Consider the following 111,368-nt stretch of genomic DNA (forward strand, 5'->3'; position numbering starts at 1 on the left):
CTCGTGGATCAGTTCCTCGATCTTGGCGGTCGCGATCGGGTCGAGCGCGCTGCACGGTTCGTCCATCAGGATTACCTCCGGATCGACGGCGATGGCCCGGGCGATGCAGAGCCGCTGCTGCTGGCCGCCGGACAGCGCTGTGCCGCTGTCGGTGAGGCGGTCCTTCACCTCGTCCCACAAACCGGCGCGGCGGAGCGACTGTTCGACCATCGCGTCGAGGTCGGCGCGGGCGGTGGCGAGGCCGTGGATGCGGGGACCGTAGGCGACGTTTTCGTAGATCGATTTGGGGAAGGGATTGGGCTTCTGGAACACCATGCCGACGCGGGCGCGTAGCTGCACTACGTCCATGCTGCTGGCGTAGATATCCTCGCCGTCGAGCAGGATCTCGCCGGTCACGCGGGCGGAGGCGACGGTGTCGTTCATCCGGTTGAGCGTGCGCAGGAAGGTGGATTTACCGCAGCCCGACGGGCCGATGAAGGCGACGACATTGTCCTGATCGACGTCGATCGAGACATGGTCGATCGCCTGTTTCGCGCCGTAGAAGACGCTGACGTCATGCGCAGAGATCTTGTGGGTCACCAGCGGGTCTCGAAACGGTTGCGGAGGTAGATGGCGAGGCCGTTCATCGCGAGCAGGAACACCAGCAGCACGATGATCGCCGCCGATGTCTTCTCGATGAAGCCGCGGTCGACGTCGTCGGACCACAGGAATATCTGCACCGGCAGAACCGTTGCGGGGTCTGTCAGCCGCGATGGCGGGGCGGCGATGAAGGCGCGCATGCCGATCATCAGCAGCGGCGCGGTCTCGCCAAGCGCTCTGGCCATACCGATGATCGTGCCGGTGAGGATGCCGGGCAGCGCGAGCGGCAGGACGTGGTCGAACACCACCTGCACCGGCGATGCGCCCACCGCCAAAGCAGCGTCGCGGATCGACGGCGGCACAGCCTTGATCGCGTTGCGACCGGCGATGACGATGACGGGCATCGTCATCAGTGCGAGCGTGAGCCCGCCGACCAGCGGCGCGGAACGGGGCAGGTGGAAGGTGCCGAGGAACACCGCCAGCCCCAGCAGGCCGAAGATGATCGAGGGGACGGCGGCGAGGTTGTTGATCGACACCTCGATCAGGTCGGTCCAGCGGTTCCGCGGGGCGTATTCCTCGAGATAGAGCGCGGCGAGCACCCCGATCGGGAAGGCGAGGCCGATCGTCACCAGCATGGTGAGCAGCGACCCCTTGAATGCGCCCCAAATGCCGACGCGGGTCGGGTCGGTCGAGTCCGCCGCGGTGAGGAAGCCGAGGTTCCAACCCGTGGTGAGCGCACCCTGCGCCTTCAGTCTGGCGATGATCGCTTCGGCCTGCGGGGTTCCGTCGCGCTTGGCGGCGACGTCGAGGGCGCTGTCGACGGGCACATCGATAGTGACCCGGCGGGTGAGCACGGCAGGATCGCGCTTGATCGCATCCCGCACCACCAGCCATGCGCCATCCGACAGCAGGTCGGTGCCGGCGCCGCCATAGGCCTGCACGGCCGCGCGATCGACGATGCCTTCCAGCCCTGCGCCGGCAAGCGCGAGGTCGGCACCGCGGCCTTTCAGCTGTGCGGGCGTCACCATCAGCTTCGCGGCGGCGAGGTCGATCGGCAGGGCGACGCGGGTCTGGCGGAAGCCGCTCGCGCCCTGCCACAGCATGCTCGCGAGCAGGAAGGCGAGGAAGCTTGCCGACAGCCATACCGCGGCCAGCCCCAGCAGCCGGAAACGGCGCTCGGCGGCATAGCGGCGGCGGGTGCGGCGCTGGACGGCTGCGGCCTTCCAGTCCGTGGGCTGGCGGGCGTTACTCATAGGCTTCCCGATACCGCTTCACGACGGTCAGGGCGACGACGTTCAGCGCCAGCGTGATGACGAACAAGGTCAGGCCGAGTGCGAAGGCGGCGAGCGTCTTGGCGCTGTCGAACTCCGCCTCGCCGGTGAGCAGGTCGACGATCTGCTTGGTGACCGTGGTGGTGCTGGCGAAGGGGTTGGCGGTGAGCGTCGCGACGCCGCTGGCCGCCATGACTACGATCATCGTCTCGCCGATCGCGCGCGACACCGCCAGCAAGATGCCGCCGACGACGCCGGGCAGCGCCGCGGGCAGGATGACCTTGCGGATCGTTTCCGAACTGGTCGCGCCCATCGCGAGGCTGCCGTCACGCATCGATGCGGGGACGGCGGCGATCGAATCGTCGGCCATCGAACTGACGAAGGGGATGATCATTATCCCCATCACCGCGCCCGCTGCCAGCGCGCTTTCCGACGAGGCGTTGGCGATGCCGAGCGTCAGGCCCAGTTCGCGCACGGCGGGGGCGACGGTGAGCGCGGCGAAATAGCCGTAGACGACGGTGGGCACGCCGGCGAGCATCTCCAGCACCGGCTTCATCCAGCGGCGCGTGCGGGCGTGCGCATATTGCGTCAGGTAGATCGCGCTCATCAGCCCGAACGGGATCGACACCGCCATCGCGATGACCGCGCCGATGAAGAACGTCCCCCAGAACAGCGGGACCGCGCCGAGCGATGCGCCGGGATCGCGCGCGTCGATGACCTGTGGTGACCAATGCGTGCCGAACAGGAATTCGCCGACGCCCACGATGCTGAAGAAGCGTGCGGATTCGTACAGCAGCGATGCGACGATGCCGACGGTGGTCAGGATCGCGATCAGCGAGGCGGCGAGCAGCAGCAGCATGACGCCGCGCTCGACCTGTGTACGGGCGGCGAAATCCGGGCGCACGCGGGTGAAGGCGAAGCCGCCGCCGACGAAGGCGAGCAGCAGCGCGACCGCGGTGGCGATCCAGTCGTAGCGGCTTTGTGCGGCGGCATAGGCGGGGGCGAGCTTTGCCGACAGGTCGTGGAACGCGCCGTAGCTGCGCCCGGCGGCGAGTTCGCGCGCTTCGGCGAGGATCGAGGCGCGCTCGAATCCGATCGGCGGCAGCGCGGCGGCGGCGGGCGTGGCGATCACCGCATCGGTGACCAGCGCGGGTGAGGTGAGACTCCAGATGCCGAGGAACAGCAGTGGCGGCACGAGGGCGCAGATCGCGACGAAATAGCCGTAGTGGACGGGGAGGGCGGTGAAGCGCGCGACGCCGGGCTTGCGGAAGGTCGCAGCACGCATGCGCGCGGCGAGCCAGCCGATCAGCACCAAGCCGAAGACGACGAGGATGATGGCGAGGCCGGTCATCGGGTCACGCCCGTAGCCAGGCCGTTCGCCCGCGCACACCGAAGGCCGGGGTTCCGTGCGACAACGCCGGCAATCCTGCTTGATCCTGGGTTCCCGCGTCCGCGGGAACACGGGTTGGTTGCCACACATCCTCTGTCACCCCGGACTTGTTCCGGGGTCCACTTCTCGGCGAGGGAAACGCTTCGAGCCTCTGGCCTTGCCGTAGCGGCACGGTGGACCCCGGAACGGGGCCAGGGTGACGGCGGGCGCGGGGCGGGGGTCACGACCCCAGCTCCGCCGGGTTCAGCGGCGTCTCGTTCGCCACCACCGCTGCCGCCTTCGCCCGCACCGCTTCCGGTGCGGCGATCAGGCCGCGGCGGACCAGCGGGCCGTCCGGCCCCCAGGCGGCGGCATACAGCTTCAGGAAGGTCGTGAGGCCCGGGATGGCGCGGAGGTGCGCCTTCTTGACGTACACGTAGAGCGGGCGCGATCCGGGGTAGGCGCCCGCGGCGATCGTCGCATAGGTCGGCTTCACGCCGTCGATCGCGACGCCGTCCACGGTGCCGAGATTCTGTTCGAGGTAGCTGTAACCGAACACGCCGATCGCGTTCGGATTGGCGGCGAGTTTCTGGACGATCAGATTGTCGTTCTCGCCGGCATCGACATAGACGCCATCCTCGCGCACCCGCGTGCACAGCGCCTTGTGCGCCTCCGGGTCGAGCGTCTTCGCGCGCGGGTTGATCGTCTCGCATCCGCGCGTCAGGATCAGTTCGGCAAGGGCATCCCGGGTGCCGCTGGTCGCCGGTGGGCCATAGACCTGGATCGGTGTCGCCGGCAGCGCCGGGTTGACGTCGCGCCAGACCTTCGCGGTATTGGGGCGACCGAGTGGCGCTGCGGCCAGCGCGCGATAGAGGTCGGCGGGCGTCAGGGTCATCCCCGGCCCGTTCTTCGCCTCGGCAAAGGCGATGCCGTCGATGCCGACCTGCACCTCCATGACCGGGCCGACGCCGTTATTCCGACAGGCGGCATATTCGCTGCGCTTCATCCGGCGCGACGCGTCCTCGATATCCGGGTGGCCCGCGCCCACGCCGGCGCAGAACAGCTTCATGCCCGCACCGGTGCCGGTCGATTCGATCACCGGCGCCTTCGCATCGGGATTGTTGGCGACGAAGGATTCGGCGACGAGGGTGGTGAAGGGATAGACGGTGGACGATCCGACCGCGGTGATCTGATCGCGCGATCCGCCACCGCCGCCGTTCGCCTGATCCTGACAGCCCGCGAGGCACAGCGTCAGACCAAAAAAGAGAATTCGCTTGCCCACGCCCCGCCTGTGTGACGGTTCGGTTACCCTTTGATGACAGCGGTTCCGGTCGGTGTGCCGGCAAGTGCGTCTGCTGACGGGATCGCGACGGTGACGACAGTACCGACCCCGACCTTGCTGGCGATGTCCAGCCGACCGCGGTGGCGCTCGACGATGTGCTTGACGATCGCCAGGCCCAATCCGGTGCCGCCGACGCTTCGGCTGCGACCGGCATCGACACGGTAGAAGCGTTCGGTCAGGCGCGGGATGTGCTGCGGGGCGATGCCTTCGCCTTCGTCGGTGACCGTGAGGCGCAGCAGCCCGGAGCGGTCGAGGCCGAGCGTCGCGATCACGGGGGAGCCGGGGCGTCCGTATTTCATCGCATTACCGATCAGGTTGTGAAGCAACTGCGATAGCTGCGCCTCATCGCCGATCACGTGCGGCAGGTCGGGTTCGATGGTGATCGCGACATTCTCCGCCCGTGGGCTGCGCGCCGCCTCGATCTCCGCAGCGACATCCTCGAGCAATTCGCCGAGATCAAGACGGTCGCCGGGCAGCCGGTATTTCTCCGCCTCGATGCGCGATAACGAGATCAGATCCTCGACCAGTCTCTGCATCCGCTGTGCCTCGGCGAACATCACGTCGAGGAAGCGTTTGCGCAGACCGGGGTCCTCGCCGGCTTCTTCGTTCAGCGTTTCAATGAAGCCGAGGATCGAGGCGAGCGGCGTACGGAGTTCATGGCTGGCGTTTGCCACGAAATCGACGCGCATCTTTTCCGCAGCATAATTGCCCGACTGATCGACGAGATGGACAATCCGCGCGCCATCGCCTGTTTCGCCCGTGCGCATTTCCCACCGCTGATCGGGGGTGCCGAGCCCGACGAGTTCCACGGGACGGCCGGGCAGTGGCGCGCCGGAGGTCAGCCGGTCGGCGGCAGCGGGGTGGCGGATCGCAACGCGGACGTCCTCGCCGACGATATGGCGGCCGAGCAATGCTTTGGCGGCGGCATTGGCGCAGGTGACGATGCCGCTGCGAACCAGCAGCACGGGCTCTGCGATCACGTCGAGCACCTCGCCAAGCAGCGCTTCGGCATCCGGCGCATTGTGGCCGGTAACCGCTTGTCCTTCGTCGCCGCGGCCCATCGCGGCAAGCGCGACGGCGACCGTGCCGACGAGGGCGACGGCGGCACCGTCGATCCGCCCCTCAACGAGATAGACGCCGACGGCGGTGCCGAGCGCGATCGTGAACGCACCGCTGAGCCGTCGGACGAATCGGGACATCATGCGCGATGCGCTAGCCCAAGTTAGCGGCCGGGGGCAGGGGGGACGGCATGACGAACGTCGGAAGGTGATCCGGGACGATCACGCCCTGACTCCGCATCGAAAGAGCGTCAGCGCTTGCGAGTCCCGCAACGATACGCGGCATGTGCTTGCCTCGGCTTAGCGAATATGAAACTCAGCATGCGCTAGCAGGGGTGCCATGAGCGACGAGACGCCGACCGACGGCCACGATCAGATCGAACGAGACCGGGCTGAACCGGGTGAGGGCATTGCAAGCCGCCGCCGCGTGTTGATGCTCGGCGCGGTGACCGCGGGGGCGGTGGTGTCGATCCGTCCGGCGCTGGCGCAGACCGCCGGATCGGTGCTGAACTGCGAAATTCCGGTGCCCGACATGGGGCGCGCGGGCAGCTTCATCGATCCCGCCGGGAACGTCGTCGCGTCTGGTACGAAGGGCGCGTTTCCGCCAGCTTCGCGACCGTTCAAGGGTGAAGAGGTCAAGCGGGCGCTGTCCGGCACACAGTTGCCCGGTACGACCTACGAGAGCAATCGTGCCTATGTGAGCTATATCCGCCGCCTGCAGCGCGGGCAGGGCGGCTTCACCTGCTTCGCATCGTTGCAGATGCCGCGCGGCTGAGCGTTTGCGGTACCGCGCCCCGCGGCCAGAGGCGCTGCTGACCGCCGACCTCGATGCCTTCACAGCCGTGTTCCACCGTCCGTCCGGAATCACGCATCTGCTCGCGAGTCCCGCGCGCGAGATCGTCGACGCGCTTGCAGCCGACGCATTGGACCTCGATGCGCTGCTGATACGCCTGACCGAGCGGTTTGACCTTACCGACGCCGGCCCGGATGCGTTGGCGGCACGGCTGGACGAGCTGATCGATGCGGGACTCGTCGAGCCGGTATGAGGCACGTTTTCTCGGTTCGCATCGGCCCGATCGGTTTTCGGGTCGGTAGCGACTGGCGCGCACCGATCGATCAGTTGCGCGAGCTGTATCGTTACTACCCGGCGCCGAACCTGCCCGATTTCACGGTACGGCTGGAAGCGACCCGACCATGGCGGCGCTGGATCCGGCCTTCGGTGCGGATCGCCGGCGACTATACGCTGCCCGAGGCGGCGCCGCTGCCGCTTGCGCAGGGGCTGCTCGCCGCCGAAATGGCGATGAACCTGCAGCTGGCGCTGGGCGGGCGGCGCTATCTGTTGCTGCACGCATCGTGCGTCGAACGCGACGGACGCGCCGTGCTGATGACCGGCGAATCGGGTGCTGGCAAATCGACGCTGGCAACGCTGCTGGCGGCGAAGGGATGGCGGTTCATGGGCGACGAATTCGCGCTGATCGATCCGGATACCGGCCTCGTCCACGCCTTTCCTCGACTGATCAGCCTGAAGAATGCGGCAATCGATGCGGCGATCCGGTCGCAACCGCAGGCCCGGCTGGGGCCGCTGCTGGTGGCGACGCCCAAGGGCGATATTCGCCACATGGTGCCCGATGCGATCGCGGTGGGAGCGATGGACGAGCCTGCCCGGCCGGCGTTGCTGCTGTACCCCCGCTACGGATTCGCGAACGAGATACGGCCGGTGGCACCGAGTGAATCGTTCGTCCGCCTGACGCAGGCGTCCACCAACTACGTCGCGATGGGCGAAGCCGGCTTCGGCGCGCTGACGCGGCTGGTACGCGAAACGCCGGCGCATGCGATCGACTACCCCGATGGCGCAGCGGCCTTAGCGCAGGTGGAGGCGTTGTGGCGGACGCTCTGATCCTCGCCCGTGCACTTGCCGATCCGCAGTCCCTGGCACTCGATACCGATTGGGTCGGATTGATCACCACCGCGCGCGCCGAGCAATTGCTGGGAACGCTGGCATATCGGCTGGACGGATTGCCGCTGCCTGAGGAAGTGGCGCTGCTGTTGGCAGATGCGCGGACGTCGGCGGAGAATGGTCGACGGACGGCCCTGTGGGAGGCGGAGATGGCGCGGCGGGCGCTGGCGCGCCTCGGCTGCCCGGTGGTGTTGCTGAAGGGTACTGCCTTCGTCGCTGCGGGGCTGTCGGCGGGGAGAGGGCGGTCGGTCGGCGACCTCGATATTCTGGTGCCGCGGGCGTCGCTGGACGCAGTCGAGGCCGCGCTGATCGAGGCGGGATGGGAATGGGTGAAGCCCGATCCGTACGACGAGGATTACTACCGGCGCTGGATGCACGAGCTGCCGCCGCTGATCCATCGGGACCGTGACCGGATGATCGACGTGCATCATACCGTTCTGCCGCTGACCGCGCGGATCACGCCCGATGCGGCGAGTCTGATCGCGGAAGCGCTGCCGCTGGGCAACGGGCTGTCGGTACTGTCGCCGCAGGACATGCTGGTGCACGCCTCGGCGCATCTGTTCGCGGACGGCGATCTGGCGGGGGGCTTGCGCAACCTGTGGGACGTGCACTGCCTGATCGACGAGCATGGCACCGACGGACTGGCTGTGCGGGCACGGCATCACGGCCTGAAGCGCGAGGTAGGGCGAGCATTGCGGTTGAGCGGGCTTCTGTTCGGCACGCCGGTGCCTGACGATCGGCAACGGTGGTCGGATGCGCTATACCTGCGACGTCTGCTTGCCCGCGACGATTGGGGGCGGCCGATCCGCCCGCTGACGCGGCTCGCCTTCTATATCCGGTCGCACTGGCTGCGCATGCCGCCGGCGATGCTCGCCCGGCATCTATGGGCAAAGTGGCGGCGTGGCGGGGTCAGCCGTTGACGACCGCGAGGCGGTCGAGTGCAGGGATTAGTTCCGTGTAGCCATGGATGATCGCATCGGCGCCCAGTTCCTCCACCGGCTGCATCATGAAGCCGAACGAGCAGGCGACGGTCGGCAGGCCGGCGGCCTGTCCGGCGCGGATGTCGAACATCGAATCGCCGACGAACGCGGCTGTCCCGCCGCCGCAGCGGGCGATCATCTCGTAAATGGGTTTCGGCGACGGCTTGGCGTTGCCGGGCCCCATCGTATCGCCGCCGATGATGCAGTCGAACCGGCGGGTAAGGTCGAGCGCTTCTAGCACCTTGCGCGCAAGCCCCTCCAGCTTGTTTGTCACGATCGCCAGCCGCGTGCCGTGGGCGGCGAGTTGGTCGAGCACGTCGAGCGCATCCGGATATGGAATGGTCAGGACGGCGATATGCGTTTCGTAATACTCGAGCAGTAGCCGGTGCAGCCGATCGAGTGTCGCATCGTCGCAGCCGCCGGTCGCCGCCATGCCCTGCGCCAGCATGTGGCGCGCGCCGCCGCCGATCATCGGCTTGACCTGCTCTACGGTCAGCAGCGGTCTTCCGACGGATGCCAGCGCATGGTTGACCGCCGCCGCCAGATCGCCGCTGGTATCGAGCAGCGTACCGTCGAGATCGAATCCGACGATATCGAACGGCACGCGAAGCGATGAATTCTGCGTCATATCAGTGCGGGGTGACCGCTCCCTATGGAAATGGCAAGACTTCCATGGCAGGCGACACCACCATGAACGATCCTCTTGCCGTCATCATCCTTGCCGCGGGCAAGGGTACGCGGATGAAGTCCGACCTGCACAAGGTGCTGCATCCCATCGCCGGGCGACCGATGCTGCTGCACCTGATCGACAGCCTCGACCGGGCGGGCGCGACCCGGCGCGTCGTCGTCGTCGGCGCATCAGGGGAACAGGTCGAGCGCGCCGTCGCCGCGACCGGGGTCGAGATCGCGTGGCAGCGCGAACAACTCGGCACCGCGCACGCCGCGTTGCAGGCAAAGGATGCGCTGTCGGGGTTTGAGGGGATCGCGATCGTCTGCTTCGGTGACACGCCTTTGCTCGCCACCGATACCGTCGCGCGCCTAGCTGCCCGGCTTCAGGCGCCGGATACGCCCGCCGTCGCAGTGCTCGGGTTTCGCCCTGCCGATGCGCGTGCCTATGGTCGGGTCGTCGCCGATGCTGACGGCACGATCCGCAAGATGGTCGAATATAAGGACGCCAGCGCCGACGAGCGCGCGGTCGACCTGTGCAATTCTGGCGTCACCGCGGTTCGCACCCGCGATCTGTGGCGATTGCTGGAATCGGTCGGCAACGCCAATGCTGCGGGCGAATATTATCTGCCGGACGTCGTGACGCTGGCGATCGCCGAGGGTGGCAAGGCGGTGTGCATCGAGACGGGCGAGGACGAGGTCGCCGGGATCAACAGCCGCGGCGAACTGGCGGCGGTGGAGGCCGGCTGGCAGGCGGCACGACGCGCGCAGGCGATGGCGGACGGCGCGACCCTGATTGCGCCCGACACCGTGTGGTTCGCGCACGATACCCGCATCGGCCGCGACGTGATGATCGCGCCCAACGTCGTTTTCGGACCCGGCGTGAGCGTCGCCGACGGTGCGACCATCCATGCCTTCAGCCATATCGAAGGGGCGTCGATCGGGCCGCAGGCGGAAGTTGGTCCGTATGCCCGCCTGCGACCCGGTGCGGTGCTGGGTACGGCGTCGAAGGTCGGCAACTTCGTCGAGGTAAAGAAGGCTACGCTGGGCGAAGGTGCCAAGGTAAATCATCTGTCGTACATCGGTGACGCCGAAGTGGGTGCGAAGGCGAACATCGGCGCGGGCACGATAACCTGTAACTACGATGGCTTTTTCAAATACAAGACCAGCATCGGGGCGGGAGCATTCATCGGCTCGAACTCGGCGCTGGTCGCTCCGGTATCGGTCGGCGACGGGGCGATCGTCGCTGCCGGCTCGGTGCTGACCAAGGATGTCGAGGCGGGCGCGCTCGCCCTCGTCCGCCCCCCCCAGGTCGCCAAGTCCGGCTGGGCCACGCAATTCCGCGCCGTAATGCGCGCGAAGAAGGACAAGTAAGATGTGCGGAATTGTTGGAATCATCGGCACCCAGGATGTCGCCGACCGGCTGCTCGACGGCCTCAAGCGGCTGGAATATCGCGGCTACGATTCAGCGGGTATCGCCACCGACCATGATGGCCGGATCGAACGTCGCCGCGCATCGGGCAAGCTGGTCAATCTGGCAAAGGAACTGGCGGCTGACCCGCTACCTGGCACCACCGGCATCGCCCACACCCGCTGGGCTACGCATGGCGGCCCGACCACGAATAACGCCCATCCGCATGCGACCGATGAGGTCGCGGTGGTGCACAATGGCATCATCGAGAATTTCAAGCCGTTGCGCGACGAGCTGATCGCCCGCGGCCGGGTGTTCACCAGTGAGACCGATACCGAGGTGGTTGCACACCTCATCAGCGAAAAGGTCGAAGCAGGTATCGAACCGATCGCGGCGGTGCGTGAAATCCTGCCGCGGCTGCACGGTGCGTTTGCGCTGGCGATCCTGTTCCGCAAGCATCCCGAACTGTTGATCGGTGCGCGCCTCGGCTCGCCATTGGTCGTCGGCCATGGTGAGGGCGAGACGTATCTCGGTTCCGACGCGCTCGCGCTGGCGCCGCTGACGCAGCGGATTGCCTATCTGGACGAGGGCGACTGGGTAGTATGCACCACCGAGGGTGCGCAGGTTTACGATCGCGACAATCATCCCGTAGAACGGCCGATCACCATCTCCGGCATCACCGGCGAACTCGTCAGCAAGGGCAATCACCGCCATTACATGCTGAAGGAGATCTACGAACAGCCGATCGTCGTCGCCCAGACGCTCCGATCCTATCTGCAGCGAATGGAAGAGCGGGTAACCCTGCCGATTCCAGACTTCGACCTTGCTGGCGTCAAGCGCGTCACCATCGTCGCTTGTGGCACGAGCTACTATGCCGGCATGGTCGCCAAATACTGGTTCGAGCAATTCGCGCGCGTGCCGGTCGATATCGATGTCGCCTCCGAATTTCGCTATCGCGCGCCGGTGATGGAGCCGGGTGGCCTGATGATCGTCATCAGCCAGTCCGGCGAGACTGCCGATACGCTCGCGGCGTTGCGCCACGCCAAGTCGGAAGGGCAGACCATCGCCGCGGTGGTCAACGTGCCGACCAGCAGCATGGCGCGCGAGGCGGACCTGCTGCTGCCGACACATGCCGGCCCGGAAATCGGCGTCGCCAGCACCAAGGCGTTCACCTGCCAGCTGGCGGTGCTTGCCGCACTCGCCGCGAACCTTGCCCGCGCCAAGGGCAAGTTCAAGGATGGCGAGGAGCGCGAGATCGTCCGCCATCTCGCCGAAGCTCCGGCGGCACTCAACGGCGCACTGGCTTATGACGAGGCGATCGAGGCGATGGCTGGCGTAATCGCGAGCGCCCGTGACGTGCTGTATCTGGGGCGCGGCACCGATTATCCGCTGGCGCTGGAAGGCGCGCTAAAGCTGAAGGAAATCAGCTACATCCACGCCGAAGGTTACGCGGCAGGCGAGATGAAGCACGGCCCGATCGCACTGATCGACGAGAATGTGCCGGTGATCGTCATCGCGCCGTCCGGTCCCCTGTTCGACAAGACCGTCAGCAATATGCAGGAAGTGCAGGCGCGGGGCGGCAAGGTCGTGCTGATCAGCGATTACGACGGCATCCAGGCGGCGGGCGAGAATTGCATCGCGACCATTACGATGCCGAAGGTTCACCCGCTGATCGCGCCGCTGGTCTATGCTGTGCCGGTGCAGTTGCTGGCATATCACGTCGCGGTGGCGAAGGGAACGGATGTGGATCAGCCGCGCAACCTCGCCAAGTCGGTGACGGTGGAATAAATAGCCGACCCGCTCGCCATCGCGGTCGCCGGTTGTGGCCCGGCGGGGCTGGCGGCGGCGTTGCTGCTGGCGCGGGACGGCCATCACGTCACCATATACGAACGGTTCGACGCGCCGGCGCCGCTGGGGTCGGGGCTGATGATCCAGCCGACCGGACTTGCGGTGCTTCGCGCGCTGGGGCTGGACGGCGCGCTGATCGCCCGGAGCGCGCGGATCGATTGCCTGTTCGGGGCGGCGGACGGGCGCGTGGTGCTCGATGTCGGCTATGCGACCCTGCGACAGGCGGGCCTGTGCGGCTTCGGCGTGCATCGCGCGACGCTTTTCGCGGTGCTGCACGATGCCGTGACAGCGGCGGGCATTTCGATTGAGACCGGCCGCGCGATCGCGGGAAGTGAGCTGTCGGGTTACGGCCGCCGCCGTCTGGCGTTCGTTGACGGCACCCGATCGGCGGCCTTCGACCTGATCGTCGATGCACTCGGTACGCGAACGCCGCTGGCACCACCGTGCGGCCGGGCGCTGCCTTATGGCGCCTTGTGGGCGAGCCTGCGCCGGACGGAAGGCTTTGCGACGAATGCGCTGGAGCAGCGCTATCGCCGTGCCAGCGCGATGGCAGGGGTGCTGCCGATCGGTCGGCCGCGGGGCGCGAGTGCGGATCATGCGGCGTTCTTCTGGTCGATCCGCGCCGACCGGCTCGAACGCTGGCGGGATGCCGGGCTGGAGGCATGGAAGGACGAGGTGCGTGCGCTCTGGCCGGCAACCGCGCCGTTGCTGGATCAAATCGGGGACGCGGGGCAGTTGACCTTCGCCAGGTACGCCCACCGCACGCTCCGCCGGCCGGTGGACGCCGCATTGATCCATATCGGCGACGCATGGCATTCGGCCAGTCCGCAGCTGGGGCAGGGCGCGAATATGGCGTTGCTCGACGCCTTCGCGTTGGCACGCGGCCTGCGCGATGCCCCGGACGTGCTATCAGGGATCGCCGCCGCGGTCAGGATGCGCAGACGGCATGCCCGGTTGTACCAGGCGCTGACGGCGGTATTCACGCCGGTGTATCAGTCGGACAGCCGGACACTGCCGTTCGTCCGCGATCGGCTGGTCGGTCCGCTCTCAGGATCGTGGCCTGCAAATCGCATTCAGGCGGCGATGGTCAGTGGCCTGATCGGCAAGCCCCTGGAGCCGCTCGGCCTGACCGTCTGAGGCCGTTCCTTACATCAGCCGAGCCGAGCGACAGATCCGGCTCCATCGTATCACGCGGCGATGGTTATTGCCGAGGCGGCTGCGGTCGCGCGGCAAGCCGGCGCATTGTTCGCGGACATAATCTTCAGAGAAGCCGGTGCCGCGAAAGTCGTCGCCGCCCTGCTTCGCCTGCGAAACGATGGCGGAGCCGAGTGCGATCGCGCCGGTGTAGTCGACCGGATTGACCGGCCCGAGTACGTCCTGCGCCAAGGCGGGCGATCCCGGCGCAAGCATAGCCGGGACGATCCAGGACAAAAGAAGGCGCATCGTGCCACTCCCTATGATCGACCAGGGTAACGGTCGGCAGCCGGGACGGTGCCCTGACGATGGCGCGCCGTGCTCTCTCGCATAACCGTCCGTTCTCGTCTAACCACGCGCGCAAAGGAGAATGCAGCCGTGGTAAGCGTCCCCCCGTTGATAGCCGGCATCGAATTGGGCGGGACCAAGATCGTCTGTCTGCTGGCGCGGGGGCCCGATGCGATCGAGGATCGCATTCAATTCCCCACGACGCGGCCCGACGAGACGCTCGGCGCGATCGAGCGCGTGCTCGATGGCTGGGGTGCGTTCGACGCGCTCGGTATCGCCAGCTTTGGGCCGATCTCGATCGATCGCGATGCGGCGGATTACGGCCATATCACCTCGACTCCGAAACCGCATTGGGCGGGCACCGACGTCGCGAAGCGGCTGGGTGCCCGCTATGCGGTGCCGACCGGGTTTCATACCGATGTGGTGGGCGCCGCGCTGGCGGAGGCACGCTGGGGTGCGGCGAAGGGGCTGCGCGACATCGCTTATGCCACGGTCGGCACCGGGATCGGCGTCGGTCTGATCGCCGGGGGCAAACCCGTCGACGGCCTGACCCACAGTGAATTCGGCCATATCCGCCCCGATCGTCTGCCGGGCGACGACTGGATGGGCATCTGTCCCTTCCACGGCGGCTGTCTGGAGGGCCTTGCAGCCGGTCCGGCGATCGGCGCGCGGGCGGGCCGGAAGGGCGAGGATATTGCGGCGGACGATCCGGTATGGGATCCGGTCGCGTATGTGCTGGGCCAGTTGTGCCACACGCTCGTCCTCACCGGCGTGCCGCGGCGCATCGTGATGGGCGGCGGCGTGATGGTGGGCAACGATCACCTGTTCCCCCGCGTCCGTGCCGCGATGGTCAAGAGCCTGGCCGGCTACATCGCCTTGCCCGAGATCGCGGAGGCGAATTTCGTCGTGCCGCCTGCGCTCGGCGGGAATGCCGGGCCGCTCGGCGCGATCGTTCTCGGCGGGCAGGCGCTGGAGGGACAGCTGCACTCGTTTACAGCGTTTTAACCGCGTCCGCTTACTCCCTCGTCAACCATTCGAGGGAAGTTCCTACCCATGACCGTCGCCCTGACTGCTGTTGCACCAAAGCGTCTGCTGATCGTCGATGACGAACCGGCGATGCATGACAGCTACACCCGCAGCTTCGCGGTGCAGCGCGGTGCCGAGGAGGATGCGCTCGGCGCGATGGCGGCGGAACTGTTCGGGGACGACGCGTCCGATACGGTCGACGTTGCCGAAGAGTTCGATCTTACCCATTGCCATCAGGGACTCGATGCGGTCGCTGCCGTGGAGGCCGCACTTGCCGCCGGCACCCCCTACGCCGTCGCCTTCATCGACGTGCGCATGCCGCCGGGTATCGACGGGCGCGAGACCGCTCGCCGGATCCGCGCGCTCGATCCCGAGATAAACCTGTGCATCGTCACCGGGTTCAGTGATTTCTCGCCGATCGAGATCAGCAAGGTCGCCGGTCCCGCGGACAAGATCTTCTACATCGCCAAGCCGTTCGAGGTCGCCGAGATCGTCCAGACCGCGACCGCGCTGTCGCACCGATGGCGGGTGGACCGCGAACTCGCCACCGCACGCGCGCAGCTGGCCGCGCAGATCGTCCAGCTCGAGGAGCAGGGTGCCGAGCTCGCCGCCAACGAGAGCCGCGCGATCCACATGGCGACGCACGATTCGCTGACGGACGCACCGAACCGGCTCGCCTTCCTGCGTGCGCTCGGAGAGCGGGCCAAGCGGCCGGGGCTGTTCGCCACCGCGATGTTCGATCTCGACCGGTTCAAGATCGTCAACGACACACTGGGGCATCTGGCAGGCGACGCATTGATCCGTGAGGTGTGCGGCATCCTCCATGCGCACGCGCCGAAGGGGGCGGTCGTCGCGCGGCTGGGCGGCGACGAATTCGGCGTGCTGTTCGACGCACCGGGCGAGGACGCGGCGGTGATGGCGTGCGACCGGATCGTTGCGGCCTGCGCCGGCACGCATCAGGTTTTCGGCAATTCGGTGCAGAGTGGCACCTCCGCCGGCGTCGTCGTGGTCGAGGGCTCCGGCTGCGATCCGATCGATGCGCTGCGCCGCGCCGATCTCGCCCTCAACGATGCGAAGCGTGCCGGCCGCGGCGTCACCCGCCTGTTCGACGAGAGCATGGACGAGGGCATCCGCTTCCGCCGCCGGATCGAGGACGGGCTGGCCCAGGCGATTGCCAAGGGCGAACTGAGCCTCGTCTATCAGCCGATCATCAGCCGGACCGAACTGGAGGTCATCGGGTTCGAGGCTTTGGTGCGCTGGAACACCGAGGAATATGGGCCGATCAGCCCGGCGACGTTCATCCCGATCGCCGAGGAATCGAATGTCATCCACGAACTGGGCGACTGGATTCTCGACGAGGCGCTGGCGATGGTGCAGCAATTCCCCGGCCAGTACGTGTCGGTGAACTTCTCGCCGCGCCAGTTTCGTCGCAGCAACTTCGTCGGTCACATCATGGAAAGCGTCCAGCGCGCCGGGGTGCTGCCGGGCCGTGTGCAGATCGAGATCACCGAAACTGCGATCTTCGACGACGCGGAGCGTGCCGCAGAGACGTTGTACAAGCTCCGTCAGATGGGATTCCGCATCGCGCTGGACGATTTCGGCACCGGCTATTCCTCGCTCTACAACATCCGCAAGTTCGCGCTCGACAGCCTGAAGATTGATCGCAGCTTTATCGACGGCATGGGTCGCGAGCGCGAAAGCGCGGCGATCGTCCATTCGATCATCCATCTCGGCCGGGCGCTGGGGTTGGAGGTGATCGCCGAGGGTGTCGAGACGGCGGCGCAGGTGCAGGCGCTGCGCCTGGCGGGCGCGAGCCATTTGCAGGGGTATTTCTTTTCGCGTCCGGTCGCACCACAGCTCGCCCTGGAGCTCGCCGCGCAACGCTTCTTCGGTGAGGCGGACGAGGCAGAGCCGGGCACCGGAACGATCGGCTGATGGCCCGCCCCGCCTCGAGGGGCGCGCGGTTCCACGGCCCGGCCTCGCTCGGCGCCAAGCTCGTCCTGATCCTGACCGCGGTCGGGGTCGCCGGCGCGCTCGCCATCACGTTGCTGCTCGCCAGCGTGATAACGCCCAACTTCAACGCGCTGGAAGCCAAGGCGATCGGCGGCCATGTCGAACGGACACGCGCCGTTCTGGGCGAATATGCCGCCAAGGTTGAAAATGCGGTGCGCGACTACGGCGACTGGACGCAAAGCTACGACTATATGGGCGCACCATCGTCGACGATGTCGGCGGCGTTCGAACGCGACAGTTTCTCGCCACTCGCGATGACCAATCTCGGCGTGCAGGGCATGGCATACGTCCGCCCCGACGGCCGCATCCAGATCGCGCGCTGGCTCGATCCCGGTACCGGCCGGGAGCGTGCCGACCTTCGCGCGGCTATGATCCGGGTCGCGACCCACACGGAGCTGAACCGCATCGTCGGTCGCAGCAATTCCGGGCATTTTTATGCGCGATTGGGGCCCGTGGTCGCCGCGGTTGGGGTCGCGCAGGTGCGCCGCTCCGATGGAACGGGGGAACCGCGCGGTTATGTTCTGATGGCGCGCCAGGTGACGTCGCACCAAATCTCCGAGTTGCTTCAGCTGGATGCACGGATCGACCGGTCCGCGACCGGGGATCGCGAAGGGATCGTCCCCGGCCGCAACACCATGGCGATCGCGGTGCCGATCCGCGGGGCCGATGGCCATGCCATCGCGGCCGCACGCTTCCATGTCGTCCGCGACATCTCCCTGCTCGGGCGTCGCATGCTGTTGCTGGCGGTCGCCGGATCGACGTTGCTGCTGCTGATCGTGCTCGTCGTGCTACGCCGGGTTATCGCACGGCTGGTCCTCGCGCCGTTACAGCGGGTGGAGCGCCATATGCAGCGGGTTCGCGCCTCCGGGTCGATGGCGTTGTTCGACGACGACGGCCGCCGGGACGAATTCGGTTCGTTGGGGCGCAGCCTCAATGCGATGCTGTCGCAACTCAAGGATCTGCGCGAGCAGATCGAGGTGCAGAGCTTCGCGCTCGGCCGCAGCGAGAGCGCGGTTGCGGTGATGCACAACGTCCGTAACGCGCTCAATCCTATCAGCACGATCCTGAGCCAGGGCATCGCGCAGGCGCCGCCGATCGACCGTGCCACGGTGGATCGCGCGCTCGCCGAACTTGGCAAGGACGACCTCGCCCCCGGACGTCGCGCCAAGCTCGCCGTCTTTGTCACCGCAGCGCTTGCTGCCGAGGTGCAGGGCCGTGAGACGATGCGGGGCGAATTGCAGGTCGGCCGCGAAGCGATGGCGCATGTGCTTGAAATCATCGGTCAGCAGCAGAAGCAGGCGCATGAGCGGCCGACACTGGAGGTTTGCGACCTCAGCGAGATTGTCGCGCGCAATGCTGCGATCGCGCGCTATTCCGATGCTGCCTCGATCGCCTTCAGCTTCCCGGCCGGGTCGCATTACGCTCTGGCCAATCGCGTCATCCTAAGTCAGGTGATCGGCAATCTATTAGGCAACGCTGCGGAAGCGGTCGCGGCGGACGGACGTGGCAGCGGAACGATCAACGTCACCATTCACGAAGCCGCCGACACCGTCGTCGTGCATATTCGCGATGACGGCGAAGGATTCGACAATGCCATCGGTGCGACGCTGTTCCAGCGTGGGTTCTCCACGCGCGAACACAAATCGGGCGGACTGGGCCTTCACTGGTGCGCGAACTCGATGAATGCGATGGAAGGCAGCCTGCGCCTCGAAAGCGAAGGCAAGGGCAGGGGCGCGGTGGCGATCCTGACGCTCAAGGCGGCCGAGGATACGCAGATTGCCAAGGCGGCCTGAAGCCAGACGCCTTTCGTCAATAAAATGATCAATGTTCATTTGACGTTAAAGTGAGCGGTGCTTAATTGTGTTTGCGGCTCCGGAGTCGCAGCGCAGCAACCTTCCGGTGCGCCGCTACACCGGGTCTGGCCGTACCGCCCCGATCCTTCGATCGGAGCATTCCAGATCGCGACGCGTTGTCGCGGCTTGATACGGGAGAGAAACGATGTTCAAGTCGATCAAGACGAAGACCGTCCTGGCACTCGCTACTGCAGGCCTCGCCGTCACCGCCGCGGGCGCGCAGGGTATCGGCCAATGGTATGGTACATTCCAGTACGAGCATGAGATCGGACCGACGGGCGCCAACGGTGATGGCCCGGTCGCCTTCCGGACCTATACGCTGCGCCTCGCACCGCCGACACGGGGAACGGGTTGTACGGTTACGGTGACGGGCTATCAGATCGATCAGCAATTACAATGCACCGCCACCCCGCAAATGGGCTCGCTGATCGTCAAGTATTTCAACCTGCGTCCGCGTGCGCCTTATTACAACGGCCAGCCGCTGCTGACGCTGACGCGTGGTGAGAACGGCATCGTCACCCACTGGCAGGCGATCGGCGTTCCCGAAGGTGCCCCGTCGCGCGGCATGGCGATGCGCCGCATCCGCTGAGCGCGATAGATCGACAAAACGAAACGGCCGGAGCGTCGCCGCTCCGGCCGTTTATGTTTTGCCATATTTGCAATTACTTCGAACGTTCGACCTGTTCGAAATCCAGCTCCACCGGAGTCGCGCGACCGAAGATCGACACCGACACCTTGACCTTGGACTTGTCGAAATCGAGTTCCTCGACGATGCCGTTGAAGCTTGCGAACGGCCCTTCGAGCACCTTGACCGCATCGCCGATCTCGTAATCGACCTTGACCTTGGTCTTCGGTGCCGCCGCGGCTTCCTCCTTGCTGTTGAGCATGCGGGTCGCCTCCGACTCGCTGATCGCCTGCGGCTTGCCCATGCTGCCAAGGAAGCCCGTCACTTTGGGCGTGTTCTTGACGAGGTGATAGACGTCGTCGTTCATGTTGAGCTTGGCGAGGACGTAGCCGGGCATGAACTTGCGCTCGACTGCGATCTTCTTGCCGCGGCGAGCCTCCGTGATTGTCTCGGTCGGAACCTCGATCTGCTCGACCAGCTGTTCGAGGCCGAGGCGCGTCGCCTCGGACATGATCGCGTCGCGGACCTTGCCCTCGAAGCCCGAATAGGCGTGAATGATGTACCAGCGCGCCATGCTAAAAACCCTTACTTCGCGAGCTTGAGCAGCGCCTGGACGACCGCGTTGAAGAACGTGTCGACGCCCAGGAAGAACAGCGCGAGTATGGTCGTCATGATGACCACCATGACGCCCGTCATGATCGTTTCGCGCCGGGTCGGCCAGACGACCTTCTTGGTCTCGGCCTGCACCTGACGGATGAATTCGATAGGGGTCGTCTTCGCCACTGTTTTTTTCTCAAAACCCGCTGGAATCACGAAATCCGATTCGTCGAGGCATAAAGCCGCCGCCGCTTCCCCTCATGTGGGGAACCGGCATGGCCCGTCCTCGCTATCGGATGGCCTGCGCAGATAGCCGTGCGGCGGTCCGAACGCAAGTGTAACGCACGGGTGCGCCCGCGGCCTTCAGTGGCCGTATCGCTTGATCCCGCGGCGCCGCAATTTCTCTCGCTTGCGGCGGCGCAGGTACAGGATCAGCGCGGGGACGCCGGTCACCAGTAAAAATCCAACGATTACATACACAACAGTGTGTCGGGTCGTCTCGTCCATATCCAAGCCTATAGCACCCCCGACGCGTGCGTCACGGTCGAAATGACAAGCATGTCATTTGTCAGGCTTAATCTGTAGGGAGCCGCGACGATAGCGTTCTGCGGCTGGCAGGAGTGCACGGACTCGAACCGTGGGCCCTCGGTTTTGGAGACCGATGCTCTACCAACTGAGCTACACTCCTGCAGCGCCGCGGCCTCTACCCCCACCGAAATGAAAGGGCAAGATGGTCGTGCGGGATCATGACGAATCGTGTCCGGGTGGATGACGGCCCGCCGCGATACCGGTATGCGGCCTTCGATATCGGGCAATGGAGAACAGGCGTAGTGAAGCATTTGATCGTCGGCGCGGCACTGGCGCTCGCATGCCTGCCGATGACCGGGGCGGCCGATCCCGTTGAAGTGCCTGATTTCGGGCCGAACCTTGAACGCTTCACCTATCCGTGGCCGGTGCAGACGATGACGTTCGACATCATCGGCCAACCGGCATCCATGAGCTTCATGGATATCGCGCCGGCGCGACCGAACGGGCGCTCCGTCGTTTTATTGCACGGCAAGAACTTCTGCGGCGCAACGTGGGAGAGCAGCGCGCGCGCCTTGTCCGGCGCCGGGTATCGCGTGCTGGTGCCCGACCAGATCGGATTCTGCAAATCCGCCAAGCTGCGTAGCACGCAGTACAGTTTCGAGATGCTGGCGTCCTATACCCGCCGGCTCATGGAATCGCGCGGGATCGCGCGGGCGGTGGTCGTCGGACATTCGATGGGCGGTATGCTCGCGATGCGGTTCGCCATCATGTATCCCGATACTGTCGAGCGACTGGTACTGGTCAATCCGCTGGGGCTGAAGGATCGGTCGGAGGAGGGGCTGCCTTACGTCGATGTCGACACATTATGGGCTGGCGAGAAGAAGACCAGCTACGCCAGTATCAAGGCTTATCAGTTGCAGAACTATTTTCACGGGACGTGGAGGCCGGCGTACGATCGTTGGGTTTGGATGCTTGCCGGCATGTATCAGGGAGCGGGGCGCGATGCGGTGGCGCTGGCGCAGGCCAAGACCAGCGAGATGATCAAGACGCAGCCGGTCGCACATGAATTGTACCGGATCAAAGCCCCGACGACGCTGCTGGTCGGCATGCTCGACAAGACCGCATTCGGGCGGGCGCAGATGCCGGCCAATCTGCGGCAGTTCCTGCGGCCGATCCCGGCGCTGGCCGTGGACGCGGTCAAGGCGATGCCGAATGCGACGCTGGTTCAGCTGGACGGGCTGGGTCATTCGCCACAGGTCGAGGACCCCGCCCGGTTCGAGAAGGTGCTGCTGGCGACGCTGGCTGCGCGACGTTAGGCGGCGAGCCGTACCGTTCGGCGGAGGATGAGATTGTCGTTCGCCGCTCGCAACCGGGATGGCGATGGCAGCGGCATGGCGGCGAGTATCAGGACGAAGCCGAGCACGCCGGATGGCAGCGGCAGCACGGCCGCGAGGACGATCGCGCCCAGCCGTGCCTCCGCGAACAGGGCGCCCGGGGGTGACACGGACGCGCGTGCACCGAGCCATGCGGCAAGGCCGACGCCAAGCGCCACGACCAGTGCGAACGTGGCGGGCAGGAGCGATCCCAGCAGCGCCAGATTGGGCAGGGCGGCGCCGGGTGTCGGCCAGGGCAGCATCAGGCTGACCGTCGCGCCGGCGAACGCCGCCACGGGCAGGTGACGCCGGGCGCGGGCGCGACAGATCGCCGATCCCAGCCAGAGCGGCGCGAGCAACCATCCGGCCGGTGCGAGCCCCGCCGCCAGCGCGGCCGCGACGATCATGTCGCGATCCCGGCGCTCGTGCCCGGCGAACAGCGCGGCGGCACTTGCCAGCAGCGCCAGCGTGTCGTTCCATGTGCCGCCCGGCAACACGCCGGCGAGCAATGCCGCACCGACGAGCGCCACGACGAGCAGGGCAGGTGTAACGGCAGGCTGGCGTACGGGCGAAACGGTCGGCATGGTGCCACCCTGCACGTGCCCGCGTTGCGAGCAGGTTAAAGGCCGGCCCGTTGACCATCGGTGCGACTCTGCGTATAGGCCCGCCCCGTCCATCGGAGTCATCCGGTGGGCAAGCTTGAACATTGCTGGATGCAAAGTTGTGGGGCCGGGGTGGCGTATAGCGCCGCCTACGTCCCTTTTTGTATTCCGAAGTGCTGTGATGGCTCCAGCAAAGTAACCCACTTACGAGGTGAAGGCTTCATGCCAACGATCAACCAGCTGGTCCGCAAGGGCCGCGAACCGCAGAAGGCCAAGTCCAAGGTCCCTGCGATGGAGCAGAACCCGCAGAAGCGCGGCGTCTGCACCCGCGTCTACACGACGACCCCGAAGAAGCCGAACTCGGCGCTGCGCAAGGTGGCCAAGGTTCGCCTGACCAACCAGCGCGAAGTCATCAGCTACATTCCGGGCGAAGGCCACAACCTTCAGGAGCACTCGGTGGTCCTGATCCGCGGCGGCCGCGTTCGCGATCTTCCCGGCGTTCGCTATCACGTCCTGCGTGGCGTGCTCGATACGCAGGGCGTCAAGGATCGTCGCCAGTCCCGCTCCAAGTACGGCGCCAAGCGTCCGAAGTAAGCCGGTTGGCCTCCTTCATGGAGGCTCGACCAACAGGCTGAAGTTAGAAAGGTTTTTGAAATGGCACGTCGTCGTCGCCCAGAAAAGCGCATTATCCTCCCCGATCCGAAGTTCGGTGATGAGGTCCTCTCGAAGTTCATGAATTCGGTCATGCTCGACGGCAAGAAGTCCGTCGCGGAACTGATCGTCTACGGTGCTCTGGAAACCGTCGAGCAGCGCGCCAAGCGCGAGCCGATCGGTGTGTTCCACGACGCCCTGAACAACATCAAGCCCGGCATCGAAGTGCGCTCGCGCCGCGTCGGTGGTGCGACCTACCAGGTCCCCGTCGAGGTTCGTCCCGAGCGTGCCCAGGCGCTGGCGATCCGCTGGCTGATCACCGCAGCCCGCGCCCGCAGCGAAAACACCATGGCCGCCCGCCTGTCGGGCGAGCTGATGGATGCCGCCAACAACCGCGGCAACGCGGTGAAGAAGCGCGAAGACACGCACCGGATGGCGGAAGCCAACCGCGCGTTCTCGCACTACCGCTGGTAACCGGTCGCCGGTGACTTTTCACCGGCATCCTAGACACCTATATATTGGGGAGTGGGCCAGAAGGGCCTGCTCCCCATATCGCTAAGGAAGCACGATCATGGCCCGCAGCCATCCGCTCGACCGTTACCGCAACATCGGCATCATGGCGCACATCGATGCCGGCAAGACGACGACGACCGAGCGCATTCTCTATTACACCGGCAAGTCCTACAAGATCGGCGAAGTGCACGAAGGCACCGCGACGATGGACTGGATGGAGCAGGAGCAGGAGCGCGGGATCACGATCACGTCGGCTGCCACGACCTGTTTCTGGTCTGCCGAAGAGGGCAAGGGCCCCGAGCACCGCATCAATATCATCGACACGCCCGGCCACGTCGACTTCACGATCGAAGTCGAGCGTTCGCTGCGCGTCCTCGACGGTGCGGTCGCCTGCTTCGACGGCGTCGCCGGCGTCGAGCCGCAGTCGGAAACCGTGTGGCGTCAGGCCGACAAGTACGGCGTGCCGCGCATGTGCTTCGTCAACAAGCTCGACCGCACCGGCGCCGACTTCTATTTCTGCGTCGATTCGATCATCGAGCGCCTCGGCGCGCGTCCGGCGGTCCTGTACCTGCCGATCGGTATCGAGGGTGGCTTCAAGGGCCTCGTCGACCTGGTCAACAACCGTGCGATCATCTGGCTCGAAGAGTCGCTGGGCGCGAAGTTCGAATATCAGGACATTCCTGCGGACATGGCCGAAAAGGCCGCCAAGTATCGCAGCGAGCTGATCGAGATGGCGGTCGAGCAGGACGATGCGCTGATGGAAGCGTATCTCGAGGGCAACGAGCCGTCGGTCGCCGACCTCAAGAAGCTGATCCGCAAGGGTACGCTCGAAATGGCGTTCGTGCCGATCGTCTGCGGCTCGGCATTCAAGAACAAGGGCGTCCAGCCGCTGCTCGACGCGGTGGTCGATTACCTGCCTTCGCCGCTCGACGTTCCCGCGATCCAGGGTCTGAAGCTCGACGGCGTGACGCCGGACGAGCGTCCGTCGTCGGACGACGTTCCCTTCTCGGCGCTGGCGTTCAAGATCATGAACGATCCGTTCGTCGGTACGCTGACCTTCGCCCGCATCTATTCGGGCAAGCTGGAGACCGCGTCGCAGGTCACCAACTCGGTCAAGGACAAGAAGGAAAAGGTCGGTCGCATGCTGTTGATGCATGCGAACAGCCGTGAGGATATCCAGGAGGCTTTCGCAGGCGACATCGTCGCTCTCGCCGGCCTGAAGGACACCACGACCGGTGATACGCTCTGCGCGCAGAACGCGCCGATCATCCTCGAGCGGATGGAATTCCCCGAGCCCGTGATCGAGCTCTCGGTGGAGCCGAAGACCAAGGCCGACCAGGAGAAGATGGGCGTCGCGCTCAATCGTCTCGCGCGCGAGGACCCGTCGTTCCGCGTGTCGTCGGACGCCGAATCCGGCCAGACCATCATCAAGGGGATGGGCGAGCTCCACCTCGAGATTCTGGTCGACCGCATGAAGCGCGAGTTCAAGGTCGAGGCGAACGTCGGTGCGCCGCAGGTGGCGTATCGCGAATACCTCAAGAAGCCCGTCGACATCGACTACACCCACAAGAAGCAGTCGGGCGGCACCGGCCAGTTCGGCCGCGTCAAGGTGAAGCTGACGCCGGGCGAGCGCGGTTCGGGCTTCGTCTTCAAGGACGAGATCAAGGGCGGTAACATTCCGAAGGAATATATCCCCGCGATCGAGAAGGGCTTCCGCGAGACCGCGGAAACCGGTTCGCTGGTCGGCTTCCCGATCATCGACTTCGAAGTCCTGGTCTATGACGGCGCGTACCACGACGTCGATTCGTCGGCGCTGGCGTTCGAAATCTGTGCCCGTGGCGCGATGCGCGAAGCGGCCCAGAAGTCGGGCATCACGCTGCTCGAGCCGGTCATGAAGGTCGAGGTCGTCACCCCGGAGGATTATCTGGGCGACGTCATCGGCGACATGAACAGCCGTCGTGGCCAGATCCAGGGCACCGACAGCCGCGGCAACGCGCAGACGGTCGAGGCGATGGTGCCGCTGGCCAACATGTTCGGCTACGTCAACGCGCTGCGTTCGTTCACGCAGGGCCGCGCGCAGTACAGCATGCAGTTCTCGCACTATGACGAAGTGCCGCAGAACGTCGCCGACGAAGTGAAGGCGAAGCTCGCCTGAGGCGCACGGGGCTAGGGCAACCTGGCCCCGAGACGCCGAAGGCCGGACGGCGGGGCGACGAAGTCGAACCCGTCCGACGGCGGATTTACTCCGTCGTCGGCCCCGCCGCACAGGGGCTGGCGTTACATACGAACTACCGTTAAAGGGCCGCGTTCGCGTGGCCCCGGCGGCACCGAATTCGAATCAGAAGGTAGGAAAATGGCTAAGGCAAAATTCGAGCGGAACAAGCCGCACCTCAACATCGGCACCATCGGCCACGTCGATCACGGCAAGACGTCGCTGACCGCCGCGATCACCAAGGTGCTGGCAGAGACGACCGGCGGCACCGCGGTCGACTTCGCGAACATCGACAAGGCTCCCGAAGAGCGCGAGCGCGGCATCACCATCTCGACCGCACACGTCGAGTATGAGACGACGAACCGCCACTATGCGCACGTCGATTGCCCCGGCCACGCCGATTATGTGAAGAACATGATCACCGGCGCGGCGCAGATGGACGGCGCGATCCTGGTCGTGTCGGCTACCGACGGCCCGATGCCGCAGACCCGCGAGCACATCCTGCTCGCCCGTCAGGTCGGCGTGCCGGCGATGGTCGTGTTCATGAACAAGGTCGATCTGGTCGATGACGAGGAAATCCTCGAGCTGGTCGAGCTGGAAATCCGCGAGCTGCTGAGCTCGTACGAATTCCCGGGCGACGATATTCCGATCATCAAGGGTTCGGCGACCTGCGCACTGTCGGGTTCGAACGACACGTTCGGCAAGGACGCGGTTATCGAGCTGATGAAGCAGGTCGACGAATACATCCCGCAGCCCGAGCGTCCGCTCGACAAGCCGTTCATGATGCCGATCGAGGACGTGTTCTCGATCTCGGGTCGTGGTACGGTCGTCACCGGCCGCGTCGAGACCGGCATCGTCAAGGTCGGTGAGGAAGTCGAGATCGTCGGCATCCATCCGACCGTCCGCAAGACCACGGTCACGGGCGTCGAGATGTTCCGCAAGCTGCTCGACCAGGGCCAGGCTGGCGACAACGTCGGCGCGCTGATCCGCGGCGTCGCTCGCGACGAAGTCGAGCGTGGCCAGGTGCTCTGCAAGCCGGGCTCGATCAAGCCGCACACCGACTTCCAGTCGGAAGTGTACGTGCTGTCGAAGGAAGAGGGTGGCCGTCACACGCCGTTCTTCGCCAACTATCGTCCGCAGTTCTACTTCCGCACGACGGACGTGACCGGCACCGTCGAGCTGCCCGAGGGCACCGAGATGGTCATGCCAGGCGACAACATCTCGCTCGGCATCAAGCTGATCGCGCCGATCGCCATGGACGTCGGCCAGCGCTTCACCATCCGTGAGGGCGGTCGTACCGTCGGCGCGGGCGTCGTGAGCGAAATCGCCAAGTAAGGAAACGGATCGGCGCTTCGGCGCCGGCCCGAACCACAGCGGCCCGGCTCTCCTAAAAAAGGAGAGTCGGGCCGTTGCCATTTAATGAGGGCTCCTTTAAGGGCGCGCTTCCAGTTTTACTGAGTTACGGCTCTTTCTCGTCGCCCCCGCGCCTGTGGGGGTCTCATCCCGCCGGTCCAGCACCAGCGGCACGAGTCTTTCGCTTCGGCGGAGGAGACGGCCGGGGTCGTGCTCCATCGCATCGGTAGGGATCATGGACAGCAACATCCGCATTCGCCTCAAGGCGTTCGATCATCGCGTGCTCGACCAGGCGACCGGCGACATCGCCGACACCGCGCGTCGTACTGGCGCGCTCATCCGCGGTCCGATTCCGCTGCCCACGCGCATCGAGAAGTTCACCGTCAACCGCGGTCCGCACATCGACAAGAAGTCGCGCGAGCAGTTCGAGGTTCGTACTTACAAGCGCATGCTCGACATCGTGCAGCCGACCCCGCAGACCGTCGATGCGCTGATGAAGCTCGACCTCGCCGCAGGCGTTGACGTCGAGATCAAGCTGGCGTAATGGCCCGCAACCCCGCGGTCGACGTGAGTCCCGCGGGTTTGCCGTTTCCGCTCCGGCGGGATGGCCGGTTCGGGTTCTCCGCCTTGCGAAGTGCCTGACAGACACGAGATACCGCCGGCCTTTCGGGGCCGGGCCAGCGTCTCCCGTCATGTTCCCGGTAACGGGAGCGACCAGCCCGGGACGGGGCCGACGTAGTACAATTCGGGATGGATGGTTGCTTTCGAGTGGCCGCAAGCACGTGCGGGAATGGTCCCGGACGTGCCTCTGTAAAAGGAGTGCAGGATCATGCGTACTGGCGTGATCGCGAAGAAAATGGGTATGACCCGCCTGTTCCAGGACGACGGCCGCCACGTGCCGGTCACCGTTCTGCAACTCGAAGGCCTCCAGGTCATTGCCCGTCGCGAACAAGATCGTGATGGCTACACCGCCGTCCAGCTCGGTGCTGGCGTCGCCAAGGCCAAGAATGTCGCCAAGCCGCAGCGTGGCCACTTCGGCAAGGCCGAAGTCGAGCCCAAGGCGATGGTGGCGGAATTCCGCGTGACCGAGGGCAACCTCCTCGATGTCGGCGCGGAGATTTCGGCAGAGCATTTCGTCGCAGGCCAGCTGGTCGATATCCAGGGGCGTACCCAGGGTAAGGGCTTCGCCGGCGGCATGAAGCGCTGGAACTTCGGCGGTCTGCGCGCGACGCACGGCGTCTCGGTCTCGCACCGTTCGCTCGGTTCGACCGGTCAGCGCCAGGATCCGGGTCGCGTCTTCAAGAACAAGAAGATGGCCGGCCACATGGGCGACAAGTATCGCACGCAGCAGAACCTCGAGGTCGTCGGCACCGACGCCGAGCGTGGTCTGATCTTCGTGAAGGGTTCGGTCCCCGGTTCGAAGGGTGGCTGGCTGTTCGTGAAGGACGCGGTCAAGGTCAAGGCGCATGCCGAGGCTCCCTATCCCGCCAGCCTGAAGCAGGCTGCCAACAGCAACACCGCAGCCGACACGCCCGTTGAGACGAGCGCGCCGGAAGCGACCGACGGCCAGGAGGGCTGAACGTGAAGGTCAAGGTTCAATCCTTCGCCGGTACCGACGCGGCGGACGTCGAGCTCAACGACGAGGTCTTCGGCCTCGATCCGCGCGCCGACATCCTGCATCGCGTGGTCACCTGGCAGCTCGAGAAGCGTCGCGAAACGGCTCGTGGCACGCGCGAGCGTGCAGACGTCGCCCGTACCGGCAAGAAGTTCGGTCGCCAGAAGGGCGGCGGTACGGCACGTCACGGCGATCGCCGCGCTCCCGTCTTCATCGGCGGTGGTAAGGCTCACGGCGCCCGCGTCCGCGACTTCAACCCCGGCCTGAACAAGAAGGTTCGTGCGCTCGGTCTCAAGATGGCTCTGTCGAGCCATGCCAAGGCCGGCTCGCTGATCATCATGGACAGCATCGTGGTCGAGGGTAACAAGACCAAGACGCTGGTCGGCGATCTCGCCAAGGTCGGCTTCGGCAAGACCGCGCTGGTCATCGACGGCGACGCCGTCGAGACGAGCTTCGCGCTGGCCGCCGGCAACCTGCACGGCATCAACGTGATGCCGTCCGCCGGTGCCAACGTCTATGACATCCTGAAGGCTGACACGCTGGTGCTGACCCGCGCGGCGGTCGAGAAGCTGGAGGCTCGCTTCAATGGCTAAGCAGCAGAAGGCCGTCGACAACCGTCATTATGACGTGATCGTCGCGCCGCACATCACCGAGAAGGCGACCTTGCTCTCCGAGCATAACGCCGTCGTGTTCAAGGTCGCGAACGACGCGACCAAGCCGCAGATCAAGGCTGCCATCGAAGCGATCTTCGATGTCAACGTGACCGGCGTGAACACGATCGTCCAGAAGGGCAAGACCAAGAAGTGGAAGGGCGCTCCCTATCAGCGCTCCGACATGAAGAAGGCCATTGTCACCCTGAAGGACGGCCAGTCGATCGACGTAACCGAGGGGGCCAAGTAAGATGGCACTCAAGCATTATAATCCGACGACCCCCGCGCAGCGCGGTCTCGTCCTCGTCGACAAGTCGTCGCTCTGGAAGGGCAAGCCCGTCAAGGCGCTGACCGAGGGCAAGCGCAAGTCGGGCGGCCGCAACAACAAGGGCCATGTGACCAGCCGCGGCATCGCGGGCGGCCACAAGCAGAAGTACCGCTACGTCGACTTCAAGCGTCGCAAGTGGGACGTCGAAGGCACCGTCGAGCGGCTCGAGTACGATCCGAACCGTACCGCGTTCATCGCGCTGGTGAAGTATGCCGACGAAGAGCTGGCCTACATCATCGCGCCGCAGCGGCTGGCGCCGGGCGACAAGGTCCTCGCGGCCAAGAAGACCGACACGAAGCCGGGCAATGCCATGGAAATCGGTCAGGTCCCCGTCGGCACCATCGTCCACAACGTGGAGATGAAGCCGGGCAAGGGTGGTCAGATCGCGCGTTCGGCCGGCACCTACGTGCAGGTCGTCGGTCGTGACCGCGGCATGGTCATCGTGCGCCTCAATTCGGGCGAGCAGCGCTACATCCGTGGCGAGTGCATGGCGACGGTCGGTGCGGTGTCGAACCCGGACAACCAGAACCAGAACCTCGGCAAAGCCGGGCGTTCGCGCTGGATGGGCAAGCGTCCGCTGACCCGCGGCGTCGCCAAGAACCCGGTCGACCATCCGCACGGCGGTGGTGAAGGCCGGACCTCGGGCGGCCGTCATCCGGTCACCCCGTGGGGCAAGCCGACGAAGGGTGCGCGCACCCGTCACAATAAGTCGACCGACAAGATGATTATCCGGTCGCGTCATTCGACTAAGAGGAAGGGCTAACCATGGCTCGTTCAGTCTGGAAGGGCCCGTTCGTCGAACTGAGCCTTCTGAAGAAGGCCGAGACGGCTCAGGACACCAACGCGCGTTCGCCGATCAAGACCTGGTCGCGCCGCTCGACGATCCTGCCGTCGTTCGTCGGCCTCACGTTCAACGTCTACAACGGCCGCAAGTTCGTGCCGGTGTCGGTCAATGAAGACATGGTCGGCATGAAGCTGGGTGAGTTCGCGCCGACGCGCTACTTCCCCGGCCACGCCGCCGACAAGAAGGGCAAGCGCTGATGAGCAAGCCAAAATCCACCCGCAAGGTCGGTGACAAGGAAGCGCTGTCGGTCGGCACGCAAATCCGTGGCTCCGCGCAGAAGCTGGGCCTCGTCGCCGCGCTCATCCGGGGCAAGCCGGTCGGCGATGCGATGAACATCCTCGCCTTTTCGACCAAGGGTATGGCAGTCGACGCGCGCAAGGTGCTGGCTTCGGCCATCGCCAACGCCGAGAACAACCATAACCTCGATGTCGATGCGTTGATCGTATCGGAGGCGTCGGTCGGCAAGTCGATCGTCATGAAGCGCTTCGCGACCCGCGGCCGTGGCAAGTCCACCCGCATCCTGAAGCCGTTCAGCCGTCTGCGCATCGTCGTGCGCGAGCAGGAAGAAGCATAATGGGTCACAAGAGCAACCCCATCGGCATGCGTCTCCAGATCAACCGGACCTGGGACAGCCGCTGGTTCGCCGAGGGCCATGATTATGGCCAGCTGCTGCTGGAGGATCTGAAGATCCGCGCCTTCATCATGAAGACGCTGCCGCAGGCCGCCATCTCCAAGGTCGTCATCGAGCGTCCGGCCAAGCTGTGCCGCATCTCGATCTTCGCTGCCCGTCCCGGTGTGATCATCGGCAAGAAGGGCTCGGACATCGAGAAGCTGCGCAAGACGATCGGCGCGATGACCAAGTCCGACGTGTCGCTGAACATCGTCGAGATCCGCAAGCCGGAGATCGATGCGAAGCTCGTCGCACAGGGTATCGCCGACCAGCTCGAGCGTCGTATCGCCTTCCGCCGCGCCATGAAGCGTGCGGTCCAGTCGGCGATGCGTCTGGGTGCCGACGGCATCCGCGTCGCTTGCGGCGGCCGCCTCGGCGGTGCCGAGATCGCGCGTTCGGAAAGCTATCGCGAAGGTCGGGTTCCGCTGCACACGCTGCGCGCGAACATCGATTATGCCGAGGCCCAGGCCCACACGTCCTACGGCGTGTGCGGCGTGAAGGTCTGGGTCTTCAAGGGCGAGATTCTCGGCCATGACCCGATGGCGCAGGACCGGTTGATGATGGAAGCACAGACTTCCGGCGTCCGCCCGGCCCGCGACGACCGTCGTTAAGGGGCAACAGACATGCTGCAACCGAAAAAGACCAAGTTCCGCAAGGCCTTCAAGGGCAAGATCTCCGGCGACGCCAAGAGTGGCTTTTCGCTCAATTTTGGGTCGTACGGCCTGAAGGCGATGGAGCCGGAGCGGATCACCGCACGTCAGATCGAGGCGGCTCGCCGCGCGATCACGCGCCACATCCGCCGTCAGGGCCGGTTGTGGATCCGCATCTTCCCGGACGTCCCCGTCTCGGGCAAGCCCGCCGAAGTCCGCATGGGCTCGGGCAAGGGTTCGCCGGAGTTCTGGGCCGCCCGTGTCAAGCCGGGCCGGATCCTGTTCGAGCTAGACGGCGTCGAAGGCAAGATCGCTGCGGAAGCGTTCGAGCGCGCCGCGATGAAGCTCCCGATCAAAGTCAAGGTCGTCGCCCGCCTGGGTGACACCAGCCACCTCGGAGGCGAGTAAACATGGCTAAGACCGATTTCGTCAGCCAGAGCGACGATCAGCTGTCCGAGAACCTCGGCCAACTGAAGCGTGAGCAGTTCAACCTCCGCTTCCAGGCGGCAACGAACCAGCTCGAGAAGCCGAGCCGCGTCAAGGAAGTCCGTCGCGACATCGCGCGGATCAAGACCCTCCAGGCGCAGCGCACCAGCGCCGCGGCTGCCAAGTAAGGATACAATCATGCCGAAGCGCGTGCTGACCGGACTGATCGTGTCCGACAAGGGCGAGAAGACGGTGGTCGTGAACGTGGAGCGCAAGGTCAAGCACCCGCTCTACGGCAAGATCATCCGTCGTTCGAAGAAGTACCACGCCCATGACGAGGCGAACGAGTACAAGCAGGGCGAGACCGTGCGCATCGAAGAGACTGCGCCGATCTCGAAGCTGAAGACCTGGAAGGTCGTCGATCGGGTCAACACCCACGCGACGCCCGAGCGGGTCGACGTCGACGCATAATTCGCCGCCGGCCCCGGCCGGCGGATGAAGAGGGCAGGGCTTGCGTCCTGCCAGCGGAGTGGTTACAGGGCCGCTCCCCCGGTGCAGTTCGCTGCGCCGGGGTCATTATTTTAGGCGGGGTTGGGTCGGTATCCACCCCATAGACGAGAAGGAAATGGATCGATGATCCAGATGCAATCCAATCTCGACGTCGCAGACAACAGCGGCGCGAAGCGGGTGCAGTGCATCAAGGTGCTGGGCGGCTCGAAGCGTCGCACGGCATCGGTCGGCGACATCATCGTCGTCAGCATCAAGGAAGCACAGCCCCGCGGCAAGGTGAAGAAGGGTGACGTGCATCGTGCCGTCATCGTCCGCACCGCCAAGGACATCCACCGTGCCGATGGCTCGACCATCCGCTTCGACGGCAACGCTGCCGTTCTGGTCAACAAGAACGAGGAGCCGATCGGCACCCGTATCTTTGGCCCGGTCGTGCGCGAGCTGCGTGGCAAGAAGCACATGAAGATCATCTCTCTCGCTCCCGAGGTGCTGTAATGGCTGCCGCGAAGATCAAGAAGGGTGACCGCGTCGTCGTTCTGTCCGGCAAGGACAAGGGCAAGACCGGCACCGTGACGCTGGCGATGCCGAAGGACGGCAAGGTCGTGGTCGAGGGCGTGAACATCGCCACCCGCCACAAGAAGCCGACCCAGGCGAATCCGCAGGGCGGCCTCGAGAAGATCGAAGCGCCGATGCACATCTCGAAGGTTGCGCACGTGACCGCCGACGGCAAGCCCACCCGCGTTCGTTTCGAGACGCAGGACGGCAAGAAGGTCCGCGTGGCCGTGAAGACGGGGGACAAGATCGATGGCTGATGCAGCTTACAAGCCCCGCATGAAGGGCATGTACGAAGACTCGATCATCAAGGCGATGGTCGAGAAGTTCGGCTACAAGAACGTCAACGAGATTCCGCGGATCGACAAGATCGTCCTGAACATGGGCGTCGGCGAGGCGACCCAGGACAAGAAGCGCGTCGATCAGGCTGCTTCCGAAATGGAGCTGATCGCGGGCCAGAAGCCGGTGATCACCAAGGCGAAGAAGTCGATCGCGCAGTTCAAGCTGCGTGAAGGCATGCCGATCGGCGTGAAGGTCACCCTTCGCCGCGAGCGCATGTACGAATTCCTCGACCGTTTCATCACGATCGCTCTTCCCCGCGTCCGCGATTTTCGTGGGCTCAATCCGAAGAGCTTCGATGGCCGCGGCAATTACGCCTGCGGTATCAAGGAGCAGATCGTGTTCCCCGAGATCAACTATGACCGCATCGACAAGGTGCGCGGCATGGACGTGATCGTCACCACCACCGCGAAGACCGACGACGAAGCGCGCGAGCTGCTCCGCCTGTTCGGCTTCCCGTTCCCGCAGCCCGAGGCTGACGAGCAGAAGCAGGCTGCGTGAGCAGCCTCGCTTTGTCGAAGTAAGGAAGAGAGCTTAAGTCCATGGCGAAACTGAGTTCGATCAACAAGAATGAGCGTCGCAAGAAGCTTGTGAAGCAATACGCTCCCAAGCTGGCGAAGCTGAAGGCAATGGCCAACGACCAGAGCCTCGACGAGAGCGAGCGTCTGATCGCCCGCCTCAAGATGGCGGAACTGCCGCGCAATTCGAACCCGACCCGGATCCGCAACCGTTGCGAGATCACCGGTCGTCCGCGCGCGTACTACCGCAAGTTCCGTCTCGCTCGCGTGATGCTTCGTGATCTGGCCAACAAGGGCATGATCCCGGGCCTCACCAAGTCGAGCTGGTAAGGATTCCATCATGGCATTGACCGATCCCCTGGGTGATTTGCTCACCCGCATCCGCAACGGCCAGCGCGCGAAGAAGGACTCCGTCCTGTCGCCGTCGTCGAAGCTCCGCATCCGCGTTCTCGACGTGCTCCAGCGCGAAGGCTACATCCGTGGCTACAGCGACGAGCAGATGGGTCCGGCAGCGGGCGTCCGCATCGAGCTGAAGTATTTCGAGGGCCAGCCCGCGATCAAGCACGTCGCGCGCGTCTCGAAGCCCGGCCGCCGCGTCTATTCCGGTTCGCAGGAACTGCCGCGCGTCCGCAACGGCCTCGGCATCACCATCGTTTCGACGCCTCGCGGCGTTCTGTCCGACGCGGAAGCGCGCGAGCAGAATGTCGGCGGCGAAGTCCTTGCGGAGGTCTTCTGATGAGCCGCATCGGTAAGAAGCCGGTTCCCGTACCGGCCGGCGTGACGCCGTCGATCGACAAGGGCATCATCAGCGTGAAGGGTCCCAAGGGCACCCTCACGATGCCGATGCGCGACGAGATCAGCTACACGATCGAGGACGGCGGCATTTCGGTGCAGCCGGCGAACGACACCAAGCGCGCCCGTGCCTTCTGGGGCATGCAGCGTACGATGGTGCAGAACCTGGTGACCGGCGTGACCGACGGCTTCACCAAGAAGCTGCTCATCACCGGCGTCGGCTACCGCGCCGCGGCGCAGGGTCGCAACCTCAAGCTGCAGCTCGGCTACAGCCACGACGTCAACATCGACGTGCCGGAAGGCATCGAGGTGAAGACGCCGGACGCCACCACCGTCGAGATCAGCGGTTCCGACAAGCAGAAGGTCGGCCAGCTGGCCGCCGAGATTCGTCAGTGGCGCAAGCCCGAGCCGTACAAGGGCAAGGGCATCAAGTACGACGGCGAGTTCATCTTCCGCAAGGAAGGGAAGAAGAAGTAATGACCAAGGGTCTCTCTCTTTTCGCGAAGCGCCGTCGGCGCAACCGTACCGCGCTGAAGGCGCGTTCGGGCACCCGTCCGCGGTTGTCCATCCATCGTTCGGGCAAGCATATGTACGCCCAGGTGATCGACGATGTCGCCGGCAAGACCGTTGCGTCGGCGTCCACCCTGGAAAAGGACGTGCGCGACACGTCCGGTGCGAACATCGCGGCAGCGGCGGCAGTCGGCACCCGCGTGGCGGAGGCCGCGAAGGCAGCCGGCGTGACGCAGGTCGTGTTCGATCGCGGTGGCTTCCTGTTCCACGGCCGTGTCAAGGCGCTGGCGGAAGCCGCGCGTGAAGCCGGATTGGAGTTCTAATAATGGCTGACGAGAACAACGTGCAGCCCGCAGCGGCTGAAGGCGCTTCCCAGGAGACGCAGGCACAGGCGCCCCAGGGTGGCCAGCAGGGCGGCGGCTATGCCGGTCCCGGCGGCGGTGGCCGTGGTGGTCCCCGTGGCGGTCGCGGTGGCGGCGGTGGCGGTCGCGGTCCGGGTGGCCCCGGCGGCAATCGCGGCGGTCGTGACGGTGGTCGCGGTCGCGACGGTCGTGGCGGTCGTCCGGGTCAGGACGACGGCGGCGAAGAGCTGATCGAGAAGCTGGTCCACATCAATCGCGTCTCGAAGACGGTGAAGGGCGGCAAGCGCTTCGGCTTCGCGGCGCTGGTCGTCGTGGGCGACGGCAAGGGTCGTGTCGGCTTCGGCCACGGCAAGGCGCGCGAAGTGCCGGAAGCCATCTCCAAGGCCACTGCGGCTGCGAAGAAGGCGATGGTTCGCGTTCCCCTGAAGGACGGTCGCACGCTGCATCACGACGGCAACGGCCATTTCGGTGCCGGTCGCGTGACGCTCCGTTCGGCGCCGCAGGGCACCGGCATCATCGCAGGTGGCCCGATGCGCGCCATCTTCGAGAGCCTGGGTGTCGCGGACGTCGTGACCAAGTCGATCGGTACGTCCAACCCCTACAACATGATCCGCGCCACGTTCGAGGCACTGGGTGAGCAGACTTCGCCGAAGTCGGTCGCACAGCGTCGTGGCAAGAAGATCGCCGACCTGATCGGCCGCGGTGGTTCGCAGACCGCCGAGGCGGATGCTGCGGCCGTCGTGGAGTAACTGACATGGCAACCGTCAAGATCAAGCAGACCGGCTCGCCGATTCGCCGGACCAAGGACCAGCGCGCGACGCTGATCGGTCTCGGCCTCAACAAGATGCACAAGGTTTCGGAGCTGGAGGACAGCCCCGAGGTCCGCGGGATGATCCGCAAGGTGCAGCACATGGTCGAGGTGCAGGGCTAACCCCCGTTCCACGTTCACCACGTGACAAATACGGGGAAGGGGGCTAACCGGCCCCCTTCCTTTTTCCAGTTTCCACAGCCCGGCCCCGGCCGGGAGCGCGACAAAAGCGAAAGCGAGTGCATATCATGAAGCTCAACGAACTCCGCGACAACCAGGGTGCCCGCAAGTCCAAGATCCGCGTCGGACGCGGTATCGGCTCGGGCAAGGGCAAGACCGGCGGTCGCGGCCAGAAGGGCCAGAAGAGCCGTGAAGGCGTCAGCATCGCCGGCTTCGAAGGCGGCCAGATGCCGCTCCACATGCGTCTGCCGAAGCGTGGCTTCAACAACATCTTCGCCAAGGATTATGCCGAGGTGAACACCGGCGCGATCCAGAAGGCGATCGATTCGGGCAAGCTGTCGGCCGAAGGCACGATCGATCAGGCGGCGCTGAAGGCAGCCGGTTTGGTGCGTGGCGGCAAGGACGGCGTCCGTCTGCTCGCCAAGGGCGAACTGACGACCAAGCTGTCGTTCCTGGTTGCCGGCGCATCGGCCGGTGCGAAGGCGCAGGTCGAAAAGACCGGCGGCGCGCTGGAAATCCCGGTCGTCGTGCCGGCCGCCGAGAAGGCCGCCGCCAAGAAGGGCGTGCAGTACAAGGCACGCCAGGAAAAGAAGGCGTCGTTCAAGGCGTAAGCCGTTCTCTTCGTTGTCTAGCCCCTCCGTCATGCTGGACTTGTTTCGGCATCCACTCATCCGCTGAGGATTCCCTCGCGGCGCGGTGGACCCCGGGACAAGTCCGGGGTGACGATGGGGTTGGGGCGGCGGTTCGGTCCGATGAATGGGCCGAAAGGATAGCGTCGCGATTAGACAAGGCGCATCGAGCGCCTATATGAGCGGCGGGGCGGGTCAAAACGCATCCCGCCGCTTTTCGTTTCAGGACACCGACACGCATGGCATCCGCAGCCGACCAGATGGCGCAAAGCATCAGTCTGTCGAAATTCGCACAGGCGACCGACCTCAAGAAGCGGTTGTGGTTCACGATCGGTGCGCTGATCGTCTTCCGCCTGCTCAGCTACGTGCCGCTGCCGGGGATCGACCCGACCGCGCTCAACCTGCTGAGCGAGCGCACGACCGGTGGCGTGCTCGACTTCTTCAACACCTTCTCGGGCGGTTCGCTCAGCCGCATGTCGCTGATCGCGCTCGGCGTGATGCCGTACATCACCGCATCGATCGTCGTGCAGCTCGCCACCTCGCTGTCGCCGCAGCTCGCCGCGATCAAGAAGGAAGGCGAATCGGGCCGCAAGAAGCTCAACCAGTACACGCGCTACGGCACGGTCGCGCTGACCGCGATCCAGGGCTATTTCATCGCCGTCGGGCTCGAGGCGCTGTCGGCGACCAACGGCGTCGCTGCGGTGATCGAGCCGGGCATGACCTTCCGCATCGCAGCGGTGATCAGCCTGATCGGCGGCACGATGTTCCTGATGTGGCTGGGCGAGCAGATCACCAGCCGCGGCATCGGCAACGGCGTATCGCTCATCATCATGGCCGGCATCGTCGCGCATCTGCCGACGACGCTCGTCAACCTGCTCGAAGGCGGACGTTCGGGCTCGATCGACGCGGTGCGCCTGATCGGCATCGTCATCGCCGTAGTCGCGCTGATCCTTTTCATCTGCTTCATGGAGCGGGCGCAGCGTCGCATCCTGATCCAATACCCCAAGCGCCAAACGCAGCGCGGCATGCAGGCGGATCGCAGCCACCTGCCGCTGAAGATCAACACCGCGGGCGTGATCCCGCCGATCTTCGCCTCGTCGCTGCTGCTGATGCCGCTGACGATCAGCCAGTTCGCCGGCCAGCGCGTCGCGGGTGAATCGAAGTGGGGCGATTTCATCATCACCCTCAACCAGTATCTGGCGCACGGGCAGCCGGTGTACATGGCGCTCTACGCCGCGGGCATCATCTTCTTCTCGTTCTTCTACACCGCGGTGGTGTTCAACCCGGAGGAGACCGCGGACAATCTGAAGCGCTATGGCGGCTTCATTCCCGGCATCCGTCCCGGCAAGAACACCGAGACGTATTTCGATTACGTGCTGACCCGCATCACCGTGATCGGTGCGGCGTATCTGACGATCATCTGCCTGTTGCCGGAATATCTGGTGTCGGCGCTGTCGATCCCGTTCTACCTTGGTGGCACCAGCCTGTTGATCGTCGTCAACGTGACGATGGACACGGTGACGCAGATCCAGTCGCACCTGTTGGCCCACCAATATGGCGATTTGATCAAGAAGGCGAAGCTGAAGGGCGGGCGTCTCCGCTAACGAGGTCGTGACAACGGGCGAACAGGGAGAGCTCGCGTGAACATCATCCTTCTCGGGCCGCCGGGTGCAGGCAAGGGCACCCAGGCGCAGCGGCTGATGGCCGAGCGCGGCATGGTGCAATTGTCGACCGGCGACATGCTGCGCGCCGCGGTCAAGGCGGGTTCGCCCGTCGGGTTGCAGGCCAGGGCCGTGATGGAAGCGGGCGAACTGGTGTCGGATGCGATCGTATCCGCGTTGATCGGCGAACGGTTGGATCAGGGTGTCGCCGGGGGCGCGATCTTCGATGGATATCCACGGACCGCGGCTCAGGCCGAAGCGCTTGATCTGCTGCTTGAGGAGCGCGGCCTGACGCTCGACCATGTCATCGAGCTGGAAGTCGACGAGGCAGCGCTGATCGAGCGCGTCGAGGGTCGCTATACCTGTGCCAAATGTGGCGAAGGGTATCACGATCGCTTCAAGCTGCCCCGGCAGGAGGGCGTCTGCGACGTCTGCGGCTCGACCGAGTTCAAGCGCCGCCCGGACGACAATGCGGAGACCGTCCGCACCCGTATGCAGGAATATCGCGCCAAGACTGCGCCGATCCTGCCGATCTATCAGGCGCGCGGGCTGGTGGAACGGGTGAACGGCATGGCGGATATCGACCATGTGTCACAGGCTATCGCCAGCATTCTGGACGGGTGAGGCCTCTTAAGCCAGTCCACCTCGCGCTCGCGTGGGAGGAATGGTGGTTCGACTCCGGAAGCTCCACCCCAAACCGACCTTAACGACCGTTCAAGTCCTCCCCCGCCAGGGGAGGGGGGACCGTCAGCCGGATGGTGGATGGGGAGGTAAGCGACGCGTTGCATAGCGGCGGACGTCGCTTACCTCCCCCTCCGACACGGCTACGCCGCGCCACCTCCCCCTCGCGGGGGAGGAATGATGATACGACTCCGGAAGCTCCACCCCAAACCGATCCTAACGATCGTTCAAGTCCTCCCCCGCCAGGGGGAGGGGGACCGTCCGGCGTCAGCCGGATGGTGGATGGGGAGGTAAGCGACGCGTTGCATAGCGGCGGACGTCGCTTACCTCCCCCTCCGACACGGCTTCGCCGCGCCACCTCGCCCTCGCGTGGGAGGAATGGTGGTACGACTCCGGAAGCTCCACCCCAAACCGACCTTAACGACCGTTCAAGTCCTCCCCCGCTAGGGGGAAGGGGACGCCCGGCGTCAGCGGATGGTGGAGGGGGAGGTAAGCGACGCGTTGCATAACGGCGGGCGTCGCTTACCTCCCCCTCGACACGGCTACGCCGCGCCACCTCCCCCTTGCGGGGGAGGAATGATGGTGCGGCTCCAGCCACTCCTCCCGCCCCTCCATGACGCTTTTGTCATGTCGCGGTCACACCGCAGCCACTCCGATCCGGGTAAAGCGATTACACGGTCGCGATGCGGCCAGCGAGATCGGTACCCGACACTCCCGGGGGTGCCGTAGGGGGCCGGCGGAAGGGATGCTTTCCGCCGGCCTTTCCTGTATCGGAGATGCGTGAGGAGGGTCCCGTGAGCCGCAAGATCCTGATCGTCGAGGATGACAGCTCGACCGCAGCCTATCTGGCGAAAGGGCTGTCGGAGGCCGGTTATGCGGTCGAGGTGACACATGACGGGCGCGATGGCCTGTTCCTTGCCAGCGAAGGCATCTTCGACCTCATCATCGCCGATCGCATGCTGCCGGGGCTCGACGGCCTCGCGATGGTGAGCGCGATCCGTGGCGCGGGCATCGCGACGCCGGTGCTCGTCCTCTCCGCGCTTGCGGCAGTCGACGACCGGGTCGACGGGTTGAAGGCGGGTGCCGACGATTATCTCTGCAAACCATTCTCGTTCGCCGAACTGTCCGCGCGGATCGAGGCGCTCGTCCGACGTTCGGATCGTGCCGCGACCGAACCGGCGCGGACGAGGCTGGCGGTCGGAGACCTCGAAATCGATCTCCTCTCCCGCGCCGTCACCCGCGCCGGTCGCACGATCCCGCTGGGTGCGCGCGAATTCAACCTGCTCGAATTCCTGGCCCGCCACGCCGGGCAGGTCGTCACCCGCACGATGATGCTGGAAAAGATCTGGAACTATCATTTCGATCCGGGCAGCAACGTCGTCGATGTCCATATCGGCCGGCTGCGCCGCAAGCTTGAGGATGGCTTTGCCTCGCCGATCCTGCATACGGTGCGCGGTGCCGGCTATCGGCTGGCGGCCGACGCCGGCTGAAGCCCGGTGGGGACGCAAGGCCGGGGCTGATCCGCGTAACGGACTGTCGCCATTCGCCATGGCCGGGTTTAGGAGGGGCGATGCGCCTGTCGGTCACCGCCCGTATCGCCTTGCTCTCGATCGGTCTGGCGCTCGTCTCCAATCTGGTGCTGGTCGGTTTCGTCTGGACCCGCACCGATGCGGCGGTGATCGGCACCGTGCGGCGCGAGACGATCGAGCAGTCGGATGCGATGCGTGCGCTCTACCGGGCGGGGGGCTTGCCGGCGGTGATCGAAGCGATCGAGCATGCACGTGCCGCGGGAGATACTTCGCTGCTGCTGGCGGTGCTCAATCGCAACGGTGATCGCGTCGCCGGCTTCGGGCCACGGCGGATCGCGGTGCCGCTGGTCCCCAGCCTGTTCCGCATCGCCGATGTCGACGCATCCGCCGCCACCGGCGATATCGGCTATTCGCTGCGCCCGATCGGCGGACACTGGCTGCTCGCCGGACGTCGGCTGGACCTCGTCGAGGCGGAGCGGCGCGCGATCGAGGGCGCGCTGGCGATCGCGGTGCTGCTGTCGCTGGTGCTCGGCGTCGCTGCGGGGCTGGTGCTGGCCCGCTACGTCGGCAGGCGGCTCAACCGGATCGCGGCGGTGATCGCGGCCGCAGGCGAGGGCGATCTGTCGCGCCGCGTTCCCGTCGCGGTCGCCCGCCGCGATTCGTTCGATCGGCTCGGCCATCAACTCAATCTGATGCTGGGCAAGCTGGAACGGCTGATGGTGGAACTCCGCCTCGTCACCGACAGCCTGGCACACGATCTGCGCTCGCCGCTCACGCGGTTGCGCACCAAGACCGAACAGGCGGTGCTGATCGCCGATCCTGCTGCACGAGAGGCGGCGTTGGGCGGGCTACTGGTCGAAACCGACCTCGTCATGCGCATGCTGACCATGGTTATCGAAATCAGCCGTTCCGAATCGGTCTCACGCGATCGCTTCATCATGGTCGAGCCTGCCGCACTCGTCGGGGAAATCGCCGAACTGTACGAGCCAGTGGCGGAGGAGGCGGGGCTCGACTTCACCGTCGCGATCGACGCGTCCGCGCCGGCGATGCCGCTGCATCGCGAGTTGCTCAGTCAGGCGATCACCAACCTGATCGACAATGCGCTGAAGCATGCCGCCGACGGGGGCGTGTTGACGCTGCGGCTGGTCGTGCACGGGCAGGCGATCGCAATCCAGGTCGAGGATCGCGGCTCCGGCATCGCCGAATCGGATCGCGCGCAGGCACGCAAGCGCTTCGGGCGGCTGGATGCCGCGCGGACCACGCCGGGGGCCGGACTCGGCATGGCTTTGATCGAGGCGGCGGCGCGGCTGCACGACGGCCGCTTCGAACTGGCCGACAACGCACCCGGACTGATCGCACGGATCGTCCTGCCGATCTGAAGCGAGCGAATTCGTCGCGTTTCCCGCCCGGCTGAGGGTTAACCGCTTGCTAGCGTGGGCACGATATAGTGTTCGACGATGGCGGTCGGGGGGCCGCTTACGACACGCGGCCGGCAGGTCGCGGGGGCTTTGCGCCGGTTTCGGCAAAAAGGAGCGTTATGCTTGGGGCGATCGTCTTTACCTATGGCATGCTGATGAGCTTCGTGTTGCAGGGTGCGTCCCGCAACGCCCGGCTCAAGCGGCCCAATCCACCGATGCTGCAATATATCGGCTATGTGCTGTGCGGCCTGTCTGCGGGCCTGTCGGGCATGCTGTTGCTGATGGCCTTCTCCGCCCGGGCGCCGTTCCCGCTGATGTAGGCTGGTGCCCGCGACCTCAGGACGCGCGCCGTTCGAGCAGTGCGGCGTCGATTCGCGCGATCAGGTCCCGCATCGGCGGTGGCGACCAGCCCGCGGTGGCCGGCAAGGGGGCCTGCACCTTCTTGGCGATCCGGCTATAGACATGCTGTGACAGGGCCATGGCGCAATCCTTTGAACGAGCCCCGGCTATCGCGCTTTCCGACCTACCAAATGGTTAACGGCGTCGATCCGGCCGCAGTATCGGGCCATGATCGCGGCAGAGAATCGATCAGGAGATCCCGATGAATTCGCTCAACATGTTCGGCCTGTTCGCCATCCTGTTCATGCTGCTCTGCTATATGATGGAGGCGCGCTCGCCGTGGTGGACGCTGGGCTTCGCGTTCGGCTGCCTGCTCAGTTCCGCCTATGGCTTCCTGCAAGGTGCATGGCCATTCGGTGCGGTCGAGCTGTTGTGGACCGGCATCGCGCTTCATCGCTGGCGGCAAGCGCTGGTGCGGCAGCGCGGCGGAACTGCGGCGCCGGGCATGATCGACCGCGGTCCGGCGGAACCCGTTGCTTGACACCGCGTTAGCGCGCGCCTAACTGCACATCCCTCCGAAATACCGGATGCTCCGGCGGCGCTCGTCTGCGCTCGCCGCGCTTTGCGTAGACGCAATGGCAGGAGCGGGCGGTGTTGTTCGGAGGATGCGACGAGATGGGGGTCGTGGCTAGCCATGCCGACCCCTGTGGAGCTAGGAGAAACATTTCATGGCACGTATCGCGGGTGTCAACATCCCGACCAACAAGCGCGTGGTGATCGCGCTGACCTACATTCACGGCATTGGTCTGACCAAGTCGAAGGAAATCACCGCCAAGCTGAACATCGCGCCCGAGCGCCGCGTTCAGGACCTGACCGATCAGGAGGTTCTCCAGATCCGCGAGACGATCGACGCCGACCACACGGTCGAGGGTGATCTGCGTCGCGAGACCGCGATGAACATCAAGCGCCTGATGGACCTCGCCTGCTATCGCGGCCTGCGTCATCGCAAGGGCCTGCCGGTCCGCGGCCAGCGCACGCACACCAATGCGCGCACCCGCAAGGGCAAGGCGAAGCCGATCGCAGGTAAGAAGAAGTAAGCGCCAGCCGCGCTCACTTCTCCGCCGGAGCAGGTCGGAAACGATCGCCCGGCGTTCAGCTAACAAGGTCAGGAATCATCCATGGCACGTGAACCGCAGCGTATTCGCCGTCGCGAACGCAAGAACATCACCTCTGGCGTCGCGCATGTGAACGCCAGCTTCAACAACACCATGATCACCATCACCGACGCGCAGGGCAACGCCATTTCGTGGTCGTCCGCCGGCGCGATGGGATTCAAGGGCAGCCGCAAGTCGACCCCGTACGCCGCTCAGGTGGCCGCGGAAGACGCCGGCAAGAAGGCCGCCGAGCACGGCGTTCGCACCATCGAAGTCGAAGTGAAGGGTCCGGGTTCGGGCCGTGAATCGGCTCTCCGTGCGCTGCAGGCGGTCGGTTTCCAGATCACGTCGATCCGCGACGTCACCTCGATCCCGCACAATGGCGTGCGTCCTTCGAAGCGTCGTCGCGTCTGATCTTTCACGCGCCGGCTGACGAGTCGGTGCGTTTTTCTCCCGGCTGGAGCTGCCCCCTGTTCCGGCCCAAATTAGGGGACACCTGTGTCTGTCAATGCAAAGAACTGGCAGGAACTGAAGAAGCCCAACGGCCTTGAGAAGAAGGGCGGCGATGGCAAGCGCAAGGCTAGCTTCGTGGCCGAGCCGCTGGAGCGTGGCTTCGGCCTGACACTCGGCAACGCGCTGCGTCGCGTGTTGCTCTCCTCGCTGCAGGGTGCCGCCGTGACCTCGATCAAGATCGAGAACGTGCTGCACGAATTCTCCAGCCTGGCGGGCGTTCGCGAGGACGTCACCGACATCGTTCTGAACGTCAAGCAGATCGCGATCCGCATGCAGGGCGAGGGGCCGAAGCGCCTCCAGCTTTCCGCAACGGGTCCCGGCGAAGTGAAGGCCGGCGACATTGCCGTGTCGGGCGACATCGAAGTGATGAACCCCGAGCTGGTGCTGTGCCATCTCGATGAAGGTGCGACGCTCAACATGGAGCTGACCGCCGACATCGGTAAGGGCTACGTGCCTGCGACCGCAAACCGTCCGGCCGATGCGCCGATCGGTCTGATCCCGGTCGATGCGCTCTACTCGCCGGTACGTCAGGTGTCCTACAAGGTCGACCCGACCCGCGTCGGACAGGACCTGGATTACGACAAGCTGACGCTGACGATCGAGACCGACGGCACGGTGACCCCGGAAGACGCGGTGGCCTATGCCGGTCGCATCCTTCAGGACCAGCTCGCGCTGTTCGTTCACTTCGACGATTCGTCGATCACGCGTTCGTCCGCTCCGATCGGTCAGGCGGCTGCTCCGGCGGCTGGCGGCGAGACGGCGGGCGATACCCAGCAGATCAATCGTTACCTTCTCAAGAAGGTCGACGAGCTCGAACTGTCGGTGCGTTCGGCGAACTGCCTCAAGAACGACAACATCATCTATATCGGTGACCTGGTCGGCAAGACCGAGGCCGAGATGCTTCGGACCCCGAACTTCGGCCGCAAGTCGTTGAACGAGATCAAGGAAGTGTTGTCCTCGATGGGTCTGCGCCTCGGCATGGAGATCCCGGGCTGGCCGCCCGAGAACATCGAAGAGATGGCGAAGAAGCTCGAGCAGGAAATCATGGGCTGATCGCAGGCGGATAGCGATGCTATCCGCCGCCTCGGCGATCAGCCCGGCCGACGGGCAGGAGAGCGGCCAAGCCGCGACACTGACCCGTTCGACGTGAACGGTGCGGCTTTGCCGTACCGCCCTTTCCCAACCCTCTCCCAAGCTCGTGCGGGAGAGGTAACAAGACAGGCAAAGGGTGGCTGCCTCATATGTCACCGGCTCTGGGGTACCTCGAACGGCCCCTTAACGAACGAAGGAATTACCCATGCGTCATCGCGTTGGCGGTCGTAAGCTGCAGCGTACCTCGGCCCATCGTACGGCCCTGTTCCGCAACATGTCGGCCGCGCTCATCAAGCATGAGCAGATCACCACCACCGTCGCCAAGGCGAAGGAACTGCGTCCCTACATCGAGAAGCTGATCACGCTGGCGAAGAAGGGTGGCCTGTCCAACCGTCGTCTGGCGCATGCGCGTTTGCTCGACGATGCGCAGCTGGTGAAGCTGTTCGACGTTCTCGCGTCGCGCTACGCCGACCGCAACGGCGGCTACACCCGCATCATCAAGGCCGGCATCCGTGCATCGGACGCCTCGCCGATGGCGATCATCGAGTTCGTCGATCGCGACGTGTCGGCGAAGGGCCAGGATTCGGGTCCCGTCCAGTCGGACGAGGATTTCGACGAGGCGGCATAAAAGCCAGCGAAGCTGGGTCGAGGCTAAAGCCTCGTCCGGCGTCGCGAAAAGCGACGTCCGACGACACGGCTTTGCCGGGTCGCTGCAATAGGAGGAGGCCGTACCAGCGATGGTGCGGCCTTTTTCGTTTTGCGGCATGTGAGGGCGTATCCCAATCGCGTCGCGGCAAAGCCGCGTCGTCGGACGGGGCGATGCCCCGCCGGCCGGGCTTGGCCTTATGCGGCTGCGCCGCTAAGGCCTGCGCCCATGCAGCACCCCGACAGCATCCTCATCGTCGATTTCGGCAGCCAGGTGACCCAGCTCATCGCCCGTCGCGTCCGCGAAGCCGGCGTCTATAGCGAGATCGCCCCTTTCCAGTCCGCCGAGGAAGCCTTCGACCGGATGAAGCCCGCCGGGATCATCCTGTCTGGCGGCCCCGCATCCGTCACGCTCGCCACGTCGCCCCGCGCCCCGCAGCGGTTCTTCGAAGCCGGCGTGCCCATCCTAGGCATCTGCTACGGCCAGCAGTTGATGAGTGCGCAGCTCGGCGGCAACGTGATCATCTCCGGCGACGGCGGCGAGTTCGGCAAGGCATTCGTCGACGTGAAGTCCGACTGCGGCCTGTTCCACGGCCTGTGGGCGGAGGGTGAGCGCCATCAGGTGTGGATGAGCCACGGCGACAAGGTCGACGCGCTTCCCCCCGGCTTCGTCCCCGTCGCCACCTCGGAAGGCGCGCCGTTCGCGATCGTCGCCGACGAGGCGCGCCGGTTCTACGGCGTCCAGTTCCACCCCGAGGTTGTTCACACTCCCGATGGCGGCAAGCTGATCGCCAACTTCGCCCGCCACGTCTGCGGCCTCAAGGGCGACTGGACGATGGCCGAATTCCGCGACGCGAAGATCGCGGAAATCCGCGAACAGGTCGGCAAGGGCAAGGTCATCTGCGGTCTGTCCGGCGGTGTCGATTCCTCGGTCGCTGCGCTCTTGATCCACGAGGCGATCGGCGACCAGCTGACCTGCGTCTTCGTCGACGGCGGCATCCTGCGGGCAGGGGAGGCGGAGCAGGTCGTCGGCCTGTTCCGGGGCCATTACAACATCCCGCTCGTCCATGTGCAGGCGCAGACGCTGTTCATGAACGGCCTTGCCGGCGTCACCGATCCCGAGGCCAAACGCAAGTTCATCGGCAAGACCTTCATCGACGTCTTCGAAGCCGAAGCCAAGAAGATCGGCGGCGCGGAGTTCCTGGCGCAGGGCACGCTCTATCCCGACGTGATCGAGAGCGTCAGCTTCACCGGCGGCCCGTCGGTGACGATCAAGAGTCACCACAATGTCGGTGGCCTGCCCGAACGCATGAACATGAAGCTCGTCGAGCCGTTGCGCGAATTGTTCAAGGACGAGGTGCGCGCGCTGGGTCGCGAACTGGGTCTGCCCGACGTGTTCGTCGGTCGCCATCCGTTCCCCGGACCTGGCCTCGCCATCCGCATACCCGGCGAGGTCACAAGGGAACGTTGCGACATCCTGCGCAAGGCCGACGCGGTGTATCTCGAAGAAATCCGCAACGCCGGCCTCTACGATGCGATCTGGCAGGCGTTCGCGGTGTTGCTGCCGGTCCGCACGGTCGGCGTGATGGGCGACGGCCGCACCTACGATTACGTCCTCGCGCTGCGCGCGGTAACGTCCACGGACGGCATGACGGCGGAGGTGTTCGACTTCCCCAGCGACTTCCTGCCTCGGGTGGCGACGCGGATCGTCAACGAGGTGAAGGGCGTCAACCGCGTCGTCTACGACTATACGTCGAAGCCGCCCGGCACGATCGAGTGGGAATGAGCTGGCGCGCCCGGCAGGACTCGAACCTGCAACTCCAAGCTTAGAAGGCTCGTGCTCTATCCAGTTGAACTACGGGCGCGCGCCGGGGCCGGATAGCGCGGATTGCGCGGAACGGGAACAGCCATATAGTCGCGGTCCATGAACGATGCGGTTGATCCGGCGGTTGACGCGGGCGCGATGAGCGGACGGGTGTTTCGCTATTACGATTTCGTCATGGCGGCGTTCGTCGCGATCCTGCTGCTGTCGAACGTGATCGGCGCGGGCAAGGTCGCGCAGATCGTACTGCCGGGGATCGGGCCGTGGCCGTTCGGCGCCGGCATCCTTTTTTTCCCCATCAGCTATGTCATCGGCGACGTGCTGACCGAGGTCTATGGCTATGCGCGTGCGCGCCGCGTGATCTGGGCCGGCACCGCCGCCGTGGTGTTCATGGCCTTCATGAGCTGGATCGTCGTCGCGCTGCCGCCGGCGCCGACATGGACCAACCAGGCGGCCTATGCGACGATCTTCGGCCAGGTGCCGCGGATCGTGCTGGCCAGCGTCTGCGCCTTCTGGGCGGGCGAATTCGTCAATTCCTACGTCATGGCGCGGATGAAGCTGTGGAGCGACGGCAAGCATCTATGGGCGCGCACGATCGGTTCTACGGTGCTGGGGGAGGGGGTGGACAGCCTGATCTTCTACCCGCTCGCGTTCCTCGGCGCGGAGGGGTTCACACCGGGTCTGGTGGTGACGGTCATGCTGACGCAATGGGCGTTGAAGGTGGCGTGGGAGGTCGTGCTGACGCCGCTGACCTACGCCATCGTGGGAGCGCTGAAGCGGGCGGAGGGTGTGGATGTGTTCGATCGCGAGACCGACTTCACGCCGTTCCGCGCACGGGTGTAGGACGGGCTCAGGCCCCGATCGTTTCCAGCACGCCTTCGAACAGGCGTCGCCCGTCGGTCCCGCCGTGGGCGGTCTCGATCTTGCGCTCGGGGTGGGGCATCATGCCGAGGACGTTGCCGTCCGCGTTGAGGATACCGGCGATGTTGCGCGCCGAGCCGTTGACCTGCTCGCCATAGCGGAAGGCGACGCGGCCTTCGCCTTCGAGTCGGTCGAGCGTCGCGTCATCGGCGAAGTAATTGCCGTCATGGTGCGCGACGGGAACGGTGATAGTCTCGCCGGCGCCATAGCGGCTGGTGAAGGCCGATTGCGCGTTATCCACCGTCAGCGCGACATCGCGGCAGACGAAGTTCAGCCCGGCATTGCGCATCAGCGCGCCGGGCAGCAGGCCGGCTTCGGTCAGCACCTGAAAGCCGTTGCAGACGCCGAGCACCGGCAGTCCCTTGCCTGCCCGTTCGACGACCGCCTGCATGATCGGCGAGCGGGCAGCGATCGCGCCGGAGCGAAGGTAATCGCCGTAGGAGAAGCCGCCGGGGACGGCGACGAGGCCGATGCCGTCCGGCAGTTCGCTGTCGCCGTGCCAGACCATCGCCGGCTTGACGCCGGTCACCGCTTCCAGCGCGACGGCAAGGTCGCGGTCGCAGTTGGAGCCTGGAAAGACGATGACCGCGGTCTGCATTACAGGCGCTCCACCCGGTAGTTTTCGATGACGGTGTTGGCGAGCAACTGGCGGCACATGCCGTCGATCGCCTCGTCCGTGGTCGCGTCGGCGACTTCGATTTCGAACACCTTGCCGGCGCGGACGTCCTCGACTCCCTCGAATCCGAGCGATCCGAGCGCGTGATGGATGGCGCGGCCCTGCGGGTCGAGCACGCCGGGCTTCAGGGTGACGAAGATACGCAGTTTCATGAGCTTACTTACCCCGCCGCTTGCGATGGCTGTCGAGATCGAGGACGGCGCTGTCTTCGCCTTCGGGCATCAGGCCGAGGCGGCGCGCGACCTCCTGATAGGCCTCCGCCTCTCCGCCGAGGTCTCGGCGGAAGCGGTCCTTGTCCATCTTCTCGTTGGTGTCCATGTCCCACAGGCGGCAGCCGTCGGGGCTGATCTCGTCCGCCAGGATGATGCGGCCGTAATCATTGTCCCAGATGCGGCCGAATTCGAGCTTGAAGTCGACCAGCTTGATGCCGACGCCGGCGAAAAGGCCGGTGAGGAAGTCGTTCACGCGGATCGCGAGGTCGGCGATGTCGTGCATCTCCTCCTGGCTCGCCCAGCCGAACGCAGCGATATGTTCGTCGGAGATCATCGGATCGCCGAGCGCGTCGTCCTTGTAATAATATTCGATGATCGTGCGGGGCAGCTTGACGCCCTCTTCGATCCCCAGCCGCTTCGACAGCGAGCCGGCGGCGATGTTGCGTACCACCACTTCGATCGGCACGATCTCGACCTGGCGGATCAGCTGTTCGCGCATGTTGAGGCGGCGGATGAAGTGCGTCGGCACGCCGATCGCGTCGAGCAGCGTGAAGATGTGCTCGGAAATCCGGTTGTTGAGTACGCCCTTGCCGTTGATCGTACCCTTTTTCTGGGCGTTGAAGGCGGTGGCGTCGTCCTTGAAATACTGGATCAGCGTGCCGGGTTCGGGACCCTCGTACAGGATCTTGGCCTTGCCTTCGTAGATCTGGCGGCGCCGAGCCATGCGCATGTCCCCTGAATAGAGCAGCCCCGGCGGCGCGAGGGATCGCGGGCCGGGGCCGGAATGGGCGGGGCTATAAGGGAAGGGGGGCGGGGGTGCAATCGGTGTGGATCATGCCGGATCGCGAGGTTGCGCCACTGGCCGATCCGTCGCGGCGAGCAGGCGCGCCCAAAGTGGACGGCCGAACCGGCGCCAGAGCAACGCGAGGATGATCAGCCCCAGGAAAGGCGGCCCCAGGACCGCGAGCAGCCATAGCGCCGCGCCGAGCGTGGCGGCGGTGGAGCCGAGGGCGGTGTCGGCCGAATCGCGCAGCCGGTTGACGAAGCCGGCGCCGCGACCGGTGGAATAGGTGAAGTGGACGGGTGCGGTGACGATGCTGGCCCGCGCTCCGGTGCGGGTGCCCGCTGCGGCGCGCAGATCGGCAAGGCGGACGGCGCGCTGCGACTGGAGCTCGGCGCGCTCGGCGGCGGGCAGGTCGGAACGGGCAAGTTCACGGTCGATGCGGGCGAGGTCGACCTGCGCTTCGCCGGACTGGCCAGTGGCCGCGGACACCTCCGCCGCCGCTTCGGTGCCGCCGATATTGGCACCCGTCAGCGTCGCGCCGACGCGTTCGGCAGCGGTGATCGCGTCGCGGCCGAAGCGGCGGGCGAGCGGTGCCGCGACGTTGGCGGACAGGCTGGCCGACACGTCGCCGGCATGGTCGACGTTATAGGTGATGCCGGTGATACGGCAGCGTTCGGAGCCCAGCGCTTCGCAGGCAGCGGCATGCGCTTCCTGCAATTCGTCGATCGCACGTGCAGGAAGAGTGAGGCTGTAGCCGTAGGTAAAGGCCAGTCCGGCCGTGGTCGCATTGCCCAATACCGGGCCGGTCTCGGCGCTGTCGGGCGCCCTGCTGCATCCTGCCAGCGAGAGTGCTGCGATACCGACCGTTGCAACGAACCTGCGCATGGCATTCTCTCCCGCGATGTCGATATACCATCGGCTTGATAGGATATCGCGTCAAGCCGGGCATCAGGTGCGATGAGCGGTGACATCGCTGTTGCGCCGGCGTAACGCGCAGGTGTGACCCATCCGTCCATCCTGCGCGCCGCATGGCGCCCGATCTGCGCTGCGGGGTTGGCGATCGTCGCCCTGCCCGCAAGCGCGCAACAGCAGGACGAGCAGCTGTGGACGCAGATCAACACCAACGTGCCGCTGACCGAGGATGTGCGCGTCACGCTGGAACAGATCGCACGGTTCAGCGATCGCCAGGATGGATTGTACCAGACCGAATTCGGAGCGTTGCTGGGCATCAAGGCGACCAAGAGCCTTGAGCTGGGCCTAGGCTATCGAAAGGTCGGTGCGCATAATGGCAATTCGGGAACCAACGAGGACCGGTTTCGACAGCAGGTCGTGGGGACGTTCGGGCCGATCACGACGCGGTTCCGCGTAGATGAACGCTTCAGCCCGCGCGGCGACGAGATCGGATTCCGGATCAGACCATTGGTGCGGTACAATCATCGGATCGGTGCAGGGAAGACCGCGGTGTTCGTCAGCCACGAAAGCTTCTTCCTGCCCAACACAACGCGTTGGGGCCAGCGCAGCGGCTATGAGCGGATGCGCAACATCGTCGGTGTGATGCTGCCGATCGGCAAGCAGATGATGGCGGATATCGGGTATCTCAACCAGTTGCGACCGGGACGTTCGGGATCGCGGGCGCAGATGGACCATGCGCTGAACCTGCAGCTGACGATCAATATCCGCGGCGTCCTGTTCCCGCATCTGAACGATTGAGTTCGCCGGGGCTTACCGCGTTCAGAAGCCTAGCATGACCCGGCCGACCAGCCGATCGTCACTGTGGCGCAGATCGGTGAAGCGGCCGGGCCGGGCGTCGCGGTCGATATCCGTGCCGGTGTAATCGAGGCCCAGCGTCAGCGCATTGCGGCGATGCTCGATGCCAAGACGCCAGTCCATATACGAACCGTCCGGGCGCAGCCGGCGGGCGCGATCCGGATCGTCGACGTCTCCGGAAGATCGCCCCAGCCGCGTCAGCACGGTGAACGGGGTGCCCGGCACGCCGGCATTGGCGGCGGCGTAGACATAGACGTTGCTGCCGCCGATGGCGCGCTGCGACGGGGCGATTATCGTGCCGAGCGTCGCGAAGACCGGGCCAAGGCCGTATCCCGCCGACGCGCCGATCTCGTGATAATCCATGCCGCCGCGTGCGCCTGCGAACAGATGGCTGGCCGCTTCCGCCCGAACGGTGAACCCGCCCAGATCCCAGTTCGTCGACAGGCCTAGGTCGACGACCGCATCGGCATCACCGTGCCGCGCGCTGTTGCGAAGTGTCACGATCCGCACCAAGCCGTCGATCGGGCCGACCACAGCCTGCCCGTCCACACTGGCCGCCGCGCGGCCACCCGTCCAGCTGAGACCGCGGCGAACCTCGTCGGTCGATATCTCGACACCGGCCGAGGGTGATAGTTGCGCCCGGGCCGGCACGGCAAGCCCACAGGCGAGCGCACCCATCAGTCCCGCGATCCGCCCGATCATGCCCGCGTCCGGTCAGCCTGCACGCTGCGCGCCATGAATGCGATCGAGTTCGTTGCGGAGTGCCTCATGGTCCTCCTGCGCCAGATCGATCAAATGGCCCTTCATGTCGGCGGCGCGGTCGGCCACCTCCTGCGCGATGGCGGCGCGGTGGGTGCTGCACCAACCGGGTCGCGTGCCCTTCAGAACGGCCTCGCGTTCGATCTGACGGGTCATCGTCGCACCCGATGCAGCGACGGCGTGACGATCGACGACCATGTTCGCTGCCCATCGGCAGCGCAGGGTGGACATCTTGCCTGCGGGGGCGACCGCCCCGACCTGCTGGTGCGACACCGCGATCGTTCCGCGGTATTGCGCCGCGACCGGGCCGCTATGGTGATCCACACGGCTCTGATGATCGACGGTCATGCCGACCGCGGCGCTCGCGGCGCCCAGCAGCAATCCGGCGGTCAAGAGATAGGCCATCGTTCCTCTCCTCATATCTGTCCGATCCATGCCGATCGGTTGGGTGGCCCGATGGGCCTATGGTCCATCAATGCGGCATAGCGGATGTTGGTTGCTGCGTTTTCGCCGCGCAATAAAATGTAAAAGCGAGTTCAGGTTACCGTGTTGCGCTCGCCGAATTCCGGGGCACGCCATGCCTCGCTCGCGACGATCGCGCGGAGGTGTTCGCCGGCCTGCCAGACGTCCTCGTGGCTGAGGTAGAGCGGGGTCAAGCCGAGGCGAAGGATATCCGGGTCGCGAAAATCGCCGATGACGCCGCGGGCGATCAGCGCTTGCGTCAGCTCGTAGGCATGGGGCGCGCGGAAGCTGATGTGGCTGCCGCGCGATGCTGCGTCGGCAGGGCTGACGCAGGCGAGGCCGGCCTGCGCGCCGGCGCCGGCAAGAATATCGAACAGAGCGGCGCTTTTCGCGGTTAGGGCGGCCATGTCGATGTCGGTCCACAGGTCGAGCGCGGCTTCGAGACTGGCCATGGCGAGGATCGAAGGGGTGCCGACCAGCCAGCGCTTCATTCCGGCGGCAGGGCGATAGCCATCCTGGAAGGCGAAGGGTTCGGCATGGCCCATCCAGCCGCTTACCGGGTTGGCGAACGCCTCCTGATGGCGGCGCGCGACGTAGAGGAAGGCGGGTGCGCCGGGGCCGCCGTTGAGGTATTTATACGAGCAGCCCACGGCGAGATCGGCATTTGCGGCGGTGACGTCGAGCGGGATCGCGCCGACGCTGTGGCTGAAGTCCCACAGGACGAGAGCGCCGGCGGCGTGCGCGCGGGCGGTCCAGGCCGCGAGATCGAAACGGTCGGACGTCTTGTAGTGGACATGGGTGAGCAGCAGCAGCGCAGTGTCGTCGTCCAGTGCGTCGGCAAGCGCGGCGCGATCGACCACCTTCAGCCGCGCGCCGGGGACGCAGGCGACCGCGCCCTCGGCGATATGCAGATCGGTGGGAAAGTTTCCGGCCTCGCTCAGCACCGTCCGGCGGGCGGGATCGTGACGGAGCGCGGCGACGATCGCCTTGAACAGATGGGTCGAGGTGGTGTCGCCGACGATGACCTCGTCCGCCGCCGCGCCGATGATGGGGGCGATCTTCGCGCCGAGCCGCTCCGGCGCGTCGATCCAGCCTTCGTTCCAGCTGCGGATCAGGCGATCGCCCCATTGACGGGTGGTCGCGTCGGCGATGGCGGCCGGCACCGCGCGGGGCAGGGCGCCAAGCGAGTTGCCGTCGAGATAGATGATGCCATTCGGCAAGGCGAAGCGGTCGCGAAAGCGTGCGAGCGGATCGGCGGCATCGAGGGCGCGTGCGTCTTCGCGGGTCATGCGGTGGCTCCGAGGGCGGCGAGGATCAGGGTGCGGGTTTGTGCCCAGGCGGGCGTGCCGGGGGCGATCAATTCGACATGACCGGTTTCGGCGACGGTGTGGAGGCTGACGACATCGCCGGACTTGCGGGCGCGGGCGACATAGTCCTCCGCCATGCGATACGGCACGATCCTGTCCTCGCGGCCGGCGACAAGTGCCTGCGGCACGCCGAGCGGCAGGAGCGGCGGAATCGAGGTGTCCGCGAAGGGCGCGGGACGGTCGCCGACGAGCTGCGCGATCACCTCCGTCCCGCAGCCATTGTCGGGACTGGCAGCGACCGCTTCGAGATCGGGCAGGCCGCCGAGGACGATGACATAGGGGATCGACAGTGGATCGGGATCGTGGAGCGGGCTGTCGATGGGCAGGCGGGGCCGTGCCGCCAGCCAGAGCGCGAGATGGCCACCGGCGGAATGGCCGACCGCGACCATGCGGCTGACGTCGAGGCCATAAGCGGCGGCGTCGCCGCGCAGGCGGTCGGCTGCGGCTGCCGTGTCGCGAAAGGTGCCGGGATAGCCGCCGCCGTCGCGATCGACGCCGCGATAATCGATGTTCCATACCGCCACGCCCGTGCTGCGCAGGTCGGCGGCGACCCAGTCCATCAGGCGGCGATCGGCGATACCCGTCTGCCAGCAGCCGCCGTGGACCATCAGCACGACCGGGTGCGGCCCCGCACCGGCGGGACGCCACAGGTCGATGCGGTGGAGTGGATCTGGGCCGTAGGCGATCGTCGCATCCGGGGTTTCGCGCGGACGGGCGGTCAGATCGGGCCAGGTGAGATAGTCGGTCATGGGCGACTCTCGCGCTAGCCGATGTGGTGGCGACCATCCACTGCCCTGCGCGAAGGCGAGTTGTTAAGGGTGGCGCGGCTACGCAATCTTTCGTTACGCGAGCGCAAGGGGGCGGCGATGAAAATTCTGGTTCTGTCCAGCCTGTACCCGAACGACGCGCAGCGGCGGCACGGCATCTTCATCGAGCACCGCGTTGCGCATCTGGTCGCACCCGGCGACGAGGTGCGGGTGGTCGCACCGGTGCCGTGGTTCCCGAGCGTCAACGCGATCTTCGGTCGCTACGCGGCATTCGCGCAGGCGCCGCGCGAGGCGGTGCGGCGCGGGGTCGCGGTGAGCCATCCGCGGTATCCGGTGGTGCCGAAGGTCGGGATGATGGCGGCACCCGGGCTGATGGCGGCGGCGCTGTATCCGCATATCGCCAAGCTGCGCAGGACGTTCGATTTCGACGTGATCGACAGCTATTACCTGTACCCGGACGGGGTGGCTGCGGGGCTGTTGGCGCGGGCGTTCGGGCGGCCGTATCTGATGAGCGCGCTCGGCACGGACGTCAGCCTGATCCCGCAGCATCGCGCGGAGCGGCGCATGATCCTGCGGGCCGTGGAGCGGGCGGCGGCGGTGACGACCGTATGCGGTGCGCTGCGCGACGAACTGCTGGCATTGGGTGCGGCGGCGGACAAGGTGAGCGTGGTGGAACATGGCGTCGACCTCGTCCTGTTCCGGCCGCCGGCGGATCGGGCGGCGTTGCGCCGCGAACTGGGGATCGAGGGACCTGCATTGCTCTCGGTCGGACATCTGATCGATCGCAAGGGGCATGATCTGGCGATCCGGGCGGTGGCGGACCTGCCGGAATGCACGCTGATGATCGCGGGCGACGGGCCGCGCGACACGGCGCTGCGGACGCTGGCGGTCGAGCTGGGCGTGGCGGATCGTGTGCGGTTCCTTGGCCATGTCGAGCAGCAGCGGTTGCCCGACCTGTACGGTGCGGCGGACATCGCGCTGAACTGCGCGGATCGCGAAGGGATCGCCAACGTGCTGCTGGAAGCGCTGGCATGCGGCACGCCGCTGGTCGCGACGCCGGTCTGGGGTTCGCCCGAGGTAGTGAAAGTGCCCGAGGCGGGATTGCTGAGCGCGGATCGTTCCGCAGGTGCGATTCGGGATGCGGTGGCGCGTTTGCTGAACGCGCTGCCGGATCGGCCGACGACGCGGGTCTATGCCGAACGCTACGACTGGCGCGAGACCGGGCGGCAACATCGGGCGCTATTGGCGGCCGCAGTAGGGGACGTTGCCGTTTCCGGCCCTGCCGCTTAGGGTGTTCCCGATATGGCCACCGACTTTCAGGAACCCCCGATCGGCATCCTCGATGCGCCGTTCGATACCGCTCTGTCCGACCGCTATCTGGTCTATGCATTGTCGACGATCACCGCGCGATCCTTGCCGGATGTGCGCGATGGCCTGAAGCCTGTTCACAGGCGTCTTCTGTGGGCGATGCGGCTGCTGAAGCTCGATCCATCGCAGGGTTACAAGAAATGCGCGCGCGTCGTCGGCGACGTCATCGGCAAGTACCATCCGCATGGCGACCAATCGGTCTACGACGCGATGGTCCGCCTCGCGCAGGATTTCGCGCTGCGCTATCCGCTGGTCGACGGGCAGGGCAATTTCGGCAACATCGATGGCGATAATGCCGCCGCCTATCGCTACACCGAGGCGCGGCTGACGCAGGTCGCGATCGACCTGATGGACGGGCTGGACGAGGATGCCGTCGCCTATCGCCCGACGTACAACGGTGAGGAGCAGGAGCCGGAACTGTTCCCCGGCCTGTTCCCCAATCTGCTGGCGAACGGCGCGAGCGGCATCGCAGTCGGCATGGCCACCAGTATCCCGCCGCATAATGCCGCCGAACTGCTCGATGCCGCGATCATGCTGGTCGACAAGCCCGACGCACCCGACGTGGCGGTGCTGGACTATGTGAAGGGTCCGGATTTTCCGACCGGCGGGCTGGTGGTCGATCCGGCAGCGGTGATCGCGGAAAGCTACGCCACCGGGCGCGGCGGCTTCCGGGTGCGCGCGCGTTGGGTAATCGAGCGTGAGAAGGGCGGCGGATGGCAGGTGGTTGTCAGCCAGATTCCCTACGGCGTGCAGAAGGGCAAGCTGATCGAACAGATCGCCGGCCTGATCAACGACAAGAAATTCCCGATCCTGACCGACGTGCGCGACGAATCGGATGCCGAGGTGCGCATCGTGCTGGAGCCGCGCAGCCGCACGGTCGATCCGCAGGTGCTGATAGACGGACTGTTCCGCTTTTCCGATCTGGAGACGCGGATCAGCCTGAACCTCAACGTGCTCGACAAGGATCGCACGCCGCGGGTGATGTCGCTGGGCGGCGCGCTGAAGGCCTGGGTCGAGCATCAGTTCGTGGTGCTGGAACGACGCACGCGGCATCGGCTGGGCAAGATCGCCGACCGGATCGAGCTGCTCGAAGGCTATCTGGTCGCCTATCTCAACCTCGACCGGGTGATTGAGATCATCCGGACCGAAGACGAGCCGAAGCAGGTGATGATCGCCGAATTCAGCCTGACCGACCGGCAGGCGGAGGCGATCCTGAACATGCGGCTGCGCAGCTTGCGCCGGCTGGAGGAATTCGAGATCCGCGGCGAGCGCGACAAGCTCGACAAGGAGCGCGGCGAGCTGGAGGCGCTGCTCGCCGATCCGGCCAAGCAGAAGCGGCGGATGAAGCGTGACCTGAAGAAGGTGCGCGACCGCTACGGGCCGGAAACGGCGCTGGGGGCGCGGCGAACGACGATCGAGGAAGCCGCGCCGACGCGCGACATTCCGCTGGAGGCGATGATCGAGCGCGAGCCGATCACCGTCATCCTGTCGCAGCGCGGCTGGATTCGCGCGATGAAGGGGCATGGCGATCTCTCGTCGGCCGAGACGCTGAAGTTCAAGGAGGGCGATGGTCCCGCCTTCGCCTTTCACGCGCAGACGACGGACAAGCTGCTGCTCGCGGCGGAGAACGGCCGGTTCTTTACGCTGGGCGCGGACAAGCTGCCGGGCGGGCGCGGATTCGGCGAGCCGGTGCGGGCGATGATCGACCTCGACGGGTCCATCGGTATCACCGCCTTTCTGAATGCGCGCGGGATCGAGCAATTGCTGATCGCCGCGACCGATGGGCGCGGTTTCAGGGTGCCGGTGGCAGAGGTGATCGCCGAGACGCGCAAGGGCAAGACGGTCATGACGCCGCGTGTCGGTGCCAGACTGCTGATCGTCCGGCCGGTCGTCGCCAACGCCGATTACGTCGCGGCGATCGGCGACAACCGCAAATTCCTGGTCTTTCCGATTGCCGAACTGCCGGTGATGACCCGCGGACAGGGCGTGCAGATCCAGCGTTTCCGCGAAGGCAGCCTGTCCGACGCGACCACGTTCGTATTCGCCGAGGGAATGAGCTGGCCGATGGGTGGCGGCACCGGACGCACGCGTACCGAAAGCGATCTGTCGCTGTGGCGGACCGCACGCGGTGCGGCGGGACGGACGCCGCCGACCGGTTTTCCGCGTGACAACCGGTTCGGCAGCTGACGTCAGTCGGCCCGACTGGCGCCGCTGTCGGACATAATAACGGGATTTTCAGTCGCTCTTAACGAACCATGCCTACACGGGCGCTATGGCAACCGCCTCGTCCGACATGTTCCCCCAACCGATCGACGGGCCGGATCTGTTCGAGCGCGATCTGGAATTGATCCCGATCCCGACGGTGCAGGTCGTTCGCGCCGGGCCGGCGTTCGAATTTCTTGCGGTCAATCGCGCCTATCGGCTGGCCGGACTGGGCGTGAATGCGGACCGGTCGCCGATGCTGGCGCTGCTCAGCAGCCGGATCGACGCGTTTCTGCGATCCACCGACGTTCGCAGCGATTTCGACTGGTCGATCGGACAGGTGATCGATTCGCGCTATTATCGGGTTACGCTGGCGCGGCCGACACCCGCCCTGCGCGACCGATGCCAGGTCGCCTTCATCGACCTGACCGCGCAGGTCCATACCGAACGATCGCTGCGGCGGGAGATGACGACCGACAGCCTGACCGGCCTGCCGAACCGCGAAGGCTTCAGCGACATGATCGAGGCGGTGCAGGCCGATCGCGGCGGGCATGCCGTGCTGGTCATCGACCTCGACCGGTTCGGGCGGCTGAACGCCTGTCTGGGCGGCCTTGCGGGCGACGAACTGCTGATCACGGTCGCGCGGCGCATCAAGGGGGCGCTCCGCGCGCGCGATTCGCTGGCGCGGATCGGCGGCGACGAATTCGGAATCCTGATGGCGGTCGACGACGATCCTGCCGAAGCGACGCGGCTCGCCGAACGCATCCAGCGGGCGCTGTCAGCACCGTTCCGCCTGAGCGATTACGAGATCGGGGTCGAATGCTCGATCGGCATCGCGCACGGCAACGATGCGATCGACGATGTCGAGGAACTGATCCGCAACGCGCAATTCGCAGTCAAGCGGGCGAAGACGGGCCGGCAGGTCGAAAGCTATCAGACGCAGGCGTTCGCGCTGGCGCGGGAACAGTTCGCGATGGAAACCGCGCTGCGCCGCGCGATCGAGGAACGCCAGCTGCGCCTCGCCTTCCAGCCGATCTGCGATCTGGCGAGCGGATCGATCGTCTCGTTCGAAGCGCTGGCCCGCTGGCGCGACGAATCGGGTGTCGAGCACGAACCCAGTGCGTTCATTCCCGTCGCCGAGGAATCGGGACTGATCGTCCCGCTCGGCCGCTGGGCGATGGACGAAGCCGCGCGAACGCTGCGCTGGTGGGACGAGGAATGCGGCGGTGACTGCAGGATGCGCGTCGCCGTCAACCTGTCCGCTATCCAGATGCAGCGCGACGATATCGCCCCGGTGGTCGAGGCAGCGTTGATCCGCCATAACCTGGCCGGCAGCCGCTTCAACCTGGAGCTGACCGAAAGCGCGATCGTGAGCGATCCCGACCGTATCGCCGGTATCATGCATGCGCTGAAGGCGCTCGGCACGACACTGGCGATGGACGATTTCGGCACCGGTTATTCGAACCTCGCCTATCTGCAGAAGCTGCCGATCGATATTCTGAAGATCGACCGCAGTTTCGTGTCGGGCATGCTGGCGGACCGCGACAAGATCGCGATCGTACGCGCCGTGCTCAGCCTGGCGCAGGCACTCGGCATGAAGACGACGGCGGAGGGCGTCGAAAGCAACGAACTGGCGCAAACGCTGGCGGCGCTCGGCTGCACCTATGGTCAGGGCTATCTTTATGCGCGTCCGCTGGAGGCGGTCGACGCGCTGTCGATGATCGTTGCCGCGCGGGCATCGGCGACCGCCTCGTCGGCCAGCTGATCGACGCGCGGCTGTTCGGGGAAACCTTCGGCGATCCACGCAGTCTCGATCCGGCGGAGCGTCGCGATCACCTCCGGCCCCTTGCGCAGACCGCGTTGTACCAGCGCGCCGCCGCCGATCGGTAGCACCGGCGGAATCCAGTCGCGGACCGATGCGACACCGGGGTCGCCGGCCAGCAGCAACCGATCGATCGCACCGGCGACGCCGACCCGATAGGCGAGCGCGTGCGGCCCTTCGTCTCCCACACCGGAAGCCGCACCGATCAGGCGCTTCCGATCCGCGTTCGACAGCCTCAATCGCGCGCCGACCGACTCCGTGGCGTCCGGCGGCAGCAGGGCGGCGAGCCGGCGGATCGGGTCGGGCGGGATCGCGGCGGCGGCCTCATGCGCGACCAGTGCCGCGAACCGGGTGCCATCCGTGATTTCGGGCAGGACGGCGCGAAAGATGCCATGCTCGATCATCAGCGCCACCACGGGTACGGCGTGTCGCGCGACCAGTAGCCTGAGCACCTCGGCGGCGATCCGTTCCCGCGACAGCGCCATCAGATCGTTCGTGCGTGCCGCACAGGCGGCCAGGCCATCGGCATCGATCGTCTCGCCGAAGCGGGCATGGAAGCGGAAGAAGCGCAGGATCCGCAGGTGATCCTCGGCAATGCGCCCGTAGGGATCGCCGATGAACCGCACCCGGGCGGCAGCGAGATCGTCCAGCCCGTGGAAATAGTCGTAAATCTGCCCGGTACGGGGATCGGCGTAGAGCGCGTTGATCGTGAAATCGCGCCGAGCGGCATCGTCGACCCAGGCGTCGGTGAACGCAACGACGGCGTGCCGCCCATCGGTCGATACGTCGCGCCGCAGCGTCGTCACCTCGATCGGGCCCGACGGCAGGATGGCGGTAACGGTGCCATGCGCGAACCCGGTCGGCACCGCGCGTATGCCGGCGGTCTTCAGCGCCGCCAGTACCGCTTCGGGCAGCAGCGATGTCGCCAGATCGACATCGGCGGGTTCGATGCCGAGTAGCGTGTCGCGCACGACACCGCCGACCAGCCGGACCATCGCCGGACCGCCGAGCGCGTCGACCAACCCCTCGAAACCCGGCAACGCCCGGATGCGGTCGAGATCGAGCGTCACGCCCATGCGAGCCGCCGCGACAGGTTGACGATCATCGCCGCCGTCGCGCCCCAGATGCGGCGGTCCTGCCAAATGATCTCATGATAATGTCTCATCTCGCCGCGGAACATCGCGCTCGCCTCGACCTGATTGGCGGGATCGAGCAGGAAGTCGAGCGGCACCTCGAACACCGCGGCGACCTCCGCCTCGCTCGGTACCAGCGGCACATCGGGCGGCACGACCGCCAGCACCGGTGTGACGGTGAAGCCGGTGACGGTGCGATACCGGTCGACCTCTCCCAATACCGTCACCAGTGTCCGGGGCAGGGCGATCTCCTCTTCCGCCTCGCGCAGGGCCGCCGCGATCGGGGTTTCGTTCGGGTCGAGCCGCCCGCCGGGAAAGGCGACCTGTCCGGCATGGTTGCGCAGCGTATCGGTCCGCTGTGTCAGCAGGACACCTGGCCGGCCGCGGTCGGTGATCGCCACCAACACCGCGGCGGGGGTCATATCCGACTCGTCGCGTGCGTCCAGTTCGCGGAAATCGCCGGTGAGCAGCACGGGCTTGGACGTGCGTCCGCGGTCGAGAGCTGCCGTCAGCCGTCGGGCGAGTGTCACGCGCCGGATTCCAGCGCGAAGAAGGCGCCATCGCTCCAGACGCCGGGTCTGTCGTCTTCGCCATCAAGTGCGCGGGCGGCAAGGTCGTAATAGACGGATCGCGCCACCAGCGCCTCGAGCCCGCCACGGACGTGCAGATAGGGGCGGGGGCCATCGGCATCCGTGGCAAAGCGCAGCGGATGCGCGGCGGATGCGGTAACGAGGTCGCCGGTGTTGAGGCGGAAAATCAGGCGCGCGTCGGCACCGTCGCCATCCACCTTCATCTCCACCGCGATGAAGGGGGCATCCTCCACCACGATGTCGAGCTTCTCGACCGGGGTGACCAGCACATAGCCGCCGTCGGCCTCGCGTCGCAGGATCGTCGAGAACAGGCGTACCATCGCGATCCGGCCGATCGGCGATCCCTGATGAAACCACGTTCCGTCGCGCGCGATCCGCATCTCGCTGTCGCCGCAATGCGTCGGGTTCCACTGTTCCACCGGCGGCAATCGCCGCTGTTCGACGAGCGCGGCGATCCCGGCAAGGTCGAGACTGGCGAGATCGGGGATATCCTCCATCGGCATGCTGGCGAGGTAGGGTGTGCAGGGCCTTGCGTAAAGGCGCTCAGGTGGACGCGGTGACGACCGGGCCGAGCATTCCCGCAACGGCGGGCACGTCGTCGCCACGCGCCAGCAGCCGGTGGCGCTCGACCGGACCGGGCAACCGCCACCCGCCGGTATGCGTCGCGTCGAAGCCGAAGAAACGGCCATAATATTCGGGATCGCCGATCAGCATCAGGGCGCCATCCGACCCTTCGGCCTTCGCCGCCGCCAGCGCCTGGATCATCAATTGCCGGCCGATGCCGTCGCGCTGACGCTCCGGCTCTACCGCGACGGGGCCGATCATCACCAGATCGTAGCGCCTGCCGTCATCGCCATGCAGATGGATGGGCCAGCATTGGACCGTGCCGATCAGCACGTCGTCGTCCCGTGCGGCGAGGCTGAGACCGGCAAGCGGGGCCGCATCGCCGCGGACCTTGTAGGCGGTGCGCGCGTGGCGATCGGAACCGAATGCGCGGTCGAGCAGCGCCTCCACGGCGGCTCGGTCGACGGTGCTGAGCGGCACGAAAGCGATCACGGCGGCTGTCCTTGTCGGCCCGATGCGGGCGGGCCGCGCGCATGAGACGTTGACGCTTTGAACGCAAGCGGAATGCGCGCGCGCGATTCGCAAGCGGTGACTGTCCGTGGCGTGCCACCGTTGCTAAAGGCCATCGCCATGCAAGACAGTCTACAGCTGGAGGTCCACGATCTCGAGGTTCAGGTGCTCACCGGCATCTATTCGGAGGAGACGCATCTGCCGCAGCCGCTGCGGATCGATCTGACGGTCGATCTGCGCTGCCCCGAGCATTTCGCGCCCGACACGCCGCTGTCCGCATCCAAGAACTACCTCGACCTGAAACATGCCGCGACCAGCGCGTTGCCCGAGGGGCTGCATTTCACGCTGATCGAGGCGGTTGCGGATCATATTTGCGAAACGTTGTTCGTTGCCGACGAGCGCGTGCTCCGGATCAAGGTGAAGATCGTGAAGCTGGCGATCGCGGAAGCGGGCGAATCGATCGGCATCACGCTCGTCCGCCATCGGCGCTGATCGTTCAGCGAAGCGTACGAGTTCGCCCGCACGGGCCGAGCTGTTGCACGACGAAGGCGTAATCCTCCTGCGCGATCGCGGCGTTCCCGGCATCGAGCGAAGCTGTGCTCTTCGGCGGCAGCGTACCGGGCAACGCGCAGGCGAGTCGATACCAGAGCAGCGTATCGCGCGCCGGCGGGGCGGCCGCCTCGTCCACGATTTCGGATAGCGCCACCGCCCAGCGCGGCTGTTCGCCCGGTCGACGCAGGATGGTGAGCGACACGGGCGCGCCGTTGGCGGTGGTCAGGAAAACCTGCGTCTCCCCTTCGCCGGGCAGCGCACCGGGAACGTGAAAGGCGTTGCCGATGCCGGTGATCACCGGTGGGGCGTCGGCGGCGACGAGCGCCTGCGCGATACCGCGGACGCGCTGGTCGTCCGCCGGAGTCCACGCGATCTGCGCATCCGGCGCGACCAGCTGGATCTGGTTCGGCACGCCGGGCACCGGCCGGCCGAACAGCAGGACGCGCAACTTCTTCAGTTTCGGTAGACGGCCGCTCGCATCCGGCATGACGTCGAGGAGATAGCCGACTCGCGGGGGCAGGCCGCCGGCGCCCTTCACCAGGGCGCCGAGATCCGCCTCGATATAATAACGTGTCGCCCCCGGTGCGGCGCCGACGGCATCGGCTCCCTTCAGCTTGATGGTGGAGCGGATAGTGGCGTCTGCGATGACGGGCGCGGCAGTGACCAGATCGGTGAGGTCGGCATAACCGGTGCCGGCGACCGGCCCATACGCTGCACCGGTCGTTGCGGATTGCGCGTGGGCCTGCATCGAAGACAGCGTCATCACGAGCGCGGCGGCTGCCAGCCCGGTGGATTGGAATCGCGGAATCATGCGCTTTGGCTAGCCGAGCGCGGATGAACGATACAGAAATAATTCTGTCTTTCGCCGATTGTACGTTTGTTGCGTCCGACAAAGCGTTTGCGTGGCGGGAAACGGGACGATAGGGTCCGCCCACTGCCAAGCACGGCGTAACGCCGGGGCAGGGGCCTACGCGCGTTCTTCCCCCGGGCGCTGCGAGGACCACGAGATTAGGGAGTGTCGTTGCTGAATGGCCTATGCTGACCAGAAGATGTCCGGTGGCAGGGTGGTCGCGATCGTCATCGTCGTGCTCATCCATGCGGCGCTGGGCTATGCCTTCGTCACCGGGCTCGCGTACCAATACGTGAAGAAGGCCCAAGAAAAACTTAACACGTTCGACGTGGAGGAGCCGCCTCCCCCGCCGCCGGACGAACCGCCGCCCCCTCCGCCCGACACGCCGATGACGCCGCCGCCCGTGGTGTCGCCGCCGCCGATCGTGCAGAACCCGAATCCGCCGCCCGTGGTGATTCAGACGGTTTCGACGCCGCCGCCCGCCGTCAATCTGACGCCGATCGCTGCGCCGCCCGCACCGCCTGCGCCGCCCGCACCGCCGGCACCGCCGACGGTCAGCAAGGCTGCCGGTGCGAAGGGTGATCCGTCCGCGTGGGTTTCGACCGACGACTATCCGCCGAGCTCGCTTCGTTCCAACGAGGAAGGCACCAGCGCGATTGCATGGACGATCAATACGCAGGGCCGGGTCGAGAATTGTCGCGTCACGTCGTCCAGCGGTTCCGCCGCTCTCGACCGGGCGGCATGCCAGGCGATCACGCGGCGGGGTCGTTATACCCCTGCCCAGGATGCGTCGGGCAATCCGATCAGCACGTCGTCTTCGCGTCGTGTGGTCTGGAAGATTCCGAAGGACTGATGCGGTCCCCGTCCGTCGCCCGGAATTGGCCGGAGCGACGGACGGGTCCTCTGCGAACATTTACACCGTTTGATAAGGACTCATTTCACCATGCTCACCACCATTCTCGCGGCCGGCGGCACCGCGGCAGCCGAAAGCCAGTTCGGCCTCCAGGCCGCACTGAAGGAAGGCGGCCTGATCTCGCAGTCGGTGTTCACCATCCTCGTGCTCATGTCGATCGTGTCGTTCTACATCCTGTTCTCGAAGCTGTTCGAGCAGCAGAAGATCATGAACCAGGCGAAGCGCGTCCGTCAGGCTTTCTGGCAGTCGAGCAATCTGCGCGAGGGCTCCGCGAAGCTGGAGAAGAACTCGGCCTACAAGCAGCTCGTCGACGACGGCCTGCAGGCGCAGGACCAGCACAGCAAGCTGACCGATCCGGTCGAGGCGCATGACTGGCTGCACGGTTCGCTTGCCCGCTCGGAAGCGGCGATCAACTCGAAGCTGGGCGGCGGTCTTGCCTTCCTCGCGACGGTCGGCGCGACCGCACCGTTCATCGGTCTGTTCGGCACCGTGGTCGGCATCTACCGCGCACTGATCAAGATCGGCGCATCGGGCGATCCGTCGATCGACAAGGTCGCCGGTCCGGTCGGTGAGGCGCTCATCATGACCGCACTCGGCCTGGTCGTCGCGGTTCCGGCCGTGCTCGCCTACAACTGGCTGCAGCGCCGCAACAAGTCGATCGCCGAAGACCTGTCGGCCTTCTCGAACGACGTGCTGGGCTTCCTTGCCTCGAACGGCGCAGTGAAGCCGACGATGGCCGGTCTCGCCACGACCGCCAAGGCTCCGGTGAAGCCGGCAGCGGCAACCACGACCGCCGGCCAGGCCGGTGGCGTGCAGACCCGCCCGTAAATACCAAAAGGCTGCGGGGCCGTCATGATGGCGGCCCCGCTACCGGTCGATGGCACAAGCCATCGGCAAGAGGAATGGATAGGATAGCTCGCACATGGCGATGAGCGCTGGCGGAGGAGGAGGTTCCTCCGAAAAACCACTATCGGACATCAACACCACGCCCCTCGTGGACGTGATGCTGGTGCTTCTGATCATCTTCCTGATCGCCGTTCCGGTCGCAATCCAGACGGTCAAGGGCATCGTCCTGCCCAAGGTCGCGTTCGATCCGACGACGACCAAGCCCGAGAACGTGTTGCTCTCGGTCACGACCGGCCCGGACGGCAATTGCATGGTGTATTGGGGAACGTCCCCGATCACGAGCAAGGACCTGCTGACCCGTGCGGTCGACAAGTTGAAGCTGGAAATCGAACGTCAGGGTGGCGCAGGCAATCCCGACCTCGAACTTCCGGAAGTTCACATTCGCGGCGACGTCAACACGCCGTACAAGTGCATTGGTGGTTCGGTCTACACGATGCAGCAGGCCGGGTTCGCCAAGGTCGGCTTCATCTCGCAGCCGCCACCCGCGGGCGGCGCGTCCTGATCCGTACCGCCCGACCCAGGAGTATCTGATATGGCAATGAGTGGTGGCTCGGAAGACGGCGAGCCGATGATGGAAATGAACACGACGCCGTTGATCGACGTCATGCTCGTTCTCCTCATCATGTTCATCATTACGCTTCCCATCCCGACCCATGCGGTGAAGGTCGATCTTCCGGTCAACGACCCGCGGAACCAGACCCCTCCGGTCGATCCGCAGAAGAACAAGATCATCATCGATGCGGCGGGCACGGTTTCGTGGAACGGCACGCCGGTCGACGAAGTGACGCTGCGCCAGTATCTCGATACGGCGGCAGCGATCAATCCGGAGCCGGAACTGCACTTCCAGCCGGACCCGGCGGCGAAGTACGAGAAGGTCGACCAGACGCTGGCAGTGATCAAGCGTTCGGCCGTGACCAAGCTCGGCTTCATCGGCAACGAGCAATATCGCAACGATTTCTGATCTGTCGATCGGAACGATGTGAAAGAGGGCGGTCCCGCGAGGGGCCGCCCTTTTGCTGTGTCGATCGCCGAAGGACCCAGCTTCGGCTGGTTTCACAGCAGCCGGACGGCAGGGGCGAGCACGTGTGGAGGAGTATTACGACCGGGACCTGTCGTGACATGGCCGCAGGTCTGCAAGCACGTGTGCCGTCGTCGCATCCCGTTTCGGGCCGCATTCCGTTTCGGCCCACATCCCGTTTCAGGGCCGCGCGGCATTGAGGATCGATCCCGCGAACTCGGCCTCGGCATCAACATGCGCCCGCCCCATCACGAAGGACAGCGCGTCGACGGTCGCCACGGAGCGCGTGTACGTGGCACCAAGGCGATGATCGTCGACACCCGTGCCTTCAGCACACGTCGATCGCGGGCCAGGCGGGATCAAGACTATCAGCCCGCCGGTGATCGTTGTCGACGCCGGTGACGATCCCGCTTGCGCGCATGTCTTCGAAGTGACACAACAGTGTCACAAAAATGAAACCTGTCGATCTGGCAGGAGAAGGAGACGATGCAATGCGTGTGATTGTCGCGACGATGCTGGTGGGTGCGTGCCTGACGACGCCAGCGCTGGCTGCCGACCGAACCGGCTATCAGGCGATCGCTGCCGGTGACTTCACCGCGGCGGCAAAGCGGATCGAGGCGGAGCGGCGGATTTTTCCGGATCGTCCCGAATTGATGCTCAACCTGGCCGTCGCCTATGCGCGGACCGGACGCACGTCGGATGCGCGCGCGCTCTACAGCGAAGTGCTGCAGCGACCCGAAGTGGCGATGGATATGCCCAATGGCGCCATCGTGTCTTCGCACGACGTGGCGACGCGCGGGCTGTCGCGGATGACGACGACGCTCGCGACGCGTTGACCTGGCGGCGGCCCGCCCGATGGAGCGGGCCGTCGGCTGTTACAGTCGCGGGAGCGTGACCCCGCGCTGACCCATGTATTTGCCGGCCCGATCGGCGTAGCTGATCTCGCAGGGTTCGTTGCCTTGCAGGAACAGGAACTGGCAGGCGCCTTCGTTGGCATAGATCTTGGCGGGCAGGGGCGTGGTGTTCGAGAATTCGAGCGTGACATGCCCTTCCCAGCCCGGCTCCAGCGGCGTCACGTTGACGATGATGCCGCATCGCGCATAGGTCGATTTGCCGAGGCAGATGACCAGCACGTCGCGCGGCACCCGGAAATATTCTACCGTGCGGGCAAGCGCGAAGCTGTTCGGCGGAATGATGCAGACATCGGTCTTGCGATCGACGAAGCTGTTCGCGGCGAAGTCCTTTGGGTCGACGAGAGCGTTGTCGACGTTGGTGAAGATCTTGAACTCGTCGGCGACCCTCGCGTCATAGCCGTACGACGACAAGCCATAGCTGATGCAGCCTTCCCGCCGCTGGTTCTCGACGAACGGTTCGATCATCTGCTGGCCGAGTGCTGCCTCGCGAATCCAGCGGTCGGACAATATGGACATCACGGCTCCCCTTCGACGCGCGTCTTTGCCGGTTCGACGGGTGAGGGCAAGGTGTGTAGCGTTATCGCATGCGACCACTGATCGACTTCGCGTACCGGATGCGCCTTCGCATACTGGCGCTGCTGCGGTGGCGGACACGAGGGGTGAAAGTGATGGCTTTCGATCCCGCCGGCCGGCTGCTGCTGGTGCGGCATCGCTATGGACGATCGGATTTGTGGATGCTGCCAGGTGGGGGGATCGCACGGGGTGAGACGCCCGAGGTGGCAGCGGTGCGGGAACTGGCCGAAGAGACCGGATGTCGGCTGGATGCGGTGGTGCCGATCGGTCGCTACGAATCGGGCAGTGAGGGGCGGCGCGACACCGTCCATCTATTTCGCGCACTGACGGCGGGCGAACCGGTTATCGATGCGGTCGAATTGGCGGAGGCGCGGTTCTTCGCACTCGATGCCCTGCCGGACACGCTGTCGCCGGCGACGCGGCGGCGGGTGGACGAGTTGGCCGGGGCGCGGCAACGGGATGGCCGGTGGTAGCAGGTGGTTCGATGAGCTGGTGGCTCGCTGATCCGGAGCCATTGCTTACCTCACCCTCCGGCAGCTTCTCTGCCACCTCCCGGTTACGGGGAGGAACGGGGTTAGTGTATGCCTAGATCTGCCGGGCCAAAGGCTTGGGGGAGCAGTTCCGACAAGCGGTAGCTGGCCACCGCATCGCCCTCGGCTGCACCGCAATGGACCATCAGGTCGCGGCCACCGAGTTGCGCGGCTTCGTTGAGGATCTGGCGACAGCGACCGCAGGGGCTGACGGGGGCGGTGCCGGTGGCATGGCCTTCGGCATCCATCGCGCCTCCGATCACCCCGATCGACACGACATCGCGCAACCGGCCGGCCGCACTGGCGGTGGCGATCGCCACCGTCTCGGCGCAGAGCGACAGCCCATAGCTCGCGTTTTCGACGTTGGCACCGGTGATCAGACTGCCGTCCGTCATCAACAATGCCGCGCCCACCGCGAAGCGCGAATAGGGGGCATGGGCGCGCGTCGCCGCTTCGCGCGCGGCAAGGATCAGGCGTTGGCGGTCTTCGGTCATGGTGCGACGACGTTCCAGTTCACAGGGCCTTCGATGCCGTCGATGCGGCGGATATCGCTCGCCCGCCACATTCGCCACGGATGGGCGGCATACGCGGGGGGGAAGAGGTTGGCGATCGCCCAGACCGGTCGGTCGATCGCGGCGGACACCTGATATTCGGCGTCCACCGCCTTGGTCAGCCGCAACAGCACCGGCTTGCGCGTATGGCTCTCCACCATCCTGATGAAGGTCCGTAATTCGCCGATCAGTACGTCGCGATCCGGGCGGGCGGTGCAATCGTCGTGGAAGCCGACGTCGATCGCGGCGGGCAGGGCGTCGGCGGTGCGGGGGACAAAGGTATTAAAGGCATTCGCCTGATCCGCCGCGAGCTGGCACAGCGAATAGAGGTGGACCGCACCGCGTCGCAGGCCGGCATCGGGGAGGGCCGCCCAGTTGGCTTCGAACCCCGGATCACGCCGGTCCGCGCCCGATGTCGCGACGAGATAGGCGAAGTCGGCACCGCGCGCCCGCACCGTGCCCCATTCGATGTCACCGGGATTCTCGTTCAGGTCGATGCCCTGCAACGGATACTGGCTTTGTGCGGGATGCCAGCCGGTCGCGAAGCTCCAGCCACCGATGCCGAGCAGACCCGCGCCGATCAGCACGCCCGCAGCCTTGAGCAATCCATACCCCATCAGCCGCGCAGATGCAGAACGCAGATCAGCGTGAACAGGCGACGCGCAGTATCGAAATCGACCTCGATCTTGCCCTCCAGCCGCTCGCGCAGGAGTTCGGCGGCATCATTGTGGACGGCACGACGGGCCATGTCGACGGTCTCGATCTGTTGTGGGGTGGAGGCCCGTATCGCCTGATAGTAACTATCGCAAATCGCGAAGTAATCCTTGATCGACCGGCGGAAGCGGCCGAGCGCCAGCACCAGCGTCTCGAGATGGCTGTCGTCCTCGCGATGAATGTGGATGCCGAGCCGTCCCTCCGCCGATTCGAGCTTAATCCGGTAGGGGCCCGCATAATCGTCGGCATGCGCACGCTGCGGCGCAAAGTGATTCCCTTCCAGCAGGTCGAAAATCGCGATCCGCCGTTCCTGATCGACGTCGGCCGATCGCCAGCCGATGCTGTGCTCGTCCAGGGTGACGTCGATGATCCGCGGGTCGGCCATATGGTCCGATAGTCGGGTTCAGCCGATACGACAAACCGTGTTGCCATCCGAATTTTCGGATACAAGCGCGGGTATGGCCACTCTCGCATTCCCGACTCCGGCGGTTCCCGCCGAACCGCTCCAGCTGCCCCGCAACGTCGAAGCCGAGGCCGCGATGCTCGGCGCGATGATGATCGACAATCGCCTCGCCGACGATCTGGTCGACCGGCTGGAGCCGGCCCACTTCTACGAACCCGTTCACGGCCGCATCTTCGCCGCGATCAAGACGCTGCGGGTCAACGACATGCTGGCTACGCCCGTGACGCTGCGCCCGATGTTCGACGCGGACGAGGGGATGCGCGAGCTGGGCGGGCCGTCGTATCTCGCCAGCCTGACCGGATCGGGCGCCGGCCTGATCGGCGCGCGCCAGTTCGCGACCCAGATCTATGACCTCGCCATGCTGCGCGCGCTGGTCAGCGTCGGCCGGACACTGGTCGAGCGGGCGATGGACACCTCGGAAGAGGTCAACCCACGCGCGCAGATCGAGGCGGCGGAGGAGGAATTGTACAAGGTCGCCGGCGACGGCGGTGCGGACAATGCCACCAAGAGCTTCGCGCAGGCGACGACGATGGCGGTCAAGATGGCTGAACGCGCGCTGAATTCCGGCGGTAACCTGTCGGGCGTCACCACCGGCCTCGACAGCGTCAATTCCAAGATCGGCGGCATGCATCATTCCGACTTGATGATCCTGGCGGGGCGTCCCGGCATGGGCAAGACGTCGCTGGCGACCAACATCGCCTTCAACGCGGCGCGGCGCTGGATGCGCGACATGCAGGACGGGATTCCGCCGGCTGAATCGGTCGGCGCGAAGGTGGTGTTCTTCAGCCTGGAAATGAGCGCCGACCAGCTGGCGACGCGTATTCTGGCCGAACAATCCGGAATCAGTTCCGAATCGCTGCGCATGGGCAAGATCAGCAAGGCAGAGTTCGGCCAATTGGCGGCAGCGGCAGCGGAGCTGGAGACGTTGCCGCTGTTCATCGACGATACCGGCGGCCTGAGCATCAGCGCGCTGCACACCCGCGTGCGCCGCCTGCAACGGCGGCACAACAACGAGATCGGGCTGGTGGTGGTCGATTACCTCCAGCTGCTGACCGGTGGTGGCAAGGGATCGAAGGAGAACCGCGTGCAGGAGATCTCTGAGATTTCGCGCGGATTGAAAACGCTGGCGAAGGACATGAACGTGCCGGTGCTGGCGCTGTCGCAGCTGAGCCGCGCGGTCGAAAGCCGCGAGGACAAACGGCCGATGCTGTCCGACCTTCGCGAATCGGGGTCGATCGAGCAGGACGCCGACATGGTCTGGTTCGTGTTCCGCGAAGATTATTACACCGCCCAGCGCGAACCGAAGCGGCCGATGGAAGGCGACGAGGCTAGGGTGTTCGAGGATCACGCCAAATGGGCGAGCGACATGGAGCGCGTGTTCGGCCTCGCCGAGCTGATCGTCGCGAAGCAGCGCCATGGTGCGACCGGCAAGGTGGTGCTGAAGTTCGATCCGACGATCACGAAGTTCAGCGACTTCGCGGGGTATTGATCGGCAGAGCGGATCATCCTCTTCCGACCTATCGTCCCCGCGAACGTCGGGATGGCGAGGTATGGGAGGAGACCGGCTGAAAATTCAGCCCATTATCAGTAGTCAGCACCGGCCCGTTCAGCCTAGAGCGAGGTGAACGGTGCGAGGGCCGGCGCGGTGTCGCGTGAGAGGGTCCCGGAAGGAACAGCATGATGAGAACCACAGCGACGGTGGCCATGGCCGCCATGCTCCTGCCGGCGATTCCGGCTACGGCGCAGGTGGTGCAGGTGCCGGTGCCGCCCTCGGCTGCCGTAGCGCCACCGGTGGTGATGCCGACGATGCCGCTGCCGCAGTTGAGCGATGCGCAGGCGTCGCAGCTTGCCGCCCTGCTGGCGCGCGACACGCTGGCGCAGGGTCTGGCCGTGGCAGCGCCACAGCCGATGGATGCGGCCGCCCGCGACCGGCTGGTGCGCGATGCGCTGGATCATGCCCGCGCAGTGCATGCCGGACGACTGGCCGAGGCGGATTTCCAGCGCGACTGGGGATTGCGGCCACCGGTATTCGATCCGTTGCCGGGCTTTGCCGATGCCGTGAAGCGCGATCGTATCGCGGCATGGTTCGCGGCATTGCCGCCGCCCTATTCGGGCTATGACGGGCTGAAGGCGGGGCTTGAACGCTATCGCAGCATCGCTGCGGCGGGCGGCTGGTCGACGTTGGCGGGGGGACCCGATCTGGCGATGGGTGCGACCGGCGCGCGGGTGCTGGCGCTGCGTCAACGACTGGCAGTGGAAGACGCTGACGTCGCTGCGAGCGGTTCCAGCTTCGATGCCGCACTGGTCGAAGGCGTCCGCCGCGCGCAGCGGCGTTACGGCCTGAACCCTACGGGTACGGTCGCCGGTCAGACGCTGGCGGCGCTGAACGTCCCCGCGGCGGCGCGGGTGCGGCAGATCATGGCGAACATGGAGCGGTGGCGCTGGCTGCCGCAGCAACTGCCGCGGGACCGTATTCAGGTGAACATCGCCGCGGCGGTGCTGACCGTGTTCGATGGCGACGCACCGGTCATGTCGATGCGTGCGGTCACCGGCCGACCGGGGGATGAAACGCCGATGCTGTCGTCGACGATCCACAGCGTCGTGATCAATCCGCCGTGGAACGTGCCGACGTCGATCGCGACGAAGGAGCTGTGGCCGAAGGAAAAGGCCAGCCCGGGCTATTTCAAACGCAACGGTTTCCGCGTGATCGACGGCACCCGCCTGCAACAGCGGGCGGGCGACCAGAGCGCGCTCGGCCGCTACAAGTTCGATTTCGACAACGCTTTTTCGGTGTATCTGCACGACACGCCGTCGCGTGCGAAATTCGCAAGCTTCAGCCGGCTGGCGAGCCACGGCTGCGTGCGGCTGGAAAAGCCCGCCGACCTCGCCGAACTGCTGTTGAAGGGCGATCCTGCCTGGACGCCGGAGGCGATCGCCGCCGCCGTGGACAAGGGCGACACGGTGCGGGCGCGGCTGACCAAGCCGGTGTCGGTGTATCTGCTGTACTGGACTGCCTTCGCCAGCGGTAACGGCCAGATGAATTTCCGCGCCGATCCGTATGGCTGGGATTCGACTTTAGCGTCGAAGATCGAGGCGCGCTCGGCGACGCAACTGATCGCGGCACGGTGAAGGGGACGAGAATGATGCAATATCGCAGGATCAGGATCGCCGTATCGGCGACCGCGGGGCTGCTGGCGCTGGCGGCCTGCTCGCGGAACGAACCGGAACAGCCACCGGTCGAAAACGCGGCAGTCGAGGAGATTGCTCCGGACGAGGCGCCGTCGCCGGTCGAGACGCCATCGGCCGCGCCGACCCCGGCAGCGATCGACAACAGCGTTGCGATCGCGCCACCGCCCGTCGAGGAGATCGCACCCGACATGCAGGTGCTCGACGATGCCGACGCGACGGGCATGACGGCGCGGGTGTCGCGCGACGAGGCACCCGCCGCCGATCCGACGCCGTCCGCGCCGGGCAACGACGAGGCGGCGCAATAACGACGGGCTCGTTAGTCGGGCCCTTCCATTCGGACCACAACCATCGGGTAGCGTAGCGATGACCATGTTCCGACGCGCATCGGGTATGATGCGCGGCATGCTGGCGTTCTGGTGCATGCTGGCGGCGATGTCGGCAGTGACGACGCTGGCATCGCCGGCGTCGGCGGCGACGCGGCCAGTATCCGCCATCCTGATGGATGCGGACGACGGCAGCATATTGTACGCCGAGAATGCCGGGATCGTCCGGCGGCCGGCGTCGCTGACCAAAATGATGACGTTGTTTCTGGTGTTCGACGCGCTCGACGCCGGGACGTTGCGACCGGGTGATCCGGTGCGGATCTCTCGCTATGCCGCCAGTCAGCCGCCGTCGCGGGTCGGATTGCGTCCGGGGGCGTCGATGACGATCGATCAGGCGATCCGGGCGATCGCCGTGGTGTCGGCCAACGATGTTGCGGTGGCGCTGGCAGAGACACTGGGTGGAACCGAGGATCGGTTCGCCCGGATGATGACGGCCAAGGCTCGCGCGCTCGGGCTGGAGGATACGTCGTTCACCAACGCATCGGGCCTGCCCGGTCACAATCTGACGACGGCGCAGGACATCGCCCGACTGTCGCTGGCGCTGCTGCGCGATCATCCGGATCGCTATGCTGCGTTCAGCGTGCGATCGTTCAGCTGGGGCAAGCGGCGGGTACAGAGCCACAACCATCTGCTCGGCGCGTTTCAGGGCGCGGACGGGATCAAGACCGGCTATACGGCGGAGGCGGGCTTCGCGCTGGCGGCATCGGCGAAGCGTAACGGGCGCCGCCTGATCGCGGTGGTGATCGGCGAGCGGTCGGTGCAGATCCGCGACCGCAGGGTGGCAAAGATGCTGGAGGAAGGATTTCGGGGTCTCGCGCCATCAGGCGCCGTGGCGAGCAAGACGACGCGCGCCGAAGAGGGGCTGCTGGGGCCGGGCTTCGCGGCGACGATCGCCGCGCTGGGCGCGGCAGCGGATGCCGACGAAACGCCGGAAGGCGGCGGCGGGGACTGAGCGGCGCTCCGCTGGTCCGCAGCCTTCACAGGCGCTATAGCGGGGCATGCTCCGCATCACCGAACTGAAGCTGCCCCTCAATCATCCGGAGGAGGCACTGGCGGCGGCGATCCGCAATCGCCTGCGTATCACGCCGCGTGACCTGATCCGCTACACCGTTGCGCGCCGGGCGCATGACGCGCGCGACAAGATGGACATCCACTTCGTCTATTCGATCGACGTGACGGTAAAGAACGAGCCGCAGGTGCTGGCTCGCTTCAAACGTGATCGCGACGTCAATATCACGCCCGACACCGGCTATCGCTTCGTGACAAGGGCTCCCGCGGATTACGTCGGGCCACGCCCCGTGGTGGTGGGCGCGGGGCCGTGCGGATTGTTCGCCGGGCTGATCCTGGCCCAGATGGGCTTCCGGCCGATCATCCTCGATCGCGGCAAGCTGGTACGCGAGCGGACCAAGGACACCTGGGGACTGTGGCGCCGCAGCGAGCTGAACCCCGAATCGAACGTCCAGTTCGGAGAGGGCGGAGCAGGGACCTTCTCGGACGGCAAATTGTGGAGCCAGATCAAGGACCCGCGCCACCTCGGCCGCAAGGTGCTGACGGAATTCGTCAAGGCGGGCGCGCCGCCCGAGATCCTGACCGAGGCGCATCCGCATATCGGCACATTCCGGCTGGTGACGATGGTCGAGAGCATGCGCGCGACGGTCGAGGCACTGGGCGGCGAATACCGGTTCCAGCACCGCGTCGACGATATCGAGGTGGACACGGCGGCGGACGGCAGCCGGCGGTTGCGCGGCCTGACGCTGCAGACCGGCGAACGGATGGAGACGGGGCCGGTTGTGCTGGCGCTCGGCCACAGCGCGCGCGACACGTTCCACATGCTTCATGATCGCGGCGTGCATCTGGAGGCGAAGCCGTTCTCGATCGGGGTGCGGATCGAACATCCGCAAAGCTGGATCGACGAGGCCCGGTTCGGGCCGTGCGCCGGCCATCCCGATCTGGGGGCGGCGGCGTACAGCCTGTCGCACCATTGCACCAACGGACGAACGGTCTACAGCTTTTGCATGTGTCCGGGCGGCACCGTCGTCGCGGCGACAAGCGAGCCGGGGCGGGTCGCCACCAACGGCATGAGCCAATATTCGCGCAACGAACGCAACGCCAACTCCGGCATCGTCGTCGGCATCGATCCGGCACGCGACTATCCGGGTAATCCGCTCGCCGGGATCGAACTGCAACGGCATTGGGAAAGCCGGGCGTTCGAGGTCGGTGGCGGCGATTACAAGGCACCGGCGCAGCGGCTGGGCGACTTCCTCGCCGGACGGCCCTCGACGCAGCTTGGCAGCGTGATCCCGTCCTATCGCCCCGGCGTGCACCTGACCGACCTTGCCGCGTGCCTGCCCGACTTCGCGGTCTCCGCGATGCGCGAGGCATTGGTGGCGTTCGGTCGCGAGATTCCGGGCTATGACCATCCCGACGCGGTAATGACCGGCGTCGAGACCCGGACGTCGTCACCCGTGCGGATCACCCGCGGTGACGACTTCCAGAGCATCAACACCGCCGGGCTGTATCCTGCGGGCGAGGGGGCGGGTTACGCTGGCGGCATCCTGTCGGCTGCGGTCGACGGCATCAAGATCGCGGAAGCGGTGGCGCGCGGCCTGATGGCGGAACGGGCCGGCGCCGCTCGACTGGCAACCGCCGCGTGACGCGAATGAGTTTCAGTCCGCAACGGTCTTGTTTGTCGACGGTCGAAGTTCTATACTGAGCGATATGGAAAGCGTTGCAACTCTGCCCCACAAGGGTCGCCCGCGGGAATTCTGCACCGATGCCGCGCTGGCGGCGGCGCTGCGCGTGTTCTGGAGCAAGGGATATGAAGGTGCCTCGCTCGCCGACCTGACGGAGGCGATGCAGATCACGCGTCCCAGCCTGTATGCCGCGTTCGGCAACAAGGAGGCCTTGTTCCACAAGGCGCTCGACCTCTACGAGGCAGAGAAGCTGGAATATACCCGCGTCGCATTGGAACAGCCGACCGCGCGCGCCGTCGCCGAGCATTTCATGCGCGGCGCGCTCGCGATGCAGACCAGCCAATGCGATCCCAAGGGGTGCCTTGGCGTGATCAGCGCGATGGCCTGCGGTGCGGAAGCCGAATCGATCAAGGCCGACGTGATCGCCCGCCGCGCATCGTCTCAGGCGGCACTGGTAGACCGATTCGAACAGGCGAAACGCGACGGCGACCTGCCCGCGCACGTCGATGCCCTTGGCCTGACCAGTTATCTCTACGCCCTGTTGCAGGGCATGGCGGTGCAGGCCGGATCGGGTGCGACCCGTGCCGAACTCGAGCGGCTGGTCGACACCAGCCTCGCAGTCTGGCCGAGCCGCTGATCGCACAGCCGCCGACGATTTCCTGAACCTTCCAGACCCATCTGTGGCAGGTCGGTAGTCGATGAACGTGCCACGTCGGATCTGGTTTGGCCTGCTCGCGGCGGCGGTGATCGCCGCATTGCTGGCGATCGGGAACCGCTGGGTCGACACATCGGCACGTGCGGCCGCGGATCGCAATGCGCTGGCCCTGGCGCGCACCCATCGGGGCCTGCTCGAAAGCGAATTGCAGAAGTTCCGGCTGCTCCCGCTGGTGCTCGCCGAATACCCCGACGTCGCTTCTGCCATCGGCGGCAGCGATCCCGCCGCGGTGGGCCGGCTCGACCGCACGCTGGCATCGCTCGCGGCACGTACCGACGCCGCTGTCCTCTATGCGATCGACGCGAAAGGACGCGCGCGCGCCGCTAGCAATTGGCAGCAACCCACGAGCTTCGTCGGACAGGATTATACCTTTCGCCGCTATTTCACCGAGGCGATGGCGCGTGGCGGTTCGGAGCTGTTTGCGCTCGGGTCGGTTAGCGGCCGGCCAGGCCTGTATCTCGCGCGGCGGATCGACCGGGGTGGACGCAAGCTGGGAGTGATCGTCGTCAAGGTCGAGTTCGACCGGCTGGAACGTGAATGGGCGCGATCGCCCGGCGCGACGATCGTCGCAGACCGGCTCGGTCTGGTGCTGATCACCAGCGTGCCGGGCTGGCGGTTCCATCCCACCCGCCCACTCGATCCCCGCACGTTCGCGACGATGCGACGATCGCGCCAGTTCGGTGCGATGCTGTCGGCCGACGCCGCCTTTACGCGAGACGGGCGCGACGTGGTGATACCGGGCCGGCGGGGAACCGAACGCTTCCGGCTCGCGATGCTGACGGCGCCGCTCGCGGGCGCCACGCTGATGCATCTGTCCCCCCTTGCGCCGCCGCTCGCCGCCGCGCGGTCGCAGGCGTTGTCACTGGGGTTTGCACTGCTGCTGATCCTCGGCCTGTCCGGCGGGATCGGCCTGCGGGCGGCGGAGCGGCGACGCCTGCAACGCCGGGCGCGCGTAGCACTGGAGGAAGAGGTGATCCGCCGGACCGCCGAGTTGCGCGATGCCAACGCCAGACTGGTGATCGAATCCGAGGAGCGCGCCGGCGCGGACCGGCGGTTCCGTGCCGCGCGCGAGGAACTGGCGCAGGCGAACCGGCTGGGATCGCTGGGCCAGATCACTGCCGGCGTAGCGCATGAGATCAACCAGCCGCTCGCCGCGATCCGCACTTTCGCCGAGAACGGCTCGAGGTTGCTGGACCGCGGTGCACCCGATCTGGCGAGGGAAAATCTGGGGCGGATCGTCGGCCTGACCGAACGCATCGGCACGATCACCGGCGAACTGCGCGCCTTCGCACGCCGCCGCACGCCATCGCGCGGGACGCCGACCCTCGGTTCGGCAATCGATGGCACGATGCTGCTGATCGGCGATCGCGCCCGGCCAGTCGTGGTGGACGACATTGCGGCGGAGACGCGTGCATTGTGTGTCGACGGCGACCGTATCCGGCTGGAGCAGATCCTCGTCAACCTGATCCAGAACGCGCTGGATGCGGTTGCAGGCCGGCCCGACGCGCGGGTGACGCTGTCGGCGGAGCGGCAGGGGGCTAAGCGATTGCTGGTCCGCATCGCCGATAACGGTCCCGGGGTCGATGCCAGTCTGGACGACACGCTGTTCACCCCGTTCGCATCGGCCAAACCCGAAGGGCTCGGGCTTGGCCTTGCCATCGCCCGCGACATCGCGCGCGAATTCGGTGGCGAGCTCGCGCTCGTCGAGACCGCCGGGCAGGGCGCGGTGTTCAAACTGACGTTGTCGATCGCATGACGGCCGTCGCCGATCAGACCGTCTACTTCGTCGAGGACGACGACGCCCTGCGCTTTGCGACGACGCAGGCGCTTGAGCTCGCCGGATTGACCGTGCGCGCCTTCGCCGGGGCGGAAGCGGCACTGGCGGCGATTACGCCCGATCTCGACGGCGTCGTCGTGTCCGATATCCGGATGCCGCGCATGGACGGACTGCAGTTGCTCGCCCGCCTCCGGGACATCGACCGGGATCTGCCGGTGATCCTCATTACCGGGCATGGCGACGTGCCGATGGCGGTCTCGGCGCTGCGCGATGGCGCATGGGATTTCCTGACCAAGCCGTTCGCGACCGATCACCTGATCGCGACGGTCAGCCGCGCGCTGGAGCGGCGCGGGTTGCTGGTGGAGAACCGCCGGCTGCGCGCGGCGGCGGCGGCAGGCGAGGCGGAAAGCCCGTTGATCGGCGACAGTGCGGCGCTGGTGCAATTGCGTGCCACGATCCGTCAGCTGGCGCAGGCGGACGTCGACGTTCTGGTGGAGGGAGAGACAGGGACCGGCAAGGAGCTGGCGGCATTGATGCTGCATCGGCTGGGGCCGCGCCGGTCGCGCCCGTTCATGGCGGCGCATTGCGCGGCATTGACCGACGAGAATGCCGGGATCGAGCTGTTCGGCCATGCGGCGGACAGCGTGCCGCATACCCGGCTGGCGCGGACCGGCACGATCGCGTTGTCCAGCGGCGGCACGTTGCTGCTCGACGAGGTCGGCGATCTGGCGCCGGCCAGCCAGGCCGCACTGTTGCGCGTGATCGAGGAGCGCGAGGTGCAGCCGATCGGTGCTGCGCGCGCGGAGGCGCTCAACCTTCGCGTCGTCGCGACCAGCAGCGTCGATCTAGCGAAGGCGGTGCAGGACGGCCGGTTCCGTGGCGACCTGTATCACCGTTTCGCCGCGACGCGCCTGCACATTCCGCCGTTGCGCGAGCGCGAACACGACCGGATGATCCTGTTCGTCGCCTTCGTCGATCAGGCGCGCGATCAGCTGGCGCAACCGGATTACGTCATCGACGAGGCGGACCGCCGCCACGTCCTGACGCATCACTGGCCGGGGAACGTCCGCGAATTGCGCAACTATGCGTTCGATCGCGTCCTGAGCTTCGGCGGCGCGGCGGCGGGCGATGCCGGCATCCGCGACCTGCCGACCCGCGTCGCCGATTTCGAGGCCGCGACGATTGTCGACGCCCTGCGCGCCTGCGGCGGCAACGTCGTGCGGGCGGTTGACGTGCTCGGCATCCCGCGCAAGACGCTATACTACAAGCTCACACGCTACGGCATCGATCCCGACGCGTTCCGATCGTCGACGCGGTCATAGGTGCGGTTTCATCATTGCTATCCAGCCGTTCGGTTCTCGTCTCCGCTAAAGAGCTTGAGATCCGGAATCGCACGAAGGTTAAGCCTTCTTACGCTGGAACCCGCGCCTCTGCGCGCAGGACGTCGATCTCCCGGTCGACAATCGCGATCAGCGATGTGATCAGCTGATCTGTCGGAACGTGCGGTCGAACCAGCCGATGGTGCATCAGCCCGAGGCTCATCGTCAGGATCGTATCGGCGAGCGTTGCCCGCCGCTCCGCCAGATGGTCGCCTGGCGCGAGCATCTCGACCGCTTTCAGCATCTGCGCACGGACATCCTCGTGGATGACATTGAAGATATTGGCGATCCGTGTGTTACGGGCGGCTTCCGCCACGATCTCCGCGAACAATTGCTCGCCGTCCTCGTCGTCGTCGTCGGGCTGAACAAACTGATGCAGCCAGTCGCGAACCTGCTGGTCATCGCCCTGCTGGATAGCGAGTCGTAGCGAATCAGCGGCCATGAACGTGCGGCAATCGGCGTTGACGATCGCAGCGACGATATCCTCCTTGGCGGAAAAATCCCGATACAGCTGGCCAACCGCGACACCCGATTCCCTGGAAATCTGGGCGATCCCGGTCGCGTGAAATCCGTTTGCGATGAATAACTTACGTGCTGCGTCGATGACGAGCTGGCGACGCATCTCCAGCTTGTTTTTTGACGCACCGCAACAAATTTCCGATCCGATCATTCCGTCCTCGTCCCGGCGAGCCTTGACGCCAATTCACAAGAGGTAGTAGCAGGGCGTGAGTGATCGATCACTCACAATTTTATCAGCGGACATTTTGGCATGGCGAATAAGCGACACGGAGTGGCGGTGCTCGCGTTGGCACTGGCTCTGGCGGCGTGCGGGGGCGGCAACGAGCAGCAACAGCAGGCGCCGCAGGGCCCGCCCAGCGTTGGTTATGTCGTTGTTCGCCCGCAGGCGGTGACGCTCACCAACGAGCTACCCGGCCGCACCACCGCGTTCGAAACCTCCGAAGTACGCCCGCAGGTCAACGGTCTTGTACTGGACCGGTTGTTCGTCGAGGGCGATGTCGTCCGCAAGGGCCAGCCTTTGTACCGGATCGACCCGTCGCCGTATCAGGCGCAGGTCGCCAGCGCCCGCGCGGCGCTGGCGCGTGCGCGTGCCAGCATCGCCTCCAGCGCGGCGCTGGCCCGCCGCTACGGCGAGTTGGTCAAGATCAACGCGATCTCACGCCAGGATCTCGAAAACGCACAGACGACGGCGCAACAGGCGCAGGCGGATGTGGCCGCGCAGCAGGCGGCGCTGCGTACCGCGCAGATCGATCTTGCGCGCACCACCATCCGCGCGCCGATCACCGGCCGCATCGGCCGCTCGGTCTTCACCACCGGTGCGCTGGTGTCCGCCGCGCAGACCGATGCGCTCGCGACGATCCAGCGGATCGACCCGATCTACGTCGATATCCAGCAGTCGAGCGCCGACCTGCTCAAGCTGCGCCAGCAGATCATGAACGGCCAGCTGACGCGCGACGGCAATGCGCCGGTCAAGCTGAAGCTGGAGGACGGCAGCGATTACGGTCCGCAGGGGACGCTGCGCTTCGCCGACGTCACCGTCGATCCGACGACCGGCTCGCAGGTCATCCGTGCGCTGTTCCCCAATCCCAACGGCTTGCTGCTGCCGGGCATGTTCGTCCGCGCCTCGCTGGCGCAGGGAACGGATCAGAATGCGATCCTGGTACCGCAGCGCGCGGTGACGCGTGACGAAAAGGGCAATGCGACCGTGATGGTCATCGGGGCGGACAACAAGGTGCAGCCGCGCGTGCTCCAGACCGGACGGACGATCGGCGACAATTGGCTCGTCACCGGCGGTCTGAAGGCGGGCGACAAGGTGATCGTCGAGGGCGGCATGATGCTGCGCCCCGGCATGGCCGTGCAGGGCAAGCCGTGGAACCCCAACGCGCCCGCCGCCGGAGCCCAGCCGGGCAACGGCGCCGGTGCACCCGCAGCGCAGGCGAAGTAACCCCAGATGTCACGCTATTTCATCGATCGGCCCATCTTCGCATGGGTCATCGCCATGGTGCTGATGCTGGCGGGCGTGATCGCGATCCGCAGCCTGCCCGTCGCCCAGTTTCCTGAAATCGCCCCGCCGGCGGTGGCGATCACCGCCACCTATCCGGGTGCCGATGCCGAGACGCTCGAACGCACGACGACGCAGATCGTCGAGCAGCAGCTGAAGGGCATCGACAACCTGCGGTACTTCTCGTCCTCGTCCTCGTCGGCAGGTACGGTGACGATCACGCTGACCTTCGAACAGGGCACCGATCCCGACATCGCTCAGGTGCAAGTGCAGAACAAGTTGCAGGCGGCGACCCCGCTGCTGCCGCAGGAAGTGCAGCGCCAGGGTATTCAGGTGACCAAGTCCGCTGCCAGCTTCCTGCTGGTCGTCGGTCTCGTTTCGACCGACGGTTCGCATGACAATACCGATCTGTCGGACATGGTCGTATCGAAGTTCCAGGACCCGATCAGCCGCGTGTCCGGCGTCGGTGAGCTTCAGGTGTTCGGCGCGCAATATGCGATGCGGATCTGGATCGACCCGATCAAGCTGAACAGCTTTGCCCTCACCATCGCCGACGTTACCGCGGCGGTGCAGGCGCAGAATGCTCAGATTTCCGCGGGCCAGATCGGCGCACAGCCGGCACCCAAGGAGCAGATGCTCAACGCGACCGTTTCTGTGCAGTCGCGCCTCCAGACGCCGGAGCAGTTCGGCAACATCCGGCTGAAGACGTCCGCCAGTGGCGCAGTCGTCCGACTCAACGATGTCGCCCGCGTCGAGTTCGGCGCCGAGAATTACGGGTTCGACGTCCAGTACAACGGCAAGCCGGCATCGGGCTTCGGCGTCCGTCTCGCCGCCGGGGCCAATGCGCTCGACACCGTCGAACTGGTCAAGCAGCAGGCGCAGTCGATCGGCAAGACGCTGCCGACCGACGTGAAGGTCATCTATCCCTACGATACCACGCCGTTCGTGCGGCTGTCGGTGGAACAGGTGATCCACACGCTGGTCGAGGCGGTGATCCTCGTCTTTCTTGTCATGTTCCTGTTCCTCCAGAACTGGCGCGCGACGATCATTCCGACGATCGCGGTGCCGGTGGTGCTGCTCGGCACGTTCGGCGTGATGGCGATGGCCGGCTTCACGATCAACACGCTGACGCTGTTCGGCATGGTGCTCGCGATCGGACTGCTGGTCGATGACGCGATCGTCGTGGTCGAGAACGTCGAACGGCTGATCGTCACCGAACATCTCAGCCCGAAGGAAGCGTCGCGCAAATCGATGGACGAGATCAGCGGCGCGCTGATCGGCATCGGTCTTGTGTTGTCGGCGGTGTTCCTGCCGATGGCGTTCTTCGGCGGCTCGACCGGCGTGATCTACCGTCAGTTCTCGATCACGATCGTCTCTGCAATGGTGCTGTCGGTGCTCGTCGCGCTGATCCTGACGCCGGCGCTGTGCGCGACGATCCTGAAGCCCCACGATCCCGACAAGAAGCAGGGCAATGGCCTGCTGTCGCGGTTCTTCGGCTGGTTCAACCGCAATTTCGACAAGGCGCAGCACAAGTACGAGGGCGGTGTGAAACGCACCGCCCGCAGCTGGAAGCGGTCACTGCTGGTGTACGTGCTGATCGTCGCCGGCATGGTCTTCGTCTTCACGCGCCTGCCGTCGGGCTTCCTGCCGGACGAGGATCAGGGAACGGTGCTTGCGCTGGTCCAGGGTCCGGCCGGTGCCACCAGCGCACGTACCGAGAAGGGCCTGAATCTCGTCCGCGACCACTTTCTGAAACAGGAAAGCGCCAACGTCGCCGGCGTGTTCACCATCAACGGCTTCAGTTTCGCCGGCCAGGGCCAGAACGCCGGCCTCGTCTTCGTCAATCTCAAGCCGTGGGAAGACCGCGGCGGTGCCGAGAACAAGGCGCAGGCGATCGTCGGGCGTGCGATGGGGACGTTCGGCCAGTATAAGGACGGCATGATCTTCGCGCTGGTGCCGCCGGCGGTGCAGGAGCTGGGCAATGCCACGGGCTTCGATGCGCAGTTGGTCGATACCGGCGGGATCGGTCACGAAAAGTTGGTGCAGGCACGCAACATGATGCTCGGCATGGCCGCGCAGGACCCGCGCCTGGCGCAGGTCCGTCCTCTCAGCCTCGACGACGCACCGCAGTTGAAAGTCAATATCGACGAGGACAAGGCGCGGGCTCTCGGGCTCGACCTTTCCGACATCAATACGACTATTTCTACCGCGTGGGGCGGGGGCTACATCAACGACTTCATCGATCGCGGGCGGGTGAAGCGGGTCTACATCCAGGCGGATGCGCCCTACCGGCTCGCGCCGGACGATGTCGGCGACCTGTACGTGCGCAGCAGCAACGGGCAGATGGCACCGTTCACGGCATTCTCGACGCTGGAATGGGCCAATGCCCCGGTGCAGCTGACCCGCTACAACGGACAGCCGGCGATGCAGATACAGGGTTCGCCGGGAGCGGGCCTGAGCACCGGAGCGGCGATGACGGCGATGCAGGAGATTCACGCCAAGCTGCCGCCGGGGACTTCGCTCGAATGGACCGGTCTCTCGTTCGAGGAGCGGCTGTCGGGTGGTCAGGCTCCGGCGCTGTACGGCCTGTCGCTGTTGATCGTGTTCCTGTGCCTCGCCGCGCTGTACGAAAGCTGGTCGGTCCCGATCTCGGTGCTGCTGGTCGTGCCGCTCGGCGTCCTAGGTGCGGTTTTGGCTGCATGGCTGACTGGGCTGAACAACGACATCTATCTGCAGGTCGGCCTGATCACCACGATCGGCGTGTCGGCGAAGAACGCGATCCTGATCGTCGAATTCGCCGAGGAGCGGATCAACGAGGGGATGAAGCCCTTCGACGCGGCAGTGGAGGCCGCCAAGCTGCGCCTTCGCCCGATCCTGATGACGTCGCTGGCCTTCATCTTCGGCGTGCTGCCGTTGGCGATCTCGACCGGCGCGGGCGCGGGCGGGCAGAATGCGATCGGTCGCGCCGTGGTTGGCGGCATGCTGTCGGCGACGGTGCTCGCGATCTTCTTCGTGCCGATGTTCTTCGTCGTGGTGCTGCGCCTGTTCGGGCACGGTGGCGAGGCGAAGCCGGTGGTCGAGGACCGACCGCATGATGACGATACGCCTGATGACGGCGCGCGCGGGCCAGTTCCCGCGCCGCAGGGAGCGTGAGTGTGATGAATAGTAAATGTGTCCTCGGCCTGCTCGCGGCCACGGCGCTCGCCGGCTGCAACCTGGCGCCGAAGTATGTACGCCCGGTCGGCGCGGTCCCGGCGGCGCTGCCGCAGGGCGGCGTCTATCCGGCGGCGGCGACCGACGCGCCCGACGTGACGAAGATCGGCTGGAGGACGTTTTTCACGGACGAGCGATTGCGCGACACGATCGCGCTGGGGCTCGAAAACAACCGCGATCTGCGCGTCGCCGCGGCGAACGTATTGCAGGCTCGGGCACAATATCGTGTTTCGCGCGCCGATCTGGTGCCGTCGACCACGGTGTCCGGATCGGGAACCTACACCAATAACATCCAGGGTGCGGCCGGTGCGCTGGGCGGTGCGGCTGGTGGCGGTACATCCGGGGGTGGTGCTGGAGCCGGTGCCGGGGCGGGCGGCGGCGGCGCCGGCGTTGGAACCGGCGTAGGCGGGGCATCGTCGAACCTGGAATTCTATTCCGTCAATGCCGGCTTTTCGGCGTTCGAGCTCGACCTGTTCGGGCGGGTGCGCAACCTGAACCGCGCGGCTTTGGAGCAGTATTTCGCGACGGAAGAGGCGCAACGATCAACGCGGATCAGCCTGATCGCGGAGATTGCGACGGCCTGGCTGACGCTGGCGTCGGATCAGGATCAGCTGCGTATTTCGCAGGATTCGCTGAAGTCGTTCGAACAGTCGCTGGAGCTGACGCGGGCGCAGTTCCGCATCGGCGTAGCGTCTGAACTGGAAGCGCGGCAGGCTGAGACGACCTACCAGACGGCGCGCAACGATATCGCGGTGTTGAAGACGCGGGTTGCGCGGGACAAGAACGCGCTCGACCTGCTGGTCGGCACGTCCGTCGGCCCCGAACTGCTGCCGCAGGGGCTGGGTAATGGCGATGCCGCGTTGCAGGTGCTGCCGGCAGGCGTCGCATCCGACGTGCTGCTGCGGCGGCCGGACGTGTTGCAGGCCGAGCATCAGCTGATCGCACAGAACGCCAATATCGGTGCGGCGCGCGCAGCCCTGTTTCCGCGCATCTCGCTGACAGCGACGTTGGGTACGATCAGCACGGCGTTGAGCGGGTTGTTCTCGGGCGGCAGCTTCACCTACACCGGAGCGCCTTCGGTTTCGCTGCCGCTGTTCGATGGCGGACGCCTGCGCGGCAACGTGGACGTCGCACGGGCGCAACAGCAGTCCGCGGTCGCGACCTATGAGAAGACGGTGCAAACCGCGTTCCGCGAGGTTGCGGATGCGCTGGCGCAGCGCGGCACGATCGACGAGCAGATCGCCGCACAGACGGCCCGGGCGAATGCGGCCGACGTCGCGTTCCGGATTTCCGATGCACGATACCGGGCGGGGGTGGATTCCTTCCTCACCACACTCGACTCGCAACGCAACCTCTACACGGCGCAGCAGCAGCTGGTGACGACGCGACTTTCGCGGGGGAGCAATCTGGTCGAACTGTATCGGTCACTGGGTGGCGGGCTGGAGTGATCCCGCTCGGGCCGCGTTGACGGCCGGCGCCCGGATCGGCGCCAGGTTGTCGAGGAACTGCGCCGCGCTGTTCGCCCAGGTGAAGCGGCTGGCATAGGCGGTGCATCGGGCACGATCGCGGGTGTTTGCGCGATGTATCGCCGTTGCCAGATCGGCGTGGATCGCGCCGATGCTCTCGTCGAGGATGTCGAGCGGCCCCGGAGCGGGAAAGGCGGCAACAGGCGTGCCGCATGCCAGCGCTTCGATCATCACCAGACCAAAGGTGTCGGTGAGACTGGGAAAGACCAGCACGTCGGCGCTGCGATAGGCTGCCGCCAGATCGGCGCCGAATTTGGCGCCGAGAAACCGCACGTGGGGATAGCGGGCGGCCAGCATTGCGCGGGCGGGGCCGTCGCCGACGACGACCTTCGTGCCGGTGACGGGCGTTTCCAGGAACGTCTCGACGTTCTTCTCCACCGCGACGCGCCCGACATACAGCAGGATCGGGCCAGCAAGCGCTTCGATCGCCGGATCGTGCGCGCCGTCGGCGGAGAAGGTCGAAAGGTCGACGCCGCGGCCCCAGCGTCGCAGCGACGAAAGGCCGTGCGCACGCAATATGGCGTCGACCGATGGCGTCGAGGTCAGGATCGCGTCGGCGGGGGCGTGGAACCACCTGATATAACGCCAGATCCATTCGGGATTCGCGCCGGTGCGCGTCGCTACATAATCGGGAAACTGGGTGTGATAGGCGGTCGTGAAGCGCAACCCCCTGGCGACGCACCAACGCCGGGCGGCCAGACCGAGCGGACCTTCGGTGGCGATGTGGATCGCATCGGCGTCGAAGGCGCGGATGAGGCGACCGATCGTGCTGCCCCGTGCCAGCGCCAGCCGGATTTCGGGATAGCTGGGGCAGGGCAGGTTGACGAAGCGATCGGGCGAGATCGTCAGCACGGCATGCCCCTGCCCCTCCAGTTCCTTGGTGACCGCGGTCAGCGTGCGCACGACGCCGTTGACCTGCGGGGTCCAGGCGTCGGTGACGAGGGCGATACGCATCAGGCGGCCAGCGTTCCGGCGCGGTCGCCCGCGTCGCGCCTGGCGATTTCGTCCGCCCAGTGCAGCAATTCCATGCGTCCGTCGAAATGTTCGACCAATGCGGTGCAGCCTTCCACCCAGTCGCCATCGTTATAGTAAGCGACATCGCCGATCTGGCGGATTTCGGCCGTGTGGATGTGGCCGCAAACGACCCCGTCGACGCCGCGGGATCCCGCGGCGTGCGCAACGACCTCCTCGAATTGCGAGATGAAGGCGACGGCGTTCTTGACCTTGGCCTTGGCGTGCTTCGACAGCGACCAATAGGGAAGGCCCAGTCGCCGCCGGGTGAAATTGACCCATTGATTGACGACCATCAGCGCGGTGTAGGCACTGTCGCCGACCAGTGCGACCCAGCGGTGCGCGAGGGTGATCGCGTCGAATTCGTCACCGTGCAGGACGAGCAGACGACGGCCATCGGCGGTGGTATGGATCGCCTTGCGCCGGATCCTGACGCCGCCGAAGTCGAGACCGGCGAACTGACGGAAGATCTCGTCGTGATTGCCGGGGATGTAGGTGACGCGGGTGCCACGCTTGGCGCGCTTCATCAGGCGCCAGACGACGTCATTGTGCGCGGGCGGCCAGTAGAAGCGCTTCTTGAGCCGCCAGCCGTCGATCATGTCGCCGACGAGATAAAGCTGCTCGCTGTCGACGTGGTCGAGGAAGTCGATCAGCATTCCGGCATTGCAGCCGCGTGTGCCGAGGTGGACGTCGCTGATCCAGATCGTGCGGAAGCGGCGGCGAGTGACGCCGGTGCGCTCCGGCAGCGTCGGACGCTGCGGCGTGAACGCAATGATGTCGGCGGTGATCTGATCGTCGGTGGTCATGCATGGCCCCCCGGAACGCGCTGTTCCTGACGAAGGCTATGCCCGTGCGATGTTACGGCCCGGTCACGGCAGCGTTACGGATGTGTGGCGGTCGATGAGCGCTGGTCGGGCGCCTCAACCCATCGTCGTGCGCAGTACCGTCAGCAGGAGCCAGTACAACGTTCCCGCCAGCAGCATCGCGGCCGGCAGTGTCATGACCCAGGCGAGCGCCATGTTGCGGATCGTGCGCCATTGCAGTCCCGCGCCGTTGGCGACCGACGCGCCCGCGACGCCCGAGGACAGGATGTGCGTGGTCGAGACCGGCATCGCGAAGCGTTCGGCGAGCAGGATCGTCGCGGCGGTCATCAGTTCCGCCGCCATGCCCATGCCATAGGTCAGATGCGTCTTGCCGATCCGTTCGCCGACGGTGACGACGATGCGCCGCCAGCCGACCATCGTGCCGAGGCCGAGCGCGATCGCGACGGTGACCTTGACCCACAGCGGGATATAGCGGGTGCCCTGTTCCAGCGCGTTGCCGTACCCTTTGATCCCCTCGATCTCCTGTGCCGTAAAGCGGCCCTTGGCGCCCTCGCTGGCGACGACCATCTTGCTGGCGTCGAGGACGAGATACATGTCGCCGCGCAAGTTCGGCGTGGCGGCGGCGGGAACCTTGCCGAGCGAACCGTAGCTTTCGAGTCGGTCGCCGACGTCGCGCGACAGGGACGACAACGCACCGTACACGGCAGGGGTGTCGATACGGCGATTGGCCAGACCCTGCGTCACGGTCGCACGGGCGGCGTCGATCGAGGTGGGCTCGGGCCCCGGCTGACGTGCGAAGATGGCTTGCGCGGCGCGCGCCTGCTGGACGAAGGCGGGTGTCGCGCTTTCCGGCACCGTGCGGTTGAGGGCGTAGGCGGTGGGGGCGCAGCCGATCAGGATGAGCATGATGAGACCCATGCCCTTCTGCCCGTCGTTGCTGCCGTGCGCGAAGCTGACCGCGGTGCAGGTAAGGATCAGCGTGGCACGGATGCCTTTCGGCGGCGGCGCACCGACGTCGGGCGCACGATAGAGCTTGGGGTCGCGCAGGAAGCGCTTCATCACGAGCAGCAGCAGGAGCGCTCCGCCGAAGCCGATCAGCGGGCTGACCATCAGCGCCGACAAGACCTTTTCCGCCTGATGCCAGTCGACGCCGGAGGTGCCGCCGGTGTTCGACAGCAGCTGGTTGGCGAGGCCGACGCCGAGGATCGAGCCGATCAGCGCATGGCTGGAAGAATTGGGCAGGCCGACGTACCAGGTGGCGAGGTTCCACAGCACGGCTGCCAGCAACAGCGCGAAGATCATCGCGAACCCGCCCGCGGACCCGATGTGCAGGATCAGTTCGACCGGCAACAGCGTGATGATCGAATAGGCGACGGCGCCCGATGAGAAAAGCACACCGAGGAAATTGAAGAATCCAGACCAGACGACCGCGAGCGGCGCGGGCATGGCATGCGTGTAGATGACAGTGGCAACGGCATTGGCGGCGTCGTGGAAGCCGTTGACGAATTCGAACCCGAGCGCGATCAGCAGCGCCAGCCCCAGGAACATGAATACGCCGGTGGCCAGCGTTTCGCCGACCTCTGCCGTGTCGGCGATGATGCTGGCCCCGGCATAGCCGAGCGCACCGATCAGGACCGCGAGGAATATCCAGCGCCCCGCCGGATGCAGGTGGCCATCGAGGCGGGGACCGCGCGCCGCCGTGGAAGAAGGTGCTGCGTGGACCATGGTAGCCATGACACCGCCGGTGGACCCGCAATGTGACGGGTTCGTGACAGGACGGATGTTATCATGGGTTGGGCGTAGTGGCGAAGCGGCGGCTTACACCGTTCCCATCACCTGCGCGGCGAAGCGTTCCATTTCCTCTTCCTGCGGACTCATCTGGAGCAGAAGCAGATCGAGACCGGCCGCTTCATATTCGGCGATCCGTTCCTTCAGCTGTTCGGGCGTGCCGACAAGATTGGGGCGCAAGCCACGGTTGGAGACGGAATATTCCTGGATCTTCAGTTCGCGCTCAAGCTGCGTTCCGGACAGCCACTGGTCGAAATTCGCGTATCCTGCCGGCAGATCGCTGATCTGCGTGATGCGGTCGAGTTCGCGCTTCGCCTCCGCCTCGCTATCCCGGACGATGGCATAGGCGGCCATGCCATAGTGCATCGGCGCACCGCCTGCGGCTTCGCGGCGCGCGGCCATGTCGGCGATCTTCGGGGCGATCGCCGCGACCGGATCGCCGTGCATGACATAGGCATCGCATCGCGCGGCGATCATCGTCTTCGCCTTTTCGCTCTCGCCGCCGGCGTAGATGGTGGGCGGTTTCACCGGCTTGGGAGCGCAGATCGCGTCCTGCGTTCGGTAATATGCGCCTTCGAAGGTAAAACGCTCCTGCGTCCACAGGCCGTCGACGACGCTGAGCCATTCCTCGGTACGGGCGTAGCGGTCGTCGTGCTGGTCGAATTGCAGGCCATATTGCTTCGCCTCATCGGCCCACCAGGAGGAGACGACGTTGAGCGCGAGGCGACCGTTCGAGATGCGGTCGATATTCGCAGCAGCCTTGGCGAAGAGGGCGGGATGATGGAAGTTCGGGCGAACGGCGACCATCAATTCGATGGTGTCGGTCACCGCGGCAAGGGCGGCGGCGGTCGACCATGCATCGAGCGCGGGTTGTTCCACGCCCTTGATGTCGTTGAGGTTCAGCTCCGCTATCAGGCTGAGGTTATAGCCCCAGCGTTCGGCGTTCCGGGTCAGCCGTCTGGAATATTCCCAGGTCGCCTCCATCCCCTCGTCGGGGACATTGCGCAGCCAGCCGCCGAAGACAGGCATCCAATAACCGTAACGCATCAGGCGTCCTTCATGCGGGTGACGAGATAATCGACTAGGTTATCATGGGGATCGTAACCCAGAACCTCCTGTGGGTTGGCAACGAAGTTGGACAAGGCATTGATATCATAGAAACGGGCGACGCCATCACGGTCGTCGACCATGACCTCGACCCCGCCGACGTCGAGGTCGACCGCGCGGGCTATCCGTTCCGCACCCTTGATCATCTCCGGCGCGGGGGTGACGGCGGTCATGGCGATGCCGCTGCCCGGCACGACGCAGGCGTCGGCGGGGCAAAGATCGAATGCGCCGCCGCCGGCGACGTCGATCGCGTAGAGGAAGTTGCGGTTGAGTGTCTCGATGCGGGTGATCGTACCGGCGCGGGCGGGGACGTAGTCCTGCACCAGCAAAACGCCGTCGATGCTGGTCGGCAGGCCTCCGTCGGCGATCGCGGCGCGCAAGTCCGAGGCGCTGTCGAAGCGCACGATGCCTGCACCGGAACCGCCGATGTTCGCCTTCACGACGAGGGGAAAGCCGATGCTGTTCGCGGCGGCCTCTACGTCGACTGCGCGATGAACGACACGTGTGGCCGGAATCGCGAGGCCCAGGCTCGCGATGAGCGAGAGCTGACGCGCCTTGGACGAATCAATAGCGAGCACATCGGGACCGTTGACGATCGAGGCGCCTGCCCGGCGCCAGTGATCGAGCAGGGCGGCGGCGTGAAAGATGGGATGTTCGTCGCTGCGCAGGAAACTCGACATCGCGATGCGGTTGAAGATTAGCGGCGCGGGCAAGGCCGTATCGGCAGGGTTCCAGTTACCATCCGGCTTCAGCGCAGAATAGGCGATGCCGCGGCGGTCGAGGGCGGCGAACAGCGGCGCGAACCACGCCGGATGTTCGTAGAGGATGGCAAGATTGGTCATGTCAGGAGGAACTTAGCGGATCGACGGGCGCCGGGGGAAGTGTAGCTTGGCTTGCAACCGGAAAAGGAGAGGCGGCGTGGCGCAGTACGGCGATTACCAGAACCTGATCTACGGCGCGGGCTTGCAAGGCGTGATGCCGCGCTGGCCGGTCGACTTCGCCGGGCTGGAGGCACGCGCGTCGGCGGCGATGGCGCCGGGCGTGCTGGGCTATGTGCAGGGCGGGTGCGGGGACGAACTGACGCAGCAACGCAATGCCGAAGCATTCGGCCATTGGGGTATGACGCCCAGAATGATGGTGGATTGTACCGCGCGCGACCTGTCGATCACGCTGTTCGGATGCACGCTGCCGACGCCCTTGTTCATGGCGCCGATCGGAGTGACGGGCCTGTGCACGCAGGACGGGCATGGCGATCTGGCCGCGGCGAGGGCGGCCGCAGCGACGGGGGTGCCGCTGTGCGTATCGACGCTGGCCAACGATCCGGTCGAGGACGTGATCGCGGCGGCGGGGGCGGTGCCGTCGTTCTTCCAGCTGTACACGCCCAAGGACCAGGAACTGGCCGAAAGCCTCGTCCGACGTGCTGAGGCCGCGGGGGCGAAGGCGCTGGTGGTGACGCTGGATACGTGGGTGACGGGGTGGCGGCCACGCGACCTGAACGTTGCGAACTTTCCCCAGCTGCGTGGCCACGTACTGAGCAATTACTTCAGCGATCCCGTGTTTCAACAAAGGCTTGGTAAGGATATCTCGCAGAATATGGCGGAAGCAGTCGGGCTGTGGGCGCGGCTGTTCGGCAGGGTGCTGGGATGGCACGATCTTGCCTGGCTCAAGTCGATCACATCGCTGCCGGTGGTGCTGAAGGGCATCTGCCACCCCGAGGATGCACGGCATGCGGTCGATCTGGGGGCGGATGGGATCTATTGCTCGAACCATGGCGGACGGCAGGCGAATGGCGGCATCGCTGCGATCGACATGCTGCCGGCCGTGGTCTCGGCGGTGGCGGGCCGGGTGCCGGTGTTGTTCGACAGCGGTGTGCGATCGGGAACCGATGTGGTGAAGGCGATCGCGCTGGGCGCGGATGCGGTCGGGATCGGTCGCCCATATTCCTATGGACTGGCGATCGGCGGGGCAGAGGGCGCGTCGCATGTGCTGCGCTGCCTGCTGGCGGAGGCGGACCTGCTGATGGCGGTGAACGGCTGGCCCACACTGGCCGCGGTGCGCGAGGCGGGGATCACGCGCGTGTGAGACGAAAAGGGGGAGCGGCCTTTCGGTCGCTCCCCCCGGTCGTTCGGGTCGTAATCGGATCAGAGACCGATGCGGACGCCGGCATAGTAGCGACGGCCGAGCGCGTCATAGGTGCCGGCATCGGTATCCTGACCTGCCGATGCGCCGATGTCGGCGAGGTACGGCGGCTTGTTGTCGAGCAGATTGTCGCCGCCGATATAAAATTCGAAATTGTCGGCGGTGCGGAAGCGGATCTGCGAGTCGAGGTAGAATTGCGGACGGACACGGTACAGCGGATTGCTGCCCGGCCGTGCGCCGACGAGCTGGTCGTCGAGGCTCGACTGGCTGAGCCACGTACCGGTCATGGTCAGGCCGACGCCCGCCATGTCGTACGAACCGTTGATCGTGAACTTGTCACGCGGCGCGCCGATCTCGCCCGCGAAATAGTCGCGGTCGGAATCGGGCAGCGGCACCGAATAGCCACTGATCAGGTGCGTGTACGAACCGCGCAGGCCCAGCGTACCGCCCAGACCCCAATCGGCCAGGTTCTGACGCCAGGTCACCGTGGTATCGATACCCGACGTCTTGACGCCGCCGCTGTTCGACGGACCCGAATTCACCTCGTCCAGCGAACCGGCGCTGTTCGGGCCGACGACCGTCGCACGCCGCGTGATCAGGTCGCAATAGGACTGGATCGAGTTGGCGTAGCACTGGTTCAGGATGAACTGCAGCGGGGTCGACACGATCGCATCCTTGATGCGGATGTTGAAGTAGTCGACAGTGACGACGAGGTTGCGCAGACCGCGGATCGAGCGCGGATTGATCACGACGCCCGCGGTGAACGAATCGCCCTTCTCCTCCTGCAAGGCGGGATTGCCGCCAGCGAAGCTGGTGATGCCCTGAAGATCCGCCTGGTTTGCGGTGAACCGGCCGTTGGCGGCGATGTTGGCGGCGACCCCGGCGGCGGCGCGACAATTGGTCGAGACGGTGCCGGTGCTGGTCGCGGTCACGCCCAGGCAGGGGTCCTGCAAGCCCGACGGGAAATCCTGTTGCGGGGCCTGGAACAGCTCGTTGATGTTCGGCGCGCGGACCGAGCGGGCCTTGATGACGCGGAAGCGGATGTCCTCGACCGGAGCCCATTCGCCGCCATAGTTATAGCTGAACGTCGTGCCGACCGTCGAATAGTCGGACACGCGCACCGCGCCACGCAGGCTGAGCGAGCGGAAGAACGGCTTGTCCTGGATGATCGGGACGATCGCCTCGCCGAACCCCTCCCACAGATCGAACTTGCCCGAGGTGGACGGCAGCGCATTGTTGCCGTTCAGTCCCTGCTGGGTGAGCAGATCGAACACGTTCGAGCTGGTCTCACGGCGATATTCCGTGCCGACGTTGACGCCGATCGGATCGGCCCCGAACAGCGAGAACAGCTTGCCGGTGACGTTGGCGCCGGCAACGGTCTGCGTAACCTTCGTGTCGAGCGTCGTCGGCGCGGCGAGATAGGCCGCGGTGTTGGCGAGCGTACCAATGCCATAGATGTTGGCAGGAATGCAGCCGGCGGCACGAGCGGCCGGATCGGCGCAGACGATCTGACCGGTGGCCGGATCGCGATAGGAATTCAGCGCCTGAACGAAATTGGCGCTGTTGAACTGGCCGCTGCCGCGCTGGTCTTCCTTGGTCTCGCCGTAGATGCCGTAGACCTCGTAGCTGAAGCGATCCTCGAGGAACTTGCCGTTCACGCCGCCCGCGATGCGGAACAGGTCGCGACTGGCCGATTGCGTGCGGGGACCGAAATCGGCGAGGCGGCGATCGAAGTAGACGTCGCGCAGGCCATCGCCATTGGTATCGGTCGCGGCATTGAAGATCGCATCCGGCACGAACGGATTGCGATAGGTGACACCGCCGACGACGGACTGGATCGGCACCTGTCCGCCCGACGCGATCGCGACCAGATCGGAACTGAGGGGGAATGCCTCGATGACCGTGTTGACCTTGGTCTTGGCATAATTGCCCTCGAGCCACAGGTTGGCGGCATCCGACACTTCAAAGTTGGCGCGGCCCGCGGCGACGTAACGCTCGACCGGGACGGCGAGATAGCGGAAGTCAGAGCGGTTAAAGCCGCCGCAGCTCACGCCCGTGCAATTGACCAGCGAGCCACTATTGTAGCTGAAGGTCTGGTCGCCGGCATAGATGCGGCCGCCGGGCGTGAAGCCAGACAGCAGGGTCTGCGGGGTGAACAGGTCTTCGTCACGGCCCGACGAGAAGGCGAGGCTGCTCGAATCGACGGCACTGGAACCCGCCTCGGTCGAGCGATCCTTCTTGAAGATCGTCCCTTCCTTGGAATAGCCGCCGAACAGCATGATATTGCCGCGGCCATCAGCAAAGTTCTTGCCGGCGAGCAGGTTGACCTGACGATCGAAGCCATCGCCGCGTTCGGAGATGCCGATCTGGCCATCCATCTGCAGGCCGTCGAACTTCGTCTTGTAGATGAAGTTCACCACGCCGGCGACGGCATCGGAACCGTAGACCGCCGACGCACCGCCGGTGAGGACATCGACGCGCTCGAGGAACTGGGTCGGGATGACGTTGAGGTCGACGGCCTGGCTGCCGGGTTGCCCCGAGACGAACCGGCGACCATTGACGAGAACAAGCGTGCGATCCTCGCCGAGATTGCGCAGGTTGACCGTAGCGGCACCGGCGCCCTGCGTCGCGAAGCTGGAGTTGGTGCGGCTGATACCGGGCGAACCGAACGCCGGGTTCTGCAACAGCACTTCCTGGACGTTGATCGCGCCCTGCTGCTGGATCTGCTCTGCACCGATCACCTGCAACGGCGAGGCCGATGCGGCGGCCGGCGAGGCGATGCGTGAGCCGGTGACGACGATATCCGCGCCGCCCGGTGTGTCCTGACCGATCGCAGTTGCGCCGTCGCCGGCTGGCGTCACGCCGGTCGCGGACTGGCCGGCAGCCTGGTCGTTGGTGGTCTGGGCCGGAGTATCCTGCGTGGTCGGGGGAGCAGCATCCTGCGCCATGGCAGGCGTAGCGAGCATCGCGGCGCCGACGAAGAGGGAAGTTGCCAGCAACTGCCGGCGGTACGCGAGGGTCATGATCATCGTCCTGTCACTAAAGCCTCAGAATGGCAGCAAACCTGTCCCGAAGAGCAGGCCGGGTAGCTGCGGAAAATCGCGCAGACGAGGGCGAAGTATCCGGTTTGTGGCAGATTTCCTTCCGGTGTTGCGTTTGCGTTACAGGTGCAGGAGAGGGTATTAGGTCACTCCCACTGCACCGTCGAAAATCGTTACATTGAGACGAACACAGGTCGCTCGTTCATGATTCTGAAAGGTCTCGCAGGAGCTTGTTTGTCAGCAATAAGCCGCGGGATGCATTTTGATCCAACCGCGGCGATGGGCCTAATTTTGCTACATGGTAGGCACACTGACGTAACACAATCGTGCGTCGGCATTTTTGGTTCGCGGCTGCAGCAATTTCTCAGTTCTGATGGGAGCCTTTCGCCGCCGTCGCGCGTGTAGCCCGGATGCATATTCCATATCTGGAGATCGACCTGCCCGGGTGGGCGCAGCGGCTCGCCGGAGTCGCGGTGTTCGTGCTGGTGCTCGCGGTGCTGCATCGTATCGTATTGGCGGCGTTGCGAGGGCTGGCGAAGCGGACGACCACCAAGACCGACGACATATTGATCGACCGTCTCGGGCGGCCTTCGTTCTGGCTGGTGATCGTCATCGCGCTCGCCGCATCGGGGCCGGGGCTGGACCTGCCACGCTATTGGGAGAACATCTGGCAGCGGGTGCTGGGGTTGCTGACGCCGGCGGTGTTCGGCTGGATGCTGCTCGCAGCGCTGACGGTCTACCGCGATATCAGCGAAGTGCGGTTCGACATCACCGCCGTCGATAATTTGCGGGCACGGCGGCGGCGGACGCGGATCAGCATCCTGCACCGGATCGGCGTGTTCGTGCTGGTGATGCTGACCGTCATGATGATGCTGATGAGCATTCCCAGTGTCCGGACGATCGGCGTCACGCTGGCGGCGTCGGCGGGTGTCGCCGGTCTGGCGATCGGTGCCGCCGCGCAACCCGCGCTGAAGAACGTCATCGCCGGCATCCAGATGGCCTTTACCGAGCCGATCCGGATCGACGATGTCGTCATCATCGACAGTGAATGGGGGCGGATCGAGGATATCCGGCTGACCTATGTCGTGGTGCGGATCTGGGACGACCGGCGGCTGGTGGTGCCGGTGTCCAAGTTCCTGGAGAACAGCTTCCAGAACTGGACGCGAGAGACGAGCGCGCTGCTGGGATCGGTGTTCTGGTATCTTGATCCCGCCGCCGACGTGCCGCGGATACGGGCGAAGCTGGAGGAGGTGGTGCGGGCCAACCCCCAGTGGGATCAGCGTTTCTTCAACCTTCAGGTCACCGATTCGAAACCTGACGGGACGATGGAATTGCGGGGGCTGATGACCGCCAAGGACGCGTCGACCGCGTTCGACCTGCGGTGCGACGTGCGCGAGGCGATCTATGCCTTCATTCGCGACGAGATGCCGGAGGCGCTGCCCCGCGAGCGGTTCATGCGTGCTCCGGCTGCTCCTGCGGCTCCATCTCCAACGGGGTTTCCATCAGCGCGTCCGTGAAGGTCTTGCGCCACCAGCCGATGTCTTCGCGGGTGATGATGTCCATCATCTTCTGCCAGCGTTCGATGCGTTCCTCGCGCGGCATGCGCAGTGCGAGCATGATCGCGTCGGACATTTCCTCGGCGGAATAGGGGTTTATCAGCACCGCATCCGTCAGTTGGCATGCGGCACCCGCGAAGCGCGACAGGATCAGGACGCCGGGGTCTTCCGGGTTCTGTGCCGCGACATATTCCTTCGCGACGAGATTCATGCCGTCGCGCAAGGGAGTAACTAGGCCGATCTTGGCGGCGCGGTAGATGCCGGCGAGCACGTCGCGCGGATAGCCCTGGTTGACGTAGCGGATCGGCACCCAGTCGATGTCGGCATAGGCGCCGTTGATCCGGCCCGCGAGCCCTTCGAGGTTGCTGCGGATCTTCTGGTAGCTGCCGACGGTGGCGCGGCTGGGCGGGGCGATCTGGAGGAGGGTGACCTCCTTGCGCTCTTCGGGATGCTCGACGAGGAAGCGTTCGTAGCCGAGGAAGCGCTCTTCGAGACCCTTGGAATAATCGAGCCGGTCGACACCGACGATCATGTCGCGGCCGACCGCGGCGTCGCGCATCTGGCGGAACGACAGGCGACCGCGCGTGCTGGTGGCGAGGTCGGCAAATTCCTTGGCGTCGATGCCGATCGGGCAGGCCATCACCTTCACCCGGCGGTCGTCGAGGACGAGGTCGCCATCCTCCATATGCGCGCCGAGTTCGTGCATCGCATAATCGCAGAAGGACTGGAGCCATTCGTCGGTGTGGAAGCCGATGACGTCATAGGCGAACAGGCTGCGCACCAGCGCCTGCGCCTCTGGCAGAATCGCGAGCAGGCGGCGCGGCGGCCACGGGATGTGGAGGAAGAAGCCGAGGCGGTTGCTCGCACCGCGTTTGCGTAGTTCCTCGCCAAGCGGGAACAGGTGGTAATCCTGAATCCAGACCGAATCGTCTTCCTCGATCAACGGCTGGACGGTGTCGGCGAAGCGTTCGTTGACGCGCTGGTAGCCGCCGGCGAATTCGCGTTCATATTCCGCTAGATCGACGCGATAGTGGAACAGCGGCCAGAGCGTCCGGTTCGCGTAGCCGTTGTAATATTCGTCGATATCCTGTTCTTCGAGATCGACCGTTGCGGTGGTGACGCCTTCGCTGCGCTGGAAGGTGATCTGGCCGGTATATTCATCGGTCTGCTCGCCCGACCAGCCGAACCACATGCCCTTGTACTCGCGCAACGCGGAAGCGAGCGCGACGGCAAGCCCGCCCTGTGCGCCGGACTTGGAGCCCGACGGGGCGGATACGCGATTGGATATGATGATCAGACGGCTCAGCGGATCGAACTCCATGGTTTGGACAACAGGGCGGCACAGTTGATCATGCCCACCAATGAATAGGTCTGGGGATAATTTCCCCAGAGTTCTCCTGATGTTGGATCGATGTCTTCAGAAAGAAGACCCGCTGCGGTACGCCGTGCCAGCATCTCGTCGAACAGGGCACGGGCATCCGCCTCTCGCCCGGTGAAGTGCAGGGCCTCGATCAGCCAGAAGGTGCAGACGTTGAACGCGGTCTCCGGCAGGCCGAAGTCGTCCTCGGTATCGTAGCGGAGCATGTGGCTGCCGCGGCGTAGGCCCTTCTCCACCGCCTCCAGCGTGCCGATGAAACGCGGATCGCCGGGTTCGAAGAAGCGCAGGTCGAGCAACTGGATCAGGCTGGCGTCGAGGTCGTCGCCGGAGAAGGTCGCCGACATGCGGTTGGTTTCGGGACGCCACGCATTGACCTCGATCTCCTTACGGATCTTGTCTGCGCGGTCCTGCCAAAAGACCCGGCGATCGGCCAAGCCGAGGACGTGCGCGGCGTTGGCAAGGCGGTCGCACGCTGCCCAGCACATCGCCGACGAATAGGTGTGGACGCTCTGACGCGTGCGCAATTCCCACAGGCCGGCGTCCGGCTGATCGTGATATTTCCACGCACGCTCGCCGACGTGTTCGAGGCTCTGGAAATCCTCGATCCCCGACTGGCGGAACAGGCGCTGATCGAAGAAGGCGTGGACGCTGCACAGCACGATCTGGCCATAGGCGTCGTGCTGGATCTGCTCGTAGGCCTGATTGCCGACGCGCACCGGTCCCATGCCGCGATAACCGGCAAGGGCGGGGGCGAACCGCTCTTCCAGCGTCGCTTCGCCGAGCACGCCGTAGAGCGGCTGGATGTGACCGCCGGCCGCGCTGTCGACGATGTTGCGGAGGTAGCCGAGATAGCCCTCCAGCACGTCGAGCGCGCCGAGGCGGTTGAGCGCCTGCACGGTGTAATAGGCGTCGCGGACCCAGCAGTAGCGATAATCCCAGTTGCGCTCCGATCCGGCATGTTCGGGGATCGAGGTGGTGAGCGCGGCGACGATCGCGCCGGTCTCCTCATGCTGGCACAGCTTCAGCGTGATCGCCGAACGAATGACGACGTCCTGCCATTCCAGCGGGATGGCGAGGCCGCGCACCCATTCCTGCCATTCGGTGATCGTCTGGGCGAGCATGGCGTCGAGCGTGTCGGCGAGGTCGCCGCTGAAGCTTTCGTCCGGCCCCAGGAAGAAGTGCAGCGGGCGTTCGAGGCGGAAGGTGCGCTCTTCCTGCACCATCCCGATCGGCGCGGTGGTCGTCAGGCGAAGCTGCATCGCGTCGAGCAGGATGCGCAGATGGTTCGATCCACCGATCTGTTCGCGGCAGGTGCCGCCCCAGCCGCAGGTGGTGCGCAACTGCATCGTGACGCGCGGGCTGCCCCGTAGCGGCCGGACGATGCGGGCGAATGCGACCGGGCGATAGGTGCGACCCGAGCGAACGAAGCGCGGGCAGAAATCGATCACCTCAAGCGCATTGCCGGCGCTGTCGGTGTGCGTGCTGACCAGGATCGGGGTGTTGCGGATGTAATGTTGTTCGACGCTGACCGAGTTTTCGATCTCGACCCCCCAATAACCGCTGTCCGGTTCGGCACCGCCGACGAGAGCGGAGAACAGGGGATCGCCATCGACGCGCGGCACGCAGGCCCAGACGAAGCGGCCCGCCCGGTCGATCAGCGCACTGACCTGGCAATTGCCGATCGGCCACAGGTCGACGCTGGTGCTGGAGGGCGTGCTGGTCGACTCTGCGGTCATGCGGTCAGGCTTTCGGTTGCGGTTTCGAGCCACGTGAGGGTGGTGGCGACATCATCGAGGCGCCAGGCGGCGGCGGTATCGCGGGGGGCACCGATCAGGATGCCGGCACCGCCTAGGTCGCGGGCGGCGACCATCGCCGGTTCGTCGGTATCGTCGTCGCCGAGGAATACGGGGGTGCGACCCGCGAATAGCGGCGCCTGCATCAGGGCGCGGAGCGCGGTGCCCTTGTCCGCACCGGGAACGCGAACCTCGATCATCATCTTGCCGGTCTGCAGATGCAGGCCGGCATCAGCGGCAAGGGTCGCGGCGAGATCGCGGGCGGCGGCTTCGGCGGTCGGGGCGGCGCGGTAGTGAAGCGCGGCTCCGAGCGGCTTTTCCTCGACCAGCACCCCGTTTGTTGCGGTTGCGAAGGTATGCATCTGGTCGACTATACGGTCGAGGGCAGCGGGACGTTCCGCGCGGGCATGCCGGCCGTCGGGCCATGCGACTTCCAGTCCGTGGCTGCCCGAGATCGCGAAATGAGGATTGCCGAACAGCGCGCGGATGCCGGCGACCGGCCGCCCGGAGATGATCGCGACGCGACCGTCGAGCGCGTCGCCCAGACGATCGATGAGGGCGGCGAGGCGGGCGTCGACCGCGACGGCGTCGGGATGGCCCTGCAACTCGACGAGCGTGCCGTCGAAATCGAGGAACAGCGCCGCATCGCGGAGCAGATCGGCAGGGGGCGGAGGGAGGTGCGTCACGCAGCGCCGTGTCGGGGATCGGGCGGGGAGGGTCAAGCGGGTGACGTCCACACGACGCGCTCTGCGAACGCGTATTATTGTGCGTAATGGATTAACCATAAGCTGCGACAGCCGATTTCGTTCGTTCTGGAAGAAGCCCGATGACCCATACTCCCACCATCGCCGCGACTCTGATCGTGCGGGACGAGGCAAGGTGTATCTTGCGGTGCCTGGACAGTGTCGCACCCTTCGTGGACCGGATGGTGGTCGTGGATACGGGATCGGTCGACGATACCGTGGCGATCGCGCTGGGAGCGAGGGCAGAGGTGCATCATGTGCCTTGGTCCGACGATTTCTCGTCCGCGCGCAACGAAGCGCTGCGACTGGCTGCGTCGGACTGGCATCTGGTGCTCGATGCGGACGAATGGATCGTGTCGGGCGGCGATAGCCTGCGCGATTGGTGCAAGGAGCCGGCGCGGCTGGGGCAGGCGTGCATCCACAGCGACGACGGTGACGGCGCAACCACGACTCGCAGCTGGATCACGCGGCTCTTACCGCGGGGCGTGTGGTTCGAAGGGCGGGTTCACGAACAGGTCGCCTCTGCTCTGCCTCGGGTGCGAACCGGCCTGCACGTCGGCCACGACGGCTATCGGTTGGCGCAGATCGCCCGCAAACAGGATCGCAACCACCGGCTGCTGCTGGCCGAACTTGCGACGCAACCCGGTGACCCGTATCTGCTCTATCAGTTGGGCAAGGATGCCGACATGCGCGGCGATGCCCTTGAGTCGGCGCGCCACTATGCGGATGCCGTGCCCGTAACGCCGCGATCGGCGGCATGGCGGCACGCGCTGATCACCTGCGCGATCCCTGCGCTCGTTAAGGCCGGACGGCTGGAGCAGGCGATGGCGCTGGCCGAGGCGGAGATGCCGTATTGGACCGGCTCACCCGATTTCTTCTTCGTGCTCGGCGACCTGCTGCTCGCGCGTGCGATCGCCGATCCGGCACGGGCGGTCGACCAGTGGCTACCGCTGGCGGTCGGGGCGTGGGAGCGCTGTCTGGCGATCGGCGAGCAGCCTGCGCTGGAGGGTAGCGTCGCGGGGCGGGGGAGTCGTCTCGCCCGGCACAATCTCCACGTGATCGGATCGCAGCTGGCGCTGCTGGCCGGCTGAACGTCAGGCGGCGCGCCATGCGCCCGGTGCGAGATCGTCCAGCATCCAGTCTCCGATGCGCCAGCGGATCAGCCTCAGCGTCGGGTAGCCGACGGCGGCGGTCATGCGGCGGACCTGGCGGTTGCGGCCTTCGGTGATGGTCAGCGACAGCCAGGTGTCGGGGATCGACTGGCGGACGCGGATGGGGGGTGTGCGGGGCCAGATGTCGGGCGGGGCGATGCGCTCGGCTTCGGCGGGGCGGGTGAGGCCGTCGTTCAGCATCACGCCGGACCGCAGCCGGTGCAGCGCATCGTCGTCCGGAAGGCCCTCGACCTGCACCCAATAGGTTTTCGGCAGCTTGAACTTGGGGTCGGCGATGCGGGATTGCAGGCGGCCGTCGTCGGTGAGGAGGAGCAGGCCCTCGCTGTCGCGGTCGAGGCGGCCGGCGGGGTAGACGCCCGGCACGTCGATATAGTCCGACAGGGTGGCGCGGGTGGTCGGACTGCCGCGGTCGGTGAACTGGCTGAGGACGTCGTAGGGCTTGTTGAACAGGATGAGGGTCACGGCGGTTCAGGCCGCGAGTTGCGTCATCCAGCCCTCGGCATGCGCGAATGCGGGGGCGTCGTCGACGTCGAGCCAGTCGAGATCGCTGCAATCGACGATCTTCGCCGAGCCCTCGGCGGCGAGGATGCGGACGCCTTCGGTGAGCGAGGGGCTGTCGAGCGTCGCCAAGGCTCCGAAGAAGCGCTGGGACACGGCGAAGATGCCGGTGTCGTAGCAATCGTGCGGGGTCAGGCCCTTGCCGATGGCGACGATCGCATCGCCACGGGTGGCGACGTTGGTGACGTCGAGCGGGTCGACCCAGGGATGGCCGAGGCGGCGGTCGATGCCAAGGCGGAGACCCATGCCGGCACCGGCCCTGGCGAGGCGGCGGTAGTGGCGCGGCTGGACGAGGTGATCGCACATCGCAAGCACTGCGCCTTCTTCACCGACGAGCGCGCGGGCGGCGAGCGCCGACACGCCGTTGGGCTGGTGATAGTCGGTCATCACCGTCACCACTTCCAGTGGCCATTGCCGACTGGCGAGATGCGCGGCGATCGCGTCGGCGCCATAGCCGAGCGACACGATCGCGCGCGTCAGACCCGCTGCCGCCATGCCGTCGAGGGCATGATCGATCAGCGCGCGCCCGGCGACCGGGCAGAGCGGCTTGAACGGCGTGACCGAACGGAGCCGGCTGCCCTGTCCGGCGGCGAGCAGCAGGCCCGTGGTTATCATCATGCGGCCTTGATGAAGTCCTCGACCGCGATCTGCGCGAGGTCGTCGGTCATCTGGTGGCGCGGGTGCTTGCAGAAATACGCGCTCGCGGGATCGATGACGCCGGCGATGCCGCGGTCCTTGGCGATGGCGGCGCAGCGGATCATGTCGATCGCGACACCAGCGCTGTTGGGCGAATCCTCGACCGACAGGCGCAGTTCGAGGTTCATCGGCACGCCGCCGAACAACTGGCCTTCCATGCGCAGGAAGCAGACCTTGTTGTCGTTCTGCCACGGCACGTAATCCGACGGGCCGATGTGGACGTTGTCGTCGTCCATGCGCTCGGCCGCGACCGACTGCACCGCTTCGGTCTTCGAGATCTTCTTCGATTCAAGACGGCGGTGATTCGACATGTTGAGGAAGTCGGTGTTGCCACCGGTGTTGAGCTGGTAGGTGCGGTCCAGCTTGACGCCGCGCTTGGCGAACAGGTCGGTCAGCACGCGGTGGACGATCGTCGCACCCAGCTGCGCCTTGATGTCGTCGCCGATGATCGCGACGCCGGCATCCTCGAACCGCTTGGCCCAGACCGGGTTGGACGCGATGAAGACGGGGATGTTGTTGACGAAGGCGACACCGGCTTCCAGCGCGCATTCGGCGTAGAATTCGGTCGCTTCCTGACTGCCGACCGGCAGGTAGTTCATCAGCACGTCGGTGCCCGACGCCTTCAGCTCGGCGACGATCTCGGCCTTGGTCGGCTGCGTGTCGTTGGCGACGATGAAGGTGCGGTCGTCCTTGTAGTCGGACATGTGCTCGGCGACGCCGTCCAGGACCGCGCCCATCTTCACGATCGTGCCGGTGGCGGGCAGGTTCGCGGCGAAGACGGCGGTGCAATTTGGCTTGGCGAAAACCGCCTCGGCCACGTCCTTGCCGACCTTGCGTGCGTCGACGTCCCACGCGGCGACGACCTTGATGTCCGAAGGCTTATAGCCGCCGAGTTCCCAGTGCATGAGGCCGACGAGATCGTTGGCGCCTTCGCGATAATGCTCCAGCCCCTGGACGAGCGAGCTCGCGCAGTTGCCGATGCCGACGATGGCGATGTTGATGCTCTTCATGAATGACCCTGTTCGCTTGAAAGTAGAATGGATTGCGGCGCGAGGCCGTGAACGAAGCGGCGTTCGACGCGCCGGTGAGCGGAGAGGCCGAGCGTGGCGATCACCGTCAACGGTACGATTTCGAACCACCAGAAGATGCGCGGATCGCCCGCGAGGCAGGCGATGCAGATCGCCCATACCCGGACGTTGGCGGTGAGCAAGGATTGCAGCCGCATCACCGGCACGGCGGCGGCGGCATATGCGGCGGCAAAGGCGCTACGGTCCTCCGCGGCGCCGAAGCGGCGTTCGAACGGCATCGAGAGGCGATCGACGCTGCCAGCGACGCTGTCGTAGAGGCGGACGAGCACCATGCCGGTTGGCTGCGGCACCACGGCGAGCGGCAACCCAAGGGCGCGGCGATGGAAGCGCGCGCGTTCGCCCTCGTACAGACTCGACTGCACCGCATGGGCGGCGGCGGCGGTGAGTGCGAGGACCCAGCCCTCCACCGTTCCCACCGTCCAGGCGAGCGAAAGATAGATCAGCGCGAAGACGCCATGGTCGCACAACCCGTCGAGCGTACGGCCGAGCGCGCTCGCCGTCTGCGTCGCGCGGGCGATCATCCCGTCGAGGCCGTCGGCGATCAGCCAGGCGACCGAGAAGACCAGCCCGACCAGCGCGAGCGCGGGATAATACCAGTTGGCATAGGCGATCGCCGCTACCGTCCCGCAGGCCAGTCCAGCCAAAGAGACCATGTTGGCGGAAATCCCATGCCGCAGGGCAAAGGGGAGCAAGGCGTGCGACGCGGGGTGAATCAGGTAGAGGTTCGATGGGTCCTCGATCCGGCGATCGCGTGAGCCATCCCGGGGAGGCGGTGTCATCAGGCGTTCATAATGCGCCGGTAACGGCGCAAACGCAATATTCTATGGAACGTTTCGCCGCAACTCGTCGAGCCACACGGCCGCCGTGCCGTCCGACGGTGCGCGCCAGTCACCACGCGGGCTGAGCGCGCCGCCGCCCGAGACCTTGGGACCGTTGGGGATCGCCGAGCGCTTGAACTGGCTGAGCTGGAAGAAACGCACGACGAAGCGCTCCAGCCAATGCTTGATGGTAGGCAGGTCGTAGGCGACGCGGGAATCGTTGGGAAAGTCCTCCGGCCATTGCCCCGCCTCGACATCGCGCCACGCATGCCACGCCAGGAACGCGATCTTGGACGGGGCGAGGCCGTAACGCACGACGTAATGGGCGAAAAAATCGTTGAGCGCGTAAGGCCCGATCATCGATTCGGTGCTCTGCATCGCTCCGGTGTCGGCATCGGCAGGCACCAGTTCGGGCGAGATTTCCTGCGACAGGATGGTCGAGAGCACCTCGTTGGTCGCCTCGTCATATTGCCCGGTGCGGATGCACCAGCGGATCAGGAACTGGATCAACGTCTTGGGCACGCCGCTGTTGACGGCATAATGGCTCATCTGGTCGCCGACGCCATAGGTGCACCAGCCGAGCGCCAGTTCGGACAGGTCGCCGGTGCCGAGCACGATGCCCCCACGCTGGTTGGCGAGGCGGAACAGATAATCGGTGCGCAGGCCCGCTTGCACATTCTCGAAGGTGACGTCGTACACCGCCTCGCCCTTCGCGAAGGGGTGGTCCATGTCGGCGAGCATCTGGCGCGCCGCAGGGCGGATGTCGATCTCGTCCGCAGTGCAGCCGAGCGCACGCATCAGCGCCCAGGCATTGCCCTTGGTGGCGTCGCCGGTGGCGAAGCCCGGCATGGTGAAGCCGAGGATGTCGGACCGCGGACGGCCCAGCCGATCCATCGCCTTTGCCGCGACGATCAGCGCGTGGGTAGAGTCGAGGCCGCCCGAGACGCCGATGACGAGCGTCTTCGACCTGGTCGCGGACAGCCGCTTGGCGAGCGCCTCGACCTGGATGTTGAAGGCTTCGTAGCAATCCTCATCGCGGCGGCCGGGATCGTTGGGGACGAAGGGAAAGCGGCGGACGGGGCGCTCCAGCCCGGTGTCGGCCAGCGCCGGCCGATGCGTGAAGCCGATCCGGCGGAAACGGGCCTCCGGATGACCGGCAGCGATCGCCGAATCGTTGAACGTGCCGTTGCGCAGTCGCTCCTGCACGATACGCTCGAGGTCGATGTCGGCGGCGACCAGCTCGGGCTCCTGCACGAACCGTCGCGATTCGATCAGCAGGTCGCCGAGCTCGTAGATCAGCCCCTGCCCATCCCAGGCGAGGTCGGTGGTGCTCTCCCCCGGCCCTGCGGCGGAATAGATATAGGCGCACGAGGCGCGCGCGGACTGCGCCTCGGCGAGCAGCATCCGCTCGCGACCCTTGCCGATGATGATGTTGGAAGCACTGAGATTGCAGCAGATCGTCGCGCCCGCCAGCGCACCGGCGGTCGATGGCGGGGTCGGCGCCCAATAATCCTCGCAGATCTCGGCATGGACGACGAAGCCCGGCATATCGTCCGCGGCGAAGATCAGGTCGGGACCGAACGGGACGTCAGCATCGCCGATCCGCATCGTCAGGTCGCGCAGGCCGAGCCCGGGCGCGAACCAGCGCTTCTCGTAATATTCGCGGTAGTTGGGCAGGAAGCTCTTCGGCACGACACCAAGGATGCGGCCGCGGTGGATGACGACGGCATTGTTGTAGAGCCGCCCGTTGCGGACGAGTGCCGCGCCTACGAGCAGCATCGGGGCAAGCGCAGCCGTCTGTTCGGCTACGGCGAGCACGGCCGCTTCGCTGGCGCGCTGTTGCGCCGATTGCAGGTGCAGGTCGTCGATCGCGTAAGATGTCAGGTTGAGTTCGGGAAACACGACCAGATCGATTCCGCGTGCATCGGCATCCTTTGCCATCACCACGGTCGCATCGATATTGGCGGTGATGTCGCCAACGGTCGCGAGCGGAGTCGCTGCGGCGACGCGGACCATCTGGTGGCGGTGGATCGAATGGAAGTCGGTCATGGAGGGTCTTGCTAGCCGGGTTGGATCGAGGGTTCCATCGCTGAACGCCCGTGGCCGTGGCGCGATCCTTTCGCCTTATGTTGCCTTCCGCGAACTCGGGCGTTCAGGTCGTCGCATCAACGGAGCATGACATGACCGACGACACCGCCATCGACACCCGCCGCCGCGAGATCGCGACCGAGCATCTGCTGTTCAAGACGATGGAATATGTCGAGGCGCGGCATCCCGGGCTGCTCGATTTTCTGGAAGCAAGTCTGGGGCATCTCGGCGATCCGGCCAGG

The 111,368-nt window shown here is 65.8% G+C and carries 119 protein-coding genes and 2 tRNA genes (2 of these 121 cut by a window edge); 75 read left to right on the plus strand and 46 right to left on the minus strand.

The genetic code is table 11. The features are described from left to right. The 5 genes from pstB to NF699_18070 all read right to left on the minus strand — a co-directional run. Positions 1 to 579 carry the 5' portion of a phosphate ABC transporter ATP-binding protein PstB gene (gene pstB, locus NF699_18050; protein USU04905.1) on the minus strand. It extends 180 nt beyond the left edge of the window, so only the first 579 of its 759 coding nucleotides appear in the window; its start codon is at positions 577 to 579; the stop codon falls past the left edge of the window. Continuing rightward, the gene (pstA, locus tag NF699_18055) at positions 576 to 1,832 is read right to left on the minus strand and encodes a phosphate ABC transporter permease PstA (GenBank protein ID USU04906.1); all 1,257 of its coding nucleotides are present in this window, start codon (positions 1,830 to 1,832) and stop codon (positions 576 to 578) included. Before pstA ends, pstB begins: the two co-directional genes overlap by 4 nt. Then, entirely contained in the window at positions 1,825 to 3,201 is a 1,377-nt protein-coding gene (gene pstC / locus NF699_18060) for a phosphate ABC transporter permease subunit PstC (protein ID USU04907.1), read from the minus strand. Before pstC ends, pstA begins: the two co-directional genes overlap by 8 nt. A gap of 259 nt (positions 3,202 to 3,460) precedes the next feature. Further along, a complete protein-coding gene (locus NF699_18065) occupies positions 3,461 to 4,501 on the minus strand; it encodes a substrate-binding domain-containing protein (protein USU04908.1) in 1,041 nt (346 codons plus the stop codon). 23 nt (positions 4,502 to 4,524) lie between these two features. Beyond that, positions 4,525 to 5,763 carry an ATP-binding protein gene (locus tag NF699_18070; GenBank protein USU04909.1) on the minus strand — a complete coding sequence of 413 codons (1,239 nt, stop codon included), beginning with the start codon at positions 5,761 to 5,763 and terminating at the stop codon, positions 4,525 to 4,527. A 196-nt stretch (positions 5,764 to 5,959) separates the two neighbouring features. On the opposite strand from NF699_18070, the gene NF699_18075 reads away from it, so the two are divergent. Genes NF699_18075 through NF699_18090 form a run of 4 tightly spaced genes read left to right on the plus strand, consistent with a single transcriptional unit; the run spans position 5,960 to position 8,496 of the window. Further along, positions 5,960 to 6,394 carry a hypothetical protein gene (locus NF699_18075; protein USU04910.1) on the plus strand — a complete coding sequence of 145 codons (435 nt, stop codon included), beginning with the start codon at positions 5,960 to 5,962 and terminating at the stop codon, positions 6,392 to 6,394. Positions 6,395 to 6,398: 4 nt separating this feature from the next. Then, a complete protein-coding gene (locus NF699_18080; GenBank protein ID USU04911.1) occupies positions 6,399 to 6,665 on the plus strand; it encodes an HPr-rel-A system PqqD family peptide chaperone in 267 nt (88 codons plus the stop codon). Next, positions 6,662 to 7,516 (plus strand): HprK-related kinase A, encoded by an 855-nt coding sequence (locus tag NF699_18085; GenBank protein ID USU04912.1) that lies wholly within the window; start codon positions 6,662 to 6,664, stop codon positions 7,514 to 7,516. The genes NF699_18080 and NF699_18085 overlap by 4 nt, the downstream gene beginning before the upstream one ends. Beyond that, positions 7,501 to 8,496: a nucleotidyltransferase family protein gene (locus NF699_18090; protein ID USU04913.1), complete on the plus strand. Its 996-nt coding sequence runs from the start codon at positions 7,501 to 7,503 to the stop codon at positions 8,494 to 8,496. The genes NF699_18085 and NF699_18090 overlap by 16 nt, the downstream gene beginning before the upstream one ends. Here the strand turns inward: NF699_18090 and NF699_18095 are convergent. Then, positions 8,486 to 9,184 (minus strand): HAD-IA family hydrolase, encoded by a 699-nt coding sequence (locus NF699_18095; protein ID USU04914.1) that lies wholly within the window; start codon positions 9,182 to 9,184, stop codon positions 8,486 to 8,488. The two genes, NF699_18090 and NF699_18095, sit on opposite strands and share 11 nt — an antisense overlap. A gap of 62 nt (positions 9,185 to 9,246) precedes the next feature. Here NF699_18095 and glmU point away from each other — a divergent pair, with 62 nt between their 5' ends. The 3 genes from glmU to NF699_18110 are packed head-to-tail and all read left to right on the plus strand — an operon-like array spanning position 9,247 to position 13,618. After that, entirely contained in the window at positions 9,247 to 10,596 is a 1,350-nt protein-coding gene (gene glmU / locus NF699_18100; GenBank protein ID USU04915.1) for a bifunctional UDP-N-acetylglucosamine diphosphorylase/glucosamine-1-phosphate N-acetyltransferase GlmU, read from the plus strand. Between the two features lies 1 nt (position 10,597). Further along, positions 10,598 to 12,421, plus strand: a complete 1,824-nt coding sequence (gene glmS / locus NF699_18105; GenBank protein ID USU04916.1) for a glutamine--fructose-6-phosphate transaminase (isomerizing) — start codon at positions 10,598 to 10,600, stop codon at positions 12,419 to 12,421. A gap of 60 nt (positions 12,422 to 12,481) precedes the next feature. After that, the gene (locus NF699_18110; protein ID USU04917.1) at positions 12,482 to 13,618 is read left to right on the plus strand and encodes an FAD-dependent monooxygenase; all 1,137 of its coding nucleotides are present in this window, start codon (positions 12,482 to 12,484) and stop codon (positions 13,616 to 13,618) included. Positions 13,619 to 13,627: 9 nt separating this feature from the next. Here NF699_18110 and NF699_18115 read toward each other — a convergent pair whose 3' ends face one another. Next, positions 13,628 to 13,924: a hypothetical protein gene (locus NF699_18115; protein ID USU04918.1), complete on the minus strand. Its 297-nt coding sequence runs from the start codon at positions 13,922 to 13,924 to the stop codon at positions 13,628 to 13,630. Positions 13,925 to 14,053: 129 nt separating this feature from the next. Here NF699_18115 and NF699_18120 point away from each other — a divergent pair, with 129 nt between their 5' ends. From NF699_18120 to NF699_18135, 4 genes are all read left to right on the plus strand, one after another. After that, positions 14,054 to 14,968 (plus strand): ROK family protein, encoded by a 915-nt coding sequence (locus NF699_18120; protein USU04919.1) that lies wholly within the window; start codon positions 14,054 to 14,056, stop codon positions 14,966 to 14,968. A 48-nt stretch (positions 14,969 to 15,016) separates the two neighbouring features. Continuing rightward, positions 15,017 to 16,924: an EAL domain-containing protein gene (locus tag NF699_18125; GenBank protein USU04920.1), complete on the plus strand. Its 1,908-nt coding sequence runs from the start codon at positions 15,017 to 15,019 to the stop codon at positions 16,922 to 16,924. After that, positions 16,924 to 18,795, plus strand: a complete 1,872-nt coding sequence (locus NF699_18130; protein ID USU04921.1) for an ATP-binding protein — start codon at positions 16,924 to 16,926, stop codon at positions 18,793 to 18,795. The genes NF699_18125 and NF699_18130 overlap by 1 nt, the downstream gene beginning before the upstream one ends. A gap of 205 nt (positions 18,796 to 19,000) precedes the next feature. Further along, positions 19,001 to 19,444, plus strand: coding sequence for a DUF5991 domain-containing protein (locus NF699_18135; protein ID USU04922.1), 444 nt, complete (start codon positions 19,001 to 19,003; stop codon positions 19,442 to 19,444). A gap of 73 nt (positions 19,445 to 19,517) precedes the next feature. On the opposite strand, the gene nusG is transcribed toward NF699_18135, so the two are convergent. The 4 genes from nusG to NF699_18155 all read right to left on the minus strand — a co-directional run bounded on the left by nusG (position 19,518) and on the right by NF699_18155 (position 20,765). Then, entirely contained in the window at positions 19,518 to 20,054 is a 537-nt protein-coding gene (gene nusG, locus NF699_18140) for a transcription termination/antitermination protein NusG (protein ID USU04923.1), read from the minus strand. A gap of 11 nt (positions 20,055 to 20,065) precedes the next feature. Continuing rightward, positions 20,066 to 20,263, minus strand: a complete 198-nt coding sequence (secE, locus tag NF699_18145) for a preprotein translocase subunit SecE (GenBank protein ID USU04924.1) — start codon at positions 20,261 to 20,263, stop codon at positions 20,066 to 20,068. A 177-nt stretch (positions 20,264 to 20,440) separates the two neighbouring features. Then, positions 20,441 to 20,584 (minus strand): hypothetical protein, encoded by a 144-nt coding sequence (locus NF699_18150; protein USU04925.1) that lies wholly within the window; start codon positions 20,582 to 20,584, stop codon positions 20,441 to 20,443. Between the two features lie 105 nt (positions 20,585 to 20,689). Beyond that, positions 20,690 to 20,765: transfer RNA gene (locus tag NF699_18155), tRNA-Trp, on the minus strand. A 142-nt stretch (positions 20,766 to 20,907) separates the two neighbouring features. Between NF699_18155 and NF699_18160 the strand changes: the two genes are divergently transcribed. Beyond that, a complete protein-coding gene (locus tag NF699_18160) occupies positions 20,908 to 21,921 on the plus strand; it encodes an alpha/beta hydrolase (GenBank protein USU04926.1) in 1,014 nt (337 codons plus the stop codon). On the opposite strand, the gene NF699_18165 is transcribed toward NF699_18160, so the two are convergent. Beyond that, entirely contained in the window at positions 21,918 to 22,562 is a 645-nt protein-coding gene (locus NF699_18165; protein USU04927.1) for a hypothetical protein, read from the minus strand. The genes NF699_18160 and NF699_18165 overlap by 4 nt on opposite strands. A gap of 240 nt (positions 22,563 to 22,802) precedes the next feature. Here NF699_18165 and rpsL point away from each other — a divergent pair, with 240 nt between their 5' ends. The 30 genes from rpsL (at position 22,803) to NF699_18315 (ending at position 43,298) form a co-directional block, all read left to right on the plus strand. Then, positions 22,803 to 23,174, plus strand: a complete 372-nt coding sequence (rpsL, locus tag NF699_18170) for a 30S ribosomal protein S12 (GenBank protein ID USU04928.1) — start codon at positions 22,803 to 22,805, stop codon at positions 23,172 to 23,174. Positions 23,175 to 23,234: 60 nt separating this feature from the next. After that, on the plus strand, positions 23,235 to 23,705 hold the full coding sequence (gene rpsG, locus NF699_18175) for a 30S ribosomal protein S7 (protein USU04929.1): 471 nt from the start codon (positions 23,235 to 23,237) through the stop codon (positions 23,703 to 23,705). Positions 23,706 to 23,802: 97 nt separating this feature from the next. Then, positions 23,803 to 25,899, plus strand: coding sequence for an elongation factor G (fusA, locus tag NF699_18180; protein ID USU04930.1), 2,097 nt, complete (start codon positions 23,803 to 23,805; stop codon positions 25,897 to 25,899). Between the two features lie 198 nt (positions 25,900 to 26,097). Next, positions 26,098 to 27,291, plus strand: coding sequence for an elongation factor Tu (gene tuf, locus NF699_18185; protein ID USU04931.1), 1,194 nt, complete (start codon positions 26,098 to 26,100; stop codon positions 27,289 to 27,291). 253 nt (positions 27,292 to 27,544) lie between these two features. Next, positions 27,545 to 27,853 (plus strand): 30S ribosomal protein S10, encoded by a 309-nt coding sequence (gene rpsJ, locus NF699_18190; protein USU04932.1) that lies wholly within the window; start codon positions 27,545 to 27,547, stop codon positions 27,851 to 27,853. 285 nt (positions 27,854 to 28,138) lie between these two features. After that, positions 28,139 to 28,888 (plus strand): 50S ribosomal protein L3, encoded by a 750-nt coding sequence (rplC, locus tag NF699_18195; protein USU04933.1) that lies wholly within the window; start codon positions 28,139 to 28,141, stop codon positions 28,886 to 28,888. Positions 28,889 to 28,890: 2 nt separating this feature from the next. Continuing rightward, positions 28,891 to 29,517 (plus strand): 50S ribosomal protein L4, encoded by a 627-nt coding sequence (gene rplD, locus NF699_18200; protein USU04934.1) that lies wholly within the window; start codon positions 28,891 to 28,893, stop codon positions 29,515 to 29,517. Next, positions 29,510 to 29,824 (plus strand): 50S ribosomal protein L23, encoded by a 315-nt coding sequence (locus NF699_18205; protein USU04935.1) that lies wholly within the window; start codon positions 29,510 to 29,512, stop codon positions 29,822 to 29,824. The genes rplD and NF699_18205 overlap by 8 nt, the downstream gene beginning before the upstream one ends. A 1-nt stretch (position 29,825) precedes the next feature. Continuing rightward, the gene (gene rplB, locus NF699_18210; protein ID USU04936.1) at positions 29,826 to 30,665 is read left to right on the plus strand and encodes a 50S ribosomal protein L2; all 840 of its coding nucleotides are present in this window, start codon (positions 29,826 to 29,828) and stop codon (positions 30,663 to 30,665) included. Positions 30,666 to 30,667: 2 nt separating this feature from the next. Next, positions 30,668 to 30,943, plus strand: coding sequence for a 30S ribosomal protein S19 (gene rpsS / locus NF699_18215; protein ID USU04937.1), 276 nt, complete (start codon positions 30,668 to 30,670; stop codon positions 30,941 to 30,943). Beyond that, the gene (gene rplV, locus NF699_18220) at positions 30,943 to 31,320 is read left to right on the plus strand and encodes a 50S ribosomal protein L22 (GenBank protein USU04938.1); all 378 of its coding nucleotides are present in this window, start codon (positions 30,943 to 30,945) and stop codon (positions 31,318 to 31,320) included. Before rpsS ends, rplV begins: the two co-directional genes overlap by 1 nt. Further along, positions 31,320 to 32,027, plus strand: coding sequence for a 30S ribosomal protein S3 (rpsC, locus tag NF699_18225; GenBank protein USU04939.1), 708 nt, complete (start codon positions 31,320 to 31,322; stop codon positions 32,025 to 32,027). Before rplV ends, rpsC begins: the two co-directional genes overlap by 1 nt. 12 nt (positions 32,028 to 32,039) lie before the next feature. Next, positions 32,040 to 32,474, plus strand: a complete 435-nt coding sequence (gene rplP, locus NF699_18230; GenBank protein USU04940.1) for a 50S ribosomal protein L16 — start codon at positions 32,040 to 32,042, stop codon at positions 32,472 to 32,474. A gap of 2 nt (positions 32,475 to 32,476) precedes the next feature. Continuing rightward, positions 32,477 to 32,680 (plus strand): 50S ribosomal protein L29, encoded by a 204-nt coding sequence (rpmC, locus tag NF699_18235; protein USU04941.1) that lies wholly within the window; start codon positions 32,477 to 32,479, stop codon positions 32,678 to 32,680. Between the two features lie 10 nt (positions 32,681 to 32,690). Beyond that, positions 32,691 to 32,963: a 30S ribosomal protein S17 gene (gene rpsQ / locus NF699_18240; GenBank protein ID USU04942.1), complete on the plus strand. Its 273-nt coding sequence runs from the start codon at positions 32,691 to 32,693 to the stop codon at positions 32,961 to 32,963. Between the two features lie 162 nt (positions 32,964 to 33,125). Further along, a complete protein-coding gene (gene rplN / locus NF699_18245) occupies positions 33,126 to 33,494 on the plus strand; it encodes a 50S ribosomal protein L14 (GenBank protein USU04943.1) in 369 nt (122 codons plus the stop codon). After that, positions 33,494 to 33,811, plus strand: a complete 318-nt coding sequence (gene rplX, locus NF699_18250; protein ID USU04944.1) for a 50S ribosomal protein L24 — start codon at positions 33,494 to 33,496, stop codon at positions 33,809 to 33,811. The genes rplN and rplX overlap by 1 nt, the downstream gene beginning before the upstream one ends. Then, positions 33,804 to 34,391 (plus strand): 50S ribosomal protein L5, encoded by a 588-nt coding sequence (rplE, locus tag NF699_18255; GenBank protein USU04945.1) that lies wholly within the window; start codon positions 33,804 to 33,806, stop codon positions 34,389 to 34,391. Before rplX ends, rplE begins: the two co-directional genes overlap by 8 nt. Positions 34,392 to 34,432: 41 nt before the next feature. After that, positions 34,433 to 34,738 (plus strand): 30S ribosomal protein S14, encoded by a 306-nt coding sequence (gene rpsN / locus NF699_18260; GenBank protein USU04946.1) that lies wholly within the window; start codon positions 34,433 to 34,435, stop codon positions 34,736 to 34,738. A gap of 10 nt (positions 34,739 to 34,748) precedes the next feature. Next, on the plus strand, positions 34,749 to 35,144 hold the full coding sequence (gene rpsH, locus NF699_18265; GenBank protein ID USU04947.1) for a 30S ribosomal protein S8: 396 nt from the start codon (positions 34,749 to 34,751) through the stop codon (positions 35,142 to 35,144). Continuing rightward, positions 35,144 to 35,677: a 50S ribosomal protein L6 gene (rplF, locus tag NF699_18270; protein USU04948.1), complete on the plus strand. Its 534-nt coding sequence runs from the start codon at positions 35,144 to 35,146 to the stop codon at positions 35,675 to 35,677. Before rpsH ends, rplF begins: the two co-directional genes overlap by 1 nt. Next, positions 35,677 to 36,033, plus strand: coding sequence for a 50S ribosomal protein L18 (gene rplR / locus NF699_18275; protein ID USU04949.1), 357 nt, complete (start codon positions 35,677 to 35,679; stop codon positions 36,031 to 36,033). The genes rplF and rplR overlap by 1 nt, the downstream gene beginning before the upstream one ends. A 2-nt stretch (positions 36,034 to 36,035) precedes the next feature. Then, positions 36,036 to 36,821 carry a 30S ribosomal protein S5 gene (gene rpsE / locus NF699_18280; GenBank protein USU04950.1) on the plus strand — a complete coding sequence of 262 codons (786 nt, stop codon included), beginning with the start codon at positions 36,036 to 36,038 and terminating at the stop codon, positions 36,819 to 36,821. A gap of 5 nt (positions 36,822 to 36,826) precedes the next feature. Next, positions 36,827 to 37,003, plus strand: a complete 177-nt coding sequence (rpmD, locus tag NF699_18285) for a 50S ribosomal protein L30 (GenBank protein USU04951.1) — start codon at positions 36,827 to 36,829, stop codon at positions 37,001 to 37,003. 125 nt (positions 37,004 to 37,128) lie between these two features. Continuing rightward, entirely contained in the window at positions 37,129 to 37,671 is a 543-nt protein-coding gene (gene rplO, locus NF699_18290) for a 50S ribosomal protein L15 (protein ID USU04952.1), read from the plus strand. Positions 37,672 to 37,928: 257 nt separating this feature from the next. Continuing rightward, on the plus strand, positions 37,929 to 39,293 hold the full coding sequence (secY, locus tag NF699_18295; GenBank protein ID USU04953.1) for a preprotein translocase subunit SecY: 1,365 nt from the start codon (positions 37,929 to 37,931) through the stop codon (positions 39,291 to 39,293). 36 nt (positions 39,294 to 39,329) lie between these two features. Beyond that, positions 39,330 to 39,974, plus strand: a complete 645-nt coding sequence (locus NF699_18300; protein ID USU04954.1) for an adenylate kinase — start codon at positions 39,330 to 39,332, stop codon at positions 39,972 to 39,974. A gap of 851 nt (positions 39,975 to 40,825) precedes the next feature. Next, entirely contained in the window at positions 40,826 to 41,521 is a 696-nt protein-coding gene (locus NF699_18305; GenBank protein ID USU04955.1) for a response regulator transcription factor, read from the plus strand. A gap of 80 nt (positions 41,522 to 41,601) precedes the next feature. Next, entirely contained in the window at positions 41,602 to 42,939 is a 1,338-nt protein-coding gene (locus NF699_18310; GenBank protein ID USU04956.1) for a HAMP domain-containing histidine kinase, read from the plus strand. Between the two features lie 158 nt (positions 42,940 to 43,097). After that, positions 43,098 to 43,298: a hypothetical protein gene (locus NF699_18315; GenBank protein ID USU04957.1), complete on the plus strand. Its 201-nt coding sequence runs from the start codon at positions 43,098 to 43,100 to the stop codon at positions 43,296 to 43,298. A gap of 16 nt (positions 43,299 to 43,314) precedes the next feature. On the opposite strand, the gene NF699_18320 is transcribed toward NF699_18315, so the two are convergent. Beyond that, positions 43,315 to 43,458, minus strand: coding sequence for a hypothetical protein (locus NF699_18320; GenBank protein USU04958.1), 144 nt, complete (start codon positions 43,456 to 43,458; stop codon positions 43,315 to 43,317). Positions 43,459 to 43,579: 121 nt separating this feature from the next. On the opposite strand from NF699_18320, the gene NF699_18325 reads away from it, so the two are divergent. The 6 genes from NF699_18325 (at position 43,580) to guaA (ending at position 48,507) form a co-directional block, all read left to right on the plus strand. Further along, on the plus strand, positions 43,580 to 43,858 hold the full coding sequence (locus NF699_18325) for a hypothetical protein (protein USU04959.1): 279 nt from the start codon (positions 43,580 to 43,582) through the stop codon (positions 43,856 to 43,858). A gap of 187 nt (positions 43,859 to 44,045) precedes the next feature. After that, positions 44,046 to 44,414 carry a 30S ribosomal protein S13 gene (rpsM, locus tag NF699_18330; protein USU04960.1) on the plus strand — a complete coding sequence of 123 codons (369 nt, stop codon included), beginning with the start codon at positions 44,046 to 44,048 and terminating at the stop codon, positions 44,412 to 44,414. Between the two features lie 81 nt (positions 44,415 to 44,495). Continuing rightward, positions 44,496 to 44,885 (plus strand): 30S ribosomal protein S11, encoded by a 390-nt coding sequence (gene rpsK / locus NF699_18335; protein USU04961.1) that lies wholly within the window; start codon positions 44,496 to 44,498, stop codon positions 44,883 to 44,885. Between the two features lie 84 nt (positions 44,886 to 44,969). After that, on the plus strand, positions 44,970 to 46,037 hold the full coding sequence (locus tag NF699_18340; GenBank protein ID USU04962.1) for a DNA-directed RNA polymerase subunit alpha: 1,068 nt from the start codon (positions 44,970 to 44,972) through the stop codon (positions 46,035 to 46,037). Positions 46,038 to 46,281: 244 nt separating this feature from the next. Then, positions 46,282 to 46,704: a 50S ribosomal protein L17 gene (gene rplQ / locus NF699_18345; protein USU04963.1), complete on the plus strand. Its 423-nt coding sequence runs from the start codon at positions 46,282 to 46,284 to the stop codon at positions 46,702 to 46,704. Between the two features lie 246 nt (positions 46,705 to 46,950). Then, on the plus strand, positions 46,951 to 48,507 hold the full coding sequence (guaA, locus tag NF699_18350; protein USU04964.1) for a glutamine-hydrolyzing GMP synthase: 1,557 nt from the start codon (positions 46,951 to 46,953) through the stop codon (positions 48,505 to 48,507). Positions 48,508 to 48,509: 2 nt separating this feature from the next. Here the strand turns inward: guaA and NF699_18355 are convergent. Beyond that, positions 48,510 to 48,586: transfer RNA gene (locus tag NF699_18355), tRNA-Arg, on the minus strand. A 59-nt stretch (positions 48,587 to 48,645) separates the two neighbouring features. On the opposite strand from NF699_18355, the gene NF699_18360 reads away from it, so the two are divergent. Further along, on the plus strand, positions 48,646 to 49,386 hold the full coding sequence (locus NF699_18360) for a queuosine precursor transporter (protein ID USU04965.1): 741 nt from the start codon (positions 48,646 to 48,648) through the stop codon (positions 49,384 to 49,386). Between the two features lie 7 nt (positions 49,387 to 49,393). Here NF699_18360 and purQ read toward each other — a convergent pair whose 3' ends face one another. The 4 genes from purQ to NF699_18380 form a co-directional block, all read right to left on the minus strand. Continuing rightward, positions 49,394 to 50,062 (minus strand): phosphoribosylformylglycinamidine synthase subunit PurQ, encoded by a 669-nt coding sequence (gene purQ / locus NF699_18365; protein USU04966.1) that lies wholly within the window; start codon positions 50,060 to 50,062, stop codon positions 49,394 to 49,396. After that, complete coding sequence (purS, locus tag NF699_18370) at positions 50,062 to 50,292, minus strand: phosphoribosylformylglycinamidine synthase subunit PurS (protein USU04967.1); 231 nt, start codon at positions 50,290 to 50,292, stop codon at positions 50,062 to 50,064. The genes purQ and purS overlap by 1 nt, the downstream gene beginning before the upstream one ends. Before the next feature lie 4 nt (positions 50,293 to 50,296). Continuing rightward, entirely contained in the window at positions 50,297 to 51,076 is a 780-nt protein-coding gene (locus tag NF699_18375) for a phosphoribosylaminoimidazolesuccinocarboxamide synthase (protein ID USU04968.1), read from the minus strand. Positions 51,077 to 51,184: 108 nt separating this feature from the next. Beyond that, complete coding sequence (locus NF699_18380) at positions 51,185 to 52,021, minus strand: hypothetical protein (GenBank protein ID USU04969.1); 837 nt, start codon at positions 52,019 to 52,021, stop codon at positions 51,185 to 51,187. A gap of 114 nt (positions 52,022 to 52,135) precedes the next feature. Here NF699_18380 and NF699_18385 point away from each other — a divergent pair, with 114 nt between their 5' ends. Then, a complete protein-coding gene (locus NF699_18385) occupies positions 52,136 to 52,846 on the plus strand; it encodes a DUF2490 domain-containing protein (protein USU04970.1) in 711 nt (236 codons plus the stop codon). A 21-nt stretch (positions 52,847 to 52,867) separates the two neighbouring features. Here NF699_18385 and NF699_18390 read toward each other — a convergent pair whose 3' ends face one another. The 4 genes from NF699_18390 to NF699_18405 all read right to left on the minus strand — a co-directional run bounded on the left by NF699_18390 (position 52,868) and on the right by NF699_18405 (position 56,240). After that, a complete protein-coding gene (locus NF699_18390) occupies positions 52,868 to 53,605 on the minus strand; it encodes a hypothetical protein (GenBank protein USU04971.1) in 738 nt (245 codons plus the stop codon). A 12-nt stretch (positions 53,606 to 53,617) separates the two neighbouring features. Next, entirely contained in the window at positions 53,618 to 54,067 is a 450-nt protein-coding gene (locus tag NF699_18395; GenBank protein USU04972.1) for a hypothetical protein, read from the minus strand. Between the two features lie 131 nt (positions 54,068 to 54,198). Beyond that, entirely contained in the window at positions 54,199 to 55,413 is a 1,215-nt protein-coding gene (gene kynU, locus NF699_18400) for a kynureninase (protein USU04973.1), read from the minus strand. Next, positions 55,410 to 56,240 carry an alpha/beta hydrolase gene (locus NF699_18405; GenBank protein ID USU04974.1) on the minus strand — a complete coding sequence of 277 codons (831 nt, stop codon included), beginning with the start codon at positions 56,238 to 56,240 and terminating at the stop codon, positions 55,410 to 55,412. Before NF699_18405 ends, kynU begins: the two co-directional genes overlap by 4 nt. Positions 56,241 to 56,357: 117 nt before the next feature. On the opposite strand from NF699_18405, the gene NF699_18410 reads away from it, so the two are divergent. From NF699_18410 to NF699_18420, 3 genes are all read left to right on the plus strand, one after another. Then, entirely contained in the window at positions 56,358 to 57,548 is a 1,191-nt protein-coding gene (locus NF699_18410; GenBank protein ID USU04975.1) for a glycosyltransferase, read from the plus strand. 12 nt (positions 57,549 to 57,560) lie between these two features. Continuing rightward, positions 57,561 to 59,813, plus strand: coding sequence for a DNA topoisomerase IV subunit A (gene parC / locus NF699_18415; GenBank protein ID USU04976.1), 2,253 nt, complete (start codon positions 57,561 to 57,563; stop codon positions 59,811 to 59,813). An 85-nt stretch (positions 59,814 to 59,898) separates the two neighbouring features. After that, positions 59,899 to 61,593, plus strand: coding sequence for a bifunctional diguanylate cyclase/phosphodiesterase (locus NF699_18420; protein USU04977.1), 1,695 nt, complete (start codon positions 59,899 to 59,901; stop codon positions 61,591 to 61,593). On the opposite strand, the gene NF699_18425 is transcribed toward NF699_18420, so the two are convergent. Genes NF699_18425 through NF699_18440 form a run of 4 tightly spaced genes read right to left on the minus strand, consistent with a single transcriptional unit; the run spans position 61,509 to position 64,429 of the window. Next, positions 61,509 to 62,726 carry a CCA tRNA nucleotidyltransferase gene (locus NF699_18425; protein ID USU07150.1) on the minus strand — a complete coding sequence of 406 codons (1,218 nt, stop codon included), beginning with the start codon at positions 62,724 to 62,726 and terminating at the stop codon, positions 61,509 to 61,511. The genes NF699_18420 and NF699_18425 overlap by 85 nt on opposite strands. Continuing rightward, a complete protein-coding gene (locus NF699_18430; GenBank protein ID USU04978.1) occupies positions 62,717 to 63,313 on the minus strand; it encodes a CoA pyrophosphatase in 597 nt (198 codons plus the stop codon). Before NF699_18430 ends, NF699_18425 begins: the two co-directional genes overlap by 10 nt. Next, positions 63,310 to 63,876, minus strand: a complete 567-nt coding sequence (locus tag NF699_18435; protein USU04979.1) for a DUF1285 domain-containing protein — start codon at positions 63,874 to 63,876, stop codon at positions 63,310 to 63,312. Before NF699_18435 ends, NF699_18430 begins: the two co-directional genes overlap by 4 nt. A gap of 40 nt (positions 63,877 to 63,916) precedes the next feature. Then, the gene (locus tag NF699_18440) at positions 63,917 to 64,429 is read right to left on the minus strand and encodes an N-acetyltransferase (GenBank protein ID USU04980.1); all 513 of its coding nucleotides are present in this window, start codon (positions 64,427 to 64,429) and stop codon (positions 63,917 to 63,919) included. Between the two features lie 138 nt (positions 64,430 to 64,567). Here NF699_18440 and NF699_18445 point away from each other — a divergent pair, with 138 nt between their 5' ends. Next, positions 64,568 to 64,939, plus strand: coding sequence for a dihydroneopterin aldolase (locus tag NF699_18445; GenBank protein ID USU04981.1), 372 nt, complete (start codon positions 64,568 to 64,570; stop codon positions 64,937 to 64,939). A 4-nt stretch (positions 64,940 to 64,943) separates the two neighbouring features. Here the strand turns inward: NF699_18445 and NF699_18450 are convergent, their stop codons facing one another. Next, positions 64,944 to 65,810 (minus strand): hypothetical protein, encoded by an 867-nt coding sequence (locus NF699_18450; protein USU04982.1) that lies wholly within the window; start codon positions 65,808 to 65,810, stop codon positions 64,944 to 64,946. 217 nt (positions 65,811 to 66,027) lie between these two features. Between NF699_18450 and NF699_18455 the strand changes: the two genes are divergently transcribed. The 5 genes from NF699_18455 to NF699_18475 all read left to right on the plus strand — a co-directional run bounded on the left by NF699_18455 (position 66,028) and on the right by NF699_18475 (position 69,522). Continuing rightward, positions 66,028 to 66,702, plus strand: a complete 675-nt coding sequence (locus tag NF699_18455) for a TonB family protein (protein USU04983.1) — start codon at positions 66,028 to 66,030, stop codon at positions 66,700 to 66,702. A gap of 90 nt (positions 66,703 to 66,792) precedes the next feature. Continuing rightward, positions 66,793 to 67,590 (plus strand): MotA/TolQ/ExbB proton channel family protein, encoded by a 798-nt coding sequence (locus NF699_18460; protein USU04984.1) that lies wholly within the window; start codon positions 66,793 to 66,795, stop codon positions 67,588 to 67,590. Positions 67,591 to 67,684: 94 nt separating this feature from the next. After that, positions 67,685 to 68,170 (plus strand): biopolymer transporter ExbD, encoded by a 486-nt coding sequence (locus tag NF699_18465; GenBank protein ID USU04985.1) that lies wholly within the window; start codon positions 67,685 to 67,687, stop codon positions 68,168 to 68,170. A gap of 30 nt (positions 68,171 to 68,200) precedes the next feature. Beyond that, entirely contained in the window at positions 68,201 to 68,629 is a 429-nt protein-coding gene (locus tag NF699_18470; protein ID USU04986.1) for a biopolymer transporter ExbD, read from the plus strand. A gap of 548 nt (positions 68,630 to 69,177) precedes the next feature. Then, the gene (locus tag NF699_18475; protein USU04987.1) at positions 69,178 to 69,522 is read left to right on the plus strand and encodes a tetratricopeptide repeat protein; all 345 of its coding nucleotides are present in this window, start codon (positions 69,178 to 69,180) and stop codon (positions 69,520 to 69,522) included. 39 nt (positions 69,523 to 69,561) lie between these two features. Here NF699_18475 and dcd read toward each other — a convergent pair whose 3' ends face one another. Beyond that, on the minus strand, positions 69,562 to 70,116 hold the full coding sequence (gene dcd / locus NF699_18480) for a dCTP deaminase (GenBank protein USU04988.1): 555 nt from the start codon (positions 70,114 to 70,116) through the stop codon (positions 69,562 to 69,564). A 152-nt stretch (positions 70,117 to 70,268) separates the two neighbouring features. On the opposite strand from dcd, the gene NF699_18485 reads away from it, so the two are divergent. Further along, positions 70,269 to 70,646: an NUDIX domain-containing protein gene (locus NF699_18485; protein USU04989.1), complete on the plus strand. Its 378-nt coding sequence runs from the start codon at positions 70,269 to 70,271 to the stop codon at positions 70,644 to 70,646. 101 nt (positions 70,647 to 70,747) lie between these two features. Here NF699_18485 and NF699_18490 read toward each other — a convergent pair whose 3' ends face one another. Genes NF699_18490 through NF699_18500 form a run of 3 tightly spaced genes read right to left on the minus strand, consistent with a single transcriptional unit; the run spans position 70,748 to position 72,353 of the window. Beyond that, positions 70,748 to 71,197: a cytidine deaminase gene (locus NF699_18490; GenBank protein USU04990.1), complete on the minus strand. Its 450-nt coding sequence runs from the start codon at positions 71,195 to 71,197 to the stop codon at positions 70,748 to 70,750. Further along, the gene (locus tag NF699_18495; protein USU04991.1) at positions 71,194 to 71,871 is read right to left on the minus strand and encodes a glycosyl hydrolase; all 678 of its coding nucleotides are present in this window, start codon (positions 71,869 to 71,871) and stop codon (positions 71,194 to 71,196) included. Before NF699_18495 ends, NF699_18490 begins: the two co-directional genes overlap by 4 nt. Continuing rightward, entirely contained in the window at positions 71,871 to 72,353 is a 483-nt protein-coding gene (locus NF699_18500) for a UPF0262 family protein (protein USU04992.1), read from the minus strand. Before NF699_18500 ends, NF699_18495 begins: the two co-directional genes overlap by 1 nt. 73 nt (positions 72,354 to 72,426) lie before the next feature. On the opposite strand from NF699_18500, the gene NF699_18505 reads away from it, so the two are divergent. From NF699_18505 to NF699_18540, 8 genes are all read left to right on the plus strand, one after another. Then, the gene (locus tag NF699_18505) at positions 72,427 to 73,920 is read left to right on the plus strand and encodes a replicative DNA helicase (GenBank protein USU04993.1); all 1,494 of its coding nucleotides are present in this window, start codon (positions 72,427 to 72,429) and stop codon (positions 73,918 to 73,920) included. Between the two features lie 188 nt (positions 73,921 to 74,108). Then, positions 74,109 to 75,560, plus strand: coding sequence for a L,D-transpeptidase family protein (locus tag NF699_18510; protein USU04994.1), 1,452 nt, complete (start codon positions 74,109 to 74,111; stop codon positions 75,558 to 75,560). An 11-nt stretch (positions 75,561 to 75,571) separates the two neighbouring features. Next, positions 75,572 to 75,925: a hypothetical protein gene (locus tag NF699_18515; GenBank protein USU04995.1), complete on the plus strand. Its 354-nt coding sequence runs from the start codon at positions 75,572 to 75,574 to the stop codon at positions 75,923 to 75,925. 58 nt (positions 75,926 to 75,983) lie between these two features. Next, on the plus strand, positions 75,984 to 76,955 hold the full coding sequence (locus NF699_18520) for a D-alanyl-D-alanine carboxypeptidase (protein USU04996.1): 972 nt from the start codon (positions 75,984 to 75,986) through the stop codon (positions 76,953 to 76,955). A gap of 46 nt (positions 76,956 to 77,001) precedes the next feature. After that, positions 77,002 to 78,657 carry an NAD(P)/FAD-dependent oxidoreductase gene (locus tag NF699_18525; protein ID USU04997.1) on the plus strand — a complete coding sequence of 552 codons (1,656 nt, stop codon included), beginning with the start codon at positions 77,002 to 77,004 and terminating at the stop codon, positions 78,655 to 78,657. Positions 78,658 to 78,721: 64 nt separating this feature from the next. Then, positions 78,722 to 79,333 (plus strand): TetR/AcrR family transcriptional regulator, encoded by a 612-nt coding sequence (locus tag NF699_18530; GenBank protein USU04998.1) that lies wholly within the window; start codon positions 78,722 to 78,724, stop codon positions 79,331 to 79,333. A 61-nt stretch (positions 79,334 to 79,394) separates the two neighbouring features. Beyond that, entirely contained in the window at positions 79,395 to 81,167 is a 1,773-nt protein-coding gene (locus NF699_18535) for an ATP-binding protein (protein ID USU04999.1), read from the plus strand. Then, on the plus strand, positions 81,164 to 82,510 hold the full coding sequence (locus NF699_18540; GenBank protein USU05000.1) for a sigma-54 dependent transcriptional regulator: 1,347 nt from the start codon (positions 81,164 to 81,166) through the stop codon (positions 82,508 to 82,510). Before NF699_18535 ends, NF699_18540 begins: the two co-directional genes overlap by 4 nt. A gap of 88 nt (positions 82,511 to 82,598) precedes the next feature. On the opposite strand, the gene NF699_18545 is transcribed toward NF699_18540, so the two are convergent. After that, entirely contained in the window at positions 82,599 to 83,189 is a 591-nt protein-coding gene (locus tag NF699_18545) for a TetR/AcrR family transcriptional regulator (GenBank protein ID USU05001.1), read from the minus strand. A gap of 147 nt (positions 83,190 to 83,336) precedes the next feature. On the opposite strand from NF699_18545, the gene NF699_18550 reads away from it, so the two are divergent. From NF699_18550 to NF699_18560, 3 genes are read left to right on the plus strand one after another with little or no spacing between them, the layout of a single operon-like run. After that, positions 83,337 to 84,530, plus strand: coding sequence for an efflux RND transporter periplasmic adaptor subunit (locus tag NF699_18550; protein ID USU05002.1), 1,194 nt, complete (start codon positions 83,337 to 83,339; stop codon positions 84,528 to 84,530). A gap of 6 nt (positions 84,531 to 84,536) precedes the next feature. After that, entirely contained in the window at positions 84,537 to 87,740 is a 3,204-nt protein-coding gene (locus NF699_18555) for an efflux RND transporter permease subunit (protein USU05003.1), read from the plus strand. A gap of 5 nt (positions 87,741 to 87,745) precedes the next feature. Next, entirely contained in the window at positions 87,746 to 89,248 is a 1,503-nt protein-coding gene (locus NF699_18560; protein USU05004.1) for an efflux transporter outer membrane subunit, read from the plus strand. On the opposite strand, the gene NF699_18565 is transcribed toward NF699_18560, so the two are convergent. The 5 genes from NF699_18565 to NF699_18585 all read right to left on the minus strand — a co-directional run bounded on the left by NF699_18565 (position 89,225) and on the right by NF699_18585 (position 94,898). After that, positions 89,225 to 90,280, minus strand: a complete 1,056-nt coding sequence (locus NF699_18565) for a glycosyltransferase family 1 protein (protein USU05005.1) — start codon at positions 90,278 to 90,280, stop codon at positions 89,225 to 89,227. The genes NF699_18560 and NF699_18565 overlap by 24 nt on opposite strands. Further along, positions 90,280 to 91,143 (minus strand): UDP-2,3-diacylglucosamine diphosphatase, encoded by an 864-nt coding sequence (locus tag NF699_18570; protein ID USU05006.1) that lies wholly within the window; start codon positions 91,141 to 91,143, stop codon positions 90,280 to 90,282. The genes NF699_18565 and NF699_18570 overlap by 1 nt, the downstream gene beginning before the upstream one ends. A gap of 114 nt (positions 91,144 to 91,257) precedes the next feature. Beyond that, positions 91,258 to 92,895 (minus strand): inorganic phosphate transporter, encoded by a 1,638-nt coding sequence (locus NF699_18575; GenBank protein USU05007.1) that lies wholly within the window; start codon positions 92,893 to 92,895, stop codon positions 91,258 to 91,260. An 84-nt stretch (positions 92,896 to 92,979) separates the two neighbouring features. Beyond that, positions 92,980 to 93,996, minus strand: coding sequence for an LLM class flavin-dependent oxidoreductase (locus NF699_18580; GenBank protein USU05008.1), 1,017 nt, complete (start codon positions 93,994 to 93,996; stop codon positions 92,980 to 92,982). After that, positions 93,996 to 94,898, minus strand: coding sequence for an alpha-L-glutamate ligase (locus NF699_18585; protein ID USU05009.1), 903 nt, complete (start codon positions 94,896 to 94,898; stop codon positions 93,996 to 93,998). Before NF699_18585 ends, NF699_18580 begins: the two co-directional genes overlap by 1 nt. Positions 94,899 to 94,974: 76 nt before the next feature. Here NF699_18585 and NF699_18590 point away from each other — a divergent pair, with 76 nt between their 5' ends. Then, positions 94,975 to 96,138, plus strand: coding sequence for an alpha-hydroxy-acid oxidizing protein (locus NF699_18590; protein ID USU05010.1), 1,164 nt, complete (start codon positions 94,975 to 94,977; stop codon positions 96,136 to 96,138). A gap of 59 nt (positions 96,139 to 96,197) precedes the next feature. Here NF699_18590 and NF699_18595 read toward each other — a convergent pair whose 3' ends face one another. Continuing rightward, positions 96,198 to 99,218 (minus strand): TonB-dependent receptor, encoded by a 3,021-nt coding sequence (locus NF699_18595; GenBank protein USU05011.1) that lies wholly within the window; start codon positions 99,216 to 99,218, stop codon positions 96,198 to 96,200. Positions 99,219 to 99,646: 428 nt separating this feature from the next. On the opposite strand from NF699_18595, the gene NF699_18600 reads away from it, so the two are divergent. Then, entirely contained in the window at positions 99,647 to 100,753 is a 1,107-nt protein-coding gene (locus tag NF699_18600) for a mechanosensitive ion channel family protein (GenBank protein USU05012.1), read from the plus strand. Here NF699_18600 and NF699_18605 read toward each other — a convergent pair. The 3 genes from NF699_18605 to otsB are packed head-to-tail and all read right to left on the minus strand — an operon-like array spanning position 100,689 to position 104,649. Continuing rightward, positions 100,689 to 102,113 (minus strand): trehalose-6-phosphate synthase, encoded by a 1,425-nt coding sequence (locus tag NF699_18605; GenBank protein USU05013.1) that lies wholly within the window; start codon positions 102,111 to 102,113, stop codon positions 100,689 to 100,691. The two genes, NF699_18600 and NF699_18605, sit on opposite strands and share 65 nt — an antisense overlap. Then, positions 102,095 to 103,906: a glycoside hydrolase family 15 protein gene (locus NF699_18610; GenBank protein ID USU05014.1), complete on the minus strand. Its 1,812-nt coding sequence runs from the start codon at positions 103,904 to 103,906 to the stop codon at positions 102,095 to 102,097. Before NF699_18610 ends, NF699_18605 begins: the two co-directional genes overlap by 19 nt. Continuing rightward, the gene (otsB, locus tag NF699_18615; protein USU05015.1) at positions 103,903 to 104,649 is read right to left on the minus strand and encodes a trehalose-phosphatase; all 747 of its coding nucleotides are present in this window, start codon (positions 104,647 to 104,649) and stop codon (positions 103,903 to 103,905) included. Before otsB ends, NF699_18610 begins: the two co-directional genes overlap by 4 nt. Before the next feature lie 140 nt (positions 104,650 to 104,789). Between otsB and NF699_18620 the strand changes: the two genes are divergently transcribed. Next, a complete protein-coding gene (locus NF699_18620) occupies positions 104,790 to 105,797 on the plus strand; it encodes a glycosyltransferase family 2 protein (GenBank protein ID USU05016.1) in 1,008 nt (335 codons plus the stop codon). Between the two features lie 3 nt (positions 105,798 to 105,800). Here the strand turns inward: NF699_18620 and NF699_18625 are convergent, their stop codons facing one another. Genes NF699_18625 through NF699_18645 form a run of 5 tightly spaced genes read right to left on the minus strand, consistent with a single transcriptional unit; the run spans position 105,801 to position 111,087 of the window. Beyond that, the gene (locus tag NF699_18625; protein USU05017.1) at positions 105,801 to 106,340 is read right to left on the minus strand and encodes a pseudouridine synthase; all 540 of its coding nucleotides are present in this window, start codon (positions 106,338 to 106,340) and stop codon (positions 105,801 to 105,803) included. A 6-nt stretch (positions 106,341 to 106,346) separates the two neighbouring features. Then, the gene (locus NF699_18630; protein USU05018.1) at positions 106,347 to 107,054 is read right to left on the minus strand and encodes an NTP transferase domain-containing protein; all 708 of its coding nucleotides are present in this window, start codon (positions 107,052 to 107,054) and stop codon (positions 106,347 to 106,349) included. Further along, positions 107,051 to 108,142: an inositol-3-phosphate synthase gene (locus NF699_18635; GenBank protein USU05019.1), complete on the minus strand. Its 1,092-nt coding sequence runs from the start codon at positions 108,140 to 108,142 to the stop codon at positions 107,051 to 107,053. The genes NF699_18630 and NF699_18635 overlap by 4 nt, the downstream gene beginning before the upstream one ends. Next, the gene (locus NF699_18640) at positions 108,139 to 108,999 is read right to left on the minus strand and encodes a CDP-alcohol phosphatidyltransferase family protein (protein USU05020.1); all 861 of its coding nucleotides are present in this window, start codon (positions 108,997 to 108,999) and stop codon (positions 108,139 to 108,141) included. The genes NF699_18635 and NF699_18640 overlap by 4 nt, the downstream gene beginning before the upstream one ends. Positions 109,000 to 109,041: 42 nt before the next feature. Beyond that, entirely contained in the window at positions 109,042 to 111,087 is a 2,046-nt protein-coding gene (locus NF699_18645; protein USU05021.1) for an NAD(+) synthase, read from the minus strand. 131 nt (positions 111,088 to 111,218) lie between these two features. Here NF699_18645 and NF699_18650 point away from each other — a divergent pair, with 131 nt between their 5' ends. Then, on the plus strand, positions 111,219 to 111,368 hold the 5' portion of the coding sequence (locus NF699_18650; protein USU05022.1) for a hypothetical protein. 93 nt of this gene lie beyond the right edge of the window; only the first 150 of its 243 coding nucleotides appear in the window; it begins with the start codon at positions 111,219 to 111,221; the stop codon falls past the right edge of the window.

This window comes from Sphingomonadaceae bacterium OTU29LAMAA1 (genome assembly GCA_024072375.1).
Taxonomy (GTDB): Bacteria; Pseudomonadota; Alphaproteobacteria; order Sphingomonadales; family Sphingomonadaceae; genus Sphingomonas.

Coding starts and splice junctions, on each gene's coding strand:
- pstA (USU04906.1), bottom strand. CDS start 1,832: ATGAGTAACGCCCGCCAGCCCACGGACTGGAAGGCCGCAGCCGTCCAG.
- pstC (USU04907.1), bottom strand. CDS start 3,201: ATGACCGGCCTCGCCATCATCCTCGTCGTCTTCGGCTTGGTGCTGATC.
- NF699_18070 (USU04909.1), bottom strand. CDS start 5,763: ATGATGTCCCGATTCGTCCGACGGCTCAGCGGTGCGTTCACGATCGCG.
- NF699_18075 (USU04910.1), top strand. CDS start 5,960: ATGAGCGACGAGACGCCGACCGACGGCCACGATCAGATCGAACGAGAC.
- NF699_18085 (USU04912.1), top strand. CDS start 6,662: ATGAGGCACGTTTTCTCGGTTCGCATCGGCCCGATCGGTTTTCGGGTC.
- NF699_18095 (USU04914.1), bottom strand. CDS start 9,184: ATGACGCAGAATTCATCGCTTCGCGTGCCGTTCGATATCGTCGGATTC.
- glmU (USU04915.1), top strand. CDS start 9,247: ATGAACGATCCTCTTGCCGTCATCATCCTTGCCGCGGGCAAGGGTACG.
- glmS (USU04916.1), top strand. CDS start 10,598: ATGTGCGGAATTGTTGGAATCATCGGCACCCAGGATGTCGCCGACCGG.
- NF699_18115 (USU04918.1), bottom strand. CDS start 13,924: ATGCGCCTTCTTTTGTCCTGGATCGTCCCGGCTATGCTTGCGCCGGGA.
- NF699_18125 (USU04920.1), top strand. CDS start 15,017: ATGACCGTCGCCCTGACTGCTGTTGCACCAAAGCGTCTGCTGATCGTC.
- NF699_18130 (USU04921.1), top strand. CDS start 16,924: ATGGCCCGCCCCGCCTCGAGGGGCGCGCGGTTCCACGGCCCGGCCTCG.
- NF699_18135 (USU04922.1), top strand. CDS start 19,001: ATGTTCAAGTCGATCAAGACGAAGACCGTCCTGGCACTCGCTACTGCA.
- nusG (USU04923.1), bottom strand. CDS start 20,054: ATGGCGCGCTGGTACATCATTCACGCCTATTCGGGCTTCGAGGGCAAG.
- NF699_18150 (USU04925.1), bottom strand. CDS start 20,584: ATGGACGAGACGACCCGACACACTGTTGTGTATGTAATCGTTGGATTT.
- NF699_18165 (USU04927.1), bottom strand. CDS start 22,562: ATGCCGACCGTTTCGCCCGTACGCCAGCCTGCCGTTACACCTGCCCTG.
- rpsL (USU04928.1), top strand. CDS start 22,803: ATGCCAACGATCAACCAGCTGGTCCGCAAGGGCCGCGAACCGCAGAAG.
- rpsG (USU04929.1), top strand. CDS start 23,235: ATGGCACGTCGTCGTCGCCCAGAAAAGCGCATTATCCTCCCCGATCCG.
- fusA (USU04930.1), top strand. CDS start 23,803: ATGGCCCGCAGCCATCCGCTCGACCGTTACCGCAACATCGGCATCATG.
- tuf (USU04931.1), top strand. CDS start 26,098: ATGGCTAAGGCAAAATTCGAGCGGAACAAGCCGCACCTCAACATCGGC.
- rpsJ (USU04932.1), top strand. CDS start 27,545: ATGGACAGCAACATCCGCATTCGCCTCAAGGCGTTCGATCATCGCGTG.
- rplC (USU04933.1), top strand. CDS start 28,139: ATGCGTACTGGCGTGATCGCGAAGAAAATGGGTATGACCCGCCTGTTC.
- NF699_18205 (USU04935.1), top strand. CDS start 29,510: ATGGCTAAGCAGCAGAAGGCCGTCGACAACCGTCATTATGACGTGATC.
- rplB (USU04936.1), top strand. CDS start 29,826: ATGGCACTCAAGCATTATAATCCGACGACCCCCGCGCAGCGCGGTCTC.
- rpsS (USU04937.1), top strand. CDS start 30,668: ATGGCTCGTTCAGTCTGGAAGGGCCCGTTCGTCGAACTGAGCCTTCTG.
- rplV (USU04938.1), top strand. CDS start 30,943: ATGAGCAAGCCAAAATCCACCCGCAAGGTCGGTGACAAGGAAGCGCTG.
- rpsC (USU04939.1), top strand. CDS start 31,320: ATGGGTCACAAGAGCAACCCCATCGGCATGCGTCTCCAGATCAACCGG.
- rplP (USU04940.1), top strand. CDS start 32,040: ATGCTGCAACCGAAAAAGACCAAGTTCCGCAAGGCCTTCAAGGGCAAG.
- rpmC (USU04941.1), top strand. CDS start 32,477: ATGGCTAAGACCGATTTCGTCAGCCAGAGCGACGATCAGCTGTCCGAG.
- rpsQ (USU04942.1), top strand. CDS start 32,691: ATGCCGAAGCGCGTGCTGACCGGACTGATCGTGTCCGACAAGGGCGAG.
- rplN (USU04943.1), top strand. CDS start 33,126: ATGATCCAGATGCAATCCAATCTCGACGTCGCAGACAACAGCGGCGCG.
- rplX (USU04944.1), top strand. CDS start 33,494: ATGGCTGCCGCGAAGATCAAGAAGGGTGACCGCGTCGTCGTTCTGTCC.
- rplE (USU04945.1), top strand. CDS start 33,804: ATGGCTGATGCAGCTTACAAGCCCCGCATGAAGGGCATGTACGAAGAC.
- rpsN (USU04946.1), top strand. CDS start 34,433: ATGGCGAAACTGAGTTCGATCAACAAGAATGAGCGTCGCAAGAAGCTT.
- rpsH (USU04947.1), top strand. CDS start 34,749: ATGGCATTGACCGATCCCCTGGGTGATTTGCTCACCCGCATCCGCAAC.
- rplF (USU04948.1), top strand. CDS start 35,144: ATGAGCCGCATCGGTAAGAAGCCGGTTCCCGTACCGGCCGGCGTGACG.
- rplR (USU04949.1), top strand. CDS start 35,677: ATGACCAAGGGTCTCTCTCTTTTCGCGAAGCGCCGTCGGCGCAACCGT.
- rpsE (USU04950.1), top strand. CDS start 36,036: ATGGCTGACGAGAACAACGTGCAGCCCGCAGCGGCTGAAGGCGCTTCC.
- rpmD (USU04951.1), top strand. CDS start 36,827: ATGGCAACCGTCAAGATCAAGCAGACCGGCTCGCCGATTCGCCGGACC.
- rplO (USU04952.1), top strand. CDS start 37,129: ATGAAGCTCAACGAACTCCGCGACAACCAGGGTGCCCGCAAGTCCAAG.
- secY (USU04953.1), top strand. CDS start 37,929: ATGGCATCCGCAGCCGACCAGATGGCGCAAAGCATCAGTCTGTCGAAA.
- NF699_18310 (USU04956.1), top strand. CDS start 41,602: ATGCGCCTGTCGGTCACCGCCCGTATCGCCTTGCTCTCGATCGGTCTG.
- NF699_18315 (USU04957.1), top strand. CDS start 43,098: ATGCTTGGGGCGATCGTCTTTACCTATGGCATGCTGATGAGCTTCGTG.
- NF699_18320 (USU04958.1), bottom strand. CDS start 43,458: ATGGCCCTGTCACAGCATGTCTATAGCCGGATCGCCAAGAAGGTGCAG.
- NF699_18325 (USU04959.1), top strand. CDS start 43,580: ATGAATTCGCTCAACATGTTCGGCCTGTTCGCCATCCTGTTCATGCTG.
- rpsM (USU04960.1), top strand. CDS start 44,046: ATGGCACGTATCGCGGGTGTCAACATCCCGACCAACAAGCGCGTGGTG.
- rpsK (USU04961.1), top strand. CDS start 44,496: ATGGCACGTGAACCGCAGCGTATTCGCCGTCGCGAACGCAAGAACATC.
- rplQ (USU04963.1), top strand. CDS start 46,282: ATGCGTCATCGCGTTGGCGGTCGTAAGCTGCAGCGTACCTCGGCCCAT.
- guaA (USU04964.1), top strand. CDS start 46,951: ATGCAGCACCCCGACAGCATCCTCATCGTCGATTTCGGCAGCCAGGTG.
- NF699_18360 (USU04965.1), top strand. CDS start 48,646: ATGAACGATGCGGTTGATCCGGCGGTTGACGCGGGCGCGATGAGCGGA.
- purQ (USU04966.1), bottom strand. CDS start 50,062: ATGCAGACCGCGGTCATCGTCTTTCCAGGCTCCAACTGCGACCGCGAC.
- purS (USU04967.1), bottom strand. CDS start 50,292: ATGAAACTGCGTATCTTCGTCACCCTGAAGCCCGGCGTGCTCGACCCG.
- NF699_18375 (USU04968.1), bottom strand. CDS start 51,076: ATGGCTCGGCGCCGCCAGATCTACGAAGGCAAGGCCAAGATCCTGTAC.
- NF699_18380 (USU04969.1), bottom strand. CDS start 52,021: ATGCGCAGGTTCGTTGCAACGGTCGGTATCGCAGCACTCTCGCTGGCA.
- NF699_18390 (USU04971.1), bottom strand. CDS start 53,605: ATGATCGGGCGGATCGCGGGACTGATGGGTGCGCTCGCCTGTGGGCTT.
- NF699_18395 (USU04972.1), bottom strand. CDS start 54,067: ATGGCCTATCTCTTGACCGCCGGATTGCTGCTGGGCGCCGCGAGCGCC.
- kynU (USU04973.1), bottom strand. CDS start 55,413: ATGACCCGCGAAGACGCACGCGCCCTCGATGCCGCCGATCCGCTCGCA.
- NF699_18405 (USU04974.1), bottom strand. CDS start 56,240: ATGACCGACTATCTCACCTGGCCCGATCTGACCGCCCGTCCGCGCGAA.
- NF699_18410 (USU04975.1), top strand. CDS start 56,358: ATGAAAATTCTGGTTCTGTCCAGCCTGTACCCGAACGACGCGCAGCGG.
- parC (USU04976.1), top strand. CDS start 57,561: ATGGCCACCGACTTTCAGGAACCCCCGATCGGCATCCTCGATGCGCCG.
- NF699_18420 (USU04977.1), top strand. CDS start 59,899: ATGGCAACCGCCTCGTCCGACATGTTCCCCCAACCGATCGACGGGCCG.
- NF699_18425 (USU07150.1), bottom strand. CDS start 62,726: ATGGGCGTGACGCTCGATCTCGACCGCATCCGGGCGTTGCCGGGTTTC.
- NF699_18435 (USU04979.1), bottom strand. CDS start 63,876: ATGCCGATGGAGGATATCCCCGATCTCGCCAGTCTCGACCTTGCCGGG.
- NF699_18445 (USU04981.1), top strand. CDS start 64,568: ATGCAAGACAGTCTACAGCTGGAGGTCCACGATCTCGAGGTTCAGGTG.
- NF699_18450 (USU04982.1), bottom strand. CDS start 65,810: ATGATTCCGCGATTCCAATCCACCGGGCTGGCAGCCGCCGCGCTCGTG.
- NF699_18455 (USU04983.1), top strand. CDS start 66,028: ATGGCCTATGCTGACCAGAAGATGTCCGGTGGCAGGGTGGTCGCGATC.
- NF699_18460 (USU04984.1), top strand. CDS start 66,793: ATGCTCACCACCATTCTCGCGGCCGGCGGCACCGCGGCAGCCGAAAGC.
- NF699_18465 (USU04985.1), top strand. CDS start 67,685: ATGGCGATGAGCGCTGGCGGAGGAGGAGGTTCCTCCGAAAAACCACTA.
- NF699_18470 (USU04986.1), top strand. CDS start 68,201: ATGGCAATGAGTGGTGGCTCGGAAGACGGCGAGCCGATGATGGAAATG.
- NF699_18475 (USU04987.1), top strand. CDS start 69,178: ATGCGTGTGATTGTCGCGACGATGCTGGTGGGTGCGTGCCTGACGACG.
- dcd (USU04988.1), bottom strand. CDS start 70,116: ATGTCCATATTGTCCGACCGCTGGATTCGCGAGGCAGCACTCGGCCAG.
- NF699_18485 (USU04989.1), top strand. CDS start 70,269: ATGGCTTTCGATCCCGCCGGCCGGCTGCTGCTGGTGCGGCATCGCTAT.
- NF699_18490 (USU04990.1), bottom strand. CDS start 71,197: ATGACCGAAGACCGCCAACGCCTGATCCTTGCCGCGCGCGAAGCGGCG.
- NF699_18495 (USU04991.1), bottom strand. CDS start 71,871: ATGGGGTATGGATTGCTCAAGGCTGCGGGCGTGCTGATCGGCGCGGGT.
- NF699_18500 (USU04992.1), bottom strand. CDS start 72,353: ATGGCCGACCCGCGGATCATCGACGTCACCCTGGACGAGCACAGCATC.
- NF699_18505 (USU04993.1), top strand. CDS start 72,427: ATGGCCACTCTCGCATTCCCGACTCCGGCGGTTCCCGCCGAACCGCTC.
- NF699_18510 (USU04994.1), top strand. CDS start 74,109: ATGATGAGAACCACAGCGACGGTGGCCATGGCCGCCATGCTCCTGCCG.
- NF699_18515 (USU04995.1), top strand. CDS start 75,572: ATGATGCAATATCGCAGGATCAGGATCGCCGTATCGGCGACCGCGGGG.
- NF699_18520 (USU04996.1), top strand. CDS start 75,984: ATGACCATGTTCCGACGCGCATCGGGTATGATGCGCGGCATGCTGGCG.
- NF699_18525 (USU04997.1), top strand. CDS start 77,002: ATGCTCCGCATCACCGAACTGAAGCTGCCCCTCAATCATCCGGAGGAG.
- NF699_18530 (USU04998.1), top strand. CDS start 78,722: ATGGAAAGCGTTGCAACTCTGCCCCACAAGGGTCGCCCGCGGGAATTC.
- NF699_18535 (USU04999.1), top strand. CDS start 79,395: ATGAACGTGCCACGTCGGATCTGGTTTGGCCTGCTCGCGGCGGCGGTG.
- NF699_18540 (USU05000.1), top strand. CDS start 81,164: ATGACGGCCGTCGCCGATCAGACCGTCTACTTCGTCGAGGACGACGAC.
- NF699_18545 (USU05001.1), bottom strand. CDS start 83,189: ATGCGTCGCCAGCTCGTCATCGACGCAGCACGTAAGTTATTCATCGCA.
- NF699_18550 (USU05002.1), top strand. CDS start 83,337: ATGGCGAATAAGCGACACGGAGTGGCGGTGCTCGCGTTGGCACTGGCT.
- NF699_18555 (USU05003.1), top strand. CDS start 84,537: ATGTCACGCTATTTCATCGATCGGCCCATCTTCGCATGGGTCATCGCC.
- NF699_18560 (USU05004.1), top strand. CDS start 87,746: ATGAATAGTAAATGTGTCCTCGGCCTGCTCGCGGCCACGGCGCTCGCC.
- NF699_18565 (USU05005.1), bottom strand. CDS start 90,280: ATGCGTATCGCCCTCGTCACCGACGCCTGGACCCCGCAGGTCAACGGC.
- NF699_18570 (USU05006.1), bottom strand. CDS start 91,143: ATGACCACCGACGATCAGATCACCGCCGACATCATTGCGTTCACGCCG.
- NF699_18575 (USU05007.1), bottom strand. CDS start 92,895: ATGGCTACCATGGTCCACGCAGCACCTTCTTCCACGGCGGCGCGCGGT.
- NF699_18580 (USU05008.1), bottom strand. CDS start 93,996: ATGCGTTACGGTTATTGGATGCCTGTCTTCGGCGGCTGGCTGCGCAAT.
- NF699_18585 (USU05009.1), bottom strand. CDS start 94,898: ATGACCAATCTTGCCATCCTCTACGAACATCCGGCGTGGTTCGCGCCG.
- NF699_18595 (USU05011.1), bottom strand. CDS start 99,218: ATGACCCTCGCGTACCGCCGGCAGTTGCTGGCAACTTCCCTCTTCGTC.
- NF699_18600 (USU05012.1), top strand. CDS start 99,647: ATGCATATTCCATATCTGGAGATCGACCTGCCCGGGTGGGCGCAGCGG.
- NF699_18605 (USU05013.1), bottom strand. CDS start 102,113: ATGGAGTTCGATCCGCTGAGCCGTCTGATCATCATATCCAATCGCGTA.
- NF699_18610 (USU05014.1), bottom strand. CDS start 103,906: ATGACCGCAGAGTCGACCAGCACGCCCTCCAGCACCAGCGTCGACCTG.
- NF699_18620 (USU05016.1), top strand. CDS start 104,790: ATGACCCATACTCCCACCATCGCCGCGACTCTGATCGTGCGGGACGAG.
- NF699_18630 (USU05018.1), bottom strand. CDS start 107,054: ATGATGATAACCACGGGCCTGCTGCTCGCCGCCGGACAGGGCAGCCGG.
- NF699_18635 (USU05019.1), bottom strand. CDS start 108,142: ATGAAGAGCATCAACATCGCCATCGTCGGCATCGGCAACTGCGCGAGC.
- NF699_18640 (USU05020.1), bottom strand. CDS start 108,999: ATGACACCGCCTCCCCGGGATGGCTCACGCGATCGCCGGATCGAGGAC.
- NF699_18645 (USU05021.1), bottom strand. CDS start 111,087: ATGACCGACTTCCATTCGATCCACCGCCACCAGATGGTCCGCGTCGCC.